Here is a 91,406-nt window from a genome sequence, read left to right on the forward strand (position 1 = left end):
CCTGGCCGTGTTGGGGTTTCAGATGATTTCGCCGATTGTGATTGTGTTGCCGCTGTACGATATCATGCGAACGCTCGGACTAACTGAGAGTCACACAGGGCTTATCTTGCTGTACATTGGTCTCCAAATTCCGTTTTCGCTGTGGCTGTTAAAGGGGTATTTCGACACGATTCCCACAGAGCTCGACAAGGCTGCGCGTATCGACGGCTGTAACCGCCTCCAGACGCTCCGGTACGTGCTGTTGCGGCCGGTAATGCCGGGAATCGCCGTCGTTGCCATCTTCAATTTTGTGTTGACCTGGTCTGAGTTCGTGATGGCGTATACGATGCTCAGCCCCGGCGGGGAGGACCTGTACACGCTCTCGATGGGCATCTACGTGTTCGACAACCAGTTGGCCACACAGTGGACCAACATCGCTGCCGCTGCTGTCATTGGTATCGTCCCGATAGTCATCTTCTTCGTTGCGTTACAGCGGTACTTCGTTCGCGGACTCACCGACGGAGCTGTCAAGGGATAATTCATGGCACGACTCGAACTCAACGACCTACGGAAGACGTTTGGACGCGGCGAGGACAGTGTCGAAGCGGTCTCAGACCTCTCGCTGTCGGTTTCCGACGGAGAGCTTCTCGTGCTCGTCGGGCCGTCCGGGTGTGGAAAGTCGACGACGCTGAACTGTATCGCCGGCCTGGACTCTGTCACTGATGGGACGATTCGCATCGGTGGCGACCCCGTGAACGAGCGGCGGCCCGAAGAACGTGACATCGCGATGGTGTTCCAGAACTACGCGCTGTACCCGCACATGACCGCCGCAGAGAACCTGGAGTTCGGACTCAAAATGACGACAGGCCTCACGGCTGCCGAGCGCCGCGAGCGGGTCGAATCGACCGCCGAGTTACTCGACATCGATAGGTTACTCGACCAGAAACCGAAGTCGCTCTCGGGGGGCCAGAAACAGCGGGTCGCACTCGGACGGGCTATCATCAGAGACCCCTCGGTGTTCCTGATGGACGAGCCACTCAGCAACCTCGACGCCTCGCTCCGGTCGACGATGCGGACCGAAATCCAGCAACTCCAGGAGGACCTCGATGTCACGACGGTGTACGTCACCCACGACCAGACTGAGGCGATGACGATGGCAGACCGAATTGCAGTGATGCGAGGCGGGACGCTCCAACAGGTCGGCGAACCACTGGAGTGTTACTACCGGCCACAGAATCGGTTCGTTGCGGAGTTCATCGGCGAGCCAGCTATGAACATGGTTCAGGTTACGCGCCGGGGCGATCGCTTCGTCGCCGACGGATTCGAGTATCCGGTTCCCAAGCGGGCCGACCACCTGTCGTCTGGCAACTCCTTCACCCTCGGTATCAGACCGGGTGCAATCGACGTCGTCGAGCCACAGACGGGAGCAGCGACGGGGACTGTCGGGGTCGTTGAGCCGCTGGGTGAGACATCACACGCACACGTCGACATTGCCGACACGACGCTGACTATCACGACCGACGGCCCGGGAACGGTCGAACGTGGGGACGTGGTCGGGGTTGACTTCCCACCACAGCGAGTGCACGTCTTCGACGTCGACACCGGTGTCGCGGTCGCGCGCCGAGACGGCTTGCCAGGCGATCCGGTCGAGAGCAACCTGAACACGCAGGTCGATTGACTGCGAGCCGAACAATCCAGAGCTACCCTCACACAGGGTGGCCGAGTACAGCGTCAGTCCGCCCGCTGTGAATTGCGTCAGGGCGGTAACGACGGTGAGCTACCCGATAACGCTCTGACCCCACGGTGTTTCACCCCTCGGTGGCTGTGCCAGACAGGCGACGTTTCGACAGCGAGGGCTCCGGGTCGGTGTCGATGAACGCGGCAGCACGCATCGTCCGTTCGAGCACCGTGAGAATCCGTCCGAGACAGGAACCGTCGACCCGATGCTGCCAGCTCTCGTACGGTCCGAGCCGGTCGACCCGGGCAACCATGCGACAGAGCAGCAGTATCTTCAGCGCCCGGATGCGCTTGACAGCCAACGATGAAATCCCGTACGCCTCCCTGAACTCCGAGAGAACTGCCTCCGTCGACATCGAGAGCAGTGGCTCGAACAACTGGAACACCCACAGCTCCGCCTTCGAAACGTCGAAACACACGTCAGAGCAACCAGCCGTCTCCCAGTCGACGAGGACACACGTCTCTGTTGCAAATCTGATGTTATCGACGGTCACATCGCCGTGAATCACGCCGCTTTCGGGCACTGTTTCCCGCAGTGCATCCGCGACAGCGGGGAGAATACCGGGCAGACGCCGGTGTGGCGCCTGCTGAAGCTCACTGAGCGTGTCGAACAACATCGACGGTGCCAGACGCTCGGGCGGTGGATACGTTTCGTTGGACTGTCCCCAGCTATCGGCGGCTTCAATCTCTGTATGGACACGGGAGAGCGTCTCGCCGAGCGTCCTCGCTACCTTCCGCTCCCACGCTGGAGTCCCCCATCGCTCTGTGTTTTCGACCCGCTCGAACACGATGTACGGATACGAGTCTGCAACGCCCGACTGATGCAGGCCCGGTACGAACTCGAACCCCTGTATCGAGGTGACGACGGGCGCTTCGTATCCGTTCTCTCCTTGCCCCCGTCCGCCGTCTGCGTAAACCTTCAGAATGTATCTGGTCTCGGTGTCGTCAACGACGACGAACGTCTCGTGGCGGTCTCCCTCCGTCACGCGCTCGATAGGTTCGTACGCCGCGAGTTCCGTTTCCAGAACTGTCGAGACGGGGTTGGGCAGTTTCACGATATATTACTATATAGCTGCACTGTGATAACCAGTCTGTTCGATGGCAGGCTGTGTGTCTGTCACGCTGCCTTGCTCGGGTGGAGCCGACCGGTGCCAGTCGGGAAACGGTCCGATAGTATTTCGTAACCGAACGCCGCCCGGCTCCGGTATCTCGTTATGATTATCGAACAGGACGGCTGTGGATTTAACAGTCCGAGGCACCACCGTCCGGCTATGTACACCGACGGCGAGACCACTGGCACAGTCGTCTCACATCTCACCTGTCGCTCCTGTGGCGCGACCTACGACCTCGACCTCACCGACTTCCCCTGTCGGGAGTGTGGTGGGATTCTCGACCCCAAATACGACTACGACGCCCTCGATATCACGCCAGAGGAGTGGGCTGCTCGTGGCGACTCGATGTGGGACTACCGAGAGCTGTTGCCGGTCCGAGACCCCGACGCTATCGTCTCGATGGGCGAAGGAGCGACGCCGCTCGTCGACGCGCCGGGACTAGCAGACGACCTCGGCATTGACAGCCTCTGGTTCAAAGACGAGGGCCAGAACCCGACGAACACGTTCAAAGACCGGGGGCAGGCCGCTGCAGTCTCGTGTGCCAACGAGCAGGACGTCACTGACGTTGCGCTCAATTCCGCCGGCAACGCCGGCCAGTCGGCAAGTGCCTACGCCGCCCGCGCGGGCATGGACTGTCACGTCTTTCTCAACCATCAGGCGGGGCCGGTGAAGAAGGACCTCGTGCGCGCACACGGCGCGAACCTCCATCTTAGCGACGGAAAAATCGGCGACGCCGGCGCTGCTTTCACCGAGGCCCGCGAGGAACACGGCTGGTACTCGGTCAAGACCTTCCAGACGCCGTACCGCCACGAGGGCAAGAAGACAATGGGCTACGAGGTGTTCGAGGCCTTCGACTGGGAGGCTCCGGACCACATCGTCTACCCGACCGGCGGCGGCGTTGGCCTCATCGGCATCTGGAAGGCCTACCAAGAACTCCGGGAACTCGGCTGGCTGGCTGAGGACCCGCCGAAGCTCCACGTCGCCCAGACCAGCGGCGCGGCGCCAGTCGTCGAGGCAATCGAGGCGGGCAGACAGGAACACGAGCCGTGGGACGACCCCGACAGCATCGCTCGCGGCGTCGAGATTCCCGACCCCGGGGCGTCGCCGTGGATGCTGGAAGCCGTCTTCGAGTCCGGCGGCACGGGCGTCGCCGTTTCTGACGAGGACGCGTTCGACGCGTCGCTGGTCGCCGCCCGACAGGCCGGTGTCGAGATGTGTGTCACCTCCGCTGTCGCTCTTGCCGGCACGATGGAACTCGCCGCAGAGGGTGTTTTCGGACCCGACGAGAGCGTCGTCGTCATCAACACCGGTGCCGGTGCGAAGACGGCCTCGAAAATCGGCAAACACGCCAAGTCGCGATAGCCTGAGGGCACCGATGCGTGTCGTCGGAGCCGAGTGACAACCTCTATTGAGTCCCGTCTGGAAGTTGCGTGCGAATGTCTGGGGGCACGGACGACAATCGGGAGACAACGAGAGTATCGACCAGACGGGCGATTCTGGCGACTGCGGGCGTCGCCGTCTCGACGACACTCACAGGCTGTCAAGGTGACGGTTCTGATGGAAACGACAGCGCCGCCGAAGACACCGAGGACGACGGCGGGGAGCCAGCGCCGCTCGACCCGCCGACCGGAACTAGCGAGGACGGCATCGACGATACGGCAGCGCTCGTCGATGCGACGCGGGAGGCACTGACTGAAAACGGCTACGCGCTCGAACAGGAACTAGTCAACACCGCCGACGGCGAACAGACGCTTGGCGTCACCCAGCGGCGGCGAAGCAACCTGGAAGCCGAGCGACGCCTCCTCGTATTCGACGCCGCCTCCGAGACGAATCGGCTCTATATCGAGAACGGGACACAACACGTTCAAGCCACAGCCAACGGTGAGACGACCACCAGAAGCAACGAGTTTCAGGACGACTTCGCAGAGACGCATCCGCCGGAGATGCTCGACGGCGGCGAGAGCCTCGGCGGCATCCTCCGGACAGGGACCTACGTCCCGAGCGAGACGGTCCGACGGAACGGCCGCCGACTGCTTCGGTTCGACCTCGACACTCCCGACGAGTCCAGTGTGTCAGGGACGGTGACCGACGCGAGCGGGACGGTCTTCGTCGACGGCGAGAGCGTCGTTCACGACGCCAGCAGGCATCTCGAAATCGAGGACGAGGACGGTCGGACGGTCACAGTCGACCAGTCTTTCCTCATCACCCAACTCGGCGACGTTACCGTCGAGCGACCGGAGTGGGTCGAGAGCGACAGTTGAGTGCAGAGCAGTACCCATTACTATCTTCGGCACAACCTCTCGGTCATGGAACTCGACCTGCCAGCGCTCGGTCTCGGCACGTCAGGCAACACAGACCCGGATACCTGCCGGGAGACTGTCGCCGACGCGCTCGATATGGGGTATCGTCACGTCGACACGGCACAGATGTACGACAACGAGCGGGCAGTCGGCGCGGGTATCCGGGAGAGCAGCGTCGACCGCGAGGACGTCGTCGTCGCGACGAAAATCCTCCCCGAGAATCTCGCCTACGAAGACGCTCTCTCGACGGCCGAGGAGAGTCTCGACCGCCTGGGACTCGACTACGTCGACCTGCTCTATGTCCACTGGCCGATGCGGGCCTACGACCCCGAAGAGACGCTACAGGCGATGGATGAACTCCGTGAGGCCGGGCTGACCCGCCACGTCGGCGTCTCGAATTTCACACCCGCGTTGCTCGACGAGGCTCGGGACCTTCTGGACGCTCCCATCGTGGCCCATCAAGTCGAGTGTCACCCCCTGCTCCAACAGGACGAACTCCGGGAGTACGCCCGAGAGTACGACCATAGCCTCGTCGCCTACTGCCCGCTCGGGCAGGCCTCAGTCACACACCCCGTACTTGAGGAAATTGCTGACAAACACGACACGTCGGTGCCGCTGGTCTCGCTCGCCTGGGGACTCGCACAGGAGTCGGTCGTCCCGATACCCAAGGCGACCGGCGACCACGTCCGCGAGAACTGGGGAGCACGCTCGATTCGGCTGGACGAGGACGACCTCGACCGCATCGCCGGCATCGAGGAACGCGAGCGCCTGCTCGACCCCGACGACGCGGCCTGGAACCGATAGCGGATGCTGTGGCTGGTTTGGGGTAGTATCACTGCCTGTCGTCGATTCGAACGCCGTCTTGCTGTGATAGCTCCGGAAGCTCCCGGCCAGCCGGCAGTCATTCCTCGGTCGAGTCGTCTCCGGTGAGCCGCCGGCCGAGCAGATAGCTGGTCACACCCGACACGGCGGCCAGCGGGCCGAACCCGGGACCGTCGCCGTCGGCCCCCGTCGGAGTCGGTGAGGGGGCGGGTGTCGCGGTCGAGGTTTCGGTTTCTGTCGCTGTTGGGGTTGCCGTCGGCGTCGGCGTCGGTTCGGGCTGTTCGGCCAGTTTGCGCGTCACTGTTTCACCAAAGCCGGTCACCGTCTCGCCGTTCAGCGAGCAGTTGAGACGGTAGCCAAGTGCGTTACAGAGCAACGTGTAGCCGAAGGTCGTCAGGCTCTGGTCGAGCAGGCCGAAGGGGTGGAGATTTCCCTGTTCTGCCGGCGGTAACAACGTTCCGAGCAGGTGGACACCAATCCGCTCGCCTTCCACCGGGACTGTCGCGGCCTGCACGTCTCCGTTCTGGCGGCTCGCAATCCGAACGCTGTCGCCGAGTGCCGACTCGGAGACGGTGTAACTGGGCGGCTGTCCGCGCACGTACCCGACCATCGGATAGTCCCACGGGTCTCCTGTGAGCGTCCCCTCCTCGCCGAGTCCCTTGCGGTCGATGCACAGCGGATGGTCCTCCTCCGGTGGCTCTCCGTACCACGGCGCTCTCCGCTCCTCTCGTGTCACGTCCCCGTCTTCGACAGCATCGATACCCGGCACGTCGAGTTCGGCGGCGACTGCGACACCGGCGTCGGTCAACACCAGATTCCCGCCGGCGTCGACGTACTCTGTGAGCGCCGAGCGGTACGCCTCGTCGAGTCCGTCGTTGTGACAGACTACCAGATTGTCGTAGGTCGGCGTCCCGTCGACGACGAGTGCGCCGTCACGGATAGCATCGATACGCACGCCATCGACCGACGCATCGGCGGCGTCGGCCAGGGTATCGAAGACGGCAAGCGGCGTCACCTCGTACCTGCGTTGCTGGTAGCCAAATACCGACTCCGGGTTCGGGGGTGTCTGACTCGCAGTCAGTGACACAGTCCCGGTATCGAGGTCGGCCGACCCGCCGAAGACGTGTGTCCTGTGTCGGTACTCGCCACCGACGGGGCTCGATGTGCCGACACCGCTTGCGACCGTCTCCGAACCCCCGACGTGGGGGAGGTCAGCCGACGACCGTGCGACGCTCTCACTCTGGACGTACGCGGTCGTGCGCTCGTTGGTCGCGACCGTCCCGCTGCTCGTGTTCTCGGCGTATTCGACGGTGGTCGCAATCGCGGTCTGGTAGGCGTCGACGTGGAACTGCGTCACCGACGGCAAGAACGGCACACGCATCTCGCGGGGAAACGAGTTCGAGAACACGATTTCGAGTGTCAACGCTGTCGCGCCGAGGCCCCCGTTCGATTCTGGTGTCATCGCCCAGCGGTCGACCGCGCCCGCGGCAGTGTAGCCGAACATATCTAGCGCGGAGCCGTGGTCGAACAACCGTTCTGGGGGTTCACAGAAGCGCTCGACGCGACAGGCGCCCTGTGTCTCGTAGTTGTCGATGGCCGCTTCGAAGACGGGTTCGAGCTCCGACACCGAGCCAAGAGCCGAGGTGATGTCTGACTCCAGAGCGCGAGTGAGCAACGCCACGTCTGCCCGGTCGGCCGGGGTTCCACCCGGTGGCGTGAGGGCGACGACCGCGCTTGAATCAGCATACATCCCGTGAAAGTCGAGGACGTACTCGACGTTGTCGTGTGACCGAAGGTAGTCGACAACTGCGGCCGTATCGGGAGTCTTCTCGGCAGTCTCGTCGGGGACGTCCTCGTCGAGTCCGTCGCCGTCGTCGGTGAGATTGCGTCCGTTTGGCTCGCCGGGAACGGTGTCTGGTGGGAGCCACCCTGCGCTCGGATACTGGCGGTTCGGGTCCAGTCCAGCGGCGTTGAACCGACGAAAGTCCGGTGGCTGTGCCGGGTCCTCGTACAGCGGCTGTCTGACGACCCACCCGCCGGGGTTCGGGCTGACAAACACGAGGACGACCTCCGAGAGCAGCGCCTCGATGTCGGGGCGCTCGCCCGACACCACCTCCTCGACGAACCGGAGACCGGCCTCGATTCCAGCCCGTTCGTCGCCGTGGACACTCAGCGTGAAGACGAGTGTCGCTTTCTCCGTGACGGCCTCTCTGTCGCCGACGTTCTCGGTGAGTTCGAGCGCCCATACCTCCCGTGGGTCTTCCTGTTCTATGTAGACGTTGTCGTGGCCGGCTCCGGTGCCGATACTGCGAAGATTCAGTCGGTTTTCGTGGCGCTGTTCGAGGTGACTGAGGCCAGTCAGGGCCTCCTCTAAGCCGATGAAATCGACGCTATCGACGGGGTCGAGGAAGACACCGTCGTCGTACGCCTCGCGCTTCCAGAACGGGTTCGACCCGGGAGCGTACTCGATGCGCTCGGTGGCGTCGGCGTCGATGACCGCGGTCGCTTCTGCTGTGGTCAGCTTCGCGTAGGCGACCTGGTCGTCCTCACGCGTTCGGACCGACGTGCCCCGGCCGTCGAGTACGTCGGCAGCCGACCCGTCGGCCACGGTAAGCAGCGTCGGAATCGTGTGGTCTGACTCGATGTTGTTCACCAGAAATTCGTAGCGTGCTGTCGATTCGGCGGCCGAAACCGACCGCCCGGTGGCGGCGTCGGCTCCGAGTGCCGTTCCCACAGCCCCAGCCGAGAGGGCGGCGAACTCTCGGCGGGTGATGGAGGGGCGGGTATCCATGCTCGCTGGTCGGCCAAGAGCGACATAAATATTCAGCCACCGTTTCTGGCCGCCGCATCCAGAGGGGAAGATTTGTACTCGCCGGTGCCGTACCGACTGCCGATGGAGACGCCACTGTGGACGGAGAAACACGCCCCCGCGCTCGATGAGTTGCCACAGCAAGAGGTACGCGAGAACTTCGAGCGTGCGCTCGAAGAGCCGATGAACCTCGTCGTCCACGGCCCGAAAGGCGCGGGCAAGACCGCTGCGGTCCGCGCGCTCACCCGCGAGGTCCACGCAAAGCCCGACGCCGACCGCATCGAAATCAACGTCGCTGACTTTTTCGACTCAACGAAAAAGGAAATAAGCCAGGACCCCCGGTTCTCGCAGTTCATCGACTCGAAACAGCGGCGCAACTCCTCGAAAGCCGACCTCATCAATCACGTCCTCAAGGAGTCTGCGGCCAACGCGCCGATGACTGGCGACTACAAGACGGTGTTGCTCGATAACGCAGAGGGGATGCGCGAGGACTTCCAGCAGGCGCTTCGCCGCGTCATGGAGCAGTACTACGAGGCGACGCAGTTTGTCATCGCCACGCGCCGACCCTCCGCGCTCATCTCGCCGATTCGCTCACGGTGTTACCCAATTCCGGTTCGCTCCCCAACACAGGACGAAAGTATCGACGTGCTCGCGACCATCGCCGACCGTGAAGACGCACCCTACGACGAGGACGGCCTCGAATACGTCGCCGGAGCCTCGGGCGGGGACCTGCGGGAGGCAATCATGGCCGCACAGACGACGGTCGAACAGGAGGGGGAAATCACGATGACCACCGCATACGAGGTACTCTCGTCTGTCGACACCGACGAGCGCATCCAAGAGATGATTGCCGACGCCGAGGCCGGCGACTTCACCGACGCGCGCTCGACGCTCGACGAACTACTCATCGACGAGGGGTACAGCGGTGAGGAAGTCCTCGAATCCGTCCTCGACGTGGCTCGGTCCCGATACACCGGAGCGGAGCTAGCCGCGATACACCGCCGTGCGGGTGAGATAGACATGGACCTCGCCGAGGGAACGAGCGACCGGATTCACCTCTCACATCTGCTTTCGACGCTCGATTCCTCTGTCGAGTTCACCGAGAACTGACCTCCCGCCGGCAGCCACGGACGACCGGTTCTCTCCCGGCGTTCTCGTCAGTAGTACGGCCCGTCATCACCGTCAGAGCCATCCTCGGTGCCACGCTTTGGACGCCCGTCCGGGTCGACAACCCCCGGGAGCCGTTGATACCCTGACTGTTGGTGTTCACCGCTGTGCTGTCATTGGCTCGGTAGCGCCAGAACGGAAAGCATCCCAACGTCGAGAACCGTCGTTGTCGAAATATTGAACTACAAATAAAATAAGGGTATCTGTTGTCGACTCGCGCGCTTTCGCTACCGTCGACGGCGGACGATGAGCGCGGTCATAGTGACCGCGAGCACGCCGGCGAGAACGCCGAAGCCAGCGCCGTCACCGTCGCTGTCCTCCGGCGTCTCGGTTGCCGTCGGCGTGTCTTCCGACATTGGCGTCTCGGTCGGCGTCGGCTCCGCGGTGTCGTCACCGGACTCGGAGCTGTCGGTCGACGTCTCGGTCGGAGTTGCTGTCGACGTCTCGGTCGGAGTTGCTGTCGGCGTCGACTCCTGGGACTCGACGAGGTCGATGTCGTGGACTGCCGTCAGGTCCTCGACGGTCGGCGCGGTGACGACGGTCACCGTACTCCCGTCGGGGACGAGTGTGAGCGCCATGTCCCAGTCGCTGTTCTCGCCGAATCTGTACGTGTGCTCGTAGCCGTCGACAGCCTCGCCGCCGCGAATCCCGGCGAGTTGTCCGTAGCTCTCGATGAACGGCTTGGCGTCCTCGGCGGAGGCCCACTCCACTTTCCAGACTGTGCCTGTCTGGTTGCCGTTCTGGTAGGTGTACAGCTTGTCGTCACGCCAGCCCTCGGTCTGTGGGTGTCCGTAAATCAGCGGCTGGGTGTTCGATACCTCACCGCCGGCCGTGGTGTTGAGGAACGACTGCGGGTCGATAATCGGCTGTTGACTGTCGTACGTCGTGGCCATGAACATCGCGGCGATGTTGCTCGGCCCAAGTGTGTCGTAATCGAGTTCGTCCTCCCAGGTGAGACGTTCCCACCCGTCGCTGCTCTGGTCGGCAACCTCGACATCAGCGAGGTCGACCTCCTCGTAGGTCTCGGGGAAGACGGTGTACAGCGCCGAATCTGGCGGGTTGTCGTACATCGCATCGATTGCGTCCCAGCCCTCTGCTTCGTAGATGGACTGGATAAACGGCGGCCCTTCGCTGTAGGGCTGGAAGCTCTGGAGGTACAGTCCCCAATTCGCGGGACCACTGCCGCTGCCGCCGCCGTTTTCGTTGGATTCACTCACGCAGGGCTCGTTCCACAGTCCCTCATTGCAGGCCTGCTGGTAGCGCTGGTCGACGAGGTTCATATCTCCCTCGACGAGACCCTCGTAGCCGAGGTCCTCGTCGGTCGTCTCACCGACCAGACGCGTCAGGTTGAACTGCTGGTCCTGGATTGCGTGGCCGACTTCCTGTGCGAGGACCTGCTCCTCGATGAGGAAGTTCTCCGGGTCGTCGGTAACGACGACGATGCGGTTCTCGGTCGGACTATAGAAGCCGCCCACCGTCGTGCCGCGGTTCGCTTCGCGCACGGAAATCGAGTCTTCCTCTGAGCTAATCATCAGCGTCGTCTCGAAACGCGCGTTATCGGCGAGCCTGTTTTTCTCGCTGACGTTCGCATAGGTTCCGGTCTGGTTAGCCTGAAACTCCTCGCGTGTTTGAATCTGGACCGGCGGGGTTCCGTCGACCGCCGCCAGACACCGAATCGCTTCCACGCGAGCGGTGGTTCGTGCACTGAGATGTTCCAATTCGGTGTCGTTGAGCCCGTCGGAGGTGTCGATGGCTAGTGGCTCGTTGTACCAGATGCCGTCGACCCAGCCAAGGACCTCGTTACCCCCATCGGGGTCTGCGTAGTCCGCTGGCGGCTCGGCCGCACACTCCTCGATGTGGTTGTCAGCAACGACGCTATCGGTAACGCCGCCTGCTTCTGTCGCTGTGCTATCGTTGAGACTCGCTGCCCCCGGCACGGCCACCGCAGCAAGGGCCATCAGGGCGACTGCAAGCGCAAAAACTGTTGTTCGCCGTCGCATCATTACATGACCGGGCGTCGACCGTAATAAGTCATCGCATCTCAAGCGTGAGTCAACGTCACACAACGGAGTTTTCGTTTGTAATTTGAGCTACTCGACTCGACGAAGCCACGCCGCCGGGTCGTCGAGTTCGTCGTCACTCGGCAGCATCTCGGGCGACTTCCAGACCCGACCGGCAGTCTCGACATCCCGCATCTCGACGACGGTCTCGAAGAACTCCTTGCCTCGCTCGTACTGGCGGCGCTTGACGCTCAATCCCAGGTACCGGCGGATGAGCGCTTCGACCGGTCCCTGTCCCTCTCGGCGCTGTTCGAGCTTGCGGCGCATATCGTCGTACTCCTCGTCGAACGCCCGGTCCATGATGAGTTCCGCGTAGCCTTCGACGGCGGTCATCGTGGTGTCGAGTTCGCCCAGCGCGGTTCGGTCGATATCCCCGCCAGAGAGTTTGTCGATAGCCTCCTGCATGTTAGCTTCGAGGTGGTCTGAGAGCCACGGGGCCGCGCCGAACTCCGCGGCGTGTGTGACCTCGTGGAAGGCAATCCAGCGACGGAACCGGCCGTAGGGAACGCCGAGTACATCGGCGACGTGTCTGATGTTTGGCCGAACGAAATAGAGTGCGTGGGGCTCACCATCGGCAAGCAACAGCGGGTCGTACTGGCCGAGGACGTGTTTCGAGAGAAAACGCAACGCAAAGGCCATCGAACCGGTGTTTGCGACCTGTGCGAGTCCCGGCGCGGTCTGTGCCTGCTGTTCTAGGGGACGCATGACGCGTTCGAACGTCGCCACGTTGGCGTCGAGCCAGTGGTGTCGGTTCTGAATCTCGACACGGTCTGGCAAGTCGAAGTCGATATCGGTTACCTCGCGTACGCGGTCGCGCGCATCCTTGGCGTCGGCGGCGTATGCCTCCCGTTCGGCATCGGAGACATCGAGGTTGCCGGGCTCGACCGACGCTTTGGCGGCGTTCGCGACGGCCTCCCAGTCAATCGGGCCGTCACCACTCGCACCGGTGACTGCCCGTACGCTGTGATAAATTCCCATGCCTGTGGATTGTGACTGACGAATAAAGACCTTCTCCCTAGTCGTCTGCGTGGATGAACCCGTGAACGCTCCGCTCGCCTGCCGTGTCTGGGGCGCCGACGTCGAACTCGACCTCGAACCCATCGGAGCCGAGCGAGACGGCCATATCCGAGACAGCGAGACTGTACTGTTCGCAGTGGTGTCCATCGGGGTCGACGTGCAGCGTCGACTCCACGATGTCTGCCTCCTGCAGGTCGTCGAGCCGACGGTACGCGGTCGCCTTCGATACGTCTGCACGGTCGATAAGCTCGCTTCCAGTCATCGGGTCCTCGCCGAGTGCTGCCAGCACGCGCTGGGTGTACTCGTCGCCGAGCAATTCGAGCAGCGACTCCGCCGCAGACCCGCGAACAGTTACGGTCTCGTCGAGTGCTTCCGTCGGACGGACAGAGCGTCGGGAACTTGCCATACCTATACTCTCTTTCCCTTCCCACGTGGAACGGAGGGCTAGCTATCATTGTTGCCGTCTCTATCTATATCTAGCTATACAGAGACGGGAAAATGTACCCCGGGCGTGTACGGATGCCTCGGCCGAGTGCGTCGTTTCTGACCGAGAAACAGCGATGGTGGATTCAATACACGTGCGAACTGACTACCGATGGCGGCAAACATATGCCGCCTGAATCCGTCCCCCCTGACGGAAAGCCAGCAACAGTTGAACGGTCACGGTGTCGGGAAATCCTGCCCCGGTTTTCCCGCCCCCTCTCCGTTCATTCTTCTCTGCTTTAACAGCCAGTGTCGTCTCGTCTTCCCGTCTTTCGATGCTCTATCTGAGTTTCCTTGCCGAGCCCGACACGACACTGTATCCACCTGTTTGTCTATCCCATCGAGAGTCGTGTCGCGGACTGTCGTCCGTGTCTGATTTGATGTGATGGCTACCTGTTCGTTTATTTCAACTGGGGAGTCTCTGTATAGCTAGTGTCCATCACTAAGGGGTGGGAACACGCAGTTATTGTTAGCAGACATGGGCCCGGCGACAAATCAGCCGTCGGGAACAGCCACGAGTGACAGAATGATAGAGAACGGAAACACCCTCGAGGCACTGTCGGCAGACAATCTCCCAGTACCAGTCTGTCGGTTCGCGTTCGATGACGGCGACGTGGTCGTACGCGAGACAAACGAGTCGTTCGAGGAGCGACTCGGTTCCGTCGAACGGGACGAGTCGCTGACCGATATCTTCGGGCAGTTGGACAGCAACTGCCTCCGGACGGCGCTCGGCGAGGGTCAGCAGTTTACCGTCGACGGCGAGGACGCCGCGTATCAGGTCGACGTAACACCTCCGGCGGAGTCGACCGACGGCTACCTGGTGTTCAGCGACGTTACAGACGAGTCCGCCGAATCGAGCGACGCGTTCCGGGAGGGTATCGCGGTCGACCACGTCGCAAGTGTGGTCAGCCACGACCTCCGGAACCCGCTTGATGTCGCCCGCGCCAGGTTGCAGGCTGCTCGCGAATTCGAGGAGCCTGAGCATTTCGACCACGTCGAGCAGGCACACGAGCGGATGGAACGCATCATTCAGGACGTACTGACGCTTGCTCGTGGCGAAGACGTCGTCGACCCAGACGAGACGGTTGAACTCGGTGCAGTCGCGAAACAGGCCTGGGAAACCGTCGAGACCAACGGCGCGAGCCTGACCGTCGAAGACGAGCTACCGACGGCACTCGCCGACCCCGACCGAATCAGCCGACTTTTCGAGAATCTCTTTCGCAACAGCGTCGAACACGGGACGGCGGGTGAGACAGACGACCACGCTGTTACAGTGACTGTCGGCGAACTTGACACCGAACCCGGCTTCTATGTCGCCGACGACGGGCCGGGGATTCCGGCCGACCGTCGTGAACGAGTACTCGAACCAGGTTACTCGTCTGACGAGCACGGCACTGGATTAGGGCTCGCAATCGTCGCTCGGATTGCCGACCTGCACGGCTGGGAAATCACCGTCACCGAAGCCGACTCTGGTGGTGCACGGTTCGAACTCCACGGAGTCCACCAGCAGTGAACCGCCTCGCTCCCCGGTCGCTACCCGTGAGAGCCAACTATTTATCGCTGCCTGCGGAGGGATGACATATGCACGAGGTAGCGGACCACGCACCCGTTGGTATCCTGACGGTGACGGCCAACGGCACGGTCCAGGACTGTAACGAGGCTGCCTGTGAGGCACTCGGTTGTGGTCCCGACGAGGCCAAGGGTGCAGCTATCGAGACCGTCTTTCCCGATTCTGTCGAGGCCACGGTTCCGCGCGCGTTCGACTCGCCACTGGAGACGACACAATCCGTCGAGGAGTATTACCCGTCGCTCGACCAGTGGCTCGACGTGACGCTCGTCCCTGCCGAGGAGGTCGTGCTGGTGTATATCGACGACGTGACAGAGATATACGACCAGCGACGGCGGACAGCGGGGTTACAGGACGATATCGACCGACTCACCGTGCTCAACGGACTCATATCGGATATTCTCGCCGACCTCGTCGACGCGGCCAGCCGTGAGGAGATTGCCGAGACAATCTGTCGCCGACTCGGCGAGACTGACATCTACGAGTTCGCCTGGGTCGCCGAGCGCGAACTCGGCGGCGACGACCTCGTCATCCGCGCAGCGGCGGGCCAGACTGGCCGCACGCTCGGCGAAATCGAAGCCTGTCTCGACGAGACGACAATCCCCGAAGAGCGGGCAATCGGTTCGGGCGAGTCGGTCGTCGTCCAGCCCATCGGAGACGACGACGACATACCAGAGCCGATTCGTCGGGCCGCCTTCGCCGACGGGCTCCAGTCACTGCTGGCGATTCCGCTCACCCACGGCTCCAGTGTCTACGGCGTCGTCGGGGTCTACACCGCCGAACAGGATGCGTTCTCGGAGCGCGAGCGGGCCAGTTTCGAGACGGTCGGTGAGATGGCCGGCTTCGCGGTTAACGCTACGCGCCACCGGAACCTCCTGTTGTCGGATACGGTCGTCGAACTCGACTTGCGGGTGACCGACCCGGCGGCACCGCTCGTCGCTGCCGCTGCCGAGGCCGACACGCAACTCTCGCTCGACGGACTTGTTCCCCAGGGTGAGGACCTGTTGTGTTATCTCATCGCCGACGATGCGACCGTCTCCGATGTGATCGACTCACTCGCCGACCACGACAGCGTCCGTGGTACCAGACTCATCGGCGAGTACGAGGAAGGGGGCGTGTTCGAGACACGGCTCGGCCCCCGAACGCCACTCGGCCTGCTCGCCGCCAGTGGCGTCACTGTCCGTTCTGCCGAGTTCGGCGACGCCGTCGGCGATATCGACATCGAGTGTTCCCCGGAGGAAGACGTTCGACGACTCGTCGACGCCCTCTCCCGAGAGTTCGACGTCGAGGTCCTCGCAAAGCGCGAGCGCGAGCGAGATGTAACGACCGCCCGTGAGTTCCGGGACGAACTCCGGGACAAACTGACCGAGCGCCAAGAGAACGCGCTCCGGACGGCCTTTTTCGCGGAGTACTTTCAGTCGCCCAGAGGGAGCAACGCACAGGAGGTCGCCGAGGCGCTCGACATTACCGGGCCGACGCTGTTACACCACCTGCGTGCTGGACAGCGCAAGCTGCTCGAAGAGTTCTTCGATGTCGCTGACGACTCCTGAACGGGAGATGACAGCGGTCAGCTCTCGTCGCCCGGCAGACAGTCAGGGTGCTCCCCGAGGAAGCCGTGGAACGGGCAGACGAACTCGTCGCGGATGAGTTGCTCGTCGACTACAGTCAGGCCGAGGTCGGTCAACTCTCGCCCGATGCGGCTGAGTTCGTCGTGGTCCTCGCCGATAGCGTTGACGTAGATGTTCCGCTCGCCGGTCATTATCTCCCGGACAGCGGTCACACCTCTGACCTCCATTGCGCTCTCGGCGAGTTCTTCGCGCTGGTCGATTGGTGCGGTACAGATAATCTTCGTATAGAGCGGGTATCCCGCCCGCTCGTAGTCGATATCGACGTGATACCCCCGGATGATTCCCTGTTCTTCGAGCTTCGAGATGCGGTTGCGGACCGTGCTCGCCGACAGGCCAATCTGCTCGGCGATGTCGTTCGAGGACGTGTCACGGGCGTTTTTCTGTAACTCAAACAGAATCATCTTGTCGACCTCGTCTAATCTCCCGTTCATCTACCCGGTCTTCCGATGCGAGTCGAATCAATCTTTCTCCTCTCTGTCTCCCGCACTGAAGCAGTCTGTAATAATCAATACAACAGTATTAGTTCTGTGAGCTAACGGATAGGCAGCCTATTTAAATACTAAGAAGACAAAACGATATTCAGTGTGTTCGTGTTGCGTAATTCGATAGCCCGTGCTCACGTTGTCGCCCGGCCCGGAGGTACTACACGTCGAGACCGTCCGACGGTCGGCCACACGACAGAGGGGTGGTGAGAGTGGTCGGGACAGATGATACCGAATTGAGCCGGGACCTCGGCGTCTTCGCCGTCTTTACCGTGACTGCCGGAACGATGATTGGGGCCGGCATCTTCATCCTTCCAGGGCCAGCAGCAGCGGGAGCTGGCCCGGCGGCTGCGCTCTCTTTCGGACTCGCGGGGCTGATTGCGCTGGTCGCCACGATGTGTGCCGTCGAGCTGTCGACGGCAATGCCACAGTCGGGTGGCTCGTACTACTTCACGAGTCGGGCGATGGGGCCGCTGGTCGGCGCAGTGGTCGGCTTCGGTGCCTGGATATCGCTCATCTTCAAAGGGTCGTTCGCGCTCGTCGGACTGGGATGGTACGTTACAGAGTTTCTCGAAGTACCGGCACTCGGGGTCGCGCTCGCGGGAGGGCTGGCGCTGACGCTGGTCAACTGGGTCGGTGCCGAGGAGAGCGGCCAGCTACAGAACGCCGTCGTCGTCGGCCTCGTCGCGATTCTCGCCGTCTTCGCTGGCGGCGGATTCTTTGCCGCCGACCCGGGCCGGTGGTCGAATTTCGCCATCTCCGGAACAGAGGGCGTCATCTCGACGACCGGACTCGTCTTCATCTCCTATCTCGGCATCGTGAAAGCGACGGCTGTCGCCGAAGAGGTCGAAGACCCCGGACGGACGCTCCCACGGGCGATGTTCGGAGCGGTCATCTTCGTCACGCTGCTGTACATTCTGGTGATGCTCATCGTCACTGGGGTGATGGAGATAGACGAGATTGCCGAGAGCTCGGCACCCGTCGCCGAAGCGGGTGGCCGGTTTCTCGGGAGCTTTGGCGGCTCTGTGCTCGCACTCGCCGGAGTGCTCGCAACAGTGTCGACGGCCAACGCGGCGGTGTTGACCTCCTCACGATTCCCCTTCGCGATGTCGCGTGACAACCTCCTTCCACCGGCTTTCGAGCGCTCGTCCCCGCGATTTGGCACGCCCTCGCTATCTATCTGGCTGACAGGCGGGGCGATGGTCACGCTCGTGGTGGCTCTCGACGTCGAGAAGCTGGCAAAGCTCGGGGGAACGTTCGGCATTCTGGTCTTCGTCTTGCTCAACGTGACTGTCGTCTTGCTCCGGAGTGCACAGCCAGAGTGGTACGACCCCGACTACCGGACGCCGCTCTCGCCGGCGTTGCCGCTTGCGGGTGCTGTGGCCGCCCTGTCGCTGATTCCGTTCATGGGACTGCTCTCACAGCTGACTGCCGTCGGCTTCGTCGTGCTGGGTGCAGTCTGGTATCTCGTTCAGACCTGGGTCGGCGACCCCGTCGAACCCGACCACGATATCAGAGACCAGTTGCTCGGGGCACAGTACCGGCGCTCTATCGAAGAAAAGACAGGCGAAGTCGGCAACGACGCAACCCTCGGGCCACACGTCCTCGTCGAGACAGTCGAGGGCGAGACGAACCCACACCTGCTTACGGTGATGCGGGCGTTTACCGACCGGCTCGATGCCGACCTCGACGTACTCACGATAACCGAGGTCGCGCCACAACTCCCGCTGTCTGAGGCCGCCCACGACGTCGACGACGACTGGCAGGAGACCATCGAGCACGAACTCGCCTTGCGAGACCACGCGGTCGTCTTCGACCACGTCCGGGCCCACGACCGCACAGACGCGCTCTTGGGGAGTGTCGACGACCGGACAGAGCTGGTCGTCGTCGACTGGGAGGACCCTATTCGTAAACACCACCTTCGAGAAAGCCACGTCGACGAGATTCTACGCTCGGCGTTTCCCGTCAGGCTCGCTGTCCTCAAAGACCGCGGGACGGGCGCAATCGGCGATATCGTCGTCGCGACGGGAACCGGCCCATACGACCGCGCAGAGGTAGAGGTCGCAGATGCCATCGCCGCTGCAACCGGAGCGTCGCTCACGCTCGTCAAGGCGATTCCAGAAGATGCTTCCGAGTCGGCGACCGTGTCCGCCGAGGAGTATCTGTCAGACCTGGCGACGCTCCTCTCTGCGCCGGTCGAGACAGAGCTGATTCGAACGAACGATGTCGAGACGGCCCTGGTCAGTCGGGCCGACCTGGCCGACCTGCTGGTGATGGGTGCCCCGGCACACCCGGGACGGTACCGGGAGTTTTTCGGCCAGACGACCGACTACGTCGCAGCTGAAACCGACACGTCGGTACTCGTCGTCAAAGAACCCGAAGTTCCGTTCCGCAGGCGACTCTGGCGGCGCGTTCGCCGTCTCGTCGGGTAGTTAGTCGTCGAACTCTCCGAGGAGGCTGTCTAACTCGACGTCCAGGTGTTCGTGATTCGCCTCGTATACCTTGTGATGGTGGCCCTGCTCGGTATCGATACGCCGCTGAACCGTCACCAGACCGACCTCTGACAGCCGGTTGAGCCGTCTGAACGCGGTCGGTTTCGACATCGACGTCCGGTCGGCGACTTCGGTCCCGCTCCGTGGCTGGTCGGCGACAACCCTGAGAACCGAGCGCGTGTACTCATCACCCAGCAGCTCCAGCAGCACGCTCGTCGACAGTTCTTCGGTCCCGTCGCTGTCTTCGTCGGTCGCTGCCGGCGCGGTCCGGTCGCGGGGACGGTTCTGCAACATATTTCTATAAAAGTATCGACCAATGGTATTATCCAGTGCTAACTACGAAGAGTACACCGCCAAACCGTATCTAGCTATAAAGAAACGTCCGACTGAGGCGACCGAGAAGTAACAGCAGTGCCGGACGGACTGTCGCATTCGTCTAAATGCCAGCCATTATGTGTACCGACTCCAAACCAGTTTCGTAAGAAACGCCTATGAACGAGACGACTGCGGACCGTCCAATCGCGCTCATCGTCGACGACGAAAAAGAAGTGGCGGACGCATACGCGCTCAGGCTTCGGGGTCTGTGCGAGGTCGAGACAGCATACGACGGCGAGACGGCGCTTTCGGTAATTGAGGACGACCCCGTCGATATTGTTTTGCTGGACCGGCATATGCCGGGAATGTCAGGGGACGACGTACTCGACGAACTCGACGACCGGGGCTTCGACGGCAAAATCATCATGGTGACGGCTATCGACCCCGGCTTCGACGTACTGGATATGCCCTTCGACGATTACCTCTGTAAGCCTATCGACCGCGAAGATGTCCGCGCTGCGGTTCGACAGCAGTGCGAGATTCTGGGGTACGAACTGCTCGGGGAGTACTTCGGCGTCGAATCCAAACGACGGGTGATTGCTGCCGAGATTCCCCGCGAGGACCGCGAGGACCACGACCGGTATCAGGAAATCGCCGCCAGCTGTGCGAACCTAGAACAGCGGGTTCGGCGACTACTCGACGACGTAACAGAGTCCCTCGACGAGTTTGCAGCAATCGGCCGAGAAGGTCGGTAGCTTACGGTTCAGTGTGTTCGACTTCGTCTTCGATTGGGTCGGGCGAGCTCTTCCACCGGCTGAGCGTATACGCGAGGACGACTGCCACTGCGATTCCTGCGGTGAGTGTCTTCTTTGAGACCATACATAACCTTCTCGCGCCTCTATAATAAACCACGACGATTCGTTTCTCTCTCAGAAACTCTCGCCCCAGATTGCAACCTGTTCGGCGTTCTCGACGGCCTCGGTGGCCAGACGCTCTCCGTCCGCTGGCTCGACCTCCCGGACTGTCGACAGCGGCGGCTGTGTCGCCGGGTTGTCGGGCGCGAGGCGATGACAGCCGGCGTCGATGGTCGCTTCGTCGTAGGTGCCGATGGCTCGCGCTCGTTCCGTTATCTCGCTTTTGTCGAGTGACACGAGCGGGCGGTGGACCGGGTAGTCGATGGCCGCACCGGTAACCCGTAATGCGGCACTTGTCTGGCTCGATTTCTGCCCGACGGACTCGCCAGTGACGACGCCGACAGCGTCGGTCCTGTCGGCAACCGCTGCGCCAATCCGGAGCATGAACCGCCGGGCGAGAAGCATCCGGTAGCGCTCGGCGGCCTCGGTGATTCGTTTTAGCCCCTCGCCGCCGGGGACCGCCCACAGCGTCAGCCCGTCAGGCGTGTACTCTGTGAGACACTGCATCGTCCGCTCTGCGCGCGCCCGGTGGTCGACGCCGCCGAATCGTCCGAGGTCGACGTAGACGGGTATCACCGGACAGCCGCGTTTCATCAGTTCCCAGGCCGCGACCGGCGAGTCGATACCGCCGCTGACCAGTGCGACGACGGGCTCCTGTGTTCCCAGAGGAAGCCCGCCAGGGCCAGACTGTCGGTCGAGATAGACGAACGCACGCTCTGGCCGGCACTCGACGCCGAACGTGAGCTCCGGGTCGTCGAGGTCGACAACCGGGTCGACACCCGTTGCTTCGGCGGCCGCCGCGACCGCGCTGCCACCCTCCCGCTCGATGTCCGTACTCGAGAAGGGATGAGCGTCTGGCTGCCCGGCCCGGCGTGCCCGCACTGCGAAGGTCCCGCCGTCGTACCGCTCCCGGGCCGCCTCTCGCAGCAGGTCACAGATGGCTGCCATCGTTGGCTCGCTCTCTCTGACCGGACTCACCGACGAGACGCCGAACACCGACCGAGCCGCGCGGGTGGCCGCCGTTATCTGGTCGGGGTCAGTTCTGACGTACAGCCGGGTGAACTCGGCCTCGACGGTGGCGTCGACCGCGCGCTGGTCGAGCATCCGTCTGAGGTTCGTCCGGAGCTGTCGCTCCATCCGTTGCTGGACCGACTGGCTCTTGACGCCGACCTCGCCGCTGAAGCGGACGAGGACGGTGTCTGCTCCGGGTGGGTGCATGTCCGGGAGAAACGCGTCGAGGTTTAAACGGATATTGACTCCGCTCGCTCAAAACGTCGAGAGTTCGCCGTCGATGACCCGCCGTGTCAGGTCGGTCACGTCGGCCAGTTCCTCGTCGATTGTCGCCTCGATGTCGGAGCGGATGTCTTCGAGGGTCACGTCCTCGCTCGTCACGACCTTGGCGTCGGCGACGTGGGGTTGGTCGATTGGTCGCCCAATCTGTGAGAGCAGGCGAATCTGGACCTGCCGGAGGCCCTCGACGTCTGCGGCGACTGCCTCGGCAATATCGGTACTCAGGAGGTTGTAGATTTTGCCGATGTGGTTGATAGGGTTCTTGCCGCTCGTGGCCTCCATACTCATCGGCCGGTTGGGGGTGATGAGGCCGTTAGCACGGTTGCCACGGCCGACAGAGCCGTCGTCGCCCTGTTCGGCGCTCAGGCCAGTCGTCGTCAGGTATATCGACCCTTGCTCGTAGTCGTCGGCGGTGTTCACGTGGACGGTTACGTCATGGTCGGTGTACTCCGTGGCGAGTCCCTCGATGTACTCTTTGACGCCCGCGACCGCTTCCTGGTACGCTTCGAGGCTGGCGACGTGTTCGTCGACCATCGCCACGGCCACTGTCACGTCGATGTGGTCGTCCTCGCGTTTGCCCATCACCTTGACATCCTGACCGACAACAGGGTTGTCCGCCGCGTACTCTGTGGTCAGTTTGTGTTCGGTATTGTAGACGATTTGCTCGGTTTCGGTCAGCGGGGCGTGGCCGACGCCGTAGCTCGTGTCGTTTGCCATCGGAACGGCCTCGCCGTCCTCGCCGAACACGTCCTGGAGGTCACCGCTTCCCTCGCCGAGTTTCACGTCGATGACGATATCGGAGCCGACGTCGAGATACGGGAACGTCTCGTCGAGGTACTCGCGGGCGGTCCGGAGCGCGATTGTCTCCGCCGGAATCCGCTCGCCGTCGTACTCCTTGGTGGCCCGGCCGACGATGAGCAGGTAGATGGGTTCGAGCATCTCACCGCCGCCGAAAGCCGGCGCGGCCGTCCCGGCGACGAGCTGTGTCTCGTCCGTGTTGAAATGGAGCGGTTTCCCGAAGCGGTCGAGGTACGTCTGCGCGAGCGCCCGCGACACCGCCTCTGCGACCCCGTCACAGATAGAGTCGGGGTGTCCGATTCCCTTTCGCTCGACAATTTCGACGTGCTCGTCCTCGACGGCCATTCCTTCTGTCTCCTCGACGCGGATGTTCCGATTGGTCATTGTTCTCCGGTTCGCTACCGGCGCGTCTATAACTTACGAAAACGTCGAACGTCGCCGTGATGCACGGGAGTTATCACACGGGTCGGGAGCCAGTCACTGCGGGTCGGCGTCGCGGGCAGTCTCTTCTAGCAACAAATCCAGATACGAGGTGCGGATTTGGTCGTCGGGATGGAGACCGAGCGTCTCTAGGACGCCGGCGGTTTGCTCTCTGGCCGCCGCAACGTCGGCCTCGCTCGGCACGTCGCGTTCGACTTCGACGAAGTCGCCCAGTCCCTCGACTGCATCGAGCGTCACGACGCAGTCGTCGAGTTCGTATCGCTCGCGGTCTTTGGCGACCCTGGCGGCTGGCTCGTACCCGAGTCCTTCGAGTACCGCTCGCATCGACTCGCCGTCGTCGACGGTGGTCTCGGCTTCGCTCCGTGTCTTCGAGTGGTCGTCGACAAGTGGCCCCTTGTAGGTCACGACCGTTCGACACTCGCTGTCGACTGTCTCCCGTCGGATTCGGAGCGCCTCGTCGGTCGTCGCGAAGTCTCGGTCTGGCGCGTCGTAGTAGGTGTCTTCCTGCCTAACAGCCCCGAGGTGAGTCGCGCCCGCGTCTGTAAGTGCCTCTGTGACGCGGTCGTGGTTTCCTGGGACCTTCATCTCGACTTCGTACATGGGCGTGGGTGGGGGTGGCGGCGTGAAAAGCGACCTGATATTGGTGTCATATGCTCCCATGAGCGGGGCGAAACGGTGTCCTTAAGAGTACAACGACTGACCAAAACGGTATGAGCAACGAATCCGAGGCCGAGGACGAGCAGACACAGGCCGACGACGAGCCCGAAATCGAGGAGGAAGCCGCCGAAGACGAACAGACATCCGGACTGCAGGACGACGACTTCGTCCGTCTCGAGTACACCGCTCGCACTATCGAAGACGGCCAGCTCGTCGACACGACCTCCCAAGAGGTCGCAGAGGAGGAAGGCATCGACGACGACGAGCGAGAGTTCGGTCCGCGAACGATTGTTCTGGGACAGGGACACATCTTCGCCAGCGTCGAAGACGATATCCGCGGCGAGGAGGTCGGCACGGAAGGCACCGTGACCGTTCCCGCAGGCGAAGCCTTCGGCGAGTTCGAAGAAGACCAGGTCCGCACCATCAGCAAGGACAAGATTCCGGAAGACGACCGCTACCCCGGCGCACAGGTCACCGTCGACGGTGACGACGGCTTCGTCGAGACAATCGTCGGCGGCCGCGCACGCGTCGACTTCAATCACCCCCTCGCCGGCGACGACATCGAGTACGACTACGAGATTGCCGACACCGTCGACGACCGCATGGAGATGGCCGAAGGGCTGGTCGACATGTACCTCGGTCTCGACCTCGAGATGTGGTTCGAGACCGAGACCGTCGAGGAAGAACAGCTCGTCGAGGACGAGGACGAGGAAGCGGAAGACGACGAGGAGAGCGAGCCCGAGTACGAGACCGTCGAGGTCGAGAAAGAGTCGCTGTACATCGAAGCGACCCCGCAGCTGACGATGAACCAGCAGTGGATGATGCAAAAACAGCAGATTGGTCAGGAACTCATCGACCTGCTCGGCATCGACCGCATCATCGTCCAGGAGACTATCGAGGACAGTCCGATGGGCATGCCCGGCATGATGGGCGGCATGGGCGGTGCCGGCGGTGCCGACCTCGAAGAGGCGCTCGAAGACGCCGACATCGACGCCGACGACCTCGCCGAGGAACTGGAATAACGGACTGACCACGAACTCTTTTCCTTGCCAGACCGCTGTGTTCGGTATGCTCCGACTGGCGGTAGCGACCGCGGCAGAAACCTACGACCGGATGCAAGAGCCTCTGCGAACACGTGATATCGAAGCCGTCCACGTCGAGACGACAGAGCGCACTCTCTCGCTCGATACGGGGAGTGATGCCTTCGACGCGGACGGCTTCGACGTGGGCTTTGTCTATCCCTCGCGGCTTGCCGAGGGGGGTGTCGCTGACGCACTGCTCGGTGTGCCGTGGGTGAACGGACGGGAAGAGATTCTGCGCTCTCGTCACAAGGGCGAAGCGCTTGCTCGACTCTCGACTGCAGGCGTCCCGACGCCCGAGACCGTTGTCGTTTCGAACCCCACAGACGAGGCGGCACTGACGGCGGCGTTCGAGCGATTCGACGGGCCGGTGGTCGTCAAGCCGAATTCGACGACCCGAGGGACTGGTGTGGCACGGGCGCATGACCTCGACAGCTTTCTCGGTATCTGTGACTACCTCGATCTCGTCCACGACTACCGCGCCACCGGCGACCAGTCGTTTCTCGTCCAGGAGTATCTCCCCGACGCGCGAGACTTTCGGGTCATGGTCGTCGACGGCGAGGCCGTGGGTGCAGTCGAACGCCGGCTTCCAGACGAGGCACTCGCCGCAGGAGGGTGGAAACACAACGTCCACCGTGGGGCCGAGGCCACCGGGGTCGCCCTCGAGGACGACCACCGAAGCCTGGCCGAGGCGGCCGCCGACGCGATGGGGATTTCCTGGCTCGGTATCGACCTGCTCGTCACCGACGACCGCGCCGTCGTCAACGAGACAAATGCTCGCCCCACTATCGATTCGGCGACGAAATACGAATCCGGCTTCTGGGACGACGTGGCTGCCCTCGTGCGGGCACAGACGTGACGGGCCGTGTTATCTCTTCTCACGACACTTTTTTGTCGATAGATAGAAAACTCGTTGACAGCATGGAGCTCTCCGCTTTCTAACGGGGTTGTCGACGCCCTGGCTGTTCGTGAGGCTGCCGAACAGCTAGCGCGTCGGTGACGCCCGTTTTGCTCGATTTACCCCCAGCGACCGCTTTGTTCGCCGGGGAGGAACAGCGACACAGCATCGCAGCCGTCCACACACATGTTACAGACGGCAATTATCGCACAACGGACGACAGACGAGACGCCAGAGACAGACGAGATACGCGGACTGACCGAGGCTGCCGGCGCGCGGGTCGTAGCCGAGGTGACACAGCAGCGCCCGCCCGACCCGGGGACTGAACTCGGCCCGGGCAAGGTCGCAGAAATCGGGGACGTAGTCGACGAGACCGGCGCGGACACGGTCGTTGTCGACGCCGAGTTGACGCCGGGACAGACGGTCACACTCGAAGACGCCGTCGGCGCACACGTCGTTGACCGACACCGGGTCGTTCTCGAAATCTTCGCCGACCAAGCGAGGACGCGCCGGGCACAGCTCCAGGTCGAACTCGCGCGGCTTCGATACCGTCTGCCCCGCGTCCGGGAACGCTCGGACGAGGGCGCACTCAATCGCTTCACCGAGAGCGGGACGCGGTACTACGACCTGCTGGACCGTATCGACGAACTCGAACGCAAGCTCGACGACCTCCCTTCGGTCGCCGAACAACACCGAGAACAGCGGCGGGACGAAGGGTTCGAGTTGGTCGCGCTGGCCGGCTACACGAACGCCGGCAAGTCGACGCTGTTGCGCCAACTGGCCGACGAGATGACACTCGAGGAGACGGGTCACGACGACCTCGCGAAGACGGCGGCAGTCGAGGACCGGCTGTTCAAGACTCTGGAGACGACCACGCGGCGGGCGTCTCTCTCGGGTCGGTCGACGCTCGTGACCGATACCGTGGGCTTTCTGGACGACCTGCCCCACTGGCTGGTCGAATCGTTCCGGAACACGCTGACCGCCGTCGAGGAGGCAGACGCTGTCGTCGTCGTAGCCGACATCGCACAGCCCACCGACGAACTCCGGCGGAAACTGGCCGCGGTCCACGACGCCCTCGGTGACGACCACCCGCCGGTGGTGACTGCGCTCAACAAGGCAGACCTCGTCTCCGGTGAGACGCGCGAGGAGAGACGTGACGCCGTCGGCGACCTCGTGTCGAATCCGGTGCTCGTCAGTGCCCAAGAGGGTGACAACCTCGATGCTCTGGAGTCGAGCATCTGTGCGACGCTCCCCGCGCTCGAAGAGACGACGCTGACGCTTCCGCTGTCTGACGACGCCATGTCACTGCTCTCGTGGCTGCACGACGAGGCCGCTGACGTAACCGTCTCCTACGACAGCGAGGCCGCACACGTCGAGGTGACCGCACGGCCCGAGACAATCGAGCAGGCGCGGGCCCGACTCGACGGCCTCACTCCCTGAAGCTACGGGAGAAACAGCGTCAGGGTAATCGCCAGTGTAAACGTCAACAGCAGCCAGAGGGCAACCGCCCACGTCACCTGTTCTTGGAGGTCGTCACTGTTGAGTGGAAGAGATTGTGTCGCTCCCATACGCCAGTACAGACACTGGTCGGTTGTAGAGACCAGCCCACAATATCCGGGGCGTATTTACTGAGACGGGAACTCAGATGTCGATACTCGTCGAGTCGTCGTCGTGGTCGAAGACGACTTCGAGGACGCCGTTGTTGTACGTCGCCTGTGCGGAGGTTTCGACGACTGGAACCGGAAGGGAAATCTGCTCGCGGTACGTACGGCCGTCGCCGGTCGCGTCCAGATGGAGGGTTCGGCCGTCGCATTTCAGGTCGATATCCTCTTTCTCGATACCAGGAATATCCGCGACGACGCGAACCTCGTCGTCTCCCTCGTGGATGTCGAGGTGAACGTCGCTGGCGGTGTCCTGACTTCCCGGCGTGTTCCGCTCGAAATGCACGTCGCCGTCGCCGGCCATCATCTCGTTCATCATGCGCTCGATTTCGCTGAAGAACTCGTCAAACGGGTCGTCGCGGTCGTCTCTCATACAATCTGCTAGGGCTATCACACTCAAAAGCCTTCGGCACCGCATTCTGCTTGAATGACCAGTCGCCATCTTTTTCATCGGAACCGCGCTAGCGACGACAACAATGCTGAGCGCGAAGATGGAGGATTACCTGAAAACGGTCTATGAACTCAAAGAGATTGACGGCGCTCCTGTCTCGACCTCCAGCATCGCGGAGTATATGGACGTGACACCGCCGACGGTCACGAGCATGATGGAGAAACTCGAAGACCGCGAACTCGTCGACCGCGAGAAGTACAGCGGCGTCGAACTCACGCCCGAGGGAGAGACCGTCGCACTCGAAGTCCTCCGTCACCACCGCCTCATCGAGACCTATCTCGCCGAGCAACTGGACTACGACTGGGCAGAGGTCCACGACGAGGCCGACCGGCTGGAACACCACATCAGCGAGGAGTTCGAGCGCCGCGTCGCAGACGCGCTCGACGACCCGGCAGTCGACCCCCACGGCGACCCGATTCCGACCGACAGTCTCGACCCCCTCGAAGAGACAGACGGCGGACGACTCGACGAGTACGACGAAGGCGCGGCGGTCGTCGTCAGACGGGTCCGGGACCGCAACGCCGAGGAACTCGACTATCTCAAAGATGCCGGTCTCACGCCGGGGACTGAACTCACCGTCGACGAAGTGGCTCCGATTGGAATGGTGACGGTCCGATTTGCCGACGATACCACTGTCTCGATTCCGAACGATATCGCCGGGTCAATCCACGTCACGCCGGCGACCCCTGACGACGTTGCCGAGACGGTTTAACCGCGATTATCGCGGTAATTTCCGTGACCACCGCATAGGAAGACTACTGTCATTTAGGGCTATTTCTCTGGTGTTGTCGTGGCGAAAACGCTCCCACGAACCACTCTGAGTGCCACGCCGAACGCTTTTTTCACGACGGACGAACAGTACGTGTATGCGCGGACTCGACGACACCGACAGGGACATTCTCCGGCTCTTGCTCGAAGACGGTCGCCGCTCGTACAGCGATATCGCCGAAACCGTTGGCCTTTCGGCACCCGCTGTCTCTGACCGTATCGACCGCCTCAGGGAACTCGGGCTCATCCGGCGGTTCACCGTCGACCTGGACAGAGGGCTGTTACGCGACGGGACGCCGGTACTCGTGACCGTTCGGGCGAGGCCTGGGACTGGCAAACGACTCGAAACACAGCTCCGCGAGCAGCCTGCGGTCGAACACCTCTTTCGCACCGCCGACGAGACGCTCGTCTGTACCGCCACAGTCACCGACGGCGACAGTGCGGAGCTCTTCGAGGGGGTGGGCGATGCCGTCCGCTCGTACGACGTGCAACTGCTCGCGGAAACGTCGTGGACACCACAGCTCGACCACGCCGAACTCGCTCCCGACTGCGTCGAATGCGGGAACACTGTCGACACCGAGGGCGAACGCGAAACATTCGACGGGACGGTGTATCACTTCTGTTGCTCGTCCTGTCTGGAGAGTTTCCGAGCGCAGTACGACCGGCTCAGCGATGCCGCGTAACCCTCAGAGGCGGACCGCGACGCCGGGCGGGAGGGGGTCGGGCACCCGAACTGTCGTCGTCGTTTCTGCCCCTGTGCCTGTCGTAATCGTGAGCGTTACCGTCTCGCCGGGGGTGAGGCGGTCGCCGAAGTACTGTACGCCGTCGAGGTCGTCGGTCCCGCGGTCGAACTGGAGAACGAGTCGCTCGCCCGGCTGGAGTTCCGCCCCGCCCTCGAGGGGGTCGACGCCGAAGGATGCGTCGCCGGCTCCCACCTGTGGCGGCGCGAGCGTGTAGCGGTCGCTCCCGTCCCAGGTCACCGTCACGTCGCTGACGTTGACGCTCTCGGTGGCGGGTGTGACCAGCAACTCGACGGTACCGACACTGGTCCGGTCGTCGTTTATCGCACTGCCGTACGACGAGAGCACGAGCAAGCCACCGTCCGGGCGCTCCGACTCGGCGGTCGTTCTGTCGTCCCTAAGGGACGCGTCGCGGATGTCGACGCCGGCGACGCCAAACGCCGCCGGAAGCACTGCCAGTAGGACGGTGATGCCGATGATAAACGCGAGTAGTTTCTGTACGTCCGACTGTCCCCGTCCCATGCCTGTCCGTCTGTCATCGGCGATGGGCTTAACTCTGCTGACCCAGCCCTCACAGCGGCACGACGTCGAAATCGAAGCGGTCGGTCTCTAAGAGCGCGACGCCGAATCCGGCGGCGATGGCGACGGGCACCCACGCCTGGTAGAAGGCGTTGATAGCGCCCCACAGCAGGACGAAACTGACCATATCATCGAGCATGTACGGGCAGGTCTCGACGCGCTCGCGTAGCCGCTCTCTGTCGAAGGCGGCGTCGATGAGTACCGTCGAAACGACCGCACTCAGGACCCAGCCCGCGTAGTTCATCGGCGGAACGCCGTAGAAGCCACCCTCGGCGAACTCCCAGAAGCCGAGCGCGACCGCCGCGGGGTCGAGCACCAGGTCGACAGCGACGACTGTCGCGGCGACGACCGGCAGACGAACGAGTGGCGAGGCCGCCCGACCACGGAGCAACAACAGACAGAGCAGGTAGCTGTTGACCACCAGCGGGACGAAAAACAGCGGCAACGCCACCGGAATCGTTCCCGCGAGCATCGGTCCAAGTGAAATGTTGTAGCTAAACTCGCCGTAGGGGACGCCCGCCGTCGCGCCGAGAAACTCGATTGCGTAGGTGTACGCGAACAGAAGCGCCAGCGCTACCGCCCCGCGTCGGTCGACCAGCGGGAGCACGCCTGATACCAGCGGGACCCGCATCACGAACACCCCGAACAACACCAGCGCCGGATTGAACGACAGCAGGGGTGGGAGCAGTCCCTGCGCGCTGGCGAGCAGGGTCACGGCCCCGATAAGCGGGAAGACCACCGCGATGGTGAACCGATTGTCGTCGACGAGCGCGTCGAGCGTCGCCTCGAACGTTTCCCTGTCCGAGAGCGCGCGAGAGAGTCCGTCTCTGTCGAGCGTCACCTGTTCGGCGCCGTCGGTCATCGAGACCGCCTCCAGTTATCCATACAGCATCACCCAGAGCCGACCCATCGTCAGTGCCATGCCGGCGAACGTGTTCAAAATCGGGAACCACCAGTACGCGCGAGCGATGTCGACCCCGAAGCGGTCGATGACGCCGACGAACAGGGGGTAGACGAGAAAGACCACGCCAAGCCGCGGGTCGACCACGCCCATCAGCGCGGCGGCCGCCAGCCAGCAGGCCGCACAGTACAGGAGTGTCGCACGCTCCCCGAGTAGCGTTGCCGTCGTCGTGATGCCGGCCCGGCGGTCGGGGTCGATGTCCGGTATCGCGGAGAAGGTGTGCATCCCCATCGCCCAGACCCACCCGCCGGCGACCGCGAGCAGCGGCGGCGCTGTCCCGGCGACGCCTCCGTAGGCGACGATAGCTGGCGTGACATAGAGCCCGTTCGAGACCGAATCGAGTACCGGCGTCGTCTTGAACCGCAACGGTGGCACGCTGTAGGCGGCCCCGAGTGTCAAAAACGCGCCCATCGCGACGGCGCTCTCTGCCGGCAGCACCGGGACAAAGCCCACGCCAAGCGCACCACACACGAGGACGATAGCTGTCACCCGATTGCTGCCGGAGTACTGCACTTCTCGGCCGCCCTCGGATTTCTTCGGATTGTACTCGTCGATATCAACGTCGAAGCGGTCGTTGACGCCGTACAGGAAGACGTTCGCCGGAAGCAGAAAATACAGGAACAGAGCAATAGAGAGCGGCGTAAAGAACTCACTCGTCGTCGGGGCACCGTAGGCCACGCCGACGATGACCGGCCCCGCGAGATACAGCCAGAACCGCGGGCGCGAGAGCCAGAACAGATAGCCCGCGAACGTCCGCTCGGAGGGGGCCAGCCACTTGAGGCGCTCTGTCACGTCGCTCACGTCTGTCGATGTGGTCGCCAAACTACTAAAGACGACGGTACCGCGCTCACGCCGGTCCGACGAGTTCTACCTTCATTCCGGCAGGACTCTCACAGTAGAGCGCGTAGTACCCACCCGCGTAGGGGTGTTGCTCCTCGTAGAGCACGCTCGTGTCGTCGCGCTCGCGAACTGTTTCGGTGAGTTCGTCGACTTGTTGTCGGGACTTGGCATGAAACGCGAGGTGGTTCAACCCGGCAGCCCGACGGTCGAACGGGCGGTCGTCTGTGGCCGCTTTCAGGACAACGTAGGTCGGACCACGGTCCCAGGACCGACCGCCGTCCCAGTCGTCTTTCTGCTCGTACCCCAACTCTGTCAGGAACCATTCCCAGAAATCCAGCGACGACGCGAGATCGGATGTACACAGTTCGACGTGATGGAGCGCCCCCGCGTGTTCGGTATCGGCATGGTCGTACCCCACGCTCACACCTCGACTCTTGCTAGCAAAACAGTAGCGGTTCGGCTACCTCTCGCTGCCGGCGGAGTCCATCGTTTCGGCAAGCGCCATCATCTCCTCGGAACTGAGCCCGGAGAGTAGGTCGACGAACTGCTCTATCTGGTCGTAGTACTCCTGTAGTTGGGACACTCGCGCGAGGTCGTGGGCCGCCTCGGGGCTGTCGCTGGATTCGAGCCGTCGCTGTGCCGTATCCAGCGCCCGATTCATCGTCATCACCTCGCGTCGTCCCTCCGTTTCGAGCCACCGTCTGGTCACTTCCCACCAGTCGCGTTCGGCCTCGAAGAAGGCGCGTTTCCCTTCATCGGGGAGCGACCGCCGCTTCACCAAATAATACCGTTCGAGCGTCGACATCGCCGAACTGACCGTCGACTTGGCGTAGTCGCTGCGCTCGGCTAGGCCATCGAGCGAGAGCGGCCCGTCCGCAAAGTACAGAATGCCATAGAGCCGACCGAGACTCCGTTTCGTCCCGTACATCTCCGCCGTCGTCGCCATCGCTTCGATGACTTCCTCGCGTGCAGTCGCCACCTCATCGGGGTCGTCTCCGTTCTCACCCATCACGTCTGGGTTTGACCGTAACGGATAAATAGGTTTATACAGAATATTCGGCAAATGCCGAATTTGGAGAACAAGTCAGTACCCGACAACGACCAGACGACGACAAGTGAGTGGGTGATTCGCGGGACGGACATCGAGAAGACCTACGACTCCTGGCTGCCGTTCGGGCGGACCGTCGAGGTGTTGACGGAGGCAACGCTGACTATCAACGAGTCAGAGCTGGTCGGTATCGTCGGTGGCAACGGTTCGGGAAAATCGACGTTGATGAAGATTCTCGTCGGCGTTCTCGAACGCGACGGTGGTGAGGTCGAGCGCCGTGGCACTATTGGCTGGTGTCCACAGGAGACGCTCCTCTACGACCGGTTGACAGTGCGCGAGACGATGCAACTGTTTGGCAGTGGGTACGGGTTAGACAGCGCGACGATTCGTGAGCGACAGGCCTGGCTCGCCGACCGCTTCGAGTACGAGGAGTATCTCGACACGCGGGTCGACCACCTGAGCGGAGGCAACCAGCAGAAGGTAAACCTCTCGGTTGCGCTGCTCCACCAGCCCGACGTGCTGTTACTCGACGAGCCCTACACCGGCTTCGACTGGGAGACATACCAGACGTTCTGGGAGTTCACCGACGAGTTAGCCGCCCAGGGGACCGCTATCGTGGTCATCAGCCACTTCGTCGAGGAACACGACCGGTTCGACCGCATCTACGAACTCCAGGACGGCAGCCTCGAACGTCAGAACGTTGCCGACAGCGAGGAGGTGAGCTAAATGGCTGTCGCGCCACGGCAGCGGGCGGCCGTCGGCGCAGGCCTCCGGGCGTTTCTCCGGAAGCCGATGAACGTCGCTCTGCTGGTCGCGCTCCCGCCCGCGGTGATTTTCATGTACGAGCTCGCGGTCGACCCCATCTCGGCGGCACCGGGCATCGACCTCACGCCGGGGGCCGCCGACCTCGGCGGCGCGCTGTTCGCGACGGCGTTTCTTGCCGGGCTACTCGGTCTCTTTCAGGTCGTCGGCACGGCACAGTCCGACCGGCGGCTGGTCGTCTGTGGCTATCACCCGGCGGAGGTCCTTCTCGCCCGCCTGCTGACCGTGCTGATTGCCGGCGGACTCGTCGCTGGCATCACGTTCGTCACCTTCTGGGTCCGAACCGACGTGACGCCGGCACGACCGCTCGTGGCCTTTGGCGCACTCCTGGGGGCCGCACTCGTCTACGCCCTCGTAGGGGTCTGTCTCGGTGCGCTCTTCGGGCGTGAACTGGAAGGGTCGCTCGTCCTGGTGTTTCTGGCCGATATCGACTCCTTCGGGTCAATCGGCGTCGTGCCGACAGAGAGCGCCGTCCTCGATTACTTCCCGCTGGCGACGCCACACGATATGCTCCACGAGGCCGTCTACGGCGGCACCGTCTCGGGCGGAGACGTGGCGACGGTCCTCGGGTACGCAGGTGCACTTGCCGTGCTTGGTGTCGTGCTCGTCGCCCACGGGGGTGATTTGACGTGACTATGGCTCGTGGGGGGCAGTCCCGGGTCCGGACCGCCACGGTCGTCGCGGGCAAGGAGGTATTACGCGACCCAGTGTTACTCGGATTGCTCGTCTTCTTGCCGGTGTATTTCATCGGACTGTGGGGATGGCTGGTCCCGACAGACGAGGTCAGGGTTGCGGTCGCTACCGCGGACGGAACCGCGACCGTCGACACGGACCTCGTGAGCCTGATGCTCGCGCTCATGGGGCCGGTCACCGGCGCGCTCTTGGTCGGTATCGCGGGGATGTTTCTCGTCCAGCGCTCGCGTGGAATCGACGAGCGCCTGCGTGTCGTCGGCTTTCGGGGAGCGGAGTTGCTCGTCGCTCGCCTCTGCCTGCTGGCTGCCGTAACCGCCGTCGTCGTGGCTGTCTCGCTCGCGGTCACGCTGGTCTACAGCGTTCCGGAACACCCTGGGTGGTTCCTGCTCTCACTGGTGGTAGCTGGGGCTACCTACGGCAGCGTCGGCGTCCTCGCGGGACAGTTTATCGACCGGATGGCCGGTGTCTACCTGCTGTTGTTCGTTCCGATGTTCGACATCCTTCTGCTCGGTCTGCCCCTCGGCGAGTCTCCGGGCTGGGCCGACTGGCTTCCCGGCCACCACGCCGCTGAACTCGCTGTCAGCGCTTCCCTCTCGGAAACTGTCGCCGTCTCACACGCCGGCTGGGGTGTCGTCGTCGTTGCCGTCGTCTCGGCTGTTGCGCTGCTCGCCTCGCTCGTCCAGTAGCCACAACTCTGGACAAAAGTGGCCGAAACCGTCCAATTATATGTGTCGAAGGCATATCTGTATTCGACATAATGAGCGAACACGACACCGATTCCGTCCCGGAACACGAGGAAGAATGGCAAGATATTCTGACCGACGAAGAGTACAAGATTCTCCGAGAGGGAGACACCGAGCCGCGGTTCAGCGGCGAGTTACTCGACATCGACGAGGCGGGCGTCTTCTCCTGTAAGGCCTGTGGCGCGGAGCTGTTTCACTCAGAGCAGAAATACGACTCTGGCAGCGGTTGGCCGAGCTTCTTCGACGTGCTAGAAGAGGGTAATATTGCGACAGACGTCGACACCAGCCACGGGATGCGACGGACCGAGGCAATCTGTGCCCGCTGTGAGAGCCATCTCGGCCACATCTTCGACGACGGTCCCGACCCGACGGGCCAGCGGTACTGCATCAACTCTGCCTCGCTTGAGTTCGAACCCGACGAGGAGTAGCGCGGTCCCCGAAGATTTTTATTTACCGTCGTTGGGCACATACATGTGAAGGACAAAATCGAGTTCGGTGGCCTCGACGAACGGTATTACGGTGTCCCGCTGTTTGGTGGACTCCTCGCTGGGCTCGTCTCGTTTATTGTCGGCTACCTGTCGTTTCTCGGCATCGCTGCCGGAACTGGCGACGGCATCGACTTCGAGGCGCGGTCGCTCCGACAGGTCGGACATTTCTTCTATAATTCATTTCTCGTCCCGACTCACCAGCAGACCAAACAGGTCGTGCGCAACACGGCCAACAACGAGTCTGTCCTCCAGGAGAGTCTCTTCAGCGTCCGGTACAATCCCTTCTACCAGGCAGACAGTATCGACGTAGATACACAGACGTACCTCGACGGGGCACTCTACGACGAACAGAGTCGAACGCTTCCCGTCGAGAACGCACGGGACTGGGCGCTGCCCGATTTGACCTTCCCTGATTTCGTGTATCTGGCCATCCCTGTTGTCGTGCTTTTCGGTGTCGGATTCGTCCTGGCGTACCGCTATGTCTCGATGGACGACACGCAGCTGTGGTGGCAGGTCGCGATTCGCGGACTCGTCGGTGGCGGGACGATTACACTCGGATTTGTCCTCCTCGCTCTGGTCGGGATGTACCTGTTCGTCGTCGACGGCGTCGCAATCTTCACTCAACAGGCGGGCGAGGGCGCGTTTACGCGGCCGGACAGGGTCGACACACTCGTTTTCGGCATCGCCTATCCCGCGGTTCTCTCGACGGCTGGCGTTCTCGCCGGGCAACTATCGCGTCGGCCGACGATACAGACGACCAAAGACATCGACGACACCGCCGACAGGGAAACCGACGCCGAAGCGAGCGACGAGGACAGCGAGACGACCGACGCTGACAAACACGAAGACGACACTGCGGACGAACACGAGGACGACACCGAGACCACGGACAACGAGTCTGACTCGTAGCCGAGCCCTCGCCGAGATAGCCACACGGCAGGAATCGTATTACATATAACGGTCCGGTCGTTAGCAGGGGGTGCAGGTCGCCAAACCTGTGACAGTGCGCGAGGGTAGCCAAGCCTGGCCAACGGCGGCGGACTCAAGATCCGCTCCCGTAGGGGTCCATGCGTTCGAATCGCATCCCTCGCACTGTGTGGTCGAGAAATCTTCGACCCAGTGCGGAAGACCAACGGAGCGGTCTTCCCTCGCACCATTACAACCACCCGAGAGCGGCGGTGTTATCCACTGGACCAATCGTTCTCGCTCTCGATAGCATAAGGGACTGAATCTATCGCCTCGCGGGCCTTGTCTCTCCACGCCGCAGTGTCCTCCCCGTGTTCGAGTAGCCGCTCTGTCGTCGCCAGTAGGTCTCGGTGCGTGCCGAGTTCCTCGAATGTCTGTGTCGCCTCACGCCAGTACTCACAGCCGTTCTCGGGGTTTCCTGCCGTTGTTTCGATGTCGCCGCGAACGCGACGTGCCCGCGCCGCCCAGTAGACGACTCCTACCGAACTGAACGTCTCGCGTGCCTCCTCGACACAGGACCGTGCGGCGTCGATATTCCCGCAGGCTCGTTCGAGTCGCGCCTGTTCCAACCGGAGCTTCCCGCGTATGAGCGGGTCACCGTTCGAGGGGTGTTTTTCACGCGCGTTCTCCAGCAGTTCGCGGGCGCTGTCGAGGTTGCCGGCCTCGCGGGTGAGTGCCGCCAGCCCGGACAGACAACTGGCAGCGGTTTCTGCGTTTCCGAGTTCGTTCGCGCCTTCGAGTGCCCGTTGCAGGTCTCTGCGTGCTTGGCTGTTGTCGTTTCGGTAGTACCGGATCAATCCTCGATTTTCGAGGGACCAGACCTCCTGTAGCGAGGCATCGATGTCGGCGGCGATATCCAGCGACCGTTCGACACACTCGAGTGCCCGCTTATACTCGCCTCGCTTCCGAGCAATGAGTCCGAGTATGTTATAGACAAACGCTTCACCCTTCCGGTTCCCGACGGCTTGACGGATATCGAGACTCTCCTCGAGATGCTCGCGAGCCTGTTCGTAGTCACCACGCCGCTCGGCAATCAATCCGAGGCTCGCGAGTGCACTCCCGACGCCCGCCCTGTTTCCGATTTCACGCTTGATTTCCATGCTCTGTCGGTCGTATTTGCGCGCCTGTTCGTAGTCCGCCTCCCGGTACGCAACAGAGCCAAGATTGTTCAGACACGCGGCTTCGAGCTGTTTGTCCGATACGTCTCTGGCAGCTTCGAGACTTCGCTGATAGGTCGCTCTCGCGCGCTCGTAGTTGCCTCGGCGGAGAGCAACTGACCCGAGTTCCTTGTATATCGCCGCGGTTTTGTGCTCGTCTTCGGCAGTTTCGGCGAGCGAGAGTCCTTCTTCGAGGTGCTGTCTGGCGCGCTCGTAGTTGCCTCGAACCCTGGCTATCGCGCCAAGTTGTCGGAGCGCGTCCTGCTCGTAGCCACAGTTGCCGACCGCCCTGGCACTCTCGCGCTGGCACAACGCCGTCTCACGGGCTGATTCGAACCGACTCAGTTTGGTCGCGGTCCGTGCCTTAATTCCCAGCAGGCGACACCCAAGTGCGGTTTCGTCGGAAACGGCTGACAGCCCCTCCTCGACGGCATCGAGAGCGTCCTCGTGGCGACCGATGACTCGGAATACGTCTGCAAGTGCCGCATGGAGTTCGGCGAGTGTTTCCGAGTCCACATCGGCTTCGCGGGCCAGCTCTATCGCCCGCTCGTAGAAGCTCGCTGCGTCCGCGTGAGCGTACGAGCGACTCGCCCGGTCACCCGCCCGCTGGAAACACTCGATAGCTTTTTGATCTGCGCCAGCCCGCTCGTAGTGGACGCCAAGCTGTCCGTCCCGGCTCTCATCAGAGCCAGCATAAACACTCTCGATTGCGGCGGCCGCCCGTTCGTGGAGTGACTTGCGGCGCTGCTCGGTCATCGCTTCGAGCGTCTCCTCGTGAACCAGTCCATGGACGAACCGGAGTGTTCCGTCGGTTCGGTCCAAGAGTCGCTCGCCGACAAGTCTGTCGACGGACTCGACGAGCTTCGTCTCTTGATATGGGCTCGCCTCTCGCAGAGTGTCGAACGAGATACTCCGTCCGAGGACGGCGCCGACTTCGAGAACTGTTCTGGCCGGCTCCGACAGCCCGTCCACTCGGTCACGGACGATGCTTTCGACTGTCTCTGGAACGGCAACTGCATCGGGGTCGGCCACGCCGTCGGCATGTGACGACTCGCGCAGGTGAATACCGAACTCAGCCACGAACAGAGGCGTTCCGCCAGTGTGGTCGTGGACAGCCTCGACGAACTCCGACGGAATATCCTCCACGTCGAGTATCTGCCCAAGCAGTATCTCCACCTCCCCGGTATCGAACGGCTCCAGTTCGAGCACGGTCCCTCGCCCGGCGTCGGTCGTCTCCTCGATGACCTGCCGAGCTGGGTGTGTTGCCGGAACGCAGTCTGTCTGGCAGGTACAGAGAAACAGCACCGACGGTGACCACTGTCCGACCTCGTCGATGAGATACTCGAGCAGGTCGATAGTCCCCTGACTCGCCCACTGTAACTCTTCGAGGACGAGAACGACTGTCTGATTCTGTCCAAGCGTCCGGAACTCCGCCGCGATATCTGCAAACAGTGACTGTCGCCGGAGTGAGACGGTCTCCGGGTTGTCCGCGTCGGCGTCTGTGGCCGACTCGAGTATCGCGCCAATGTCACTCACGGACGAAAACGCAGTCATTGCATCTCTGAAGGCCTGGTATGGTTGTGTCGAGTCTCGTTCACAGCGACCGCGTCCGAGGACAGGGGTCTCCGCTCGCTCTCCGAGGCCGTCGAGAAACTGCTCGACGAGCGTCGACTTACCGAAGCCGGACTCTCCGGTCAGTAACACGGCCTGTCCGCCGGTCCGGTCGAGCTGTTCGTACACTGCTTCGAGTTGTTGTCGCTCTCTAGCTCGGCCGACGACTATCTCCCCGTGCAACCGTTCTGGCCCGGGTTCCTCGCTTGCGTGTACTCGTGTACTCGTCACCGGTCTACTGTTGCCTGTGGCCGACTGGCTGTCTGAGAATCGGATGCCCATGAGTGAGCCGTCGTCGGTCCGGTGGGCGACCATGCCGGCACCGGACGACTCGACAATCCAGCGGACAAGCCAGAGTCCGACACCGCTGCTGTGTTCGAGCCGGCTCTCGCCTCCTTCTCTGAGAACGTCAATCTCGTGATCGTCGAGGCCCCCAGACCTGTCCTCGACGAACAGTGTGAGAAACTCGTCGGTCTCGTCTGTCCAGAGCCGGACCCAGGGCGTGTCGTCGGGAGCGTGCTCGATAGCGTTCGTGACCAGTTCCTCGATTGCAGTCCCAATGTGTGAGTGGGCTTCGACGGTTACCTCTGGCGGCACATCGACCTCGATCGAGGCCGCCGGGTACGCCTCCCGACAGGAGGCAAGTACTCGCTCGACGACTCTGTCCAGCTGAATTTCGTAGCGTCCGTCGCTCTCGATGACTTGTTCGAGTAGACGGGCTTTGTTACTGTGGTCGAGCAATCGCTCGGCCGTCTCGAGAATCGCGGCCGTGTGATCCTCGAGGGTGTCGTCGACGTGGTCGTCGAGGATGGTCGCGTGCCCCTCGACGACGTTGAGTTCGTTGCGGACGTTGTGACGGAACACCCGAATCAGTACCTCCTTTAGCAGTTCGAGGTCTTGTTCGCGGCGCTTTCGCTCCCGGATATCCCGAAGAACGCCAACCATGCCGGTGAGCGTGCCGTCGTCAGTAAGCGTTGTCACGTTGACCTCACACAGCTTCGTCTCTCCGCCCCTGGTGACAAATGTCGTTTCGAAGCTATCTGCGGTTATCTCCTCGATTGTGGGCAGGTCAGACTGTTCGCTCCCGGAACACTCGTCTTTCGAGGTGAGCTCGGCAATTGACCGCCCGACGAGTTCCTCGTGGTCGTAGCCGGTGTACTCGACCATCGCGTCGTTGACCCACTCGACGACGCCTGTCTCGTCGAGGACATACAGCGGGTCGTCTATCGACCGGACGAGAGCTGCGTATCGCGCGCGCCAGTGCTCCGGAAGGTCGTACTCGCTGACGTTCTGGAGCAGACATCGAGCCCCGTCTTCGAACACCAGAACCGAGGCTAGTGCCGTTACGATGCCAGCGTCTGGGACATCGACTCTGACATCGAGGTTGGTCAACTGCTCACCGGCGCCGAGTCGCTCACGGAGTGTTTCTCTCGACTCGAACATGCTTGGCGTGTCTCCGATACCGGCTGATAAGAGATCAGAAAGAGCCGTTCCGACTATCTCGTAGGGCTCGTATCCCAGAAGCTGTTCTGTCGGCCCGGTCGCGCCAATGATAGTACCGTCCGTGTCGAGGTCGAAGACGACATCGGCAAGCAGGTCGACAGCGTCGTGTCCCTCGGCCCGAGTCGCGTTTCGGGCACTCCTTTGGTCCCCTGACGGCGTACCGTCCATTATCTCTTGGCTCGCCCTATTCTGGTAAAAGTATTATTATTCTAACAAACCGGGCGGCGAAGGAGCGACTACTGGAAGCCGATACGTCCGCCGCGGTGACGGTCGGGGTCGGGGCCGCCGCCACGGAACTCCTCTTCCATCTGCTCGTAGTAGTCGCGAATGTCGTCGGTAATCGTCGGCCGGACGTTCTCCATCGCCTGCCGGAAGTGCCGCATCGTCACTTCGTCGGCCTCTTCGTCTTGGCGGAGCGCTTCGATTGCCGCCTCCTGAGTGATGGTTTCAAGATCAGAGCCGACGTATCCACCGCTGACCTCGGCGAGTTCGCGCAGACTCACGTCCGGAGCCAGCGGCATGTCGCCGGTGTGTATTCTGAGTATCTGCTCGCGCCCCTCCACGTCTGGCTCGCCCACCATGACGAGGCGGTCGAACCGACCTGACCGGATGAGTGCGGGGTCGATCATGTCCGGGCGGTTGGTCGCGCCGATGACCATCACCTCTCCCATCTCTTCGAGGCCGTCCAGCTCGGTCAGGAGCTGGTTGACGACGCGCTCGGAGACATTCGAGCCGACGTCGCCGCCACCTCGTCCCGGTGCGAGCGAATCGAGCTCGTCGAAGAAGATGACCGTCGGCGCGACCTGGCGCGCCTTGCGGAAGGTCTGGCGGATTGCCTTCTCGGACTCGCCGACCCACTTCGAGAGCAGCTGTGGGCCCCGGACGCTGATGAAGTTGGCGTCGGTCTCGTTGGCGACGGCCTTTGCCATCAGCGTCTTCCCCGTGCCGGGCGGACCGTAGAGCAAGACCCCCGACGGCGGGGAAATGCCCATCCGCTCGAACTTCTCGGGTTTGTTCATCGGCCACTCGACACTCTCGCTGACCTCCTTTTGAGCATCTTCGAGGCCGCCGACGTGGTCCCAGTTTATCTTCGGTAGCTCGACGAGTACCTCCCGCATCGCGCTCGGGGACACCTCGTTGAGTGCCCCCCTGAAGTCGTCGCGCTTGATTATCATCCGGTCGATGAGACTCGGCGGAATATCCTCCTCGTCGAGGTCGATTTCGGGCAGGTAGCGCCGGAGCGCCTTCATTGCCGCTTCCTTGGTGAGACTCTCGATGTCGGCGCCGACGAAGCCGTGTGTCTCCTCGGCCAACCGACCCAAGTTCACGTCGTCAGACAGCGGCATACCCCGCGTGTGAATCTGGAGAATCTCCTCGCGCCCGGTCTCGTCGGGGACGCCAATCTCGATTTCGCGGTCGAACCGGCCCGGCCGGCGCAACGCCGGGTCGACGCTATCGACGCGGTTGGTCGCGCCGATAACGATGACACGGCCACGGGATTCGAGCCCGTCCATCATGGTCAACAGCTGTGCGACGACACGGCGCTCGACCTCGCCGGTCACGTCCTCGCGCTTGGGGGCGATAGAGTCGAGTTCGTCGATGAAGATAATCGAGGGAGCCTCTTCGCTCGCGTCCTCGAATATCTCGCGTAACTGCTGTTCGGACTCGCCGTAGTACTTCGAGATAATCTCTGGCCCGGCAATAGAGAAGAAACTCGCGGAGGTTTCGTTGGCGACGGCCTTGGCGAGCAGCGTCTTTCCGGTGCCCGGCGGCCCGTGGAGCAACACCCCCTGTGGCGGCTCGATGCCGAGCTTCTTGAATATCTGGGGGTGTTTCATCGGCAACTCGACCATCTCGCGGACCCGCTGAATCTCCTTTTGCAGGCCGCCGATATCCTCGTAGGTGATGCCGCCGCCGGTCTTCTCGTAGCCCGAGATTGGCTCCTCACGCAGTTCGACGTCAGTGTCTTCGGTAATGAGGACGACCCCTTCGGGTTCGGTCTCGACGGCGATGAGCGGAATCGCCTGCCCCGGCGAGCGCATGAACGGATGGTTCGTACTCGACATGACCGGCACGATGTCGTGCTCGACGACGGGCCGTTTGAGAATCTGGCGTTTGACCATGCCAGCGGCGTCGCTCCCGAACTGCACGCTCGCTTCCTCCGGTGGGGCGAGTACGAGCGAATCCGCCTTCTCGGCTTCTGCTTTCCGAATCTCGACCCGCTCGCCGATGCCGACGTCGGCGTTTTGCCGCGTGAATCCGTCGATACGGACGGTGTCGGTGTTCCAGTCCTGGCGGTCCGCGCGCCAGACCTTCGCGGCGGTCGTATCCGAACCCTCTATCTCGATTATGTCTCCGGGCGAGAGCTTGAGATGCAAGAGCGTGTCGGGGTCGAGGCGGGCGATACCACGTCCCGAGTCGTTGGGGTAGGCTTTGGCCACCTCCAGTTGCACTTCATTCATAGTAGGCTGTGATGTATTGACACTCAGGTACCACGGGAGAAATGCTTTTTGCTAGCGGTGGTTGGTCGGGGGTTCCCTCTCGGCCGCTATCCCCACCATCGACGGGTGACAGCTACAGACCCAATTCCTCGAAGACGCGCTGTTCGTCCTCGCGGGGAGGGCCAGGGTCGCGCTCTGGTTCGACAGAGCCCTCGATTGCGTTCTCGAATGCACTGCGAGGGTCGAGTGGCTCCCAGCCAAGCGCCGAGAGCTTCTCCGTCGAGAGGATGTGTGGATTGGGGTTATACAGCGGGAACGCCGTGGGGTCGATGTCCCCCTGTGCCAACTCGCGGGCGCTGGCCGTGACGAGTTCGACGTCCTCGTTCAGTATCTCGGCGATTGTCTCGATGGTCTCTCCCAGCGTGAGCACGCGGCGGTCGCCGACGTTGTATACCTCGCCAGCCTCGCCTTCCTCGGCGACCGTTCGAAGCGCACGGACGACGTTCTCGACGGCCACGATGTGATGGATGTTCGTCCCGTCGCCGGGAACGAGAATCCGGTCGTGCTCTCGGACGCGGTCGACCCAGTACTCGAAGCGACCGGTGTAATCGTGGCTCCCGTAGACGATTGTCGGCCGGACGCTCATCGCGGGGAACCCGTGTTCGGCCGCTGTGAACACCTGCCGGTCGCCCTCTGCCTTGCGCGGGCCGTAGGTCTCGGCGCTGTCGTCGACAGCCTGCTCGTCGCTACATGGCCGTAGCGGCGTCTCCCCCTCTCGCTTTGGAATCTCGTCGACGCCGTAGGCGTCGCCGCTTGAGATGTAGACGTAGCTCTCGATGTCGTGGCCCTCGATGTTACTGAGGGCGCGGGTCGTCTGCTCGACCTCACCGGGGTAGTAGGCAACGGTGTCGAATACGGCCTGAGCCTCGGCCTCTCTGGCTGCTTCGGCGACGGCGACCCAGCTTGTCCGGTCGCCTTTCACGCGGTGAACGCCCTCGTGGTCTGTGAAGGGGTTGGGGTGTTTCCCGCGGTTGAACAGCGTGACTTCGTAGTCGTGTGCAAGCAGTTCCTCAACCAGATGGCGGCCGATAAAGCGGGTGCCGCCGATAACCAGTGCGCGGTCCATACCCGTGGATTGAGGGCGGCAGTTGAAAAGGAGTCGATACCGGCGAACCTTCTCTTCACGGGCAAACAGCTCCGAGGGCGCTGTCCCCAGCGAACAGCCGCGGCCGACCACCTTTGCCGACACGGTCGAGTTTCCGAGACAACGGCCGTCTATCGGCGCTTCACCAGCAAGACCCGCCGCGTGACCCGCTGCCGCAACATCAAAAGTTATCCCGTCTGGGAACGCCCATACTTGTATGACGGATTTCTCACGGCGAGTCGAACAGGTCTCGATAAGCGGCATCCGCGAGGTCTTCGAGGCGGCGGGCGAGGACGCTATCAACCTCGGTATCGGCCAGCCAGACTTTCCGACGCCGGAACACGCGCGCCAGGCGGCTGTCGACGCCATCGAGGCCGGCGACGGCGACGCCTACACCTCGAACAAAGGCATCATCGAACTTCGGGAGGCAATCGCCGAGAAACACGCCCGTGACAACGACCTCGACATCGACCCCGAGAACGTCATCGCCACCGCCGGCGGGAGCGAGGCGCTACACCTCACGATGGAGGCCCACGTCGACGCCGGTGAGGAGGTCATCTTTCCCGACCCCGGATTCGTTGCCTACGAGGCGCTGACCCACGTCGCCGGCGGAACCCCTCGCCCGGTCGAGCTTCGCGACGACCTGACGCTCGACCCGGCCGCTGTCGAGGACGCAATCACCGACGATACAGCGGCATTTGTCATCAATAGCCCCGGGAATCCGACGGGTGCAGTACAGTCCAAAGAGGACATCCAAGAGTTTGCCCGCATCGCCGACGAGCACGACGTACTCTGTATCTCCGACGAGGTATACGAACACATCGTCTTCGAGGGGGAACACCACACCCCGATGGAGTTCGCCGAGTCGGACAACGTCGTCATCGTCAACGCCTGCTCGAAGAGCTACTCGATGACTGGCTGGCGGCTGGGCTGGGTGACCGGCTCCCACGAGCGTATTGAGCGGATGCTCCGCGTCCACCAGTACGTCCAGGCCTGTGCCAGCGCACCCGCTCAGTACGCTGCCGAGGGGGCCCTGTCGGGCCCACAGGACTCCGTCGACGAGATGGTTGCTGCCTTCGAACGGCGCCGCGACGTGGTGCTCGACGGCCTCACCGATATGGGGTTGTCGGTGCCGACACCGGAGGGGGCGTTCTACGCGATGCCCGAGGTGCCCGAGGGCTGGGCCGAGGAGGTGCTCGACCGCGGCGTGGTCGTCGTCCCCGGCGAGGCATTCGGCGATGGTGGACAGGGGTACGCCCGTCTCTCGTATGCGACCGACATGGAGTCGCTCAAGGAGGCACTCGAAATCATGCGCGAAGCGACCGCCGCCGTGCAGTAACGCCTACAGCTCGCTCTGGACATCTAAGGCGTTCATCTCGTCGACCTCGCGGCTTATCTCTCTGATTTTGTTCGTCTGTTGTTCGTTGGCGGCCGCGATTGCTTCAGCCTGTTCGGCGACCCGCTCGAAGTCTTCGGCCGTCTCGTCGACCATGCCGGCTATCGCTTCGGTGCTCGCTGCCTGGTCGTCTGTCGCGTCGGCGACCTCGGTGACGCCGTCGGAGACGTTTTCGACCACCTCGGCGATACTCTGGAACGTCTCGCCCGACTGCTGTACCTTCTCGGCGCCGCTCTGGAGGATGTCGTTTGTCTCGTCGAGGCTGTCGACTGCTTCCTTGGTGTTTCCACGAACATCCGCGACAATATCCTCGATTTCGGAGGCACGCTGCTGTGACTCTTCGGCGAGGCTTTTGACCTCGTCGGCCACGACGGCGAACCCGTCACCGGCCTCGCCGGCCCGGGCGGCCTCGATGGAGGCGTTGAGTGCGAGCAGATTCGTCTGGTCGGCAATGTCGTTGATGACGTCGACTAGCTCGTCGATCTGTTCGATACTTTCGTCGAGTTCTCGAACGTCTTCGGTCACGCTGCCGGCGGCCGCCTCGAGTTCGTCCATTATCTCGATTGTGTCGGCTGCCTGCTGGCCACCTGTTTCGGCTTCCTGACGCGCGTCCTGGCTGATTGACTTGACCTCGTCGGCCGTGGCAGCAATCTCCTCGACGGTCGCACTGAGCGAGGAGACTTCCTGTGCCACCTCCGTCACGGAGTCGAGTTGTGTTGCCGCCTGGGTGCTGATATCCTGTGAGTTCTCCGCGACCTCCTCGGCGGATTCCTGGAGTTCGTCTACCGCGGATTTGATGCTCCGGCTCGCGGTCTTCTGTGACGAAATGTCCCGGAACGTCTCGCTGATTGCGACCACGTCACCGTTCTGGTCGTGAATCGGTCTGACGACGAGTTCTGTCGGAATGACCCGCCCGTCGTAGCTCTCTTTTTCCACCTCGACGCGAATCTCGTCTCTCCCTTCGTCGACAATTTGTTTGAGCGTGCAGTTTCCAGTCCCGCACACTTCTGGGTTGCAAAGCTGGTCGTAGCAGTTGACTGAGTCGCTCCCTTCTGCCTCGACACCACCCATCGACTTCATCTCCTCGTTTTCGATGACAACGTTGAAATCGAGATCGAGAATCCGCATTGCTGCGCCCGTCGACTCCATCACCTGCCGAAGATTGCTTGTGAGGACATCCCACAACTCATCTTCGGGGAGCTCCCTGCCGCCAGTAATCTCCTGTGAGTAGTCGTCTCCTGCGGTTGTCCCGCGCTCTATTTGTGCCATAGTTGATTGTTCGGGCCTGTAGTATTTAGTGTATAATACAATATCCCACAATTTAAGAACGGTCGATGGCACCGACACGCACTTGATTTTCCAGTCCAACCAGAGATATGGACCGACTGTATCCCCAGCACGTCCCGGTGTACGAGACAGACGCGGAACACGAACGGCTCTGGGAGCGCTGTCACGACCGTGGGGACCCTGTCATTGCTGTCCGGGCCGCGCGGCGAGGATTTGTCGTCAAATACGACCTCGGCCACCTCGACAGCAAACTTACCGGGCAGGCGCTCCGTCAACTCCGCCAGCAGACCGCCGCATTTCGGAGCTATCCCACCGGCGACACGGACAGCTTCCCACACGGAGCTGACCCGCTCTCACAGGCAGAACGCCTCGGCGGCGAGGCGGGGCCCGTCTCGGGTGACCTGCACGCACCCACAGAAGCGAAAGCGCGCGACTTGGCATCACGGCTGTCGGCGGTCGTCTTCGACGGCGCGAACCGACTGCCGCGGTGACACTCCGGGGACCGAAACGAGTCACTTAAATGGAAACACCGGCTGGTTACAACCAGTTCTCAGGTGAGACGGGATGTCAGAACACGACCACCAGGCGGAGCCGGATTCGCTTCGGACTCCCATCGTCGCCGTGCTGGGCCACGTCGACCACGGGAAGACGAGCTTGCTCGACAAGATTCGCGGCTCTGCCGTCCACGAGGGTGAAGCAGGAGCAATCACACAGCATATCGGGTCGACGGCCGTTCCGCTCGAAGTTATCTCGGACATCGCGGGTGAGCTTGTCAACCCAGATGACTTCGACCTGCCGGGGTTGCTCTTTATCGACACGCCCGGTCACCACTCCTTTTCGACGCTGCGCTCCCGGGGCGGAGCGCTCGCCGATATCGCGATTCTCGTTGTCGACGTCAACGACGGCTTTCAGCCCCAGACTCACGAGGCGATGGACATTCTCGCCCGGACCTCGACGCCGTTTATCGTCGCCGCCAACAAAATCGATACCGTTCCGGGGTGGAATCCCGAACAGAACCGACCGTCGAAGGTCGCCATCGAGTCTCAGAGCGAACGTGTCCAGTCCGACCTTAACGATAGTCTCTACGAGATTATCGGCCAGCTATCGAGCAAGGACATCTCCGCCGATATGTACTGGCGGGTCCAAGACTTCCAGAAAAACGTCGGTGTCGTCCCCCTCTCTGCCGAAACTGGCGAGGGTGTGCCGGACCTGCTGACGGTGTTGATGGGGCTCTCCCAGCGGTACATGAAAGACGAGATGGAAATCGACACCGCGGGACCGGCCGCCGGCACCGTCCTCGAAGTCAAAGACACCCAGGGCTTTGGAACGACCATCGACACGGTCATCTACGACGGGACTATCCGCGAAGACGACACTATCGTCGTCGGCTCGAAGCCCGAGCCAATCGTAACCGACGTACGTGCCCTGCTCCAGCCGAAGCCACTGGCCGAGATTCGCGCAGACGAAGAGTTCGAACAGGTGCCCGAGGTGGTCGCCGCCGAGGGTGTCAAAGTCGCCGCGCCGGACCTCGACGACGCTATGGCCGGAGCGCCGGTCCGCGTCGTCGGCGACCGTGAACTCGACGACGTGCTCGATATCGTCCGGAAAGAACTCGCCGACATCGAAGTCTCGACCGAGGAAGAGGGTGTCACGGTCAAAGCCGACACACTCGGCAGCCTCGAGGCGCTCGTGAGTACGCTCGAAGAAGACGAGATTCCGGTGATGGACGCGGGGGTCGGCGACGTGGCCCCCCGCGATGTCCGGATGGCAGAAACCGCCGAGACGGCCCACGAACAGAGCATCCTTGCGTTCAACGTCGATGTCCTCGACGACGCACGCCAGTTGGCTGAACAAGAGGACGTGGGCCTGTTCGAACACGACGTTATCTACCGACTCATCGAGTCCTACCAGGAGTACGTCGAGGAGATACAGGAGGCCCAACAGGAGCAGATTCTGGAGAACATCACCCGACCCGCCCGCTTCGAGATTCTCCCCGACCACACGTTTCGCCAGTCTGACCCCGCGGTCGTCGGCGTCGAGATTCGGGGTGGACTGCTACGGCGGAACTCTAATGTCGTCGCGTTCGAGGGGAGCGACACCGACCGTGTGGGGACGCTCAAGACCATTCAGGACGAGGGCGAAGATGTCGACGAAGCCCGGACCGGCGAACGGGTCGCAGTCTCTATCGACGGACCGACTGTCGGCCGCCAGATAAAGGAAGGCGACCAGCTATGGGTCGAAATTCCGGAGAAACACGCCAAAATCCTCGAACAGGAGTTGACCGACGACATCTCGGCGGACGAACGAGAGGTCCTCTCGATGTACCTAGAGCGTCACCGCAACCGTGACCCCTTCTGGGGGAAATAACTCAGGCTTTGATGCGAACGTCTTCTACGCGGTGGATATCGTCGCCGATGCCGTCCCCGTCACAGTCTGGTTCTGGGCATCGGTAGTGCCAGCCGTCTTCCGTGGCCGCTCGCTCTGCGAATCGTGTTCCACAACTGTCACAGAACAGTTCTCCCGACTCGCAGTTGTCTTGGTGGAGTTCGAGTTCGAGTTCCGAGCTGAACGTCCGCTTGCAATCCCGGCAAGTGTGAGTCATATCGTAAATATTTGCCGTACTCTCATAAAACTCCACCGGAACGTTCACGTCCGTCGATTTCATCTGCTGAATCGACCGACTGACCTCCGAATCACCGCACTGGAGTGCGCTCACAGACAGGTGGTATCACCAGTCCTGTCGCGCGCTTAGCTGTCTCGAATAACAGTTTTCAGACAAGTCTCTGGACGCGGGTCACGGAAGCGGTAGGCACGCGGGCGACGCTCGACTGTAAACAGACGGAGTCGAACCACGAGCCGACGGTCGTCGTCAAGAGTCGCCCGGCAGAGCGGCCCTCGGCTCGTCACGACGAAATACGGCGGCGCAGGGACTGGCGTTCCGGCCGCAGTGGCGTCAGTCGCGGCGACGGCTGTCGCCAGCGCGTCGAGTAACGCGGTGTCGAGACCGCGTGCTGTGAGTTGGCTGGCCAGTGGCGTGGTCACTCGCTCCGGGTCCGGGACAGTCTCGGTCGACCAGGAAGCCGATACCGTGCGCCCAACCGAACACACGTCTGCGACGGTGTCGCGGTGTTCGGCGAGTACGTGCCTCCTGACGGTCTCCCGAATTTCTTCGGCCATCACACCGGTGTAGATGTGCCCGCCCCAAAACATTCGGGAACGCCACCAACGGCGACTGGAACCCCATTGCTCACAGGCCAGTCGGGTCGCCTGGCTAGTGACCCAGATTCGGCAGCGTGATGTGGACCGTTGGCTCTTTTTCGGTTCCGAACGTGATTTGCCCCTCGAGTCGGGTGACACACCACTTGGTAATCCAGAGGCCGATGCCGCTGCCGTGGAGCAGTTGTGTCTCTTGGTCCTGACGGAGCGGCTCCAGTTCAGATTCCGGGATGCCCGGTCCGTTGTCTTCGATTTCGAGTTCGACGACGCCCTGTCCCGACGCCGGTCTGGCTGTCACCGTTACCTCCGGCGTCTCCGTGTTAGTGTACAGAATGGCGTTTTGAATTGTCTCTTCGAGAATGTTCTGAAACAGGCTTCTGTCGCTCCTGAGTTCGAGAGACTCGTCGGGGCATACACACCGACAGGAGACGCTGTGGTGGCGCTCGTACTGGTCGAGTACTTCGGTAATCGTGTCGGTGACGTGAAACTGCGTCGGACTGAGCGGAGTATCGATTGCCATCTGCTCGATTTTCTGTGCCTTTTCGACGGTGCTGAGCAGGCCCGCTGTCTTCTCTTTGATAGTCGCAGCGGCCGCGTCCGGGTCGCTTTCGAAGGTTTCGACGCTGGCGAGGATGACGTTGAGTTTGTTTCGTAGATTGTGGCGCAACACGCGGTTGAGTATCTCGTAATACTGGTCTCGGAGCTTCTCTGTCGTCGGGTCTGCAGATAGGAGCCCCAGCGCTTCGAGTGTTGCTGTCGGGTCGTGGGTAATCTCGATTTCGGTAATGAGGTTGTCCTCGACGGTGACAATAGAGGCTGCACACTCGGTGAACCGTTCGTGGCCCGGCTCGACGCCGTAGGCCGTTCCCCTGTGCTCTATCAGTAACTCCTGTGTGAATGCGGCGCGGCGTCCGGCTGTGAGAGACGTTCCTATCGTCACGTCGACCATCTCGAACTGCTCGTCGCTGGTTTCGAGACGGTCGAGATACTCCGCCCGGGAGAAGGTGGTTCCGTTTATTATGACGTGCACGTCACCCGCGAGAAAGCGCTCGGCCGCATCAACTCGAGACGTGTCTACCATGGCCTCCAGAAACGCCGTGGCAACTTCGAGTGCCGAGCCCTCGGCCATGCTAGCCAGTGAAACCTCCAGCAACAAATGTCTGTGGTAGTCAATAACACAGTCTCCCGCCGGTGGCGTATCCGAACCGTACGGGTTTTAACCGCGCGTGTCGAACACCCCTCAAAGGTCGATATCTATGGAGATGCCACGACGAATGAACACCTACTGTCCGCACTGTAACGAACACCACGAACACGAAGTCGAGAAGGTCCGCTCGGGGCGCTCCTCCGGGATGACCAAAGTCGACGGTCGCCAGCGCGACCGCCAGGCCGGCATCGGGAACGACGGTAAGTTCTCGAAGGTGCCGGGTGGTGACAAGCCCACGAAGAAGACACAGCTTACCTACCGCTGTGGCGAGTGTGGTCGCGCCCACCAGCGTGAAGGCTGGCGCGCTGGCCGACTCACCTTCCAGGAGTGATACAGATGGCTGGTAACTTTACACTCGTCGCGTGTCCGGACTGTGAGAACGAACAGGTCGTCTTCGAGAAGGCCGCGACATCGGTCGCCTGCGCGGTCTGTGGGCACACGCTCGCCCACCCGAGCGGCGGCAAGGCCGACCTCGAAGGCGAGGTCGTCGAAACGGTCGAAGCACGATGAAATACAGCGGCTGGCCAGAACCCGGAGAGCTCGTCGTCGGGCGAGTCGACGACATCGAGGATTTCGGTGTCTTCGTCGACCTGCTCGAATACGAGGATAAACGCGGCCTCTCGCACATCAGTGAGGTCGCCTCCGGCTGGATAAAGAACGTCCGCGACCACGTCAGCGAGGACCAGCGTGTCGTCGCCAAGGTGCTCGATGTCGACGAGGGGTCCCAGCAGATCGACCTCTCGCTGAAAGACGTCAACGACCACCAGCGCAAGGACAAGATTCAAGAGTGGAAAAACGAGCAGAAAGCCGACAACTGGATGGAAATCGCCTTCGGCGAGGACCTCGACGGCGACCGCTACGCCGAGATTGCGAACACGTTCCTCGCGGAGTTTGGCACCCTGTACGACGGCTTCGAGCAGGCCGCCATCCACGGCGAAGAGGCACTCGAAGAGACGGCCCTCACTGAGGACGACATCGCGGCAATCGTCGAGACTGCCCGCGATAACGTCTCTGTCCCGTACGTGACGGTCACGGGATACGTCGACCTCGAATGTCCTGCAAGCGACGGCGTCGACATCATCCGCGAGGCGATGCAGGCCGCCGAGGGCAACGGCGACGTTCCCGAGGAAGTCGACCTCGAGGTGACCTACGTCGGGTCGCCGGAGTACCGCATCGAGGTCCAGGCTCCCGACTACAAGACCGCCGAATCCCACCTCGAAGAGAGCGCCGACCGCGCGGCCGCGGTCGTCGCCGAGTACGGCGGCACCGCGCAGTATCATCGCGAACGACACGAAGACGACGACTGACCGTGAAATCCGACATTCGCGTCTGTGTCGACTGGGAAACGACTCACGAGCGACCGGTGTACACGCTCGGAGACACCTGTCCCGACTGTGGCGCAGATGCGGTCAACAGCGCACCTGCTCCCTTCTCGCCGACGGATTCACACGGCAAGTATCGACGCGCACTTAAACGCTCCAGACCCCAGTAAGGGTATGGACGACTTCGAAATCGAGCACGTCGCCGAGGCCGATCTGGAGGACCCTGTGTTTATCGAAGGGCTGCCGGGCGTCGGTCACGTCGGCAAACTCGCCGCCGAACATCTGGTTGAAGAACTCGACAGCGAACTGGTCCGTCGGGTCTACTCGACGCATTTTCCGCCACAGGTCAGTATCGAGGACGGGCTGACACAACTCGCGTGTGCAGAGATACACGCCGTCTCGGCCCCCGAAGCGGACATGCTCGTGTTGACCGGCGACCACCAGGCACAGGACACGGTCGGCCACTACGGGTTGACTGACACGCTTCTCGACATCGTCGAGTCGTTCGACGCCGCGCCGGTGTACGCACTCGGTGGCGTTCCGACCGGTGAACTCATCGAGGAGTACGACGTTATCGGCGCGACGACGACCGAAACCCAGCGTGAGGAACTCGAAGAGTTCGGTGTCGACTTCCGGGGCAACGAGCCAGAGGGCGGTATCGTCGGCATCAGCGGCCTCCTCCTGGGTCTCGGTGAGCGCCGTAACGTGCCAGCGGCCTGTATCATGGGCCAGACCAGCGGCTACCTCGTCGACCCCAAGAGCGCGAAGGCGGTCCTCGAAGTCCTTGAGGCGGCCATCGGATTCGAGGTCGACTTCGAATCCTTGGAGGACCGGGCCGACGAGATGGAAGACGTCGTGCGGAAGATTCAGGAGATGGAGCAGGGGTCGGCCGCCGGCTCCGACGAAGACCTGCGGTATATTGGCTAAGAGCGAACCGCTCACTCGCCGCGAGAGGGGGTATCGCTGGCCCGTGCAACTGTTCTCACGAGAGTTGTTCACTGAACGCGCCCACGAGCTTCTGCTCTGCACGCCGGATATGGTCTTCGACAGTACGTCGATTGAGGTCGAACATCGCTGCGAGTTCCGCGGTCGTCACCTCTCGCGGAATCTCGTAGTACCCCTCTTGCCAGGCAGTCGACAGCACAGCCCGCTGACGGTGGGTGAGTTCCGACGACACACGGCCTAACCCCGCCAGCGGTGACCCCGACACGGGGACGGTAACCGTCTGCGTCGAAGCGACATCCACGGGGAAGTCCTCGTTGATGTCGTTGAAAAAATCGCCAAGACGCCCGCTGTCCAGCGCGAGAACGCGCACGTGTTTCGCGCCGTCCTCGTACCGCAGTGGCGGCAACAGGAGACAGTCGTGACGTTGCACGTACGTCTCAATGTACCCTTCCTCGTGTTGTTTCAGACAGTCCTCCGTGACGATTACGCGCTCGTTGCCCTCTCGAATGTCGTCTCGGACACCGACCTGGTCTCTGACGTGTTCGACGACACCGTCAGCGGCGCCGACGACGTACAGGAGGTCACAGTGTTCGTTACACCAGAGTTCGATGAGTGCGTCGCTGTCTTTTGTCGCGGACACGTACGCACTGTCATCCGCGATTTGAATCGTTACCTGTTCCATGGGTAAACACGGCGCTGGCCTGAAATATAGCCGGACCACGTAAAAATACATCTCCATATGGTACACACACCGTTACACTGAACGGCCGGCAACATGGGTATATGACAGGACAACTGAACGCGAACGAAGACGACAGCGACGCGGACCCCTCGGAGGTGTGGCGTGAGTACCAGGGTGCGCCGACCGGTACGGACATCGAATGCGAGGGGTGGCGACAGGAGGCGGCGTTGCGCATGCTGAACAACAACCTCGACCCCGAGGTGGCCGAAAAGCCCGAGGAACTCGTCGTCTACGGCGGCACCGGGCAGGCCGCACGCACATGGGACGACTACGAGACAATCGTCGAAGAGCTACGAACCCTGGCCGACGACGAGACGCTGTTAGTCCAGAGTGGTCGCCCAGTCGGCCGGTTCCAGACACACGAGCGCGCGCCCCGGGTGTTGATTGCGAACTCGAATCTGGTCGGCAACTGGGACAACTGGGAACACTTCCACGAACTCGAAGCCCAGGGGAAGATTATGTACGGCCAGATGACCGCAGGGTCCTGGGCGTACATCGGGACCCAGGGCATCCTGCAGGGGACTTACGAGACGCTGGCCGAACTGGGCCGCCAGGAGTTTGACGACACACTCGCCGGGAAACTCGTCGTGACGGCAGGTCTCGGTGGGATGGGTGGCGCACAGCCCCTCGCGGTCACGATGAACCAGGGCGTCTGCATCGCCGCGGAAGTCGACGAGGCACGCATCGACCGCCGTATCGAGACCGGATACTGCATGGAGAAAGCCGACGACCTCGACGACGCGCTCGGCCGCGCACGAGATGCCGTCGACGCGGGCGAACCCTACAGCGTCGGCGTGCACATGAACGCCGCCGACTTCCTCGAAGGTCTGCTCGACCGCGGCATCGTCCCGGATATCGTGACCGACCAGACCAGCGCCCACGACGCACTCGAAGGCTACTACCCGAGCGGGTACACCGTCGCCGAGGCAGACGACCTCCGCGAAGACGACCCTGAGACCTACCGCAAGGAGAGTCTCGAAACGATGCAGCGCCACGTCGACGCCATTCTCGCCCTCCAAGACGAGGGCGCGATTGCCTTCGAGTACGGCAACAACATCCGCGGCCAGGTCAAAGCCGCGTTCGACCGTGATGACGCCTTCAATTTCCCCGGCTTCGTGCCGGCGTACATCCGGCCCATGTTCTGTCGCGGGAAAGGCCCGTTCCGGTGGGCTGCCCTCTCTGGCAACCCCGAGGATATCCGCCGGACCGACGAGGCCATCCGCGAGTTATTCCCCGAGAAGGAGGGGCTCCTCCGGTGGATCGACCTCGCACAGGCGCAAGTCGAGTTCCAGGGGCTGCCGAGTCGGGTCTGTTGGCTGGGCTACAAGACCGACGAGGACGGCCTCACCGAGCGCGCCCGCTTTGCACTGCGTATCAACGACCTCGTCGCCGGGGGCGAAATTGAGGCGCCGGTCGTCGTGACCCGCGACCACCTCGACGCTGGGTCGGTCGCGAGTCCAAACCGGGAGACCGAATCGATGAAAGACGGGACCGACGCCGTCGCCGACTGGCCAATCCTGAACGCGCTGGTCAACTGTGCCGCCGGAGCCGATATCGTCAGCGTCCACGACGGGGGCGGGGTCGGCATCGGCAACTCGCTGCACACGAACAACCACGTCGTCCTCGACGGGAGCGACCAGGCCGCCGAGACCGCCCGGCGCGTGTTCACGACCGACCCCGGGATGGGTGTCATCAGACACGCCGACGCTGGCTACGAGGAAGCGCTTGAGGCGGCCGAGGAGTCCGATGTGGCTGTGCCGATGCGCGACCGGGAGTGAGCGACTCGCGATGGTTCAGCACATTTAGGACAGTCGACGACGCATCTCGGGACAGCTGCTATGTCCGCCCGTCTGCGTCCTCCACGTAACGCCAGTGTCGGGTTCGTCCCCATTTTGCTCGCCAACCTAGTGCCACTGGTCGGTGTCGCCCGGCTCGGGTGGGACGCCGACACACTGGTAACGACCTACACGCTCGAACTGTTCCTCGCAGTACCAGTTACCGCTCTCAAGACGCTGTTTGCACAGCGGCCGCCGCGTTCTGACCGTGACAGCAATTTCATCTCTCCTTCACGCGAGTTGACACGAAAGCGGGGCAGTGTCGTCCTGTCCCGTTGGCTGCCCCCAGTGTATCCGCGAACGGTTCCGTTCATCGCCAGTCTCGCCGTCCCTATGGCGTGGCTCGCTGCCTTCCTTGTCCTCGCTCTCAGCGAAGCGAACGCACTGACCGCGGTGTTTTCTCGACCGACTGTTGTTGTCTCTGTCCTCGGGCTACTGGTGAGTCAGGCAATCGACACCTGGCGCGACTACATCCGCGGGGGCAGATATCAAGAGACATCGCCGGATACAGTCGCTGAGCGGGCCGCCAGACAGACCCTATTTGTCGTCTCGCTGTTGCTCGTGCTCGAAGCCGTCACGCGAGAGAGTCGACCGGCAGCGATTACAACCGTCGTTCTCGCCGTGTTCGTCGGCGGCAAATTACTCACCGAGTGGGCGTCGTACCGAGCGAGTCACAGTGACGCTGGGGACACGACGGGCTTTACTGGCTGGCTGGCGGGTCCCAAACGAGGACCCGAGTCAACCGACGACCCGGATGTACCGACCGCCGAGCCAGACGCTCGGATACAGACAGACAGCACCGCCGTGGCGGCGACGGCGGCGTTTCGTACGGTCGACCCGAAACACGGACTGTTTTATTTCAGTGTCGGGGTGCTGTTCTGGCTCCTTTCGGCGGGGGCAACAGCAAACGTCACTGACTCGTCGCTTGCGGTGGTTGGTGTCACGCTTGCGGTAGTCGCTGGCTGGGTCGCGTTCCAGCTTACCAAAGCGCTCGCCTTCTATCTCGAATACGGCACACTCGAGTACCGACGATACGGTGCCCGGCTCGTAGCGTACGACACCCGAGTCGGTGAGCCACAGTGGTCCGCTCCCGTCGACTCGATTCGGAATGTGACGTTTCTCGACACCCGCTTTGCCGACCATCTGTTCGACACTCGGACGGTCCGTGTGACGACAGGCGTCGGTGATGACGAGACTGAGCGCATACTGGGGCCGGTCGTCGACGCTGACAGCCTCGTTGAGACGTTCGACCTCCCAGTTGCGGTGACAGACCCGGCATCGTTCAGTCCTCGGACGGGGGCGATTGCACTCCTGCTCGCGGGCGCTATCTGTGTCACTCTCGTGGTCCTCACCGCAGGGTCGCTCGTTCCTTCCGCCGTGACACTGATACTCTGGTTTCTGCTCCCGGCCCTCCTGCTCGCTCCGTGGTCGGTCTGGCGGCTGGCATACAGTAACTAACCGGCCCGCATCGGTGGTGTTGACTGTATCCATCACACCTTTGATGTGGCTGATACAAGAGTAGCGCATGGACAGAGACCCCGAATTTGAGATGGCGTCTGGGTGGCGAGGGCCGTCTGCTGACCCACACGACGAGCAACTCGGTGACAACATCGAACCAACGACACCAGACAGCGCTGACACGTACGACGCCGTGTTAGTTGGTGAGCCATACGACGGTGCGGTCATCGGTTCCCCTGGTGCACGAGAGGGGCCAGCGGCTATCCGCGACGCGCTCGCGGGCGTCAAAACGCATCACTTCGATGCCGGCCCAATCCGTGCCATCGGTGACCTCGGTACCGTCGATATTCCGACCGGCGCCAGCGTTAGTGATGTACAGGCGGCAGTGCGAGCGGCGACCGAGACCGTTCACGAACAGGAGACGATACCGATATTCCTCGGCGGCGACAACTCGCTGACCTATCCGAACGCCGGGCCACTGCTCGACCGCGAGGAGACAGTCGGGGTCGTCAGCCTCGATGCACATCTCGACTGTCGGGCCGTTCGGGGCGAACCCTCCAGTGGCGCTCCGTACCGACAGCTCTGGGAGGCTGGCCTCGACGAGATGGCCGTCCTCGGGGCGCGACACTTCGAAACCTCGACCGTGTACGCCGAGTACCTCCGCGAACAGGGGGGCGAGGTCGTCACAGCCGAGGAGGTCGGGGACGACCCCGTCGAGGCCACAGACCGGGCACTCGCCGCTGTCGAGACCGACCACCTCTATGTCAGCGTGGATATCGACGTGCTCGACGCGACTGCGGCTCCCGGCGTCTCTGCGCCGACCCCCGGCGGTATCACGACCCGCGAACTATTCCGACTCGTTCGCTTGCTCGCAAGCGTCGACCGGCTCGCCGGCTTCGAGGTGGTCGAGACCGCGCCGCCGCTGTGTCCCGACGGACGGACTGCGGATGCCGCGGCGCGGACCGTCGCACACGTGCTCTCGGTTCTCGGTGGTGAGCCAGCGTGACCGACCTGTTGGTATACGGCGCGGCCGAACTCGTCGTCGGCCCCGGCGAGAACGGCTTAGAACGAATCGAGGACGGCGCACTCGCCGTCGAGGACGGCACTGTCGTCGCCACCGGGGAAAGCGAAGCGCTTCGGAGCGAGTACGGGGACGCGACGCGAGCAATCGACGCTAGCGGCCGGACCGTCCTGCCGGGCTTTGTCGACCCGCACACGCACGCGCTGTTTGCCGGTGACCGCTCTGATGAGTTCGTCGCCCGCATCGAGGGGAACAGCTACACTGACATTATGGACAAGGGCGGTGGTATTCCGGTCACCGTCGAGAGCGTCCGGGAGGCAAGCGACGAGGAGCTACTGGCGAATCTCCTCGACCAACTCGACGTGATGCTCGAACACGGGACGACGATGGCCGAGGTCAAATCCGGCTACGGGCTCGACACCGAGACCGAACTCCGGATGCTCGCTGTCATCGACGAAGCCGACGAGCGCCATCCAGTCGACGTGATACCGACGTTCATGGGCGCACACGCGGTCCCAGCCGAGATGGAAACCGACGCCTACGTCGATGTGGTCGTCGAGGACCAACTGCCTGCCGTCGCCGACCAGGGCATCGCGGCGTTCTGTGACGTGTTCTGTGAGGAGGGCGTCTTTGATGTCTCGCAGTCCCGGCGGATTCTCGAAGCGGGCCAGGACCACGGTCTCACGCCGAAGATACACGCAGAGGAGTTCAACCGCATCGGCGGCGCACAACTGGCCGCCGACCTCGGCGCCGTGAGCGCAGACCACCTGCTGTCCGCGACCGACGACGACGCCGGGGCACTTGCCGAGGCCGGTGTCGTCCCAACCTTGTTGCCCGCGACGGCGTTCTCACTCGACGAGCCATACGCCGACGCCGAGCCGTTCCTCGATGCGGGCGGCCCGGTCGCGCTCGGGACAGACCTCAATCCGAGCTGTTTCGTCCACAGCATGGGGATGGTCGTCTCCCTCGCCTGTCTCCGGATGAAGCTGTCGCCCGCCCAGGCGATTCTCGGGGCGACTACACACGCGGCGAGTGCGCTCGACCGCGGGGGTGTAGGCACCCTCTCCGAGGGCACTCCGGCCGATTTCACCGTCTTCGACCTGCCGTCTGTGACACACATCCCGGCCAACGCGGGAACCAATCGTGTCGAGACCGTGGTAAAAGACGGCGAGCCCGTCGTCACCGCGGGAGGTGACCGACGATGACTGTCCAGGTGGGGACGGAGCTGACCCCCGAAGATGTCGCCGCAGTCGCGCGCGAGGAAGCGACAGTCGAGATTCCCGAGACGGTTCGCGAGCGCGTCCGCGCCTCTCGGGAGCGGGTGTCCTCGGTCGTCGAACAGGACGACGCCGTCTACGGAATCAACACCGGATTCGGCGAGCTCGTCACCGAGCGAATCCCTCGTGACGACCTGGCGGACCTCCAGCACAACCTCGTCAGGAGCCACGCTTCTGGCCAGGGTGAGGAACTCGGCCGCGAGGAGGTCCGTGCGCTGCTGGTGACACGCCTGCACGCCCTCGCGCTTGGTTACTCCGGGGTCCGCGAGTCCGTCGTCGACACGCTCGCAGCTATGGTGAACCGCGGCGTCCATCCGGTCGTCAGGACCCACGGCAGCCTCGGGGCCAGCGGTGACCTCGCCCCGCTGGCCCACCTCGCGCTCGTGCTCATCGGCGAGGGCGAAGCGACCGTCGACGGCGAGCGTCTGGCAGGCGAGGCGGCACTCCGGGCGGCCGAGCGTGAGCCACTCTCGCTTGCACCGAAGGAAGGACTCGCTCTCATCAACGGGACACAACTCACTGCCGGACTGGCTGCGCTGGCCGTGGTCGACGCCGAGGGACTGCTCGACGTGGCGGATGCGGCCGGTGCGCTGACGACTGAGGTGGGGATGGGGACAACTGTGACCAGCAGTGAGGCAATCGCTGGCGTCCGGCCACACGAGGGCCACGGTGTGAGCGCGGCGAACGTTCGCAGACTCACCGCCGACTCTGAAATCGTCGAGTCACACCGCAACTGCGACCGGGTGCAAGACGCCTACTCGCTGCGGTGTCTCCCACAGGTCCACGGCGCGGTCCGTGACGCGGTCGCTCACCTCCGCGAGGCTGTCGAGACCGAACTCAACAGCGCGACGGACAACCCACTCATCTTCGACGCCGACACAGTCGAGTCACGGGCGAGCCAGACGGAGTCGGCCGCGGTCGTCTCCGGGGGCAACTTCCATGGCGCGCCGCTTGCCCATCGCCTCGACTACGCCGCCAACGCCGTGACCGACCTCGCGGCGATGAGTGAGCGCCGCGTCGACAGGCTGTTGAACCCCAACGTCCAGGAGTCACACCTCTCCCCGTTTTTGGCGGGCGAGAGCGGTGTCGAATCCGGGCTGATGATTGCGCAGTACACCGCGGCATCGCTGGTGAGCGACTGTCGCGCACACGGCTCTCCCGGTGTCGATAACGTGCCCGTCAGCGGCGGCCAGGAAGACCACGTCAGCATGAGCGCGACAAGCGCAGTCCACGCTCGGCAGGTCCTCGAACAGGCCCGGCGCGTGGTCGCAATCGAACTGCTCTGTAGCGCGGAAGCTGCCGAGTACGTCGACGACTCGCTGGCCCACGGTGTCGGCACCGCTGCCCTCTACGACGGCGTTCGCGACGTGGTCGACCCTCTCGATGGCGATAGGTCACTCGACGGCGACATCGACGCAATCGCTGCGCGCATCCGTTCAGGCGACCTTCGCGACCGCGTGGCGGCAACCCTCGACGACGGGTTCGCCGACTGACGGACCGCCGCGGTGACACATATTTATAACAGAGCCGAAGGTACCACTGAGGTGCAATGGTCTTCAAGAAAATCGACCTCATCGGCACCAGCGAAGAGTCATTCGAGGACGCAGTCGACGACGCAATCGAGCGAGCAGAGACGACACTCGAAAACGTCCACTGGGTAGAGGTGAACGAGCTGGGCGTCGAAGTCGGCTCCGTCGAGAACAGGGAGTACCAGGCAGAAGTCGAAATCGCGTTCGAACTGGACGAGTAATCAGGTGCGGAAGCTCTCGCCACAGCCGCACTCGCTGACGACGTTGGGGTTTTCGACGTGGAACCCTTCTCCCTGTAGTCCGCCCTCGTAGTCGAGGACCGAACCCTCGATGTAGTTCATACTCGCTGGGTCGACGAACACACGAAGACCGTGGTGTTCGAAAATCGTGTCGTCTTCTTCGGGTTCGTTGTCGAAACGCATCCCGTAGGAGAGGCCGGCACAGCCGCCCTGTTGGACGTAGAGTCGGAGGCCGGCGATGTCGGTATCCATGCTCTCTCCCTCTAACAGAGCGATCGCCTCCTCGGCGGCCTGCTCGGTTACGGAGATAGTGGTACCCTGTGTCGGCTCCTCGGTCGTGCTCATAACCACCGTTAGATGCCCAACGTTGTTAACTCTTACACCCTCAGGCGGGCGTGGTCTCGGCGCCGGTGGTCGTTGTCTCGCCGGCTTTCTCCTGAATGAGACGGATACGCTCGGGAATTGGCGGATGCTGATGGTTAAACGCCGCGTACCAGGGGTGTGGGAACGGGTTGGCGAGATTCTCGCTTGCAAGCTTCGAGAGTGCGCCGACCATCGGCTCGCCGTCGCCCATCACGTCGACTGCGAACGTGTCCGCCTCGCGCTCGTGTGCCAGCGAGAGTTTGTTCACGACTGGCGCGGTGAGTTCGAGCAGCGGCAGCACGAACAACACGGCGACGAACAGGCCGGCATAACTCGCCTCCGCTGGTAGCGCGAAGAGTTCGTACAGCCACTCCGTCGACAGGAGATACCCCACCGCAGCGAGAACGACACCAAGCTGGAGGGCGGTCGCGCCTGTGCGCTTCCAGACGTGGTTGCGCTTCCAGTGGGCGAGTTCGTGAGCGAGGACACCTTCGATTTCTGGCCCGTTCAGCTTCTCGACCAGTGTATCGAAGAGCACGACCCGCTTCGCGCGGCCAAATCCGATAAAGTAGGCGTTGAGTCGGCTGGAGCGCCGACTGGCGTCCATCGTGTATATCTCCTCGGCCTCGAAGCCCGCCCGGTCGAACACCGCTTCGACCCTGTCGCGGAGGCTCCCCTCCTCGATGGGCTCGAAGTCGTTGAACAGCGGGGCAATCACACGCGGATACAGCACCTGCATGAACAGCATGAACCCGACGACGAGGACCCAGCCTCCGGTGACCCACAGCGCCGTCTCGAATGTTTCTATCAACGCCAGCAACGCACCCGCAACTACGGCCATGATGACGCCGCTGACGAGCAGGCCGACGACCAGGTCACGAACCCACAGACGGGGCGACGTTTCGTTGAACTCGAACTGCTCGTCGACCACGAAGGTACTGTAGAGGTCGAACGGAATTCCGACGACCTGCTGGGCGACGAACAGTCCGAGGAAAAAGAGGACGCCCTGAGCAACCGGTGGGAGCCCAGTACCATCGAGGAACTCGACGATGTCGGTCACGACGCCAGTGTAAAGCGCCCCCAGTAAGAGGGCTAGACCGACCCAGGACTGGACGAGTCCCAGGCCGGTCGTCGCGCGCTGGTAATCAATTATCTCGCTCGGGTCGTCGATATCGAGATACTCACCGAGCCAGTCCGCGCTGTGGTGCATCTCGCGGGCACCGTGTCTGACGTTCAACACAGAGAGTACCGTCGAGAGAACCGTGGTCCCGACCAGTAATCCGAGTAAAAGTGCGTGCTGCTCTAGCATGTCAGACCGTTCGCACCGCATCCTCAAAACCTGTTGCGATACAGATGGTGCTGTCGTTACCTCGAACCTGGAACATCGAACCCGAGTCCGAGGTCGGTTTCCTGTGCTGTTTCGAGTAGCCGCTCGATACACGCGGTCTTCGCCTGACTGTAGCCCTCTAACTCGTCAGTGGTCGACGCCTTCTCGCGTTTCAGTTGTTCGTACTCTGTCCGACGGTCTGGATGCTCCCCGAGAACAGCCACCGTAGCAACACTGACCTTCCAGCCGTCGGCAGAGAGGCCGAAGACGTGGTCGTTGAACCGTTGTCCGTTGGCCTCTCGGAAGACCGGATTCCACAGCGGCGTATTCTCGAAGTGCGACCCGCCGAGTACTGTCTCGATGGTCCGAGCGACCTCCACGACGGCGTCGTCGTCGACGACGATATCGATGTCGACGATGTCCTTGGCTGCGAGGTCCGGTACCGCAGTCGAACCGACGTGGTCGATTCGGTGGACGGCATCGGCTAGGCCGGCACTCGAAAGGGCCTCAGCGACTCGGTCCCGTTCGGTCTCGAACTGGCGTCGCCACTCCTTGTGACGGGACGGCACAATCTCGATGGGGTCGTCATACGGGCTGACCATTATTAGGCCAAGCAAACTGAGATACATAAAGATTCGGCTCGGCGCTCTTCCGGGAGGGGGAGAATGGCAGATACTGTAGCATATGTTATCACAACACAACAGCAGAGCGAATAAGAACGTTAAAATGGTCGATTTCGCTAGCTCAGATGATGAGCCTCAAAGAACAGCAGGCAGGTGAACCGAGCGATACTGCTACAGACAGCTCTCGGGACTTTACCTCGGAGTTGACGGTCATCAGCATCCTCTGGGTGCTCGCAGCACTCCTTGCGGGCGGGACACTTATCGCGCTCAACGACGTGCTTACGGGCCTGTTCTGAGCGACACCGTGCGCGAGGTTTTTACTCGGCGGCCACCGTAGTACAGACGAATGTACGTCGGTGTCGACTGGAGCAGTGGGTCGTGGCTCGCCGTCGTCTTCGACGACCACGGCTACGACCGGACAGCTGTCTTCGACGAGATTGGTGACCTCTGGTACAGATACGAAGAGACTGCCGAGCGCATCCTGATTGACGTTCCTATCGGCCTCATCGAGGAGGGAACCGACGGACGCCAGTGTGACTCGCTCGCCAGAGACGTGGTCGGCTCGCGCGCCCCGTCGGTGTTCACGCCCCCGGTCCGGGAGGCGACACGAAAACGCCGGTATCCCGCCGCAAAGCGGGTCCACGAACGCAAGACTGGCTCGGGACTGTCGAAACAGGCCTTTGCACTCAGTGACTCTATTGCCGCCGTCGACGACCTAGTTCAAAACGTTCCAGAGGCCCGCATGGCGATGCGCGAGTCGCACCCCGAGGTCTGCTTTCGGGCGCTGGCTGGTGAACCCCTCTCGCACTCGAAAAAGAGTGCCGCCGGCTACGCAGAACGCATGCGTGCGCTTGCGGGCTTTGACACTGACGCCCCGCCGGTCGTCCAGGCGGTCGCAGAGGAGACTGCGGGCTCAGATGTCGCGGTCGACGACGTTCTCGATGCGGTCGTGTTGGCATACACCGCTCAGCCGGGTCCCGGTTCGCTCCGGTCGCTTCCGGCACAGCCACCGACCGACGCAAAAGGGTTGCCGATGGAGATTGCTTACCGAGCGAAGACGCCGCTCGTACCGTAGTTACGCTTCTTCGGGCTCTTGTCCGACCAGTGGCTCCCAGCGTTCGTGGTCGAACGAGCCGAGTATCGTCCCGTCGATTGTCCTGAAATACGACGAGAGCACGCCATGGGCCTCGCCGTACTCGGGGAGATTGGCTCCTCGGACCGGGTCGTACGAGCCAGCGACGAAAATCGACCGCTCGCGGTCCGGGTCGATGAGCTCCGTGACCAGAAACATGAACGTCTCGACGGGCTGGCCGTAGACGAGGAACTCGGTGAACTCGGACTCGTCGTAGACGTCCTCGAACACGTCGGTGTGGTTGTCCGGAATGACGTGGCTAAGACCACAGTGGCGGTAGTCGCCTCGTTTGGCGCCTACAGCGTCTGTGTGGGCGGCGATAACCGTGTACGTCTCCCAGCCGTCCTCTTCACGACCCGTCGCGAGCGCTCGCATATCCGCTATGGTCCGGTCCCACGCCTCGCTATGTGCATCGTCGAGGCTCTCTATCCGTGCTTTCTGCAGGTCGTCTTGGTCGGCGTCTCCCTCACCGATGTGTGGGTCCTCGATGTCGTCGGGAATGGGAGGTTCGTCGTCGCTGCTCTCTCCCTCGGGCTTGTCCGATGGCATGTGGAATACTCCGGAGACGGAGTCAGATAACTCTTGAGATTACGTGTTACCTACACGACACCGAAAAACCGCTCCATCACGTACGAGAGTCCGAACACGAACAGACTCGCGAGAAACAGCTTGCTGCCGTCGCTGATGCGGTTCTCGGGCCGTGGTCGTCTGACCCACCTGTTCGGTGGGACTGCTCCGACAAACCGCTGAAAGCGACTCGTCTCCTCGTTTGCGAGTGACTCCAGGTCGTCGGACTCTCCATCGGCGTCTTGCATACTCTCACGGAGCTGTCTGGGGTCGTCACGGTCGCTTTCTTCCTCGTCGCTGTCCGAGCCAAGCGAGAATCCGAGCAGATTCCGTGACGGGAGGTCGGGCGAGTGCGGTGAGGACGGCCACAGCTTCATCGTTCCGGCCGACATCAACAGCCAGCCGAAGACGAACAGCAGTATCTTGCCGCGAACGAACCCACCGCCAGTTCCGATTCCGACGAGAACAGCGACGATCCCGGAAATAGCAGTCACTATCAGCGCGTAGCCGAGTGCGTCTACCCAGGCGCGTGCGAGTGCGACCGCTCGATTCCGGAGTGTTGCCATGTCAGTAGCGCTCTTCGAGTACCTGTGATGGCTGGCGATGTTCGCCGTCGTGACGGTGACAGAAGCTCTTGCGGCCGGTCTCGCTGACTGTGTGGTACTCCGGTTTCTCGGATTCGCAGATGCTGCCGAACTCTTCGGTGAGCACGTCGAGGGCTGCCTCCTCGTCGTTGTTCGAGGCGTGCTCGACAATCTGTTCGATGCTCGATTCGGCGTTTGCGGGAATCTGAAGGCCACCGAACAGCTCGTCGTAGGTTTCTTCGACGGTTGCGAACCGTGTCTGTCTCCCCAGCCGCTCGCGGATACGCTCTCGTATCGACCGGTCTGCACGCTTTCGTTCTAACAACACGTCTCGGAGCGTATTGATGCCCTGCCAGACTTCGTCGTCGAGGTGTTCGTACTCCGGGGGGCGGATTCGCGCCGGACAGCGCGTGTTGAACGGACAGCCAGAGGGCGGATACCGCGGGTTCGGCGGTGTCCCGTGGAGCGTGATTCGCTCGGCTGTGTCCGTCGGGTCCGGCGCCGGAATCGCCGACAGCAGTGAGTGCGTGTACGGGTTGGCGGGGTCGGTAAACAGCTCTTCGGTCGGGCCGATTTCCATGATGTTCCCCAGGTACATGACTGCGACGCGGTCACAGATGTGACGCACCACAGAGAGGTCGTGGGCGATAAACAGGTACGTCAGCCCGAACTCCTCTTGGAGGTCTTCGAGGAGGTTGATAATTTCGGCCTGGACAGACACGTCGAGTGCACTGACGGGCTCGTCGAGTACCATGAAATCCGGCTCCAGCGCGAGCGTCCGGGCGATACCGATACGCTGGCGCTGCCCACCAGAGAACTGGTGTGGATACCGGAAGTAGTGTTCCGGACGGAGGCCGACGGTCTCCAGTAACTCTCTGACGCGGTCGCGGCGGTCGGCCGGAGTCTCCCACTCGTAGACGTCTAGCGGCTCGCGGATAATTTCGCCGACCGTCATCCGGTCGTTGAGGCTGGAGTCCGGGTCCTGGAACACCATCTGCGCGTTCCGCCGCCACTCGTAGAGCTGGTCGGAATTCAGCTCCGTGATGTCGGTTCCGTCGTACCGCACCTCGCCCCCGGTCGCGTCCTCGAGCTGGAGCAGCGTGCGCCCGAGCGTCGTCTTGCCACAGCCGGACTCACCGACCAGACCGAGCGTTTCGCCACGGAAGACGTTGAACGAGACGCCGTCGACGGCTTTGACCGGCGGACCACCGAACATCCCTGAGTCGCCGTAGTACGTCTTCAGGTCCCGAACCTCGACCAGCTTCTCTCGTTTCTCCCTCGTCGTGCTGTCGCTGGATGCAAGTTGTTGACTCATGCGCTGTCACCTCGTCTGTCGTCGCTCGTGGCCTCTCTGTGTACGTTGACCCGGCGTGTCTCCGGCATCTCCTCCGGATACAACAGACACGCGGCCGTGTGGTCGTCGCCCTCTTCGCCGACTTCGACGTGAGACGGGTGGACGACCTCGCAGGCGTCGAAGGCCTCGGGACACCGCGGCGCGAACCGACAGTCTGAGGCTGACTCTGTCGGTGTCGGGACGTTCCCCTCGATTGTTTCGAGCCGTTCCCCGGACTGCGTGCCGGGAATCGACCTGAGCAGTCCCCTCGTGTAGGGGTGTTTTGGATTCTCGAACAGCGAGTAAACGTCGGCCTGCTCGATGACCTCGCCGGCGTACATCACGTTCACCTTGTCTGACACTTCGGCGATGACACCCATATCGTGGGTGATAAACATGATTCCGATGTCGCGTTCCTCCTGAATCTGTGCGAGGAGTTCCAGAATCTGGGCTTGAATGGTCACGTCAAGTGCCGTCGTCGGCTCGTCACAGATGAGTAGCTCCGGCTCACAGGCAAGCGCCATCGCGATGACCGCACGCTGGCGCATCCCGCCGGAGAACTGGTGTGGATACTCGTTGACGCGACGACCAGCGTCTGGAATCCCGACGGCTTCGAGCAATTCGACTGCCTCGCGGGTTGCCTCTTCACCACTGAGGTCGCGGTGGAGGTTCAGTGCCTCCTTTATCTGATTGCCGACTGTGAACACGGGGTTCAGGCTGGTCAGTGGGTCCTGGAACACCATGCCGATTCGGCCGCCGCGCATCTGTCGCTGGCGCTCGCCGTCCAGACGCGTGACTTCGATGAACCCTGCGGTGATATCCTGTGGCGAGTCGCCATTACGCTCTGTGACGAACACACAGTCGTCCTCGTCGGTAATGCCCATTTCGTCGCCGAACCCGGCGGCGAGAATGTCCGTCAGGGTAATCTCGTCCCGGCGCTCACGCCCGAACGTCTCCGCTGTCACTTCTGTCTGTATCCGGCCGAGCAACTCCTGTGGGTCGTGTTCGCCTCGAAGCTCGGTCAGGTCGACGGTGTGACCCGAGAACCGGTCTGCGTAGTCTCGGACCGTTTCGAGCTGGTGAAAGCGGATACTGCTCCCTTCGAGTACCTTTCCGGGGGCCTCGACGAGGCCCATAATCGACCGGGCGGTGACACTCTTGCCGGACCCACTCTCGCCGACAACACCGACTGTCTCTCCGGAGTCGATATCCATCGAGACGCCGTCGACGGCCCGAATCGTCTCCTTCTCGGTGAAGAAGGCGGTCTGGAGATTCCGCACGTCTATCAGCGGTGTCTCGTCCGTGTCACTGTCCTGACCGACTGTTTCCATCGACATCAGGCACCACCTCCAGCGTTGCCGGTGGCGTTTGCCTCGGCCTGTGGGTCGATTGCGTCTCGAATCCCGTCTCCGAGAGCGTTGAACCCGGTGACGACGATGGCAATCATCGCGCCGGACACGGTCGAGACGTGCCAGGACTCGGTTGCCACGGCGTTTCGCCCGTCAGAGATGAGACGTCCCCACTCGGGTGTCGGCTCGGTCACGCCGTATCCGAGGAAGGATAGCGCGGACGTGACGATGATGATTCCGCCGATTAGCAGCGAGCCGTAGATGATGAGATAGCTCATCACGTACGGTGCCATGTGCTTGCGCATGATGGCAAGCGGCCGCTGGCCGTAGCTCTTTGCCGCGTCGACCCACTCTTCCTGTGCGACCTGGAGTGAGGGGCCACGAATCGAGCGCCACATCCCGGGCATGTACGCGAACGCGTAGATGAGCGCGAGCAGGAATCCGCCGTCCATCGGCTCTGCAATCCAGACATCGCCCTGGCTGAACACGACTGACATCATTAACACCAAGACGAAAATCGGGATGGAGATAATTGTATCAGTCCCGATGATAGTCATCAGGTCGACGATGCCCCCGTAGAAGGCGCTGGCCAGAGATAACAGCATGGCCAGGAACACCGCAATCGTAATCGAGACGAACGCAATCGTCAGCGACGTCTGGGCACCGTAGGCGATATGTGTCATCATATCCTCACCGGACGGTGTCGTGCCGAGCGGTGCATATCGGCCGTACTCGTCGTACTCGTTGATGCTGACCGTTCCGGAGCCTTCTCCCTGGGACCTGCTGTCGAGGTTCGCGTCACCGTGATGGGCCATCTCTACTTCACCGCTTTCCTCGTTGAAGTATTTGAACTCCGAGTCTTCCGCGTAGGGCTGGTAGACGTTTTCCTGAATCGGATACGTCGCGATAGCCGGCGCGAACAGCGCAAGCACGATGAACCCGAGCACGACGACGATTCCGAACACGCCCCAGCTGTGACTGCGGAGTCGGTCGATAACGTCGTCGCGTGGTGTCCAGTCCATCGCTCTGTAGTGCTCTCTGAAGACGTTGTAGCCTTGCCAGAGCCACCCGATGAAGACCGCCGCGTAGACCCAGACCAGCAGGAAGCGCGTGAGCCATGCGTACCGGGGCGAAAGACCGAGGAATGTGCCTTCCCAGTCCCCGGCCGGGGTCTGATAGCCGTGGTTCGGAATCGTCTCTCTGCTGATGAGTGTCTGCATGTCGCCAATCGAGTCGAGAACTCCGACGTAAAAGCCAACCTCGTTGCGCAACAGCGCTCCCAGCGGCGTGAACACGAGCACTGCCGTCACAGCCGCGAACACGGTCGTCAGGAAGCCGCGTTCGAACCAAACGCGACGGCTTCGACTGAGGTCGAGTCCGAGTCTCGTATCAGGATGGAACGGCAGGTATCCGCGAAGCAGCGCCGCAAGGACGAACAACATCAACAGCGCAGTGATGTCTGTGGCGAATGCGCCGGCGACAAATCCAAGTGAGTCTTCGAAGTTCGACCCAATCCACGCTGGCGCCGCGACAAAGCCGTCGAAGATAAACTTGATACCGCCACCGAGAGCGAGCATCCAGTCGACGAACCGGCCCAGTTCGGGAGCGATAAGCAACACCAGCACGGTCAGCCAGATTGCGCCAGGCTTCGGATTGTCCATCACCCGCTGACGGAACGACTCTCCTGTGTCAGTACCGCCGTCGGTTCGTATCTCCTCGTCGTTCATGGGTTTCTCGTGTTGTGTGTCGCTCATTGGTCGTACCCCACCCGTGGATCGACAATCGTATACAGGATATCCTGCAGGATGTTCAGCGATATTATTATCACCGTGAACAGGAACACGATGGCACCGGCCAGGGGTACGTCAGCAGTCTGTATCGCACGGAAGTACATCCGCCCCAGACCGTTGATGTTGAATATCTGTTCCATAATGACCGAGCCACCGATGAGGATAAACGCCTCATTCGTTACAATCGGAATAATCGGAATCAACGCGTTCCGGAAGACGTGCTTCCAGACAATCGTCCGGCCTTTCAGCCCCTTTGCCTTGGCCGTCTCGACGTAATTCGAGTTGACGTTTTCGAGGACGGCCGTCCGGCCGAGACGCAGTTCCGCGGCCATCGACGACGAGCCGAGGATGATTGCGGCGGGCAGAATTAGCTTGAGGTCGACGAAAAAGGCAGACCAGTCCATTCCTGTGAGCATTGGGATACCGAAGATATCGTCGATAGTGGCGAAGTTGAGTGTCGGTGTCCCGACGGCACTCTGTGTCTGTGGACCGGTCGTGTACCAGTTAAATCCGAACGGGCCATCACCGCCGTTCGTCGAGCGGAGGAATGCAAGCGCCAGCACGGCGAGCCAGAAGTTCGGCATCGACCGCCAGATGATACCGGAGACGTTCGCGATGATATCACTCGGCGTGTTCGGATTCAGGCCGGCATAGAAGCCAAGCGGCAGTCCGATGAACAGCGGGAGGACGATGGCCCAGGCACCCAGCCAGATGGTCGGGCCTGCGACCTCGAACATCATCTCGCGAACTTCCGCCCCGTTTCGAACCACCCACGACTCACCGGAGAAGGTGAGGGTTTCGACGATATAATCCTGAAACTGCACCCAGAGCGGTTCATCGAGGCCGAGGTTCTCGCGTAGTCGCTGTACGTCTGCCCCCTGTGCCTGTTGCCCGAGTCGCGCAGCGACCGGGTCGAGCGGTCCCAGACGAAGGACGAGAAACAGGAACGTGATGACCGAGAACACGACTGGTATCGAAAGCGCCAGCCGCTTCAGGACGTAACGCCACCGACTCATCGCCTATCACCGACGCGTGTGTCGTCTCGATGTTTCCGCCGGTTCCATGACTCACAGAGCATATGTCCAGAGTTGCACGCTTCTGTAATATATATCCTGTTTTCTACGCTCGCCAGTGAGCGGTTCACAAGGCCGTCCTCGCCACGTAGAGACGGTTCTCTCTCGGGACGCCTCTCGATACTGCTGTCGGGCTGTACGTGACACTGTCGGGATTGGTGGTTCATTCTCACAGGGACCAAAACGCATGCGACGGCTGGTCGGTCAGTGAACAGTTCGGTTACGGGACGAGGCGACTGGTGTCGTTACTCGCTTTCCTGGTTCTCGGAGAGGTTGACATGCCAGTCGAGGTAGTAGCCGTTGTTCTCCTCGGGCATGCCAGAGGTGTCGGTGTTTTTCGGCTCGAAGCCGAAGTGACCGTACGCGACACTCTCCCAGCTCCAGCCCCAACCCAGTGAGTACATCTGGAGGTTTCCGTCGTACCCGCGCTGGATGAGGTCCGAGAAGGCGGCCTCCTCGAGCGAGAAGTTGACATCGGTTCCTGCGAGCTTGTCACGGATGAGCGCCGCTGCGTTCTGGTAGGTCGGGCTCTGGTACGTGGTGACGGTAAGCTCGGTGCTCCCGACATCGTTTTCTTCGAGCACGTCCCGTGCAGCCTGCACGTTGCTTGCGCCGGGCTCGTCTTCGGTGCCGTATGGCCACTCGCTGACCCACTGCTCGTAGCCATCCTGTCCGGTCGGCCAGATGCTCGGCGGCGTGAAGCTGAAGGCCGGAACCTTCCGACCCTCGAATACTTGTTCGGCCACCTCGTTCTGGCCGAGTGCGTACGCGACAGCCTGGCGAACCGGGCGGTCGGTGTTTGCGACGTTGAACCCGAAGTACCGAGTGACCAGGGCGGTCAGGCGCTGGTAGCCGAGTTCGGTCCCTTCGAGCGTGTACGTTCCGAGCTGGCGACCACGGTCGTCTGTCTCCTCAACGGTGTAGTTATCGGCGTTGTAGTAGGAGGTCGGAATGGTGAAGATGTCCAGGTTACCCTCCACCTGCAGCGTATACCGCGGCTCGGCGTCTTCGACGATACGGTAGATGATTTCCTCCTGCTCGGGAACCGTGCCGTAGTAGTCGTCGAACCGGCTCAGCAGCATCTCCTCGTTCTGTGCCCAGGATTCGAGCTGCCACGGACCGGTACCGAAGGTTTCCTGCGTACGGAGCCGGTCGACGTTGTCGAGTTCGCCGTCGTAGCCCTCGATGTCGCCGACGAGTCCCTCCGGAAGGATACCGAAGGCCTGGTAGGTCAGCACGTCCAGCACTGCAGGGTTGGGGGCTGCCGTCGTCAGTTCGAGCGTGTAGTCGTCGACGACTTCCAGTGCCAGCGAATCAGGCACAACTTCCTCTGTCTCGTTGCCTTCGTCGTCGGTAACGGTCTCGGTCTCGTGCTCGATGCCGATACCGTTCGGTGCCTCGAAGACGAACTCGGCACGAACGCTTTTGTTTGCTTCGGCCAGGCGACGCATCGAGTAGTACACGTCGTTCGCGGTCAGCTCCTCGCCGTTGTGGAACTGCACGCCCTCTTTGAGGTTGAACGTGTAAGTCAGTCCGTCGTCGGAGAGCTCGAAGGAGTCGAGGACCTGGTTTTCCAGCTCCGGGATACCCTGTGGGTAGTGGACAAGCTTGTCGTAACACTTGTTCAGGACCGCTGCGGACGCTTCGTCGTCGGACTCGATCGGGTCGAGCGAGGAGTTCGTCGCGTTACGCAGCTGTAGCCTGCCCGAGCCTTCGACACTCGTCGTCTTGTGCTGGTGGTACGACCCACCAAGGGTTCCGGACGTTTCCCAGTCGACTCGTGGGTACCACATGGTCTCGGCGATGTCGTGAGCGAAGTTGATCATCACCATGTCGTCGCGGACCGCTTCCTCGATTTCGACGTAGGCCTCGTTCCGGAGGTCCTGGTCTTCGGGAGCGGGGTTGTTGGAGATGGTCTCCCAGGCAGCCTGTGCCTTGTCGGCGTGGGTCATGTCGCTCTCGCCGTCTTCTCCGTCCTCTCCATCACTGCCGTCTTCGCCGTCGCTGCCATCGCTGCCGTCTTCGCCGTCGCTGCCATCACTGCCGTCTTCGCCGTCGCTGCCATCACTGCCGTCCTCACCGTCTTCGCCGTCGTCACCGTCGTCACCGCCGAAGATAGCGGAACAGCCAGCCAGCCCAACACTGGCGCTCCCACCCAGGGCGGCAAGAAGGCGCCGGCGTCGTGTGCTATTCAGTTCGTCACCCTCAGAGTTTCGGGACATACTACACGGACAAACCAATTCAAGGGGTAAAAAATTATCGCCATGGTTTTCTTATTCAGCGACAACTGATGTTTGTTATCTATTCACTCTATCTGGTGGTGATGTCGTGTGTCGTCGTCCTAAGAACGCATGTGCGTACACACGGTGAATAAATAGACGAGCAGAATGTTGACAGCCAGGCTCTGGTGTCTGGCCTGTCTTGGGGACACAGGACTGTCGTATCGGAATCTGTGACTCGGTATGGGTTCGACTCTATCGTGACTGTCGCTCACATCCGGGGAATTCGAAATACGGCGAGCTAGCTGGTCACGATTAAACTGTAAGAAAGCGCCCGGAGCGGGATTTGAACCCGCGTCACGACCGTGACAGGGTCGTATGATGGGCCACTACACCATCCGGGCGCACTTCTTCGTATCCGGGTAATAGTATTAAGACTTTCCAATCGGAGCCGCCTCGCAAGGTATTTTATCCCACGCCACGAATTGGCAACAACACAAGCGGGTCCGATAGCACTGCCAACTCAATTTGGTAAGCGTTATATGCTCCGCAGATATATTGTTCTGTAGTATCTACGAACAGATTCTTCGCCCGTAAGCCACACTCATGGTAGATGTAAGCAACCACAAACTCGTACCGGACCACACCGTCCTCGATGAGGAGGAACTCGAGGACGTGATGCAGGAGTACAACGTACAAAAAACCGACCTCCCGAAAATCACGCGCACGGACCCTGCGTTGCCTGACGAGGCGACCGTCGGGGACGTTGTCAAGATTACACGGGACTCACGAACCACGGACACAGCCGTGGTGTACCGACTGGTGGTGAAATAATGGATATCGAGGACAAACGCGAAATTTCACGAGAGTACTTTTCACGAGAACGGCTCGCCGAACACCACTTCCGGTCGTTCAACAACTTTCTTAGCCGGGGGATGCAGCAGGTGGTCGACGAGAAAGAGACAATCGACACCGATATCGGCGACAAGGAAGGCGAGGAACCGGTGTACGTCGAGTTAGGCGACGTTCGCGTCGTTACGCCACGGGTTAGAGAAGCAGATGGGAGCGAGGAACTCCTCTACCCACAGGAGGCTCGACTCCGGAATATCACCTACTCCGCGCCGGTGTTCATGGAGATGGCCGTCATCAAAGGCGGCGAGGAAGAAGAGGAGATGGTCGTCGACCAGACCGAGACGAAAATCGGCCGGATGCCGATTATGGTCGGCTCGGACAAGTGTAACATCGCTGATTTCACCCGCGAGGAACTCATCGACATCGGCGAAGACCCCGCAGACCCTGGCGGCTATTTCATCGTCAACGGTTCCGAACGCGTCCTGATGACCAGCGAGGACCTGGCACCGAACAAGATTCTGGCCGAAACCGACACGAAATACGGCGACCAGATTGAGGTCGCGAAGACGTTCTCCCAGCGCCGGGGATACCGCGCCCTGGTGTTGTGTGAGCGGACCCGCGACGGACTGCTCGAGGTGTCGTTCCCCTCGGTGTCCGGCAGCGTCAACTTCGTCACGCTCGTGCGGGCACTCGGGCTGGAGTCCGACGAGGAAATCGTCCATCGAGTCAGTGACGACCCCGAAATCGTGAAGTTCATGCTGGAGAACCTGGAGGCCGCCGAGGTCCAGACGACCGAGGGGGCAATCGAGGCACTCGGCAAACGAGTCGCTTCCGGCCAGGGCAAGAACTACCAGCTCAAACGGGCCAACTACGTCATCGACCGCTACCTGCTGCCCCACCTCCACGAGGAGGGTGTCGAGGAAGAGGACGTTCGCATCAACAAAGCGTACTACCTCTGTCGGATGGCAGAGGCCTGCTTCGAGCTGGCGCTGGACCGGCGCGAAGCCGACGACAAGGACCACTACGCGAACAAGCGCCTCAAGGTGTCGGGCGACCTGATGCGTGACCTGTTCCGGACGGCCCTGAACAAGCTAGCACGCGACGTGAAATACCAGCTCGAACGCGCGAACATGCGAAACCGGCAGCTCTCGGTGTCGACAGTGGTTCGGTCAGATGTGCTGACCGAACGCCTCGAACACCCGATTGCGACCGGGAACTGGGTCGGTGGGCGCTCTGGTGTCTCCCAGCTGGTCGACCGGACCGACTACATGGGTGTGCTCTCACACCTGCGCCGGCTACGCTCGCCGCTCAGTCGCTCTCAGCCACACTTCGAGGCACGCGACCTGCACGCCACCCAGTGGGGACGCATCTGTCCCTCCGAGACGCCGGAAGGGCCCAACTGTGGCCTGGTCAAAAACTTCGCGCAGGCGATGGAACTCTCACAGAACGTCGAGGACGAACAGGAGCTGAAACAGGAACTCGCCGGGATGGGCGTCGAGGGCATCCCCGGCATCGAGGGCATCGACGCCCCCGCGGACGACTAAAATCATGAGTCAGGGACGAGAAGCCAAAGTATACGTTAACGGCAGTCTGGTCGGCACACATCCCGACCCAGAACAGCTTGCAGAACAGATTCGACAGGCCCGTCGCCGGGGCGAGGTCAGCGATATGGTCAATGTCTCGGTCAAAGAGCGGACCAGCGAGGTCATCGTCAACGCCGATGCCGGCCGCGCCCGCCGACCACTGTTGGTCGTCGAGAACGGCGAGCCGCTCATCTCCGATACCGAGGTCGAGGCGCTCAAAGACGGCGACCTGGACTTTCAGGAACTTGTCAGCCACGGCTACGTGGAGTTCATCGACGCCGAAGAGGAAGAGGACATCCTCGTGGCAGTTGACGAAGACGAGTTGACCGAGGACCACACCCACCTCGAAATCGACCCCCAGCTCATGTTCGGTATCGGGGCAGGGATGATTCCATACCCGGAACACAACGCCTCGCCGCGTATTACGATGGGGTCGGGGATGATAAAACAGTCACTCGGACTCCCCGCGGCGAACTATCGTATCCGCCCGGACACGCGACAGCACCTCCTGCACTACCCACAGCTGTCGATGGTCAAGACACAGACCACAGAACAGATTGGGTACGACGACCGCCCGGCGGCTCAGAACTTCGTCGTCGCCGTGATGAGCTACGAGGGGTTCAATATCGAGGACGCTCTCGTGATGAACAAAGGGTCCGTCGAACGCGCGCTCGCCCGGTCACATTTCTTCCGGACCTACGAGGGCGAGGAACGGCGCTACCCCGGCGGACAGGAAGACCGCTTCGAGATTCCCGACGACGAGGTCCGTGGCGCACGCGGTGAGGAGGCGTACACACACCTCGACGAGGACGGCCTCGTCAACCCCGAGGAAGAGGTCGGCGAAAACGCTGTCTTGCTCGGGAAAACGTCGCCGCCGCGCTTCCTCGAAGAGCCCGACGACATGGGCGGACTCTCGCCACAGAAACGCCGCGAGACGAGCGTCACGATGCGCTCTGGCGAGTCCGGTGTCGTCGACACGGTGACGCTGATGGAAAACGAAGACGGGTCGAAACTCTCGAAGGTCTCTGTTCGGGACGAGCGGATTCCCGAACTCGGCGACAAGTTCGCGTCCCGGCACGGACAGAAGGGTGTCGTCGGCCACATCGCACCCCAGGAAGACATGCCTTTCACCCAGGACGGGGTCGTTCCCGACCTCATCTTGAACCCACACGCGCTCCCGTCGCGGATGACCGTTGGCCACATTCTCGAAATGATTGGCGGGAAAGTAGGTTCACTCGAAGGACGCCGCGTCGACGGGACGCCGTTCACCGGTGAGAACGAAGATCAGCTCCGGGGCGCGCTCGAAGGCCACGGCTTCAAATCGAGCGGCAAGGAAATCATGTACTCCGGCATCACCGGCGAAAAAATCGAGGCCGAAATCTTCGTCGGCACCATCTTCTATCAGAAGCTGTACCATATGGTCTCGAACAAGATTCACGCCCGCTCGCGTGGCCCAGTTCAGGTGCTCACGCGCCAGCCCACCGAGGGGCGCGCCCGCGAGGGTGGACTCCGTATCGGTGAGATGGAGCGGGACGTATTCATCGGGCACGGCGCAGCCATGACGCTCAAAGAGCGCCTGCTCGATGAGTCTGACCGCGAGGAAATCAACGTCTGTGGTAACTGCGGGATGACCGCAGTCGAGAACGTCGAGCAACGCCGGGTGTACTGCCCGAACTGCGACGAGGAGACGGAAATTCACAACGTCGAGATGTCGTACGCGTTCAAGCTACTGCTCGACGAAATGAAAGCGCTCGGCATCGCGCCGCGAATCGAACTGGAGGACGCAGTCTAACATGAGTCAGCACGCACCAAAAGAAATCAGCCAGATAAACTTCGGCCTGATGGACCCCGAGGAGTACCGCGAGATGAGCGCCACGAAGGTCATCACGGCCGACACGTACGACGACGACGGCTTCCCAATCGACATGGGACTGATGGACCCGCGGCTGGGTGTCATCGACCCCGGTCTCGAATGCAAGACCTGTGGCCAGCACAGCGGTTCCTGTAACGGTCACTTCGGCCACATCGAGCTCGCCGCGCCCGTCATCCACGTTGGCTTCTCGAAGCTCATCCGCCGGCTGCTCCGGGGAACCTGTCGAGAGTGTTCCCGACTGTTGCTCACCCAAGACGAGAAAGATGAGTTCCACGACCGACTGCGCCGGGCCCGCAATCTCGACGAGGACCTGAACGACGTGACCAAGGCTGCCGTCAGGCAGGCACGAAAGAAAGACCGCTGTCCCCACTGTGGCGAACAGCAGTTCGACATCCAACACGAGAAGCCGACGACCTACTACGAGGTCCAGCAGGTACTCGCCGCCGACTACCCGGCTCGTATTGCCGCGGCGATGGAACCCGACGAGGAAGAAGACGACGAGCGCGTCAGTCCGACAGACCTCGCCGAGAACACTGGTATCGATGCCGGTCGTGTCCAGGAGATTCTGTCCGGAGACTTCCGGCCGCGTCAGGACGACCGGAAGGCACTCGAGTCCGCACTCGATGTCGACCTGACCGAGGAGGACATGAACAAGCTGATGCCCTCGGACATTCGGGACTGGTTCGAGGCCATCCCCGACAAGGACCTCGACGTGCTCGGTATCAACCCCGACCGGTCGCGCCCCGAGTGGATGATTCTGACCGTGTTGCCGGTGCCGCCGGTCACGGCCCGACCGTCGATTACGCTCGATAACGGCCAGCGCTCCGAGGACGACCTGACTCACAAGCTGGTCGATATCATCCGTATCAATCAGCGGTTCATGGAGAACCGCGAGGCAGGCGCGCCACAGCTCATTATCGAGGACCTCTGGGAGCTGTTGCAGTATCACGTTACCACGTTCATGGACAACGAGATTTCGGGAACGCCGCCAGCCCGCCACCGTTCCGGTCGGCCCCTGAAGACCCTCTCCCAGCGGCTCAAGGGCAAGGAAGGGCGCTTCCGTGGCTCGCTGTCCGGGAAACGTGTGAACTTCTCGGCCCGGACTGTCATTTCGCCGGACCCGACGCTCAGCCTGAACGAGGTCGGTGTCCCAGACCGCATCGCCAGCGAGATGACCCAGACGATGAACGTCAACGAGCGCAACCTCGACGATGCCCGCCGGTACGTCCGTAACGGCCCCGAGACACACCCGGGAGCCAACTACGTCCGCCGGGCCGACGGCCGCCGGCTGAAGGTGACCGAGAAAAACTGCGAGGAACTCGCCGAGAAAGTCCAGCCCGGCTGGGAGGTCTCTCGGCACCTCATCGACGGCGACATCGTCATCTTCAACCGACAGCCGTCGCTGCACCGGATGTCGATTATGGCCCACGAGGTCGTGGTGATGCCGTACAAGACCTTCCGGCTGAACACGACGGTCTGTCCGCCCTATAACGCCGACTTCGACGGCGACGAGATGAACATGCACGCCCTCCAGAACGAGGAGGCTCGTGCAGAGGCGCGTGTCCTGATGCGCGTCCAAGAGCAGCTGCTCAGCCCCAAATCCGGCGAGAACATCGTCGGTGCGATTCAGGACCACGTCACTGGCACCTACCTGCTGACCAACCAGAACCCCAAGTTCAACGAGACACAGGCACTCGACTTGCTCCGGGCGACACGTATCGACGAACTACCCGAGCCTGACGGCGAGGAGCACGGCGAGGCCTACTGGACGGGTCGGACCATCTTCTCCGAACTGTTGCCAGACGACCTCGACCTGGAGTTCACCTCGAACGCCGGCGACGAGGTCATCATCGAGGACGGACAGCTCCTCGAAGGGACCGTCGACGAGGACGCAGTCGGCGCCTTCGGCGGTGAAATCGTCGACACAATCGCCAAGGCGTACTCGAAGACCCGCGGGCGAATCTTCATCAACGAGGTATCCTCGCTCGCGGTCCGGACCATCATGCACTTCGGGTTCTCGATTGGTATCGACGACGAGTCGATTCCGCCGGAAGCCCAGGCACAGGTCGACGAGGCAATCGAGGAGGCAAACGAGCGCGTCGAGGAACTCATCGAGATATACAACCAGGGCGAACTCGAACCGCTGCCCGGCCGGTCAGTCGACGAGACAGTCGAGATGAAGATTATGCAGGCACTGGGACAGGCGCGTGACAGCGCCGGCGAAATCGCCGAGGAGCACTTCGGCGACGAGAACCCGGCAGTCATCATGGCCGAGTCCGGTGCGCGTGGGTCGATGCTGAACCTGACACAGATGGCCGGCTGTGTCGGCCAGCAGTCGGTGCGTGGCGAACGTATCAACCGCGGTTACGAGAACCGCACCTTGAGCCACTTCAAGGAGAACGACCTCTCGGCGGACGCCCACGGCTTCGTCGAGCACTCCTATCGCGAGGGGCTCGAACCCAAGGAGTTCTTCTTCCACGCGATGGGTGGCCGGGAGGGCCTGGTCGACACCGCAGTCCGCACCTCGAAGTCGGGGTACCTGCAGCGTCGGCTCATCAACGCACTCACCGAGCTGGAAGCGCAGTACGACGGTACCGTCCGAGACACCTCGGATACGGTCGTCCAGTTCGAGTTCGGCGAGGACGGCACCTCGCCGGTCGAGGTATCGAGCGACGAGACCGAACCAGCAGTCGATGTCGAGCGCATCGCAGACAGAGTGCTGGACAGCGAGTTCGACGACGAGACAGCAAAACAGCGCTTCATGGGTGAGCGCGAGGAACCGACCAACCTCTCCGAGCACGCCGACGAGTGGTGGCTCGCCCAGAGCGACGACTGAGGTGATATCATGACAGAACACGACGTATCCGAGGACATCGAAGCGCTCGTCGAGGGGACCGACCTCCCGGTTCGGCTCCGAAACGAGCTGTACAGTACACTCGAAGAACGCGACGTGACGACCGAAGAGGCAGCGGAGGTCATCCAGGCGACGACCGCCGAGTACGAGAAATCCCGCGTCGACCCACTCGACCCTGTTGGCACCGTCAGCGCCCAGAGTATCGGCGAACCCGGAACGCAGATGACGATGAACACGTTCCACTATGCGGGTGTCGCAGAAATCGACGTGACACAGGGGCTGCCACGGCTCATCGAACTGGTCGACGCTCGCAAAGAGCCCGACACCCCGATGATGAACGTCTACCTCGAAGACGAGTACGCCGAGAACCGCGAGCGTGCCCACGAGGTAGTCTGGAAAATAGAGGCGACGAAAATTCTCCAGCTCGGGGACGTTTCGACGAACGTCGCCGACATGGTCGTCCAGGTATCGCTCAACGAGGAGACGCTCCGCGAACGCTGGCCAACCGTCGAGGACCCCGTTCAGGTCGCAGAAGAAATCGCCAGCACTGTCGAGTCCAAGCTGGGCGTCGAAACGACCCAGCAGGGGCTGGGCATCCAGTTTGGACCCGAGGAGCCGTCCTATCGTGACCTCCTCCAGCTCGTCGAGGAACTGCGAGAAATCACCTTCAAGGGCATCGAGGACATCTCTCGCGTGGTCATCCGCAAAGAGGAGACCGACCAGGGCGAGCAGTTCGTCCTCTACACCGAGGGGTCGGCCTTCGGCGATGTACTCGATATCGAGGGCGTCGACGCCAGCCGCACGACCTGTAACAACGTCCACGAGATTTACAAGAATCTCGGTGTCGAGGCCGCCCGCGAGTCTATCATCAACGAGACGATGGACACACTCGAAGAGCAGGGGCTCGGTGAGGTGAACATTCGCCACCTGATGCTCGTCGCCGATATCATGACCAACAACGGCGAAATCGAGTCCATTGGCCGCCACGGCATCTCCGGTTCGAAGGACTCGGTGCTCGCCCGTGCGGCCTTCGAGGTGACGGTCAGTCACCTGCTCGATGCCGCTATCCACGGCGAAATCGACGAACTCGACGGCGTGACCGAGAACGTCATCGTGGGTAAACCCATCAAGCTCGGAACCGGCGATGTCGACCTGCGGATGAGCGCAGACGAGCCCCAGGCTGACTGAGCATGGGGTTTACGCTCTCGGACGACGCACGGCAGTTCGCGGCGCTGTTCGAGGACGTGACCGAGGCGACGGTCCGTGACTGTCTCGTCGACGACGACTACGACCGCATCATCTTGCTCATCAAACCCGGCGAGATGGGCAAAGCAATCGGCACCGACGGCGAACACGTCCGCCGCGCCGAAGAAGAGTTCGGTCGCTCGATAAAGCTCGTCGAGGACGCCGCACATCCCGAAGACTTCGTCGCCAGCGCGCTCGCCCCGGCAGCAGTCTACAACGTCACTATCAGCGAAAACGACGACCGGGTGGCATACGCCGAGGTGGCACAGGAAGACCACGGCGCAGCCATCGGAACCGACGGCAAGAACATCGAAGCCGCACGCAAACTCGCCCGCCGCCACCACGATATCGACGACATTCAGTTGACCTGAGCGTCCTGACGTCCAGACGTGTTTCGGTTGAATCCCGGCAATCTATTACCCTGTCGCGTGGATAGGTGCTAGTACACGATGACAGAGGCACATCTGAACTACATCGACGGAGAGTGGCAGGAATCGACAGGCGGCGAGACGTTCACGGTCCACAACCCCGCAGACGTGACCGACACGGTCGGCGAGTTCCAGTACTCCACACAGGCTGACGTTGACGCGGCCGTCGCGGCAGCGAGCGATGCACAGACCGAGTGGGCCGACCGCCAGGCACCCGAACGCGGCGAGTTCCTTCGACGCGCGGCCGAGGAAATTCGTGCCCGGAGCGACGAACTTGCAGAGACGCTCACACGCGAGGAAGGCAAGACGGTCCCAGAGGCCGCAGGCGAGGTAAACCGCGCCGTCGACATCCTCTATTATTTCGCCGAACGCATCCGCGACTTCGGCCACGAGAAAAAAGCAGCGAGCGCGCCGGACAAAGAGCTCTCGGTGGTCCGCGAGCCGGTCGGCGTCGCGGGGCTCATCACGGCCTGGAACTACCCCTTCGTCATCCCGGTCTGGAAAATCGCACCAGCGATTGCGACCGGGAACGCCGTCGTCTTCAAGCCCGCGAGCAACGCACCGAACTGTACCCGGAAGCTGTTCGAGTGCTTCGACGAGGCGGGGATTCCGGACGGCGTCCTCAACTACGTCACTGGCTCGGGCAGCGCGGTCGGCGATGGTATCATCGGACACGATGATATCGATGCCGTCTCCTTTACCGGGAGCAAGAGCGTCGGCTTCTCGGTTTACGAGGGTGCGACCGAGGACATGAAGCGGGTCCAGACCGAAATGGGCGGCAAAAACCCCCTGATTGTCTCGGACAGCGCCGACATGGACCGGGCGCTCTCGATTGCGCGCTGGGGTGCTTTCGGTGTCACCGGGCAAGCCTGTACCGCGACCTCCAGAGCCATCGTCTACGAGGACGTGTACGACGAGTTTGTCGAGGGCATCGTCGAGCGCGCCGAGAACATCGAGGTCGGACACGGGCTCGACGGCGCAGACATGGGTCCCCAGGCCTCCGAGGGCGAACTCACGGGAACGCTCGATTACATCGATGTCGGACAGACAGAGGGCGCGACACTCGCGTACGGCGGCGACGAGCTGACCGGCGGCGTCTACGAGGACGGATATTTCGTCGAGCCGACGGTGTTCACCGACGTCGACCACGAGATGCGGATTGCCCAGGAGGAGATATTCGGTCCAGTGCTGGCTGTACTGAAGGTGTCGGGCTACGAGGAGGCCATCGAGGTCGCAAACGGCGTCGATTATGGCCTCTCTGCGAGTATCGCTACGGACGACCTCGCCGAGGCAAAGCGCTTTGCCGACGACATCGAGGCCGGCGTCGTCAAAATCAACGAACAGACCTCCGGGACCGAGCTACACGTCCCCTTCGGCGGCTTCAAGGACTCCTCCAGTAATACCTACCGCGAATCCGGCGACGAGGGACTGCGCTTTTTCACCAGCACGAAGACGGTCTACGAGAACTGGTAACTCAATCGAGGTCGGCGAGCCAGCTCTCCTCGGAGGGTTCGACGGCCCGTTCGACCTCAGTAAACTCGAACCGTGCGCCGCCGTCGTCACTGTCGGTCGCCCGGACAGTCCAACCGTGTGCGGCTGCCAGCTTCTGGACAATACTGAGGCCGAACCCGGTTCCGTTCGCTCGTGTCGTCACACTCGACTCGAAGATGCTCGACTGGAGGTCTCTTGGAATGCCCACACCTGTGTCTTCGACGTAGAATCCACCTTCGATTGTCCCGACCCGGACCGTCAGTTTCTCGTCCTGTGGCCTCGGTGTCGTGGCGGATGAGTCGGTCTCTGTCGCGGTACTGTCTTTGTTGCCGTGTTCGACGGCGTTTCGAAACAGATTCTCGAAGACGTGTTCGAGCGCGCTCCGGTCAGCCATAACTGTCGTGCTGTCGAGGACTTGGAGCGTCGCCGGTCCGGTTTCGACGTTCCCCCAGCAGTACTTCGCCACCTCTTCGACCGATGTCGCAGTGAGGTCACCGATTGCGTTGCCCTCACGGGCCATCGTCAACACGTCGTCGACGATTCGCTCCATCCGCGAGAGCGACTCTGATACGTCCGCGAGTGTCTGTGCAGTGTCGTCTGCTGCGGTCGTCTTCGCACGCTCTACTTCGAGCGTGGCGACGTTCAGTGGATTTCGGAGGTCGTGTGAGACGATAGCCGCAAACTCGTCGAGTTCTTCGGTTTGGCGCTTGAACTTGTTCCGTTCTTCGCGTAGTTTCGCCTCGTAACGACGGTTCCGGGCGTCGAGCCAGCCGAGAACGAGCCCGACGAACCCCCCGACGCTCATGCTGTTGACGGTCACGAAGGGGGCGTGTGCCAGCGAGTCACCGCGTATGAACTCGTGGGTGACTGTCCAGGTGACGAGTAGCCCGAACGTTATCATCCCGGCGAAGACGCCGGCGCCGATGCGGAGCATCTCGGGGCCGTCGAAGTCGGCCGTCCAGAGCAACAGTCCGGTAACGACCAGCGCGATGCTAACTACCACCGGTGTGAACACGTAGGCCGCCTCGACGGCACCGAACTGCGTCTGGGCGGCGTGTGACAGTGCGAACCACGAGGTGGCAAGCCCGGTGCCGACGACCAGAGCGAGCCCGAGATATCCCTGCTGTGTCGGTGTCCCGGGTGCTCGGAACTCTCTTTTTGTCACGGCAGTCGTTATCTTCGATTCCGGGTCGACGGGTAAATATCCGCGGTTTCTCCGGGTTCGCTGGCCCAGACCGACGAACTAAAACCACGCAGAGCCGTTCAGGCGAGTATGACAACGCAAGTCGGGGTTATCGGACTCGGCTACGTCGGACTACCACTCTCGCTTGCGATGGCAGATGCGGGATTCGACGTAACTGGTGTCGATGTCGACGCCGAGACAGTCGACCAGTTGCGGCGTGGAAACTCGACAGTCAACGATATCGACGACGAGTCGCTTGCGCGAGCACTCGGCGACGGCTTGCAGTTTACCACCGAGTACGAGGCCCTCTCGTCCGTCGATGCGGTCTCTATCTGCGTCCCAACCCCACTTCGAAAAACTGATTCGCCTGACCTCTCGTTTGTCGTCGATGCGGCCGAACGCCTCGCACCGGTGTTACCGACAGGCTGTACGGTCGTCCTCGAATCGACGGTGTATCCGGGCGCGACGCGTGAAGTCGTTGGGACGACGCTCGCGGACAACGGCGTTACCGTTGGCGAGGACATCTACCTGGCGTTCTCGCCGGAGCGAATCGACCCCGGAAACGAGGAGTACGGGCCGACAGAGATTCCGAAAGTTCTCGGTGGCGTTACCGACGACTGCGGCGACCACGCACAGGCTGTCTACGAGCAGGTGTTCGACGAGGTGGTCCGGGTCAACTCCGCGACCGAAGCAGAGCTCGTCAAACTGCTCGAAAACACGTTCCGCGCGGTCAACATCGGTCTGATAAACGAACTCGCACAGGTCGCCCACGAGCTCGACGTGGACATCTGGTCGGTCATCGACGCGGCGGCCACCAAACCGTTCGGCTTCATGTCCTTCTACCCCGGTCCGGGGCTGGGTGGACACTGCATCCCGATTGACCCGTTCTATCTGTCCTGGAAAGCGGACCAGCAGGGTATCGACACGCGCTTTATCGACCTCGCAGACACAGTCAACCGCGAGATGCCGACCCACGTCGTCCAGCGCGTCGTCGAACAGTTGAACGAGCGCGGCACCGCACTTTCGAACGCGGAGGTACTGGTGTTGGGTGTCGCCTACAAGCCCGACGTCTCGGATACGCGGGAGTCGCCTGCCCTCGATATTATCTCGAAACTCGAGGACTGGCATGCCGACATCACCTACCACGACCCTTACGTCCCCGAGTTCGACGTACTCGGCGAGACCTACGAGTCGGTCCCACTGACAGAAAAGCGGCTGTCCGAGACCGACTGTGTCGTCCTCGTCACCGACCATACGGAACTCGATCTCGATACCGTCGTCGAGCACGCCGACTTCGTCTTCGATACGCGTAACGCGACCCAGGAGTTCGACGAGGACCACGTCATCCAGCTATAACAACCAGCCAAAGCCGATACATTCAACCCTGCGTCGGTGTACATCCTCTCGTATGCCGACTGCGCTCATCACTGGTATGGCCGGTTTCATCGGCTCCTCGCTCGCCGACGCACTGCTCAACCGCGGCTACGAGGTTCGCGGTATCGACAACTTCGCGACGGGCCGCCGGTCGAACATCGATGCACTCGACGATGGCGTCTCCTTTACCGAGGGGGACGTTCGTGACGCGGACCTCCTCGCCGAGTTGCTTGACGGCGTCGACTACGTGTTTCACCAGGCGGCTGTCCCGTCGGTACCTCGCAGTGTCGACGACCCTGTCACCTCGACCGACGCCAACTGCACCGGGACCGCAACGCTGCTCGACGCGGCCCGGGATACCGGCGTCGACACCGTCGTCGTCGCCTCCTCGTCGTCGGTGTACGGCTCGACGACCGACCTCCCGAAGGTCGAGTCGATGGAGGCCAGTCCCGAGTCACCGTATGCGCTCTCGAAGTACTACACGGAGCAACTCGCGATGCAGGCGAGTGACCTCTATGACTTCGATACCGTGGCACTGCGGTATTTCAACGTCTTCGGGCCACGCCAGGACCCTGCCGGCGAGTACGCGGCGGTCATTCCGAAGTTCATCAACCTCATGCTCGACGGCGAGCGACCGGTCATCTACGGTGACGGCGAGCAGTCTCGTGATTTCACGTATATCGACAACGTGATTCAGGCGAACGTCCTCGCAGCCGAGGAAGACGTGACCGGCGACGTATTCAACGCTGCCTGTGGCGGCCGTGCGACCGTCAACGAACTGGTCGAGGCATTGAACGCGCTACTCGAAACCGATATCGACCCGATTTACGACGACCCGCGTCCCGGTGACGTCCGGCACTCACACGCGGACATCTCCAAGGCCGAGGAGTTGCTCGGCTACGAGCCCGAAGTCGGATTCGAAGAAGGGCTAGAGCGGACTGTCGAGTGGTTCCGGTGAGTGGCCATGGCGACGCGGCCGGTCTGACCGCACGCCCGTGTTGTCACCAATCGGAACATTGGTAACCATCGCCCGAAAACTCCGGGTGAGCGAACCATGCGGACAAGTATCTCTCTGGCGATGACGGACACGATATAACATGAGGACAGATGCCGATATTCGGGTTCTCTGGCTCCGGCCGACCGTCGGAACACATATCAGTACCCGTCGAGAGCGCATCCAAGAGGGACTAATCGACCGCGGCGTGTCGGTCGACATTGTAAACGCCAGCGGCACGGACGCAGCCGAGGCGATACGAACGGCCCTGACCGGTGACTACGACCTCGTCGTCGGCACCGTTCGAGTCGGGGTCTATTACGGGCATCTTCTCTCACGACTCGAGGGTGTCCCGTTCGTCGCCGAAGTTACCGAGCCGATAGATCGCGTCGAGGCCGACCTCCCACGGCCCGTCTTCCGCTTTTTCAGGTGGTACGAGTGGAAGGTACTCGCACGCGCAGATGCCTGTTTCTTCGTCGAACAACGCGTGCTCAACCGAGCGCGCCAGCGTGGAATTGACGGCTACCTCGCGCGTAATTCCGTCTGGTACGAGCGGTTCGCCGACCCCGACCCGGCCGTCGTCGACCGGGCCAGCGAACAACTGGCGTCGATTAGCATGGACGTCTCTGCCCCGCTGGCCATCTACATTGGCGGGTTCACGAAACAACAGCACATTCCCGAGATACTCGATGCGGCACGGCAGTGTCCACGTTGGGAGTTCCTCTTCCTCGGCGAGGAGGGAGAGCATGCTGACTTGGTTGAGCAGGCGGCATCCTCGGAGAGTAACATCCACTATGGCGGTGTGGTTCCTCACGAGGACGTCGCCGGCTACCTCTCGTTTGCCGACGTCGGCTTCTCGTTGACGCACGGCGAACGACCCCTCAAACTGCTCGAATACGGCGCTGCAGGGCTTTCCGTACTGGGAATCCCCGGGAAGCGCCAGGAATTTTTCTCCGACGAGGAGATTCACTTCATCGAGCCGACGCCGGAGGCGATTGCCGACGCCCTCGATACGCTTCGGTCCGAACCCGAGTCTATTCCCGCGGACGGGAGTGCGTTACAGCGGACAGCGAAAGAGAACTCCTGGGATAGTATCGCCCAACAGTACTACGACGTCTTTCGTGAACTGCTCGACCGATAGGCTCCAGTACCGCCGTCCTCGATTCTCTCACTCGGGCGTCGGCAACGGAATCCCTCCGTGGGAGGCGTTTACGGGTTTCGCCGGTACGCCGACGACTATCGCTCCGTCCTCGACGTCCTCGGTCACGACCGCTCCCAGCCCGACCAGCGCCCGCTCCCCGACGACCGTATGTTGCTTTATCGACACGCCGGGCGAGATCCAGCAGCACTGTTTCAGGGTGACACTGCCGGAGACGATACTCTGTGGATTGACGACACACTGGCGGCCAATCTCCACGTTGTGACCGACCTGTACCTGTCCGTTGATTCTCGCGTCCTCCCGAATCACCGTCGACTCCAGCGTTGCCCGCATAACGGTCGTGTTCGGCCCGATGACGACACCGTCCTCGATTGTTACCGTTCCCATCTGTGGGAACGGCTCGATATCCCCCTGCTCGTTGATATCGAACGAGAACCCGTCGCCGCCGATGACGGCGCCCGGGTAGATCTTCACGTTCTCCCGGATACGCGTTCCGTGATAGATTCTGGCGTTGGCGCCGACGTGGGTCCCGTCTCCGACGGTCACGTCGTCGTCGATGACCGCGTTCGGCCCGACGTACACGTCCTCCCCGATGTCACACCCCTCCGCTATCTTCGCGCTGTCGTCGACTCCCGTCGGTGCTGGTCGTCCGAACAACGCCTTTACGCACCGACCGAACTCTAGTTTCGGGCGGGCCACGAGTACGAACGATTTGTCGTCGATTTCCTCACACGCCTCTCGGTTCTCAAAGAAGGTGACGACGAGTCCTGATTCGGTTTCGTCCAGGAGTTCGCGCGCTTGGGATCCTGTTTTCGAACAGAACGTCAGGTCACCTTTCGAAGCCGTATAAATCGAGTCGACGTTATCGATAGTGACGTCAGTTTCGGACGAAATAACGTCGAAGTCCGATTCGATGACCCCTGTAACATCCGCTATCGAGTAGGCCCGACCGCTCATGTCACATCTTCTCGACGGGGGTACCGACGTAGACGCCCTCTTCAGTGATATCCTTGGTAACCAGCGAGCACGAACCGACCGTCACTTCGGGAACGATTTCGATTCCGGCACCCAGGACGGTCTGGGTCCCGATGAAGCAGTTCTCGCCGACCGTCGCTCCGCCGACTGGATTCCGGTTGTGGTTCAGGTTGTTCGTCATCACCTGCGGGCAGATGTAACACCCGTCCCTGATGTCACACCCGCGAGCGATTATCGAACCGTACCGCAGGGTGACGTCGTCGCCGATTTCGTTCTCCCCCGAGGACCGGACGTTGCTGTCGATGTAACAGCCGTCACCGATTGTCGTGTCCGGCCGGAGCTCGACGTGACTCCGTATCTGGACGTCGTCGCCGACCTCACACCCCGGGTGGATAACGTTGAAATGTCCGATCTCGAAGTTCTCCCCGTGTTCGAAATCTTCTGCGATAACGTTTGTCCCGACTTGTTTCATTTCCACCATTTATCTCTCGTTTCTTACCTGCTCTCGCATATATATCCAACGGTACCTACAGGAACAACCGGGTTGGCTCCCTCGATACTTCAGTCCCCGATGAACTACCAATAATGGGAATTTTTCGCTCTATTGAAAATCAGTCGATCACATCGGGTTAGAGGAAGTGTCTGCTTTGGGAGGATGTGCAACAACCCGAAGCAGACAGCGAAATAGAGGAAGAGCACCTGCTTAATTTTGTCGTCAACAGCCTCGACGAAGAGCTTGCGATAGACCTCGGTGATGACGTCAAGGTCACGACAGAGACGTTGTACGAGGTCCTCGCCGGCGCCAGCGCCGGCGGGACCTCAATCAACCACGTCTGCGAAACGACCGGCGACTCGCCACACGCCAATACCGTCCGGGGACATCTCACCGAGCAGTTTG

General features: G+C 62.0%; 85 protein-coding genes, 2 tRNA genes and 1 pseudogene (1 of these 88 cut by a window edge). 48 read left to right on the forward strand and 40 right to left on the reverse strand.

Features of this window, described 5'->3' with window-relative positions:
• Nucleotides 1–517: the 3' portion of a carbohydrate ABC transporter permease gene (locus BLR34_RS01450; protein ID WP_092698687.1), read on the forward strand. 371 nt of this gene lie to the left of the window's left edge; the window shows 517 of its 888 coding nt (coding positions 372–888); the start codon falls outside the window, past its left edge; the stop codon is at nt 515–517.
• A gap of 3 nt (nt 518–520) precedes the next feature.
• Complete coding sequence (locus BLR34_RS01455; protein WP_092698689.1) at nt 521–1,657, forward strand: ABC transporter ATP-binding protein; 1,137 nt, start codon at nt 521–523, stop codon at nt 1,655–1,657.
• A 130-nt stretch (nt 1,658–1,787) separates the two neighbouring features.
• Here BLR34_RS01455 and BLR34_RS01460 read toward each other — a convergent pair whose 3' ends face one another.
• Nucleotides 1,788–2,771, reverse strand: a complete 984-nt coding sequence (locus BLR34_RS01460; RefSeq protein WP_176765199.1) for a phosphotransferase family protein — start codon at nt 2,769–2,771, stop codon at nt 1,788–1,790.
• A 216-nt stretch (nt 2,772–2,987) separates the two neighbouring features.
• On the opposite strand from BLR34_RS01460, the gene BLR34_RS01465 reads away from it, so the two are divergent.
• From BLR34_RS01465 to BLR34_RS01475, 3 genes are all read left to right on the forward strand, one after another.
• Nucleotides 2,988–4,190 (forward strand): threonine synthase, encoded by a 1,203-nt coding sequence (locus BLR34_RS01465; protein ID WP_092698693.1) that lies wholly within the window; start codon nt 2,988–2,990, stop codon nt 4,188–4,190.
• 74 nt (nt 4,191–4,264) lie between these two features.
• Complete coding sequence (locus BLR34_RS01470) at nt 4,265–5,089, forward strand: DUF7537 family lipoprotein (RefSeq protein ID WP_092698695.1); 825 nt, start codon at nt 4,265–4,267, stop codon at nt 5,087–5,089.
• Between the two features lie 45 nt (nt 5,090–5,134).
• Complete coding sequence (locus BLR34_RS01475; RefSeq protein WP_092698697.1) at nt 5,135–5,932, forward strand: aldo/keto reductase; 798 nt, start codon at nt 5,135–5,137, stop codon at nt 5,930–5,932.
• A 97-nt stretch (nt 5,933–6,029) separates the two neighbouring features.
• On the opposite strand, the gene BLR34_RS01480 is transcribed toward BLR34_RS01475, so the two are convergent.
• On the reverse strand, nt 6,030–8,741 hold the full coding sequence (locus BLR34_RS01480; RefSeq protein WP_092698699.1) for a M14 family metallopeptidase: 2,712 nt from the start codon (nt 8,739–8,741) through the stop codon (nt 6,030–6,032).
• 102 nt (nt 8,742–8,843) lie between these two features.
• Between BLR34_RS01480 and BLR34_RS01485 the strand changes: the two genes are divergently transcribed.
• Nucleotides 8,844–9,869, forward strand: a complete 1,026-nt coding sequence (locus BLR34_RS01485) for an AAA family ATPase (protein ID WP_092698701.1) — start codon at nt 8,844–8,846, stop codon at nt 9,867–9,869.
• Between the two features lie 284 nt (nt 9,870–10,153).
• Here the strand turns inward: BLR34_RS01485 and BLR34_RS01490 are convergent, their stop codons facing one another.
• The 3 genes from BLR34_RS01490 to BLR34_RS01500 all read right to left on the reverse strand — a co-directional run bounded on the left by BLR34_RS01490 (nt 10,154) and on the right by BLR34_RS01500 (nt 13,409).
• On the reverse strand, nt 10,154–11,926 hold the full coding sequence (locus BLR34_RS01490) for an Hvo_1808 family surface protein (protein ID WP_143414099.1): 1,773 nt from the start codon (nt 11,924–11,926) through the stop codon (nt 10,154–10,156).
• Between the two features lie 90 nt (nt 11,927–12,016).
• On the reverse strand, nt 12,017–12,964 hold the full coding sequence (locus BLR34_RS01495; protein WP_092698705.1) for a zinc-dependent metalloprotease: 948 nt from the start codon (nt 12,962–12,964) through the stop codon (nt 12,017–12,019).
• A 37-nt stretch (nt 12,965–13,001) separates the two neighbouring features.
• The gene (locus tag BLR34_RS01500) at nt 13,002–13,409 is read right to left on the reverse strand and encodes a winged helix-turn-helix domain-containing protein (protein WP_092698707.1); all 408 of its coding nucleotides are present in this window, start codon (nt 13,407–13,409) and stop codon (nt 13,002–13,004) included.
• Between the two features lie 603 nt (nt 13,410–14,012).
• Here BLR34_RS01500 and BLR34_RS01505 point away from each other — a divergent pair.
• Both BLR34_RS01505 and BLR34_RS01510 read left to right on the forward strand, forming a co-directional pair.
• Nucleotides 14,013–14,999, forward strand: a complete 987-nt coding sequence (locus tag BLR34_RS01505) for a sensor histidine kinase (protein ID WP_092698853.1) — start codon at nt 14,013–14,015, stop codon at nt 14,997–14,999.
• A gap of 68 nt (nt 15,000–15,067) precedes the next feature.
• A complete protein-coding gene (locus tag BLR34_RS01510) occupies nt 15,068–16,603 on the forward strand; it encodes a bacterio-opsin activator domain-containing protein (protein ID WP_092698708.1) in 1,536 nt (511 codons plus the stop codon).
• Nucleotides 16,604–16,620: 17 nt separating this feature from the next.
• Here the strand turns inward: BLR34_RS01510 and BLR34_RS01515 are convergent, their stop codons facing one another.
• Nucleotides 16,621–17,112, reverse strand: coding sequence for an Lrp/AsnC family transcriptional regulator (locus BLR34_RS01515; protein WP_092698710.1), 492 nt, complete (start codon nt 17,110–17,112; stop codon nt 16,621–16,623).
• Between the two features lie 263 nt (nt 17,113–17,375).
• On the opposite strand from BLR34_RS01515, the gene BLR34_RS01520 reads away from it, so the two are divergent.
• Nucleotides 17,376–19,595, forward strand: coding sequence for an amino acid permease (locus tag BLR34_RS01520; protein ID WP_092698712.1), 2,220 nt, complete (start codon nt 17,376–17,378; stop codon nt 19,593–19,595).
• Here BLR34_RS01520 and BLR34_RS01525 read toward each other — a convergent pair whose 3' ends face one another.
• Nucleotides 19,596–19,949 carry a winged helix-turn-helix domain-containing protein gene (locus tag BLR34_RS01525; protein WP_092698713.1) on the reverse strand — a complete coding sequence of 118 codons (354 nt, stop codon included), beginning with the start codon at nt 19,947–19,949 and terminating at the stop codon, nt 19,596–19,598.
• A gap of 197 nt (nt 19,950–20,146) precedes the next feature.
• Here BLR34_RS01525 and BLR34_RS01530 point away from each other — a divergent pair, with 197 nt between their 5' ends.
• Nucleotides 20,147–20,725: a response regulator gene (locus tag BLR34_RS01530; protein ID WP_092698715.1), complete on the forward strand. Its 579-nt coding sequence runs from the start codon at nt 20,147–20,149 to the stop codon at nt 20,723–20,725.
• Nucleotide 20,726: 1 nt separating this feature from the next.
• On the opposite strand, the gene BLR34_RS17475 is transcribed toward BLR34_RS01530, so the two are convergent.
• From BLR34_RS17475 to cyaB, 4 genes are all read right to left on the reverse strand, one after another.
• Nucleotides 20,727–20,849 (reverse strand): hypothetical protein, encoded by a 123-nt coding sequence (locus BLR34_RS17475; protein ID WP_281240897.1) that lies wholly within the window; start codon nt 20,847–20,849, stop codon nt 20,727–20,729.
• 50 nt (nt 20,850–20,899) lie between these two features.
• Nucleotides 20,900–22,102, reverse strand: coding sequence for a tRNA sulfurtransferase (locus BLR34_RS01535; RefSeq protein ID WP_092698717.1), 1,203 nt, complete (start codon nt 22,100–22,102; stop codon nt 20,900–20,902).
• Nucleotides 22,103–22,150: 48 nt separating this feature from the next.
• A complete protein-coding gene (locus BLR34_RS01540) occupies nt 22,151–23,356 on the reverse strand; it encodes a methionine adenosyltransferase (RefSeq protein WP_092698719.1) in 1,206 nt (401 codons plus the stop codon).
• A gap of 93 nt (nt 23,357–23,449) precedes the next feature.
• Entirely contained in the window at nt 23,450–24,013 is a 564-nt protein-coding gene (gene cyaB / locus BLR34_RS01545) for a class IV adenylate cyclase (RefSeq protein WP_092698721.1), read from the reverse strand.
• A 110-nt stretch (nt 24,014–24,123) separates the two neighbouring features.
• On the opposite strand from cyaB, the gene BLR34_RS01550 reads away from it, so the two are divergent.
• The 3 genes from BLR34_RS01550 to hflX all read left to right on the forward strand — a co-directional run bounded on the left by BLR34_RS01550 (nt 24,124) and on the right by hflX (nt 27,487).
• Nucleotides 24,124–25,092 carry an FKBP-type peptidyl-prolyl cis-trans isomerase gene (locus BLR34_RS01550; protein WP_092698723.1) on the forward strand — a complete coding sequence of 323 codons (969 nt, stop codon included), beginning with the start codon at nt 24,124–24,126 and terminating at the stop codon, nt 25,090–25,092.
• A 46-nt stretch (nt 25,093–25,138) separates the two neighbouring features.
• Nucleotides 25,139–26,008, forward strand: coding sequence for an ATP-grasp domain-containing protein (locus tag BLR34_RS01555; protein ID WP_092698725.1), 870 nt, complete (start codon nt 25,139–25,141; stop codon nt 26,006–26,008).
• Nucleotides 26,009–26,233: 225 nt separating this feature from the next.
• Nucleotides 26,234–27,487 (forward strand): GTPase HflX, encoded by a 1,254-nt coding sequence (gene hflX / locus BLR34_RS01560; protein WP_092698727.1) that lies wholly within the window; start codon nt 26,234–26,236, stop codon nt 27,485–27,487.
• 2 nt (nt 27,488–27,489) lie between these two features.
• Here hflX and BLR34_RS17480 read toward each other — a convergent pair whose 3' ends face one another.
• Both BLR34_RS17480 and BLR34_RS01565 read right to left on the reverse strand, forming a co-directional pair.
• Nucleotides 27,490–27,615 (reverse strand): hypothetical protein, encoded by a 126-nt coding sequence (locus BLR34_RS17480; RefSeq protein WP_281240898.1) that lies wholly within the window; start codon nt 27,613–27,615, stop codon nt 27,490–27,492.
• A 73-nt stretch (nt 27,616–27,688) separates the two neighbouring features.
• On the reverse strand, nt 27,689–28,081 hold the full coding sequence (locus BLR34_RS01565; RefSeq protein ID WP_092698729.1) for an Hsp20/alpha crystallin family protein: 393 nt from the start codon (nt 28,079–28,081) through the stop codon (nt 27,689–27,691).
• 103 nt (nt 28,082–28,184) lie between these two features.
• Between BLR34_RS01565 and BLR34_RS01570 the strand changes: the two genes are divergently transcribed.
• Together BLR34_RS01570 and BLR34_RS01575 are read left to right on the forward strand one after the other, a co-directional pair.
• A complete protein-coding gene (locus BLR34_RS01570; protein WP_092698731.1) occupies nt 28,185–28,871 on the forward strand; it encodes a metal-dependent transcriptional regulator in 687 nt (228 codons plus the stop codon).
• Between the two features lie 154 nt (nt 28,872–29,025).
• Complete coding sequence (locus tag BLR34_RS01575) at nt 29,026–29,610, forward strand: AsnC family transcriptional regulator (protein ID WP_092698733.1); 585 nt, start codon at nt 29,026–29,028, stop codon at nt 29,608–29,610.
• Nucleotides 29,611–29,613: 3 nt separating this feature from the next.
• Here the strand turns inward: BLR34_RS01575 and BLR34_RS01580 are convergent, their stop codons facing one another.
• The 5 genes from BLR34_RS01580 to BLR34_RS01600 are packed head-to-tail and all read right to left on the reverse strand — an operon-like array spanning nt 29,614 to nt 33,056.
• Complete coding sequence (locus BLR34_RS01580) at nt 29,614–30,189, reverse strand: hypothetical protein (RefSeq protein ID WP_092698735.1); 576 nt, start codon at nt 30,187–30,189, stop codon at nt 29,614–29,616.
• Between the two features lie 49 nt (nt 30,190–30,238).
• Nucleotides 30,239–31,108 (reverse strand): bisanhydrobacterioruberin hydratase, encoded by an 870-nt coding sequence (gene cruF / locus BLR34_RS01585; RefSeq protein WP_092698737.1) that lies wholly within the window; start codon nt 31,106–31,108, stop codon nt 30,239–30,241.
• A 15-nt stretch (nt 31,109–31,123) separates the two neighbouring features.
• Nucleotides 31,124–32,008, reverse strand: coding sequence for a prenyltransferase (locus BLR34_RS01590; RefSeq protein ID WP_218120825.1), 885 nt, complete (start codon nt 32,006–32,008; stop codon nt 31,124–31,126).
• A 46-nt stretch (nt 32,009–32,054) separates the two neighbouring features.
• Nucleotides 32,055–32,465, reverse strand: a complete 411-nt coding sequence (locus BLR34_RS01595; protein ID WP_092698739.1) for a VOC family protein — start codon at nt 32,463–32,465, stop codon at nt 32,055–32,057.
• A 42-nt stretch (nt 32,466–32,507) separates the two neighbouring features.
• The gene (locus tag BLR34_RS01600) at nt 32,508–33,056 is read right to left on the reverse strand and encodes a GbsR/MarR family transcriptional regulator (protein ID WP_092698741.1); all 549 of its coding nucleotides are present in this window, start codon (nt 33,054–33,056) and stop codon (nt 32,508–32,510) included.
• A 54-nt stretch (nt 33,057–33,110) separates the two neighbouring features.
• Here BLR34_RS01600 and BLR34_RS01605 point away from each other — a divergent pair, with 54 nt between their 5' ends.
• The 6 genes from BLR34_RS01605 (at nt 33,111) to BLR34_RS01630 (ending at nt 36,933) form a co-directional block, all read left to right on the forward strand.
• Nucleotides 33,111–33,821 carry an ABC transporter ATP-binding protein gene (locus tag BLR34_RS01605; RefSeq protein WP_092698743.1) on the forward strand — a complete coding sequence of 237 codons (711 nt, stop codon included), beginning with the start codon at nt 33,111–33,113 and terminating at the stop codon, nt 33,819–33,821.
• Nucleotides 33,822–34,550, forward strand: coding sequence for an ABC transporter permease (locus BLR34_RS01610; RefSeq protein WP_092698745.1), 729 nt, complete (start codon nt 33,822–33,824; stop codon nt 34,548–34,550).
• Complete coding sequence (locus tag BLR34_RS01615) at nt 34,547–35,296, forward strand: ABC transporter permease (protein ID WP_176765200.1); 750 nt, start codon at nt 34,547–34,549, stop codon at nt 35,294–35,296. Before BLR34_RS01610 ends, BLR34_RS01615 begins: the two co-directional genes overlap by 4 nt.
• A gap of 71 nt (nt 35,297–35,367) precedes the next feature.
• A complete protein-coding gene (msrB, locus tag BLR34_RS01620) occupies nt 35,368–35,781 on the forward strand; it encodes a peptide-methionine (R)-S-oxide reductase MsrB (RefSeq protein WP_092698749.1) in 414 nt (137 codons plus the stop codon).
• Nucleotides 35,782–35,826: 45 nt separating this feature from the next.
• A complete protein-coding gene (locus BLR34_RS01625; protein WP_092698751.1) occupies nt 35,827–36,750 on the forward strand; it encodes a DUF7978 family protein in 924 nt (307 codons plus the stop codon).
• A 98-nt stretch (nt 36,751–36,848) separates the two neighbouring features.
• Nucleotides 36,849–36,933 (forward strand) — tRNA-Leu (locus BLR34_RS01630).
• Nucleotides 36,934–37,022: 89 nt separating this feature from the next.
• Here the strand turns inward: BLR34_RS01630 and BLR34_RS01635 are convergent.
• The 3 genes from BLR34_RS01635 to BLR34_RS01645 form a co-directional block, all read right to left on the reverse strand.
• Entirely contained in the window at nt 37,023–41,246 is a 4,224-nt protein-coding gene (locus tag BLR34_RS01635; RefSeq protein WP_092698753.1) for a tetratricopeptide repeat protein, read from the reverse strand.
• Nucleotides 41,247–41,314: 68 nt separating this feature from the next.
• Nucleotides 41,315–43,540, reverse strand: a complete 2,226-nt coding sequence (locus BLR34_RS01640) for a CDC48 family AAA ATPase (RefSeq protein WP_092698755.1) — start codon at nt 43,538–43,540, stop codon at nt 41,315–41,317.
• A 112-nt stretch (nt 43,541–43,652) separates the two neighbouring features.
• Nucleotides 43,653–44,645, reverse strand: a complete 993-nt coding sequence (locus tag BLR34_RS01645; protein WP_092698757.1) for an NAD-dependent epimerase/dehydratase family protein — start codon at nt 44,643–44,645, stop codon at nt 43,653–43,655.
• 235 nt (nt 44,646–44,880) lie between these two features.
• On the opposite strand from BLR34_RS01645, the gene BLR34_RS01650 reads away from it, so the two are divergent.
• On the forward strand, nt 44,881–46,002 hold the full coding sequence (locus BLR34_RS01650) for a pyridoxal phosphate-dependent aminotransferase (protein WP_092698759.1): 1,122 nt from the start codon (nt 44,881–44,883) through the stop codon (nt 46,000–46,002).
• Nucleotides 46,003–46,005: 3 nt separating this feature from the next.
• On the opposite strand, the gene BLR34_RS01655 is transcribed toward BLR34_RS01650, so the two are convergent.
• Nucleotides 46,006–47,328, reverse strand: a complete 1,323-nt coding sequence (locus tag BLR34_RS01655) for a methyl-accepting chemotaxis protein (protein ID WP_092698761.1) — start codon at nt 47,326–47,328, stop codon at nt 46,006–46,008.
• A 107-nt stretch (nt 47,329–47,435) separates the two neighbouring features.
• Here BLR34_RS01655 and BLR34_RS01660 point away from each other — a divergent pair, with 107 nt between their 5' ends.
• Both BLR34_RS01660 and infB read left to right on the forward strand, forming a co-directional pair.
• On the forward strand, nt 47,436–47,837 hold the full coding sequence (locus BLR34_RS01660; RefSeq protein ID WP_092698763.1) for a hypothetical protein: 402 nt from the start codon (nt 47,436–47,438) through the stop codon (nt 47,835–47,837).
• 73 nt (nt 47,838–47,910) lie between these two features.
• Nucleotides 47,911–49,713, forward strand: a complete 1,803-nt coding sequence (gene infB / locus BLR34_RS01665) for a translation initiation factor IF-2 (RefSeq protein WP_092698765.1) — start codon at nt 47,911–47,913, stop codon at nt 49,711–49,713.
• A 1-nt stretch (nt 49,714) separates the two neighbouring features.
• Here the strand turns inward: infB and BLR34_RS01670 are convergent, their stop codons facing one another.
• The 3 genes from BLR34_RS01670 to BLR34_RS01680 form a co-directional block, all read right to left on the reverse strand.
• The gene (locus tag BLR34_RS01670) at nt 49,715–49,948 is read right to left on the reverse strand and encodes a transcriptional regulator (protein WP_092698857.1); all 234 of its coding nucleotides are present in this window, start codon (nt 49,946–49,948) and stop codon (nt 49,715–49,717) included.
• Between the two features lie 146 nt (nt 49,949–50,094).
• Nucleotides 50,095–50,523: a DUF7988 family protein gene (locus tag BLR34_RS01675; RefSeq protein WP_092698767.1), complete on the reverse strand. Its 429-nt coding sequence runs from the start codon at nt 50,521–50,523 to the stop codon at nt 50,095–50,097.
• Nucleotides 50,524–50,617: 94 nt separating this feature from the next.
• Complete coding sequence (locus BLR34_RS01680; protein ID WP_092698769.1) at nt 50,618–51,691, reverse strand: ATP-binding protein; 1,074 nt, start codon at nt 51,689–51,691, stop codon at nt 50,618–50,620.
• Between the two features lie 127 nt (nt 51,692–51,818).
• Between BLR34_RS01680 and BLR34_RS01685 the strand changes: the two genes are divergently transcribed.
• Genes BLR34_RS01685 through BLR34_RS01705 form a run of 5 tightly spaced genes read left to right on the forward strand, consistent with a single transcriptional unit; the run spans nt 51,819 to nt 54,018 of the window.
• Entirely contained in the window at nt 51,819–52,100 is a 282-nt protein-coding gene (locus BLR34_RS01685; RefSeq protein ID WP_092698771.1) for a 50S ribosomal protein L44e, read from the forward strand.
• A 5-nt stretch (nt 52,101–52,105) separates the two neighbouring features.
• On the forward strand, nt 52,106–52,279 hold the full coding sequence (locus BLR34_RS01690) for a 30S ribosomal protein S27e (RefSeq protein WP_092698773.1): 174 nt from the start codon (nt 52,106–52,108) through the stop codon (nt 52,277–52,279).
• Nucleotides 52,276–53,076 (forward strand): translation initiation factor IF-2 subunit alpha, encoded by an 801-nt coding sequence (locus BLR34_RS01695; protein WP_092698775.1) that lies wholly within the window; start codon nt 52,276–52,278, stop codon nt 53,074–53,076. Before BLR34_RS01690 ends, BLR34_RS01695 begins: the two co-directional genes overlap by 4 nt.
• Before the next feature lie 2 nt (nt 53,077–53,078).
• The gene (locus BLR34_RS01700) at nt 53,079–53,261 is read left to right on the forward strand and encodes an RNA-protein complex protein Nop10 (RefSeq protein ID WP_092698777.1); all 183 of its coding nucleotides are present in this window, start codon (nt 53,079–53,081) and stop codon (nt 53,259–53,261) included.
• A 4-nt stretch (nt 53,262–53,265) separates the two neighbouring features.
• Complete coding sequence (locus BLR34_RS01705; RefSeq protein ID WP_092698779.1) at nt 53,266–54,018, forward strand: proteasome assembly chaperone family protein; 753 nt, start codon at nt 53,266–53,268, stop codon at nt 54,016–54,018.
• 55 nt (nt 54,019–54,073) lie between these two features.
• Here the strand turns inward: BLR34_RS01705 and BLR34_RS01710 are convergent, their stop codons facing one another.
• Nucleotides 54,074–54,718, reverse strand: a complete 645-nt coding sequence (locus BLR34_RS01710; protein WP_092698781.1) for a helix-turn-helix domain-containing protein — start codon at nt 54,716–54,718, stop codon at nt 54,074–54,076.
• A 101-nt stretch (nt 54,719–54,819) separates the two neighbouring features.
• Between BLR34_RS01710 and hutU the strand changes: the two genes are divergently transcribed.
• The 6 genes from hutU (at nt 54,820) to BLR34_RS01740 (ending at nt 62,119) form a co-directional block, all read left to right on the forward strand.
• Nucleotides 54,820–56,556 (forward strand): urocanate hydratase, encoded by a 1,737-nt coding sequence (gene hutU, locus BLR34_RS01715; RefSeq protein ID WP_092698783.1) that lies wholly within the window; start codon nt 54,820–54,822, stop codon nt 56,554–56,556.
• Nucleotides 56,557–56,616: 60 nt separating this feature from the next.
• A complete protein-coding gene (locus BLR34_RS01720; RefSeq protein WP_143414100.1) occupies nt 56,617–58,071 on the forward strand; it encodes a DUF6498-containing protein in 1,455 nt (484 codons plus the stop codon).
• Between the two features lie 67 nt (nt 58,072–58,138).
• Nucleotides 58,139–59,077 carry a formimidoylglutamase gene (gene hutG / locus BLR34_RS01725; RefSeq protein WP_245683164.1) on the forward strand — a complete coding sequence of 313 codons (939 nt, stop codon included), beginning with the start codon at nt 58,139–58,141 and terminating at the stop codon, nt 59,075–59,077.
• Nucleotides 59,074–60,297 carry an imidazolonepropionase gene (hutI, locus tag BLR34_RS01730; RefSeq protein WP_092698787.1) on the forward strand — a complete coding sequence of 408 codons (1,224 nt, stop codon included), beginning with the start codon at nt 59,074–59,076 and terminating at the stop codon, nt 60,295–60,297. The genes hutG and hutI overlap by 4 nt, the downstream gene beginning before the upstream one ends.
• A complete protein-coding gene (hutH, locus tag BLR34_RS01735; RefSeq protein ID WP_092698789.1) occupies nt 60,294–61,862 on the forward strand; it encodes a histidine ammonia-lyase in 1,569 nt (522 codons plus the stop codon). The genes hutI and hutH overlap by 4 nt, the downstream gene beginning before the upstream one ends.
• A 56-nt stretch (nt 61,863–61,918) precedes the next feature.
• Nucleotides 61,919–62,119 (forward strand): dodecin, encoded by a 201-nt coding sequence (locus BLR34_RS01740; RefSeq protein ID WP_092698791.1) that lies wholly within the window; start codon nt 61,919–61,921, stop codon nt 62,117–62,119.
• Here the strand turns inward: BLR34_RS01740 and BLR34_RS01745 are convergent, their stop codons facing one another.
• From BLR34_RS01745 to BLR34_RS01755, 3 genes are read right to left on the reverse strand one after another with little or no spacing between them, the layout of a single operon-like run.
• Nucleotides 62,120–62,482: a HesB/IscA family protein gene (locus BLR34_RS01745; protein WP_092698793.1), complete on the reverse strand. Its 363-nt coding sequence runs from the start codon at nt 62,480–62,482 to the stop codon at nt 62,120–62,122.
• Nucleotides 62,483–62,522: 40 nt separating this feature from the next.
• Nucleotides 62,523–63,809 carry a M48 family metallopeptidase gene (locus BLR34_RS01750; RefSeq protein WP_092698795.1) on the reverse strand — a complete coding sequence of 429 codons (1,287 nt, stop codon included), beginning with the start codon at nt 63,807–63,809 and terminating at the stop codon, nt 62,523–62,525.
• Between the two features lie 56 nt (nt 63,810–63,865).
• Nucleotides 63,866–64,429 (reverse strand): GrpB family protein, encoded by a 564-nt coding sequence (locus BLR34_RS01755; protein ID WP_092698797.1) that lies wholly within the window; start codon nt 64,427–64,429, stop codon nt 63,866–63,868.
• 149 nt (nt 64,430–64,578) lie between these two features.
• On the opposite strand from BLR34_RS01755, the gene BLR34_RS16815 reads away from it, so the two are divergent.
• Together BLR34_RS16815 and BLR34_RS01760 are read left to right on the forward strand one after the other, a co-directional pair.
• The gene (locus tag BLR34_RS16815) at nt 64,579–64,746 is read left to right on the forward strand and encodes a hypothetical protein (protein ID WP_176765201.1); all 168 of its coding nucleotides are present in this window, start codon (nt 64,579–64,581) and stop codon (nt 64,744–64,746) included.
• 50 nt (nt 64,747–64,796) lie between these two features.
• Complete coding sequence (locus BLR34_RS01760) at nt 64,797–65,525, forward strand: DUF429 domain-containing protein (protein WP_092698799.1); 729 nt, start codon at nt 64,797–64,799, stop codon at nt 65,523–65,525.
• Here the strand turns inward: BLR34_RS01760 and BLR34_RS01765 are convergent, their stop codons facing one another.
• From BLR34_RS01765 to BLR34_RS01800, 8 genes are all read right to left on the reverse strand, one after another.
• A complete protein-coding gene (locus BLR34_RS01765) occupies nt 65,526–66,131 on the reverse strand; it encodes a DUF7529 family protein (RefSeq protein WP_218120826.1) in 606 nt (201 codons plus the stop codon).
• Between the two features lie 50 nt (nt 66,132–66,181).
• Nucleotides 66,182–66,715 carry a DUF7555 family protein gene (locus tag BLR34_RS01770; protein ID WP_092698801.1) on the reverse strand — a complete coding sequence of 178 codons (534 nt, stop codon included), beginning with the start codon at nt 66,713–66,715 and terminating at the stop codon, nt 66,182–66,184.
• Between the two features lies 1 nt (nt 66,716).
• Nucleotides 66,717–68,048, reverse strand: a complete 1,332-nt coding sequence (locus BLR34_RS01775) for an ABC transporter ATP-binding protein (RefSeq protein ID WP_092698803.1) — start codon at nt 68,046–68,048, stop codon at nt 66,717–66,719.
• Nucleotides 68,045–69,403 (reverse strand): ABC transporter ATP-binding protein, encoded by a 1,359-nt coding sequence (locus BLR34_RS01780; protein WP_092698805.1) that lies wholly within the window; start codon nt 69,401–69,403, stop codon nt 68,045–68,047. The genes BLR34_RS01775 and BLR34_RS01780 overlap by 4 nt, the downstream gene beginning before the upstream one ends.
• A complete protein-coding gene (locus BLR34_RS01785) occupies nt 69,403–71,169 on the reverse strand; it encodes an ABC transporter permease (RefSeq protein WP_218120827.1) in 1,767 nt (588 codons plus the stop codon). The genes BLR34_RS01780 and BLR34_RS01785 overlap by 1 nt, the downstream gene beginning before the upstream one ends.
• A complete protein-coding gene (locus tag BLR34_RS01790) occupies nt 71,166–72,221 on the reverse strand; it encodes an ABC transporter permease (protein ID WP_092698807.1) in 1,056 nt (351 codons plus the stop codon). The genes BLR34_RS01785 and BLR34_RS01790 overlap by 4 nt, the downstream gene beginning before the upstream one ends.
• A 302-nt stretch (nt 72,222–72,523) precedes the next feature.
• The gene (locus BLR34_RS01795) at nt 72,524–74,500 is read right to left on the reverse strand and encodes an ABC transporter substrate-binding protein (RefSeq protein ID WP_092698809.1); all 1,977 of its coding nucleotides are present in this window, start codon (nt 74,498–74,500) and stop codon (nt 72,524–72,526) included.
• A 328-nt stretch (nt 74,501–74,828) separates the two neighbouring features.
• A tRNA-Asp gene (locus BLR34_RS01800) sits at nt 74,829–74,901 on the reverse strand.
• A 202-nt stretch (nt 74,902–75,103) separates the two neighbouring features.
• Here BLR34_RS01800 and BLR34_RS01805 point away from each other — a divergent pair.
• From BLR34_RS01805 to xacF, 7 genes are all read left to right on the forward strand, one after another.
• Nucleotides 75,104–75,331, forward strand: coding sequence for a DNA-directed RNA polymerase subunit H (locus tag BLR34_RS01805; RefSeq protein WP_092698811.1), 228 nt, complete (start codon nt 75,104–75,106; stop codon nt 75,329–75,331).
• Nucleotides 75,331–76,893 carry a DNA-directed RNA polymerase subunit B'' gene (locus BLR34_RS01810; protein WP_092698813.1) on the forward strand — a complete coding sequence of 521 codons (1,563 nt, stop codon included), beginning with the start codon at nt 75,331–75,333 and terminating at the stop codon, nt 76,891–76,893. Before BLR34_RS01805 ends, BLR34_RS01810 begins: the two co-directional genes overlap by 1 nt.
• Before the next feature lie 4 nt (nt 76,894–76,897).
• On the forward strand, nt 76,898–78,724 hold the full coding sequence (rpoB, locus tag BLR34_RS01815; protein ID WP_176765202.1) for a DNA-directed RNA polymerase subunit B: 1,827 nt from the start codon (nt 76,898–76,900) through the stop codon (nt 78,722–78,724).
• Between the two features lies 1 nt (nt 78,725).
• Nucleotides 78,726–81,641 (forward strand): DNA-directed RNA polymerase subunit A', encoded by a 2,916-nt coding sequence (locus BLR34_RS01820; protein ID WP_092698817.1) that lies wholly within the window; start codon nt 78,726–78,728, stop codon nt 81,639–81,641.
• Between the two features lie 9 nt (nt 81,642–81,650).
• A complete protein-coding gene (rpoA2, locus tag BLR34_RS01825) occupies nt 81,651–82,847 on the forward strand; it encodes a DNA-directed RNA polymerase subunit A'' (protein ID WP_092698819.1) in 1,197 nt (398 codons plus the stop codon).
• Nucleotides 82,848–82,849: 2 nt separating this feature from the next.
• Complete coding sequence (locus BLR34_RS01830) at nt 82,850–83,275, forward strand: NusA-like transcription termination signal-binding factor (protein WP_092698821.1); 426 nt, start codon at nt 82,850–82,852, stop codon at nt 83,273–83,275.
• A 78-nt stretch (nt 83,276–83,353) separates the two neighbouring features.
• Complete coding sequence (gene xacF, locus BLR34_RS01835; RefSeq protein ID WP_092698823.1) at nt 83,354–84,805, forward strand: 2,5-dioxovalerate dehydrogenase; 1,452 nt, start codon at nt 83,354–83,356, stop codon at nt 84,803–84,805.
• Between the two features lies 1 nt (nt 84,806).
• Here the strand turns inward: xacF and BLR34_RS01840 are convergent, their stop codons facing one another.
• Nucleotides 84,807–85,988, reverse strand: a complete 1,182-nt coding sequence (locus tag BLR34_RS01840; protein ID WP_092698825.1) for a sensor histidine kinase — start codon at nt 85,986–85,988, stop codon at nt 84,807–84,809.
• A 108-nt stretch (nt 85,989–86,096) separates the two neighbouring features.
• On the opposite strand from BLR34_RS01840, the gene BLR34_RS01845 reads away from it, so the two are divergent.
• The 3 genes from BLR34_RS01845 (at nt 86,097) to BLR34_RS01855 (ending at nt 89,515) form a co-directional block, all read left to right on the forward strand.
• Nucleotides 86,097–87,362, forward strand: coding sequence for a nucleotide sugar dehydrogenase (locus BLR34_RS01845; RefSeq protein ID WP_092698827.1), 1,266 nt, complete (start codon nt 86,097–86,099; stop codon nt 87,360–87,362).
• Nucleotides 87,363–87,414: 52 nt separating this feature from the next.
• Nucleotides 87,415–88,338: an SDR family oxidoreductase gene (locus BLR34_RS01850; RefSeq protein WP_092698829.1), complete on the forward strand. Its 924-nt coding sequence runs from the start codon at nt 87,415–87,417 to the stop codon at nt 88,336–88,338.
• A 139-nt stretch (nt 88,339–88,477) separates the two neighbouring features.
• The gene (locus BLR34_RS01855) at nt 88,478–89,515 is read left to right on the forward strand and encodes a glycosyltransferase family protein (protein ID WP_092698832.1); all 1,038 of its coding nucleotides are present in this window, start codon (nt 88,478–88,480) and stop codon (nt 89,513–89,515) included.
• A 27-nt stretch (nt 89,516–89,542) separates the two neighbouring features.
• Here BLR34_RS01855 and BLR34_RS17485 read toward each other — a convergent pair whose 3' ends face one another.
• Nucleotides 89,543–90,490: a DapH/DapD/GlmU-related protein gene (locus BLR34_RS17485; RefSeq protein WP_092698834.1), complete on the reverse strand. Its 948-nt coding sequence runs from the start codon at nt 90,488–90,490 to the stop codon at nt 89,543–89,545.
• Nucleotide 90,491: 1 nt separating this feature from the next.
• Entirely contained in the window at nt 90,492–90,989 is a 498-nt protein-coding gene (locus BLR34_RS01865; RefSeq protein ID WP_092698836.1) for a hypothetical protein, read from the reverse strand.
• A gap of 176 nt (nt 90,990–91,165) precedes the next feature.
• Here BLR34_RS01865 and BLR34_RS01870 point away from each other — a divergent pair.
• Nucleotides 91,166–91,406: pseudogene (locus BLR34_RS01870) on the forward strand (ISH3 family transposase); the annotation flags it as partial.

This window comes from Halovenus aranensis, assembly GCF_900100385.1.
Taxonomy (GTDB): Archaea; Halobacteriota; Halobacteria; order Halobacteriales; family Haloarculaceae; genus Halovenus; species Halovenus aranensis.

Excerpts from the sequence above, each read along its gene's own strand:
- BLR34_RS01470 (WP_092698695.1), top strand. The coding sequence starts at position 4,265 with ATGTCTGGGGGCACGGACGACAATCGGGAGACAACGAGAGTATCGACC.
- BLR34_RS01645 (WP_092698757.1), bottom strand. The coding sequence starts at position 44,645 with ATGGACCGCGCACTGGTTATCGGCGGCACCCGCTTTATCGGCCGCCAT.
- BLR34_RS01505 (WP_092698853.1), top strand. The coding sequence starts at position 14,013 with ATGATAGAGAACGGAAACACCCTCGAGGCACTGTCGGCAGACAATCTC.
- BLR34_RS01550 (WP_092698723.1), top strand. The coding sequence starts at position 24,124 with ATGAGCAACGAATCCGAGGCCGAGGACGAGCAGACACAGGCCGACGAC.
- BLR34_RS01510 (WP_092698708.1), top strand. The coding sequence starts at position 15,068 with ATGCACGAGGTAGCGGACCACGCACCCGTTGGTATCCTGACGGTGACG.
- BLR34_RS01555 (WP_092698725.1), top strand. The coding sequence starts at position 25,139 with ATGCTCCGACTGGCGGTAGCGACCGCGGCAGAAACCTACGACCGGATG.
- BLR34_RS01755 (WP_092698797.1), bottom strand. The coding sequence starts at position 64,429 with ATGGTCAGCCCGTATGACGACCCCATCGAGATTGTGCCGTCCCGTCAC.
- rpoB (WP_176765202.1), top strand. The coding sequence starts at position 76,898 with ATGAGTCAGGGACGAGAAGCCAAAGTATACGTTAACGGCAGTCTGGTC.
- BLR34_RS01850 (WP_092698829.1), top strand. The coding sequence starts at position 87,415 with ATGCCGACTGCGCTCATCACTGGTATGGCCGGTTTCATCGGCTCCTCG.
- BLR34_RS01515 (WP_092698710.1), bottom strand. The coding sequence starts at position 17,112 with ATGAACGGGAGATTAGACGAGGTCGACAAGATGATTCTGTTTGAGTTA.
- BLR34_RS01480 (WP_092698699.1), bottom strand. The coding sequence starts at position 8,741 with ATGGATACCCGCCCCTCCATCACCCGCCGAGAGTTCGCCGCCCTCTCG.
- BLR34_RS01495 (WP_092698705.1), bottom strand. The coding sequence starts at position 12,964 with ATGGGAATTTATCACAGCGTACGGGCAGTCACCGGTGCGAGTGGTGAC.
- BLR34_RS01570 (WP_092698731.1), top strand. The coding sequence starts at position 28,185 with ATGCTGAGCGCGAAGATGGAGGATTACCTGAAAACGGTCTATGAACTC.
- BLR34_RS01580 (WP_092698735.1), bottom strand. The coding sequence starts at position 30,189 with ATGGGACGGGGACAGTCGGACGTACAGAAACTACTCGCGTTTATCATC.
- BLR34_RS01745 (WP_092698793.1), bottom strand. The coding sequence starts at position 62,482 with ATGAGCACGACCGAGGAGCCGACACAGGGTACCACTATCTCCGTAACC.
- BLR34_RS01705 (WP_092698779.1), top strand. The coding sequence starts at position 53,266 with ATGGACGACTTCGAAATCGAGCACGTCGCCGAGGCCGATCTGGAGGAC.
- BLR34_RS01650 (WP_092698759.1), top strand. The coding sequence starts at position 44,881 with ATGACGGATTTCTCACGGCGAGTCGAACAGGTCTCGATAAGCGGCATC.
- rpoA2 (WP_092698819.1), top strand. The coding sequence starts at position 81,651 with ATGACAGAACACGACGTATCCGAGGACATCGAAGCGCTCGTCGAGGGG.
- BLR34_RS01810 (WP_092698813.1), top strand. The coding sequence starts at position 75,331 with ATGGATATCGAGGACAAACGCGAAATTTCACGAGAGTACTTTTCACGA.
- BLR34_RS01490 (WP_143414099.1), bottom strand. The coding sequence starts at position 11,926 with ATGCGACGGCGAACAACAGTTTTTGCGCTTGCAGTCGCCCTGATGGCC.
- BLR34_RS01765 (WP_218120826.1), bottom strand. The coding sequence starts at position 66,131 with ATGCCATCGGACAAGCCCGAGGGAGAGAGCAGCGACGACGAACCTCCC.
- hutG (WP_245683164.1), top strand. The coding sequence starts at position 58,139 with ATGGACAGAGACCCCGAATTTGAGATGGCGTCTGGGTGGCGAGGGCCG.
- BLR34_RS01635 (WP_092698753.1), bottom strand. The coding sequence starts at position 41,246 with ATGGACGGTACGCCGTCAGGGGACCAAAGGAGTGCCCGAAACGCGACT.
- infB (WP_092698765.1), top strand. The coding sequence starts at position 47,911 with ATGTCAGAACACGACCACCAGGCGGAGCCGGATTCGCTTCGGACTCCC.
- BLR34_RS01500 (WP_092698707.1), bottom strand. The coding sequence starts at position 13,409 with ATGGCAAGTTCCCGACGCTCTGTCCGTCCGACGGAAGCACTCGACGAG.
- BLR34_RS01540 (WP_092698719.1), bottom strand. The coding sequence starts at position 23,356 with ATGACCAATCGGAACATCCGCGTCGAGGAGACAGAAGGAATGGCCGTC.
- hutU (WP_092698783.1), top strand. The coding sequence starts at position 54,820 with ATGACAGGACAACTGAACGCGAACGAAGACGACAGCGACGCGGACCCC.
- BLR34_RS01465 (WP_092698693.1), top strand. The coding sequence starts at position 2,988 with ATGTACACCGACGGCGAGACCACTGGCACAGTCGTCTCACATCTCACC.
- BLR34_RS01690 (WP_092698773.1), top strand. The coding sequence starts at position 52,106 with ATGGCTGGTAACTTTACACTCGTCGCGTGTCCGGACTGTGAGAACGAA.
- BLR34_RS01680 (WP_092698769.1), bottom strand. The coding sequence starts at position 51,691 with ATGGCCGAGGGCTCGGCACTCGAAGTTGCCACGGCGTTTCTGGAGGCC.
- hutH (WP_092698789.1), top strand. The coding sequence starts at position 60,294 with ATGACTGTCCAGGTGGGGACGGAGCTGACCCCCGAAGATGTCGCCGCA.
- msrB (WP_092698749.1), top strand. The coding sequence starts at position 35,368 with ATGAGCGAACACGACACCGATTCCGTCCCGGAACACGAGGAAGAATGG.
- BLR34_RS01760 (WP_092698799.1), top strand. The coding sequence starts at position 64,797 with ATGTACGTCGGTGTCGACTGGAGCAGTGGGTCGTGGCTCGCCGTCGTC.
- BLR34_RS01565 (WP_092698729.1), bottom strand. The coding sequence starts at position 28,081 with ATGAGAGACGACCGCGACGACCCGTTTGACGAGTTCTTCAGCGAAATC.
- BLR34_RS01610 (WP_092698745.1), top strand. The coding sequence starts at position 33,822 with ATGGCTGTCGCGCCACGGCAGCGGGCGGCCGTCGGCGCAGGCCTCCGG.
- BLR34_RS01820 (WP_092698817.1), top strand. The coding sequence starts at position 78,726 with ATGAGTCAGCACGCACCAAAAGAAATCAGCCAGATAAACTTCGGCCTG.
- BLR34_RS01655 (WP_092698761.1), bottom strand. The coding sequence starts at position 47,328 with ATGGCACAAATAGAGCGCGGGACAACCGCAGGAGACGACTACTCACAG.
- BLR34_RS01720 (WP_143414100.1), top strand. The coding sequence starts at position 56,617 with ATGTCCGCCCGTCTGCGTCCTCCACGTAACGCCAGTGTCGGGTTCGTC.
- BLR34_RS01845 (WP_092698827.1), top strand. The coding sequence starts at position 86,097 with ATGACAACGCAAGTCGGGGTTATCGGACTCGGCTACGTCGGACTACCA.
- BLR34_RS01710 (WP_092698781.1), bottom strand. The coding sequence starts at position 54,718 with ATGGAACAGGTAACGATTCAAATCGCGGATGACAGTGCGTACGTGTCC.
- BLR34_RS01455 (WP_092698689.1), top strand. The coding sequence starts at position 521 with ATGGCACGACTCGAACTCAACGACCTACGGAAGACGTTTGGACGCGGC.
- BLR34_RS01740 (WP_092698791.1), top strand. The coding sequence starts at position 61,919 with ATGGTCTTCAAGAAAATCGACCTCATCGGCACCAGCGAAGAGTCATTC.
- BLR34_RS01775 (WP_092698803.1), bottom strand. The coding sequence starts at position 68,048 with ATGAGTCAACAACTTGCATCCAGCGACAGCACGACGAGGGAGAAACGA.
- BLR34_RS01600 (WP_092698741.1), bottom strand. The coding sequence starts at position 33,056 with ATGGGTGAGAACGGAGACGACCCCGATGAGGTGGCGACTGCACGCGAG.
- BLR34_RS01695 (WP_092698775.1), top strand. The coding sequence starts at position 52,276 with ATGAAATACAGCGGCTGGCCAGAACCCGGAGAGCTCGTCGTCGGGCGA.
- BLR34_RS01770 (WP_092698801.1), bottom strand. The coding sequence starts at position 66,715 with ATGGCAACACTCCGGAATCGAGCGGTCGCACTCGCACGCGCCTGGGTA.
- BLR34_RS01675 (WP_092698767.1), bottom strand. The coding sequence starts at position 50,523 with ATGGCCGAAGAAATTCGGGAGACCGTCAGGAGGCACGTACTCGCCGAA.
- cyaB (WP_092698721.1), bottom strand. The coding sequence starts at position 24,013 with ATGTACGAAGTCGAGATGAAGGTCCCAGGAAACCACGACCGCGTCACA.
- BLR34_RS01685 (WP_092698771.1), top strand. The coding sequence starts at position 51,819 with ATGGAGATGCCACGACGAATGAACACCTACTGTCCGCACTGTAACGAA.
- BLR34_RS01790 (WP_092698807.1), bottom strand. The coding sequence starts at position 72,221 with ATGAGTCGGTGGCGTTACGTCCTGAAGCGGCTGGCGCTTTCGATACCA.
- BLR34_RS01780 (WP_092698805.1), bottom strand. The coding sequence starts at position 69,403 with ATGTCGATGGAAACAGTCGGTCAGGACAGTGACACGGACGAGACACCG.
- BLR34_RS01785 (WP_218120827.1), bottom strand. The coding sequence starts at position 71,169 with ATGAGCGACACACAACACGAGAAACCCATGAACGACGAGGAGATACGA.
- BLR34_RS01855 (WP_092698832.1), top strand. The coding sequence starts at position 88,478 with ATGAGGACAGATGCCGATATTCGGGTTCTCTGGCTCCGGCCGACCGTC.
- BLR34_RS16815 (WP_176765201.1), top strand. The coding sequence starts at position 64,579 with ATGAGCCTCAAAGAACAGCAGGCAGGTGAACCGAGCGATACTGCTACA.
- BLR34_RS17485 (WP_092698834.1), bottom strand. The coding sequence starts at position 90,490 with ATGAGCGGTCGGGCCTACTCGATAGCGGATGTTACAGGGGTCATCGAA.
- BLR34_RS01750 (WP_092698795.1), bottom strand. The coding sequence starts at position 63,809 with ATGCTAGAGCAGCACGCACTTTTACTCGGATTACTGGTCGGGACCACG.
- BLR34_RS01525 (WP_092698713.1), bottom strand. The coding sequence starts at position 19,949 with ATGTTGCAGAACCGTCCCCGCGACCGGACCGCGCCGGCAGCGACCGAC.
- cruF (WP_092698737.1), bottom strand. The coding sequence starts at position 31,108 with ATGACCGACGGCGCCGAACAGGTGACGCTCGACAGAGACGGACTCTCT.
- BLR34_RS01660 (WP_092698763.1), top strand. The coding sequence starts at position 47,436 with ATGGACCGACTGTATCCCCAGCACGTCCCGGTGTACGAGACAGACGCG.
- xacF (WP_092698823.1), top strand. The coding sequence starts at position 83,354 with ATGACAGAGGCACATCTGAACTACATCGACGGAGAGTGGCAGGAATCG.
- BLR34_RS17475 (WP_281240897.1), bottom strand. The coding sequence starts at position 20,849 with ATGGTCTCAAAGAAGACACTCACCGCAGGAATCGCAGTGGCAGTCGTC.
- BLR34_RS01530 (WP_092698715.1), top strand. The coding sequence starts at position 20,147 with ATGAACGAGACGACTGCGGACCGTCCAATCGCGCTCATCGTCGACGAC.
- BLR34_RS01575 (WP_092698733.1), top strand. The coding sequence starts at position 29,026 with ATGCGCGGACTCGACGACACCGACAGGGACATTCTCCGGCTCTTGCTC.
- BLR34_RS01640 (WP_092698755.1), bottom strand. The coding sequence starts at position 43,540 with ATGAATGAAGTGCAACTGGAGGTGGCCAAAGCCTACCCCAACGACTCG.
- BLR34_RS01795 (WP_092698809.1), bottom strand. The coding sequence starts at position 74,500 with ATGTCCCGAAACTCTGAGGGTGACGAACTGAATAGCACACGACGCCGG.
- BLR34_RS01535 (WP_092698717.1), bottom strand. The coding sequence starts at position 22,102 with ATGCACCCACCCGGAGCAGACACCGTCCTCGTCCGCTTCAGCGGCGAG.
- BLR34_RS01475 (WP_092698697.1), top strand. The coding sequence starts at position 5,135 with ATGGAACTCGACCTGCCAGCGCTCGGTCTCGGCACGTCAGGCAACACA.
- BLR34_RS01485 (WP_092698701.1), top strand. The coding sequence starts at position 8,844 with ATGGAGACGCCACTGTGGACGGAGAAACACGCCCCCGCGCTCGATGAG.
- BLR34_RS01805 (WP_092698811.1), top strand. The coding sequence starts at position 75,104 with ATGGTAGATGTAAGCAACCACAAACTCGTACCGGACCACACCGTCCTC.
- BLR34_RS01670 (WP_092698857.1), bottom strand. The coding sequence starts at position 49,948 with ATGACTCACACTTGCCGGGATTGCAAGCGGACGTTCAGCTCGGAACTC.
- BLR34_RS01605 (WP_092698743.1), top strand. The coding sequence starts at position 33,111 with ATGCCGAATTTGGAGAACAAGTCAGTACCCGACAACGACCAGACGACG.
- BLR34_RS17480 (WP_281240898.1), bottom strand. The coding sequence starts at position 27,615 with ATGGGAGCGACACAATCTCTTCCACTCAACAGTGACGACCTCCAAGAA.
- hflX (WP_092698727.1), top strand. The coding sequence starts at position 26,234 with ATGTTACAGACGGCAATTATCGCACAACGGACGACAGACGAGACGCCA.
- BLR34_RS01865 (WP_092698836.1), bottom strand. The coding sequence starts at position 90,989 with ATGGTGGAAATGAAACAAGTCGGGACAAACGTTATCGCAGAAGATTTC.
- BLR34_RS01830 (WP_092698821.1), top strand. The coding sequence starts at position 82,850 with ATGGGGTTTACGCTCTCGGACGACGCACGGCAGTTCGCGGCGCTGTTC.